Here is a 115,343-nt window from a genome sequence, read left to right as displayed (position 1 = left end):
CGCAGGCTGAAGCCTGGACACTGCGCGAGGTGGTGGACCGCTGGCATCAACTCTTTAAAGACTCTCCGCTCTCCCAACGTTTTGCTCGCAACCGATATCTATCTCCTCCGATCACTTCCTAAAATTTTGCCTTTCCTTGAAAAATAACATCGCGGGCTTCTGCGAAGGACTGCTGCACCTTAACAAAACTGTTTGGCGCAATTCCACACGGAGCGTCAACTCTACTTACTCGAATAGCAAGCTATGGCAATAGTGGACTGAATATGCAGCAGATTTCCCACCAATTTTTCAATTGATGGGTGTCCAATTTTGTTTCCAATTTTGTTCTCACCTTCTACAAAAATTAGTCTATTAACACTTCTACCCCTACAATTGAGACTTCTGAGCCTCCATCAATGTCAACAGCAGCTACGCATTTATAATTAGAATTTTTGCTATTAACATCAGAGAAATACATCAAATACGTAAAATCATTTTTATCTGATAGAGAACCTATAGCAATCTTTTTCAGATCTAGCTGATCTTTGTCTTTGCAGAGACCACCAACGTTAGTAATGTTCTTTTTTATCTCATCCCTATTTTCAAATAATGTCTCAACAACCCTGTCGCTCATCAGGTCTGCAACATAAACGATGTTATGCGCCTTTCAACAACGATTCATGGACACCCACAAAATAAAAAGCTTTCAACGCCAGCCATATTGCAACATTCTCTACCTTATAGAAAATACTGTTCATCCATACAGATAAATGGATAGACAAAATGGGACACCCGCGCAAATCCCTAATCTCTCTCGAAGCTACGCCCTACTATCATTGCGTCTCCCGCTGCGTGCGCCGTGCATTCCTGTGCGGCAAGGATGAGCGCACCGGGCGCTGCTTCGAACACCGGAGGCAGTGGATCGAAAATCGGTTATTGGAGCTGGCCGGGGTATTTGCATTGGATATCTGTGCTTATGCAGTCATGAGCAACCACTACCATGTGGTACTGCATATCAATGCTGCGCAGGCTGAAGCCTGGACGCTGCGTGAGGTGGTGGACCGCTGGCATCAACTCTGTAAAGGCTCTCCGCTCTCTCAGCGCTTCGCTCGCAACGATGCTTTGAACACTGCGGAACTCGACCGGCTGGAGGAGATAGCCACAGAATGGAGAGCAAGGCTAATGGATATCAGCTGGTTTATGCGGATGCTCAATGAATCTATTGCCCGGCAAGCCAATCGGGAGGATGGCTGCACCGGTCGCTTTTGGGAAGGTAGATTCAAATCCCAGGCTTTGCTCGACGAGCGAGCTCTGGCGGCCTGTATGGCCTATGTGGATCTGAACCCGATCCGGGCCAAAATGGCTGATACGCCTGAAACCTCAGACCACACTTCCGTCCAACGGCGGGTTTCGGCAGCTCAGGATGGCAAACAGCCACAGCAGCTCTTTCCCTTCGTTGGTAATCCGCGAGAGCCCATGCCTGTGGGACTGCCGTTTCAGTTACAGGACTATCTGGAGCTGGTGGACTGGAGCGGCCGTTGCCTTCGTGAAGACAAGCGAGGCGCGATCGACGAGCAACTGACACCGATTCTCGACCGGCTGCAGATCAACCCACGACACTGGCTCTACCTGAACCGCAATTTCGAAAGCCGCTTCAAGTCTCTGGTTGGTGCCGCACATTCAGTGCGCTCTGTCTGCGAGCAACTCGGCAAACGGTGGGCCCACGGAATCCGCGACTGCGAGCGCTACCTATCCCCGCCGATCACTTCCTAAAGTTTTTCCTTTCCTTGAAAAATAACATCGCGGGCTTATGCGAAGGATTGCTACGCCACAACAAAGCTGTTTGGTGCAATTCCACATAGGACGTCGGGTCTACTTGTCCGTATAGCAAGCTCTGGCAATAGTGGACTGAATATGCAGCAGATTTCCCACCAATTTTTCAATTGATGGGTGTCCAATTTTGTTATGTCAATTAGTGGGTGTCCAATTTTGTTTTTTTCACACATCAAATACGTAAAAAATAGCACCAAGAAAAACAACCACTACAGCAATCCAGATATTTTTTTTGGACTTCATAATCACTTTGCTTTTTTCTTCATCTGTATATTCAGACAAGGAAAAAACAAACAGTTCGGCCACATAAACCGCAAATAACAAAAGCAAATAACCAATACTAGACGCAATCGCAACCTGTAGCCCTTTTGCCATATAAACAAAAAGCAAAGCAAATAAGCCAATAGAAGCACCTAAGTAAGCAAGTGTTTTTGAAGCGTCATGTCTTCTAAATTGCGCCTTACCGCAGTTGCAACACTGCACTGGAAAACTCTTACTTGCAAAAAAGGCTTTGGGAAAAGCTGCGGGAGAACCGCAACTTGAGCATGTTCTCTTAATCATTCTAGGTCTACTCCTAAAGCTCCCTGAACCAGTTTAGAAGCATCAACAAAAGTACCTCCCGCTTCTGACGCACGTAATGCACCGCCAGTTATAGCCATCACATTTAAGCCCATCCCGACGACTCCTCCCGTCCCTACTATCGTAGCAACCGTGGCTCTACCAGCAATCTGTGATTGAATAACAGGATCGTTCATAACTTGCTGGGTGGCGAGTTTGTTTGCCAAATCGACTTGTTTAGCAACTTCAGGGTCATTGTTGTAATCGTAAAGAGCCCTACCTATTCGCCTAGAATTCTCTACACTCTGGGCGCAAGCAGTTGAGGAACCTTCGCAAGCCACACTACCACCAGTAACCGCAGTTCTAAAAACGTCTTTGGGATAACTAATTACACCTTTCACAAACGCTTTAGTCTCAGCCCACCAGCCGGTATCTCTCTTTTGTGCAAATGAATGCGCTTCATCGTTAAGCGCCCGAGAGAATGCCCCCGTAACCGCCCCATTTGCAAACTTACCACCTGAAATTTTCGATGCTGTACCACCAAAAATTGCAGCAGCAAAAATTCTTAAAGCTCTATTACCAGCACTAAAGTAACCTGAAGATTGAGGACTGCCGCCAATCTTGCTAATCCCGCCAGATAACGCCTGAGTCAAACCAGCACTTACAAAACCGTGGCCAAACTTACCCCCTTGCAGAACAGACATCACACCACCAACTAAAGCATGAGCTGCCCATTTAGCCATAACTTACTCGGTAGTAAGCCCTACCGTCTCCATTCCTGTTGCTTTGAGGAACCCTGCCCACTGTTGGTTATTCGCAGCCTCCAATCCCTGAAAAGAAAATTCATGGACACCCACAAAACAAAAAGCTTTCAACGCCAGCCATATTGCAACATTCTCTACCTCATAGAAAATACTGTTTATCCATACAGTTACGCAAATGGAGAAAATGGGACGCCCGCGCAAATCCCTGATCTCTCTTGACGCTACGCCCTACTATCATTGCGTCTCCCGCTGCGTGCGTCGCGCATTCCTGTGTGGCCGGGATGAGCGCACCGGGCGCTGCTTCAAACACCGAAGGCAGTAGATCGAAGATCGACTGTTGGAACTGGCCGGGGGTATTTGCGCTGGATATCTGAGCTTATGCAATGCAGTCATGAGTGACCACTACCATGTGGTACTGCATATCAATGCAGCACAGGCTGATGCCTGGACACTGCGGAACTGGGTCCGGCTGGAGGAAGTAGCCGCAGAATGGCGTACACGGCTGATAGATATCTGTTGGTTTATGCTGATGCTCAATGAGTCCATTGCCCGCCAAGCCAATCAAGAGGATGGATGCACCGGTCGTTTCTGGGAAGGTAGATTTAAATCCCAGGCTTTGCTCGACGAACGGGCCTTGACTGCCTGTATGGCGTATGTAGATATGAACCCAATCCGAGACAAAATGGCCGATACACCCGAAACCTCAGACCACACTTCCATACAACGGCGTATATCAGCAGCTCGGGATGGCAAACAGCCACAGCAACTCTTTTCCTTTGTTGACAATCCGCGAGAACCCATGCCTGTAGGACTGCCGTTTCAGTTACAGGACTATCTGGAGCTGGTGGACTGGAGCGGCCGTTGCCTTCGTGAAGACAAGCGAGGCGCGATCGACGAACAACTACCACCAATTCTAGAACGGTTGCAGATCAACCCTCGGTACTGGCTCTACCTGAACCGAAACTTCGAAAGCCGCTTCAAGTCCTTGGTTGGCGCCGCGCACTCGGTGCGCAGTGCCTGTGAGCGGCTCGGAAAACGCTGGGTGCAGGGTATTCGCGACTGTAAGCGCTATCTATCTCCGCCGATCACTTCCTAAAGATTTGCCTTTCTATTGAAAAACTCCATCGTGGGCTTCTGCGAAGGACTTCTGCGCTACAACAAACCGGTTTGACGCAATTCCACTCAGGACGCCGACTCTACTTACCCGAATAGCAAGCTCTGGCAATAGTGGACTGAATATGCAGCAGCTTTCCCACCAATTTTTCAATTGATGGGTGTCCAATTTTGTTTCCCAAAAGCCAGGCTGGAGCGAAAGCCTCAGCGACACTCTACAGCTTGATTGAAACCGCCAAACTCCACGGACACGAACCGTACCGCTATCTCAGGCAGGTGTTTACAGAACTACCCAAAGCGCAGAGTGTGGAGGAGATAGATTTACCGCTTACTTTTGTTCTTCCAGAAGCGGGGCTCAGTACTGCACAACGTTCAGCTCTAAAAGTCTCTTCTTAGGAAGAACGTCTTTTTCAAATACAAGCTTCCATGCTCCCATATCAGATGAAACCTGAATCTCCACCTCTTTTTCGCCAGGCGCCACCAGATCAACCCCAACAACTTTCAACTCACTGGCAGCCAGTATTTTCTTGATATCCCCGCGCCATCCATTAATGACTTTTTTAAAAAATCCAGCCTCATTGAAAATCTCTTTCAAACATTCAGAGTTCGATACACAATCAATAAAATCCAAAAGCTCGAAGAGTTCCTCTCTCTGAGCTTCGTATATAGCATAAGCTGACCTGATAAGAATATAAGTCTGGCCCCTATACCCACCCTCACAGCCATTACGGCACTCAAATAATCTGTAATACGCCTCTCCAGGCTCCCGACCTGGTTCCTCACTTAGGAGACTTGGCGAGAAGACTTCTAACAAATAAAAATCATCGTCAACTTTCTTGGGACTAGAAAGACCTGCCACAACCCGCTCTTTTCCAAACTCGATACAAAACTCCAACTGGGAAATTTCAGATGCCCATGCAGGGTTAAGTGAATTTATCTCCAACAGCTCCTCATCAACTATATCCAATCGGCAGTCCGAAACGAGCACAGAGCCAAAGCAATTCAAGCAAGCGGCATAAAGAGTAATAACGAATATAAACCTGACCATAAACTATCTATATGCCTTAATAATTTGATCCACCTCGAAGGATGAAAAATTAGATCGCGCAGTCCTTGAATAGCTCACGATTCATGGACACCCACAAAACAAAAAGCTTTCAACGCCAGCCATATTGCAACATTCTCTACCTTATCGAAAATACTGTTCATCCATACATATGAATGGATAGTCAAAATGGGACTCCCGCGCAAATCCCTGATCTCTCTTGAAGCTACTCCCTACTATCACTGCGCCTCCCGCTGCGTGCGCCGCGCATTCCGTTGGAATTGTCCGAGATATTTGCATTGGATATCTGTGCTTATGCAGTCATAAGCAACCACTATCATGTGGTACTGCATATCAATGCAGCACAGGCTGAAGCCTGGACACTGCGCGAGGTGGTGGACCGATGGCATCAACTCTGTAAAGGCTCTCCGCTCTCACAACGCTTTGCTCGCAACGAAGCCTTGCACGCTGCGGAACTGGCTCAGCTGGAGGAAGTAGCTACATAATGGCGAGCAGCAAGCCAATCAGGAGGATGGCTGCACTGGTCGTTTCTGGGAAGGTAGATTCAAGTCTCAGGCTTTGCTCGACGAGCGGGCCCCGGCTGCCTGTATGGCCTATGTGGATCTGAACCCGATCCGGGCCAAAATGGCTGATACGCCCGAAACCCCAGACCACACTTCCATACAACGGCGTATATCAGAAGCTCAGGATGGCAAACAGCCACAAAAACTCTTCCCCTTCGTTGGTAACCCACGAAAACCTATGCCAATGGGACTGCCGTTTCAGTTGCAGGACTATCTGGAGTTGGTGGACTGGAGCGGCCATTGCCTTCGTGAAGACAAACGAGGCGCTATCGACGAACAACTACCACCAATTCGAGAACGATTACAGATCGACCCTCGGCACTGGCTCTACCTGAACCGAAACTTCGAAAGCCACTTCAAGTCTCTGGTTGGTGCCGCCCATTCAGTGCGCTCTGCCTGTGAGCAGCTCGGCAAACGCTGGGCACAGGGTATTCACGACTGCGAGCGATATCTATCTCCTCCGATCACCTCCTAAAGTTTTGCCTTTCCTTGAAAAATAACATCGCGGGCTTCTGCGAAGGACTGCTGCGCCCCAACAAAACTGTTTGGCGCAATTGCACACAGGACCTTGTGGTCTACTTGTCCGTATAACAAGCTCTGGCAATAGCAGACTGAATAGGCACTAGACTTCCCATCAACTTTTCAATTAGTGGGTGTCCAATTTTGTTTTTGCCGGACGAGGACCAGCAGGTGCTGATCGTGATGATGGACAGTTTGATGAAGAAGGCCAGCCTAACTAAAGTCATGGGCAAGACGGCCAACCGATAGGGCGAGCCGCCAGATACGACAAAGCCCCGGCAGGGCAATCTGCCGGGGCTTTGGTGTTTTTACGGATAAAAATTTGGATCTATTCAGATGCAGAGGCTCTTCTAGATTTATTTTCTAGAAGACAAATCAAGCAGCTCTTTCTCAAAAATTTTCCAAGAGATACGCCAATAAGACAACGCCTCTAGGTACTCTTTAGGAACTTGGCCGCTACTGAACTCAACTTTCTCAGCTTTCAGAGACGATAAGAATGGGGCTTCTACAACAGCCTTAACAGCAGCTTCCCCTGTTACTGTTTCCCATAATGAATCAAATTCAAATATCTTACCATGGAAGCCACTGGCATACAAAGAGCCCCCTTCAGTACACGCTTCGTAACCAACCAAATCCCTCTTTCCCATCGATAAATAGTCAACGCGGGCATCCAAATATTCTGAACTCAAAAAGAGTAAATATTTATTTCCGACCAATAACGGATAAGCGGATCTAAACACCACCTCTGCACCCTCACCTTTAAAGTTTGAGAGCACCTCCGCCCTGTACTCTAATCCGCAATCATAATCTTTACCGTCAATACTGATAATGATCTGATCCGCACCAACAATTCTTACCTTAGAAATTTTCGCCGATTCATAAAACAGCTCTTGCAAGCTTTTCTGTCTCACCTCGTATGCAAATAAGTCTACAGAAAAAAGCAAAACAAAAAATCCAACAAGGCTTGCCGTCGTTATCTCTGTCAATTTCATTTTGAATTTCTCTTCCAAATATCTACAACACCGCGCGCCATTCGAGTATCCTACTTCTGAGCAATAATCTTACCGAAGCCACCATCCTTCCAACGAGCCTGATTTCCCGGCTCCAAATGATAGATTTCGTGCGCTTGAATTCATGCTCCCATAAAACAAAATGCTTTCACTGCCAATTATATTGCAATATTTCCTACCGATTATAAAATACTGTTTATATATACAGTAAAAATGGGAAATCCGCGCAAATCCCTGATCTCTCTCGAAGCTACGCTCTACTATCATCGCGTCTCCCGCTGCGTGCGCCGCGCATTCCTGTGCGGCAAGGATGAGCGCACCGGGCGCTGCTTCGAGCATCGGAGACAGTGGATCGAAGATCGCCTATTGGAATTGACCGAGATATTTGCGCTGGATATCTGTGCTTATGCAGTAATGAGCAACCATTATCATGTGGTACTGCATATCAATATTGGAGAGGCTGAATCCTGGACGCTAAGCGAGGTGGTGGATCGCTGGCATCAACTCTGTAAAGGCTCTCTGCTCTCCCAACGTTTTAACCTTGAACGCTGCGGAACTGGCTCGGCTGGAGGAAGTAGCCACAGAATGGCGTACACGGCTGATAGATATCTGTTGGTTTATGCTGATGCTCAATGAGTCCATTGCCCGCCAAGCCAATCAAGAGGATGGATGCACCGGTCGTTTCTGGGAAGGTAGATTTAAGTCTCAGGCTTTGCTCGACGAGCGGGCCTTGGCTGCCTGTATGGCGTATGTGGATCTGAACCCTATCCGGGCCAAAATGGCTGATACGCCCAAAACCTCAGACCACACTTCCATACAGCGCCGTATTTCGGCGGCTCAGCAAACGCTGGGGCAGGGTATTCGTGAGTGCGAGTGGTATCTCTCACCGCCAGCTTCTCCCTGAACTTTTATTTTTTCTGCAGAGTCCATCGCCGGCTTGTGGCGAAAGATCTCTCTTTACGCCAAATACCACGTTTGGCGCGAGATACCACCAAAATCAGACAGCTTCCCCACCTCGTAAGCTTCCGTATAGCTGTGCTGCTGTCTTCGAGCCAGTTTTCTCTGCCTTCCTCAATTTGTGGGTGTCCAGTTTTGCTTGGCATTACAACAGGCTGTCACAACCATAGGAGCCGCCCTCACTATAGCCCAACCCCCCCTTCTCCCTGATCGCCCAGCCAGCGGCTCCAGTTCAGCTCCAGCATGTTTACGCCGCCCAGGTAGTTTCTTCCACCAGGTAATAGACGAGGTGCGGCCCCCGGTCTCAGAGTTATGCATCAGACTAACCAGACACATTGACCTGCACCACACATTTCCCTAGGCGCGACCGTGTGCCTGGGCCTTCAGTTGTTCAGTATCCACCCGAACGAAGATCGAATCCGCAGTTACCGTCAGCACATCACCCGCCCAGACTTCGCAGATCACCCGACTCTTGCGCCCTACTTCACCCTCGACCCTGGCTTTAAGGGTCAGCTCCACACCCATTGGGGTCGGTTTGATGAAGGTGAGGTTAAGCTTCCCGGTAACGCAATCAATGCGCGGCAAGCTGCCTGGCTCACGGCCTTCTGCACGATAGTGGTAAGCCATGGCAGTCCAGTTGGAATGGCAGTCCACCAGCATGGCCACCAGACCACCATAAACCAGCCCCGGCCAACCGTGGAATTTCGGATCCGGCGTGTGCCTGCAGACCACGTGAACCCCGTCTTCATCCCAATAGCTCTTCAATTGCAGTCCCTCAGGGTGGGAACTTCCGCAACCGAAACAGACTCCATCCGGAGCGGCCATATCCTGCAAGGCGGCGGGAACACTGCTCATAGCCAAAGACTCCTTCGCAAAACCACATATTCAAGCGGTTAAAAAACCGCAACCGGGTTTGCATCATACCTAAAAATCAAGAGCAAATGGCATAAGCTTATAATCATCACTGACACTGTAGTGAAACAGGACCACTTGGTTCTTTTCGATTGACGTAGGGTTCTCTGGGGTAGTTCAAAGTAAGCCTTTATAACTAGGGGTAGTATTGGCTGTAGAGGTTCCTGCGTTTACGGTCAGGGTTTACGAGTAAAACAGCAAAGACAAAGCTCTCCTATGGAAAAAATCGATCGGTTTTCATCCAATTTGCTCAAAAGCTCCGACAATAGCCAAGCCCCATACCTCCAACTGATAAAAGGCAATGAACCATTTAGTGGCCAACTCAAAGGCGCTCTGATTGTAGCCCAGTATCACTTATACGACGGCCACTACCTGCTGTTTATCACAGACGATATTCCATATGAAGAAACCTTGCGTATCTACCTGATTGCAAGTAATGCCGAGGTTCTGGACTCGCTGGAATTCGGCGGCTACCTCGCCAACGGGACACTGGAGGATCTGAACATTGTTGGCGAGCAGGCCATTGAGTTCAACTTCATCCACAAAAAGCGCTGCAGGTTGACTGTGAAATCTGACAGCGGATGGACAAAGCCACTCACCTTCACGCCTGGAGTACGGCGACCCGGCGGGTTGAAGAAGCGGTATCTGGATCTTGAATTCTTCTAGTGGGGAAGAAAAGGACCGAAAAGAGAGAAGGCTCCCAGGCAGATTCTCTATGCAAAGTTTATAACCCTGAAAACTGAAAAGACTTCCAGAGCAATGGAAACACAGACAATTACTAAGACAAAATGCTGAGAAGAATCTTTCATGCAATTGAATCAGAATATATATTTGCAATTTATCAATAACTTGCAGATAGATACCATGATATTCCCCGACTTTTAATTCGGGATGAAGGTCGAAAATCGGCAGGTAGTGACTGAGCGCCCACATCTGAAGGAACCGTAAACATGCAGCCTATGCCAGGGAATATCGACCAGCACGGAGAGACTGAGTAATGGCAAAACTCGCAGCAACAATCCCGCCCGTGCGATATAGGCGGACACCCTCTTCGTTTCTCAAGCGACTGACCCGCCCCTTTACCGCGCCGTTCAGGGAAATACTCGGTGGCCCGGACCTTGAGCACTGTGACCACCGGCGTGTGGACTGCGGCGTCGTTGATGTGGAATTTTTTCTACCTGCCGCATCCTTTGGTGGCGAGGCAGAATACCCTACAAATGTGGATCTTAAAAACATTCCCGCTCCAGAAATGGCATACGAGTACCGTACTGAGCATGACATTCTGAGACTGGGTGTCAGTAACTGGAAATATGGGCGCCCCAAGCTGGAACCTACACGGTTTCTGCCTGTTCCCCAGGGCCCTTACGTCATCGTCACCACATCCTGGCAACTAGAAAGAATCAAAAACGGCTTACGCCTTGAAGTAGGCAATACAGCGATGCTTGAGCAATACCTGACGGACGATTACTACGCTCACCTTGAATCCGAAGGAGGGCGAAACTGGAAAATCAGAGCAAGAACACAGAATGAACTTGAGCCGCGCGGATGGGATCAGGAATCAATTGATGAACAAATAGCTACACAGCTTTTCAATCCACCAAAGAACTATGAATCAATGATGTTCAATGGTGTTAACTGGCTTAGATACATCTGGGCACCCCGCCAGAACTACCCGAAAGCACTCAGTTACACTTGTGTGCTCACACCATCCTTTCTCCTGACGGTAAGCTTTGGCCTAACAGAAATGACAGCAGCTTCCCTTAAGCACTGGTGGAGCCCACTGGTCGAAGACTCAGAGATTCTGATACAAGGGGTGAAGCTTCACTATAAAAACCTGTCCGATACCATTTAAGCCAACCGGAAACACTTTGCCATCTGGCTGCGCTCATGTGCCATCGGATATATTGGGATCGGATTCTATGCATTACTGTTCCTTTAATCAGGGCTTTGTGCTCAGAGATTTTGTAGAGAAGCCACTCTTGCAAGCCCTGTGAGAGCCATTCCGGTGGCGGCGGTTCATGGACACCCATAAAACAAGAAGTTACCTTTTTACGTATAACGCTCTCGGCATGGACCGGAGCAAGCACAGCTTGCGGATGTCCAGCCCGAAAGGCGAGTATGCCCAATCTGGTTAAGTGGCATGCCTGACTTGCCCTGTAATTTTAAAATTAGAACCTGGTAACCCCGATATAATACTCAAGGTTATCCCTTTATCCTTCAAAACACGACGAAACTTACTACAAGTTCTTTTGCTCCATACGCCAAGATATGCGGCTTCGTCTGACTCTGCCTGTAAGTAGCCCTCAAACACCTCTTTTAGCTCCTACAAAGAGAAATGTGCTTTTACATCACTCCATTTAGCGACTGCTATATGTGTCTCTCCCTTAACTAGGAAAGGGAGCTCAACTTTATCTTGGTATAGTGTTATTTCTTCCATGCCATTTAACACCGCCATAATTTGCTGACGGAAGCGCAGCGTAAGACGGTCAAATTGATGGCCTTGTTAAGGGTTTTTGCCAAATACTGCATCCATAGCTTGCTTATCGTAATCCAGTAGATATTGCTCAAACTGATCATACAGTTCCTTAAGAAACTGTTTGTTTGGGCCAACTATATCCATGCCTCGATCATCGTAGGGAAAAACCATAACCTCTTTACTTAGATTGAACAAATATATATCCGCCATTGGATTTGGATTAATACATCCAAAGTCCGAGGATAGAGCACACCATAAGGCATTAATAATATATTCGGAAGGTGCGTTGAAAGCTATTTAATGCCATAGAGAATCATAATAATCTTCATCTCCAAGCCATTCTTCGTCGAACTCTTTCCAATGTTCTTTACCAGATATTGGATATAGCCCCGCCTCTCGCAAAGGTCTTAGAGTTGACAGGATGGACAACAATCTTTTTCCGCCATAGACCCTTGCGCAAATTGTTATATCTTCACACCCACTAAAAATCTGACTACAAACCTCCATTGCTTTACGGTGTGCTGTAAGAAATTTATTTAAGTAGTTACCACCTTCAGAAAGCTCAAATCTAAGACCACCTTCATAATTATAAAAGAGAGGCCTTTTGAAAGCCTTTCCGTCAAACGTATTTTCAATCTGTTCTCGAATATTCATGATGCCTTAACGCATAGCTAAACGGCGCACAAAGTGGATCTGATTTGTGCAATAATTTGCGAAGCAAATGCACAAACGAGCGGGGCTTTGGGAGCCCAGTGGAGGCCGAAGGTCGGAACGGTGTTTGAGCGAATTGTTATGTGTTTTCATACTTTTCAAACACTACACGCTCTAAGCAAGAGTGCAAACTTTTCTCTAAGATCATAAAGCCTTTATTTGTATAAAGTAAGTAATTTGGATTCGGCTTGTATTCGGCTAATTGACCATCAACAACAGAGAATAGACCAATAATATCCTCTGGAGGAACGCCATCATCTTTATTTTTTACTCTACCATCTATTACTACTACCACACCGTCATGCTGCCTTAACGCCTCATCAATTAGTGGCTTGGCATTTATTCCATTCTCTTCAATTTTTCGATGCAATAAATTTAGGAACACTGGATTAGGTCTGAATTCTGTAATTCTCCCATCATCTGCGCTTCCAACCACTTCGCCTAAAATTGCTTCTGATATTAAACCCTTATCAAAGACAAAATCATGAGAAAGTATTGAAATATACCGCCTTATATTTCCTTCTTTATCTCTTACTTCAAATAAATTACTCATGTTGCTACCTGTTTACACATAACGCCGCGAGCAGCGGCAGCTTGCTTTGGGCGCTTTATGCGCGAAAATGGGAGCGAAGCGTCCTGCGTATAAAGTGCACAAAGTGAGCTGTCCGGTGGAGGCCCACAGAGCCGGAACGAAATGCCTAGCCTTGTTAATGGTCGGTTACCCGGCAGTTGATCCCTGACACCAATTCCCGAATACCCACTGCAATATAGCTTGCACTTAACCTAATCCATGGCGAAAGGAACCAGAACACGACACTTGCGGATTTTACAGTGTTTTGCGGGGAGACGACTTGAACGGTGGTAAACACTTGAAAGCAACTCCCTTCTTTAGTGCCTGAGGCCTTCCGGGCTCTTAGCTATTAACGCCAAGTTAAGCAGCAAAACGGAGGCCGCAGTGGTTTAAATTGTCCGATTGAACACCTCGTTAGCACGGGAACGGATTGATCTGAACAACAGTGACATAAGCAATGCGCCCCCCGCGCCACCAGGTACCTCTGGTGCCGACTTTAAGTCGTTTGTGATGGTACTCACGGCGCTCTTCACTGAGAACCCACATATTGGCGTAGCCTCTTTTCGGAATATTTCCCGGAGTTGCGTCTCTGATAACGTGGCCATTTGCATCAAGGATTTCAGGCCAGATCATGTGTGTACCCTCAACCTGTGGGTCGTCACCGTCATAGAGAAAATCAACTCTCATACCTTGGCCAGGCTTCGCGTTTTTTATTTCCTCAGCCAGATCAATTTCGTATTCGACAATGAAGTCTGGTTGCTCTCCAGATTTCTCTTCGTAAGGTATGTGTTCTTTCATAATTGAGTACTAACGCCGCCAACACGGGCGCAATGTAGCGGCGGCGCCGCGAAATGGAGGCCCAGCCAGCTTTGCTGGCGATCGTGCTTGGCTTTGTTAAGCATGGCTGAATTTCTTGCGAAATATTAAGACTGACAATCTTACGCCTATTAGTATACCAAGCCCAAACGAGGCTGGCATTGCAGCCAAAAATAGACATTCTTGATTGCCCTCAATGATTTCAGGCAAATATGAAATAGACCCTACGAGCATAAACCAACCGCCAAAGTGAAAGAACTGGAGCGGCTGTTTGAAATTAAAAGGGTTAAGTCTCCAGTTTGGACGTGACCATGTTTTAGCGGACATTGGGTTAAATGCTTGTAAGCCAATGACAACTTGTAATCCGATGACACCAAAGAGGAATGCGGCAGGCGTCGCGTTCCTGGCCTTGTTAACTTTTGATGGCACCATGCTTAGCCACCCCTATGTAACTAAACTCAACCATTTTGCTAAATGCATTATTGCAGAGTGTAATATCTTGGTTGGACAACTTGGCCTTTACTTCAGCTCCAGCTTTACTCTTTGGTATAGCAAAAGAATTATGCCGATCAATTACAAGATAAAGTTCATCTTCTGTGAAGTATGACTCTATGAACCCTTGTACCTCTAGCTCTTTGAAGTCGCTACCTTCGCCCACAAACGACCACTCGTTACCAGATGACTTATCCCAATCGATTTTTGATTTCATGTGGATTGTAGCTATGTAGATACTTTTTGCTTCCATGATTCTCAATAAAAGTTAACGCTTTTGTTTAGCGACGCCTCGACAGGGGCGTCCGGTGGAGGCGCCGGCCGAAACGAACTACAACAAGATTAGGTTCGTTTTGGGTACACGTGATAGCGGTCGGCGCCCGTTTTCTCGATTACCACCCGGTCGCCAGACGCCAAATTATGAACCTTGAAAAATTCACCAACCCAAGCCCGACGGCGAAAAATTTTCTTATCGCCAGCGATATCAGTACGAACTGGAGACGTTATGCCGCTATGGACTTCGAGGAGCCTCGGAGCGAGGCTGCTGTCGTTGCTGCCTCCGATAGAATCTGGTGGAAAAAACTCGATCACCGAAGACAGGTAAAGGTGATTGTTGTTGATATTGCCTTGGGTTAGCTCAATTTCGACAAATTCCACTTGATGTTTTCCTGTACTTTTAACGCCGTTGTAAATTGCAGTTTTGGAGGAGCCTATTTGTTCCATCTAGCACAAAAAGGGGCGACGGAAAAACTGTCAATTTGACAACTTTATTAGCGCCTAGTCCTGATCAAAAACCACAACTGCCTTTGATCTTTCTTCATTTAACAAGACTGTTACAGCGCCCAGCGCTGACTGCCAATTTCCCGCGCCATAACAGTATTTAAGTTTCATTTCTTCGTGAGCTTTAAGCCCTGCTGCGGCCTTTTTACTACTTTCTGGAGGGTCGCATATCATAAATTCTCTGCCAACTAATAAGTCTTCGTAGTTCCCTGAAAATGAAATAAGGAACTCTTCTCGATAGTCTGTCCAAGAAAAAGTTGCGTGGTCCAAGATTCGAGTCTCACTAGGTAGACTATTGACAGCTAATACCGTCCTCAATGTACGTTTATCCGAATCAACTACAAGCCAAATTACTACAGCAACTGATAGTGGCATTAACATATAAAGATACTTCTTCATGTGTAGAGATAACGCCAAAAACAGGCGCGCCGCTTTTTGGCGTCGCCCTGCCTTTTCTTGTATGGTCCAATATCTATATCAAACTACTCTCATCGATGTTAGGTTGAAGCCCGTAGCTAGCGGCAACTAGTTACCGGGGTGGCAGTCCGGTGCATGCCAGGTACTCGATACCGTTAACAAGCTGGGACGCTACCCCGACCCGATTTTATCTCGAACAGTCGAATGGGCTTCGAGCTCGAATTTAGCAAGTAACAGTGCTTGTGACAACTCACAAAGAAAAAGTGGGCGTTAACGTAGGAGTCGATGTTGAAAAGTACCAATTGGACTTCTTTATTTGGAAAAGAAAACATTCATGGACATCCATCAATATTCTGTCCATCAATATTCCTAACTGGGCGGTTGATGTAAACATTATTTAAAGGGAAATCTGGTTATCCGTGCCCACAGCAATATGCCCTAGGCTTTCAGTATATCCTTCATGGGCAAGGTTAGCGCTTTGATTTCCAGCGCCTGTCAATCGCCCAATATTGCCAGCTCTACCTCTGAAAACAGCCGAGATGCCTTGCGGCGCGCAGCGTTCTGACGCTGCTCGACAAGCTTCTCTATGGCTTGCTCGCTGACCGACTCAGTTCCTGGCGAGTACAGCTCAAACCAGCTCGCTGTCACAACAGCAATAGACAGCGACTCGGCAGTGATAAAGTCGCACAACTCCACGTATACTTGACAGGCTCTTTCGAACACTCCGCGCATCGCTGTTAGCAGCTCTTCTATTTCACAGATGCCCACCTCTCACATAGAAAGCCCCAAAATACAGCGGAAAATTTATCAAAAAATACAATTTTGAAAAAACAGAGAGATAGCTACTCCGCCCTAAAGATATTCAAAATATGGAGGTCATTCCCATGATTGGTTGAAAGTTTTACACGCAGGCACTGACAACTCGTGAAACAACACTTTTTTATAGAGGGGGGCACGGTTTCCAACCTAAAGCTGGTCCGTGTGCGGCACTAAGGAAAGCGCTATTACCAAATTAAATTTGAGTTGCACGCCCGCGGCGCTGAAAAGCCCTCACAGCTGACCACCCGTAACGAGCCAAACCGCAGGGCGGATCAAAAGCGGAGCTACAGGGAAGTACTTGTGCGTTTTCGAAATATCCGTCCTATTGCCTGAGCGCCCCGAAACATACCGTTGTTTTCACGCGAATTAATCAGAGGTTCCCTAGACAAAATCCTGCCGCGCCATCCAGGGAATTATCCGCTCGAAGGCCTTTTCAATATTGTCGATGGAAGTGGCGTAGCTGATGCGCAAAGCGCTGCGGCAGGATTCGCCGAAAGTGTCTCCGGCGATGGTGCAGACGCCTGTTTCGCGCAAAAGGCGCAACGCGACATTGCTGCCGTTGACGCCGTCCGGCAGCGAGGGAAATAGATAAAAAGCGCCCTCGGGTATATACCCCTCCAGGTAAGGGGTTTTCTCCACCAGTTGCACCAAACGATCACGCCGCTGTTTGTAAGTTTCGACGATGCGATCAATAAACCCGCGCTCTCCCTGGAGCGCGGCGACACCGGCCCACTGACAGGGTGTGTTGGCAACGGTAGTGGTGAACATATGGTAGCGCCGCAGCTTCCTGATGGCCCCTTGGCTTGCAATCATCCATCCAATGCGCATACCCGCCATGCTGAAGGTCTTGGAAAAACTGCTGATCACCATCACGTGGTCCAAGTCGGAGCAGCAAGACAAAACACTGGCGTATTCACGGTTGTCATACACCAGGTGATCGTAGACCTCATCGCTGATCACATAGACGCCCCGGTAGGCGGCCTCCTGCACGATCATCTCAATGGTTTCGCGGGGGTAGACAGTGCCGGTGGGATTGCTGGGGGAATTAAGCACGATCGCGTGGGTTTTATTGCCAATGGCATCGATCACTTCCACTGGGTCCAACTGGTAGTTATTCTCCGCGCGTGTGGGAATGTATTTCACCTCGCCGCCGTTCATACGGATCAGCGGCGCATAAAGCATAAATGACGGGTCCGGGACAATAAATTCGCGCCCCGGCGCGGATACAGCGGTGAGCGCCAAATAGATGGCCTCGGTAGCGCCGGTGGTGACAAGAATATTTTCTGGCGAGATCCCGCGCCCATAGCGCGCATTGTTGTAAACCGCCAAGGCCTCCAGCAATTCCGGCAGGCCGGCGTCCATGGTGTAGCCGGTCTGGCCCGCCTCCAGCGCATCCACCGCGGCCTGTATCACATGGGGCGGCGCCGGTGCGTCCGGCTGGCCAATGGACAAATGAATAACGTCGTCCATGGTAGCTGCCAGATTAACCATCTTACGGATTCCCGGCACAGGAATCGTCAGCAGTGCCGGGTTCCACAGCGGGTCCTCGGATTCATAGAAGTCGAAATCCAAACTGTTCACATCGCCTCCCCCCCTGCTTCTCCTGCAGAAAACAGCCGCGGACGCATATCGGTCAGTGGCGCCGCCTGCTGGTAGGCCTGACCGGCACGCAACACTGTGGCGTCTTCGAAGCGCCGCCCGACCAGCTGTAATCCGACGGGCAGTCCCGCACTGGAAAAACCGCAGGGCACAGACAGCGCCGGCTGCCCGGTGAGGTTGAACGGGTAGGTAAAGGGGGTCCAGGATGGCCAGCGAGTGCTGGTCCAGTCTTCCGGCACCTCGCGACCAGCTTTGAACGCTGTGATTGGCAGCGTTGGTGTCAGCAGCAAATCGTAGGTGCGGTGGAAAGCGGCCATACGCTCACACAGTGCCGTGCGCTCATTCACCGCAGCCAAGTAATCAAGCACCGTCAGCTGTGCGGCCTTTTCTGCCACTGCCACCAGCTGTGGGTCCATCAGCGCCCGTTGGCGTTTGTCGAGCTCGCGCAGCGCGTTGGCAGCGCCACTGTAAAAGAGATGCCCGAATGCCGCCAGAGGGTCGTCGAAGCCCGGGTCCACTTCGGTGACATCGGCCCCCAGCGATTCCATCAAGCGTGCGGCGGCGCGCACCTTCTCTTCTATTTCTCGCTCTACCTGCACATAGCCGAGGTCGGCGCTAAAAGCGATACGCAACCCTTTGAGTAACTGCCCGGGCTCTCCCTGGATAGCCTCGACGTAGTCAATGTTGCGCCTCGGCACCGCGTGGACATCCCGGTAGTCCGCCTCCGTCAGCACATTCATCGCCAAAGCGCAGTCCGCCACCGTCCAAGCCATAGGACCGGCATGCGCCAGGGTGCCGAAGGGGCTCGGCGGCCAATGGGGTACCTCACCGAAACTGGGTTTTAGGCCGACAATGCCGCAGAACCCGGCGGGAATACGAATAGAACCACCGGCATCGGTCCCCAGCGCCAGCGGCCCCAAGCCCAGGGCCACCGCCGCGGCGCTGCCGCCGCTGGACCCGCCGGCGGTTTTCTCCGGCGCCCAGGGATTGCGGGTTACGCCATCTATGGGGTTGTCGGTCACACCCTTCCAACCGAATTCTGGTGTTGTGGTCTTACCCAGGGGCACACAACCGCTGCGCGCCAGCGCCGACACCGCAGGTGCCGACTTGCCCAGCGTGGCTGCCGGATCAATGGTTTTTGATCCTTTGCGCGTCGGCCACATAGGAGTCAGAAACACATCCTTGATCGCCACTGGTATGCCATCGAGCAAACCTTGCGGCGCCCCCGCCCGGTAGCGCGCCTCCGAGGCCCGCGCCGCTGCGCGAGTGGTGTCCCTGTCCACCAGGCAGTAGGCATTGACTATCCTGTTGCAGCGTTCTATCCGGTCCAGCAACGATTCTGTGACTTCCAGCGGGGAAAAAGCCCTTTTTTTGTACCCTTCCAGCAATTCCACCACACCCATACTGGCGAACTCACGCATCGGCCCTTCCTCTTTTCCCTGCTAGTCTCCCCATCCTAGTACGCGCAGACCGGCCTTTATCGAGTAGACCCCCAGATTCACGTGGACACCGCCGCCCCGTGCACCCACCAAAGATGACGCCAAAGGTACCTCTGATTAATTCACCCGAATGCTGTAGCTGGTTCCGGGACGCTCAGACAATGAGATGGACATTTCGAAAATGCGCGAATACGCCCCTGTAGCTCCGCCGGATACGCCCTTGTATAGAGCGGTTCGAAATGTCCATTTCAGAACCAGAGCTTCTCATCTGGGTGAAAAGTACCTTTGTCGCCAGAGGGCAAATTATTCAGAGGTTCCCAAAGTCTCATTTTTTGTGAAGAATTCAGGTTGTAGTCAGCTCGGCAAGATAAATTGCCGGTTGCAGAATTCCGTTTAAGGGGCAAGAACAAATGAAAATGACAGCCTGGATAATTCCCTTCACAGCCCTGATCCTGGTCGGCGGCTGCGCCACAATGAGTGAAGAAGAGTGTCTGACGGCGGACTGGCGCGCAATCGGCTATGAAGATGGGGCGGCGGGTTTGCAGATTGCACAGTTGAGCAAGCGTCGCGAAGCCTGCGCCAAGCACGGTGTGCGACCGGATACCGCCTCCTACCGGACTGGCCGCGACGAGGGATTGCAACTCTACTGTACCGAACACCAGGGTTTCCGCCTGGGCCGTGCCGGGGGCACCTACAGTGGTGTCTGCCCCGCTGATCTGGAAGGGCTTTTTCTCCGTGGCCACAGCGCCGGCCGCGATATTTATCTGGCCCAGAGCGCCGTTAATCAGGTGGCCTCAGCCATCAGCGATTTGGAAAGAGAACGGGAACATATTCTCGATGACATTACTGAAATGAGCGCACACCTGGTCAGTGACGAGGCCACCAAAGAAGAGCGGGTGACCCTGCTCGCCGATATCGCCCGTCTCAAGGAGCGCCACACGGAGCTGGAGCTGGATATCGAAGACCTGGAACAGGAGCTGGCGCTGCGCGAGGCGGAATATCAGGAAGTGCTTGCCCGATCGCCCTACTAAACGCTCTCTGATAAGTTTTTCTGCTGACGGAAATGATTCATCAGACCCATGATATGAAGCTCTGATTTTGAAGCCACTTTACTGCCAGGAAGCAAATCAAAGCTTCTCTGATTAATTCACACCGGGAATATAGTGGGCTTCTGAACGCCCACCCCTTCACCTAAACCTCTTATCTGGCCTCGAGCTATCTTTGCTTCCAGAGAGAGCTGATCGGAGGTTCCTTGGATGCATCTCTTTACCCAGTCACGCATAAATTTACACATATTTACTTTTCCTATCACTGTAGTGCGAATGACTTCACTTAGAATAAAAGAAACATCCTTACCATCCGAATCTGCAACATCAAATGAAAAAATTTCTTTTCAAAAATATATGTATTGGAATTGCGTGCACCGCAATGTTCGCCAACAGTGCCATGGCCCACCATGGTGTAAATGGTCAATTTGACACCTCTAAACAAATAAAGATAACAGGAAAAATAACAAAAATAAGGTTAGTCAACCCGCATGCGTACATCTATTTCGATGTTAAAAATAGCGCAGGCAACGTCGAAAACTGGCGCTGTGATCTAGGCACAGGAAGCGCATTAAAGAGAGCAGGATGGTCTTCCAGCCTCTTTAAAAAAGGAGAGGAAATCACCATTATTGGTGCGCCAGCACGCAGTGAAGATCTCGCCTGCCATGCAAACAGCATACATTTTACCAACGGGCTGACAATTAACCGAAATTCTGTTTTTGACAACTCTGGAAATTTAGTTAAACAACCCAGAAAAATCACTCTACCGGATGGAACACCAAACATCGGCGGCAACTGGGTAAGCGACCAGCGCAAAGAGAGACCTCGCCCCCAAAAACCTTCCTCAAAATCAGCTCCGCGACAAGATCTGGCAGCCGCGCCAGAAGATGGGCGTCCTCCTAGGGGGGAGCGCCCGCCCATGGGTGAGCGTCCGCCACGAGACCCGAATCGGCCACAGTTCAAACTAACAGAGGCAGGCGAGCAGGCCGTTGCAGGTTACCGATTTGAAGACAGCCCTCGCCTGCACTGTAAAGCAACCAACATCATAGATGACTGGACATTCGACCAATTAGTGAATCGCATTGATCAGACCGAAGATGAAATCACCATTCATTATGGTTTCATGGACATCGTTCGCACGATTCACCTCGACTTGGACCAGCATCCAGCAGATATTGAGCCCAGTGTGGCAGGTCACTCAATAGGCAAGTGGGAAGACGGCGTATTGATTGTAGACACCATAGGCTTTGCTCCTGGTTACATACATGCACCACCGCATCCGAATGGCGCAGCCAAAAACAGCGATCAACTCCATATCGTTGAGCGTTTTCATCTCAGTGATGACGGGCTATCACTCCACCGTTCGTATGAAATAGAGGATCCTTTGTACTTGCAAGAGAAAGTACACGGCGAAGACGTTGTGAAGCTGACAGAATCGCAATACTTCCCCTATGAATGCGACGACCTAACCTATGAGAAACGCTAATTAATCTCTGATTAAATCGCATGTGCTCTGTCGTTGGTTTCAGAGCGCTCACGCAGCGCTTTTTTGAAAACGCAGGAGTAGTTCCTGTAGCATCTATAGATATATTTATAGACGCTACAGGAAACTATTCGCACATTTTATAAGGAACCTCTGATTAAATCACTTTCTGGTGGCAGAAGCTCTTCGCGGGCGGATGTGAAGCTCAGGTGATAGGACGGGCATTTCGAAACCATCGGATACAGGGATGTATCCGCCGGAGCTACAGGGAAGTACTCGTGCGCTTTCGAAATGTCCGTCCTATTGCCTGAGCGCCCCGGAAGCTACCATAGTGTCCACGCGAATTAATCAGAGGTTCCATAAAAAGATTCCATCTCTTAGTAGCCTCATAACAAGAGATAACCCTTATCCGAATTATTCATAGCCACCCCTAAGCGTATAAACGAGGTAATTTTGTTGACATTTTTAGATTGGGCTGAGAGCTCATCATTGGGTTTATGGGTATCAGATTCTTTATGGGGTTATCCAATTGTATTAACCCTGCATACCATTGGTATGAGTATACTGGTAGGCATCGCCCTAATGATTAGCTTTAGACTTCTCGGATTCTGTTCCAGGCTGCCACTCAGAGATATGTATAACTATTGGAAAGTAGCGATTGCAGGGTTTTGCATTAATCTTCTGTCTGGAACCGCTTTATTTTTCGGCGGCGCGACTCTTCTATGGGAAAACCGGCCATTTCTACTAAAAATAACACTCATCGCAACCGGTTTGCTGTTAAGCCACTATTTAGCCACAAGAACGATCTCTGGCAAGATCACTTCAAAGCATAAATTTATAGCAGGCGCATCAATTTTTGTATGGATAGCGGCACTCGTTTCAGGCCGACTTATCGCATATATCGATTAGAGGGAGATTATCATGCAAGATGTCATTAACTGGATGATCTCTTCAAGTACATATGATTATATCAATGCTCACAGCTGGGTCTGGCCAACCCTGGAAAGCTTGCATTTTATAGGATTATGCTTGCTATTTGGTTCTTTAATCGTAGTCGACTTAAAGATTATTGGATTCGCCCCAGAAAATCCTTTTAAAGCTGTTGACAATTTTATCTTTGTAACGCTAATTGGACTTACGATAAACATCGCCACAGGAATCTTTTTTTTGTTTGGTGATCCCAGCCGTTATTTCATCAACCCGTCTTTTAAAATCAAAATATCATTGATTTTTTTTGCGATAATAAATGCCCTATATCTTTCCTTACGATTACGGAGCATCAAAAGGGGAAACAATCAAAGCAACGTGATTTATTTCCCTATAGATGTAAAGATCGTTGCCGGACTTTCTCTACTGCTATGGACAGGGGTAATGATTTTTGGTCGACTGATCCCGTATATGGAATAGTGTAAACGTGGAAATCTCTGATTAATTAATTTCCTGGGTTAGGGGCTTCGGTACCGGGACACCGTACCTGTCCGCCCAGGGCTGCAGGTCTTCCATAATCGACGGGTACAGCATCACCCCCTCTCTCAACTGCTTATCACGCATGGCCCAGGCCCTCTGACCGGGCACGCGTACCGGAGAGCAGCCCTCGCTGCGGCTGTTCTGCCACAAATTGCACAATGCCGCGGTCTGGCGCAGAAAGTCCGCGCGGGGGCAAAATGCGCGGGGGTCTATCAGCTGAAGGAATACCGAGTTGGCCTCGCCGTCGCCTTTCGCAGATGCGTCGTCTCGACCGTAGCCACCGAGCGCCATGGATAGAACTTCCAGCATCGCCGACAGCGCCGCACCTTTGTATCCGTGATCGACCCCACCAACGGGCAGAATACTGCCGCCACTATCGAATACATTCGGATCGTCGGACACATTGCCGTCCCGGTCTTTCAGGCATTTTACCGGCAGCTTAGTGCCTTCCCGTTTTGCCCTTGCTACATAACCACCAGCAGTCACTGACATGCTGATATCAAACAGCAACGGGTATTCACCGGCAGGGGCGGCGAAGGCCAGCGGATTGGCGGAAAAGAGCGGGTCCACACTGCCCTGGGGAGATACGGTATTTTCCGCCGGTGTTGAGCAAGTGAGAATTGCCACATAACCGGCCTCCACAACTGGCGGCAGATAGGCTGCAAGGCAGGCGATATGCTGACTGCGACGTATGGTGGCGGTAACCACCCCGTGATCCGGCACCCGCTGCATCGCTTCTATCAGCGCCTGCCTCAGCACCCAGGGCCCCGGCAGAAAATCTGCATCCCAATTAAAACAATTACCGCGGTCCGCGAGCACTGTTGGCGCACCTTCGCGGCGAGTCTCATTACTCTCCAGCCAGCGCAGGTTGCTCACCACACGGTTCATGCCGTGGGTGGTAAAGCCGAGCAGGTCCGCCTCTAGAAAAACGCCTGCCATCACCTCTGCGCGCTCTTCGGCCAAGCCGGCACACTGGAACAGACGGGCGGCAAAATTTTTCAACGCCTCTGCACGATAACGCTTTGTCATACAAATTCCTCTCAAATAACCGCTGATCATTTCAGTGCGAAATTTACAAGAAGCGCCGAAAGGGGTGAGAAACTCAATGAATGGAACTGATAGTTTGAAGCCGTTGGATACAGGGGCCTATTTCAAGGTTTTCATAATATCCATGCCATTGCCCGAGAGCCCCAAGAGCAATTACAGCGCTCACGCAGATGAGTGTAAAATTTTCTAATAATCGCTGACTTTTCCCCGCAATGCCTTAACCTGACCACGGCGCACCTTTGTGTTCAAACGCCGTTCTTTCGCCGCTCTGCCCGGTTTGGTTGGAATGCGTTTTTTGCGTCTTTTACTCACCTTGTCAATGAGCAGCCGCAGGCGCTGCAGCGCATCTTCACGGTTTTTTTCCCGGGTGCGAAAGCGCTGGGCTTTGATCACCACTATACCATCCGAATTGACTCTCTGGTCATTCAGCTGCAGCAGGCGCTCTTTAACTTCTTCCGGCAGAGAAGATGCGCGAATATCAAAGCGCAGATGAATTGCGCTGGATACTTTATTGACATTCTGTCCGCCGGCACCCTGGGCGCGCACTGCGCTAATCTCGATTTCCGCTGCCGATATTTCCAAGTTTTTAGAAGTATTAGCCATAGAACGTCCATTTCATCTTTGTCAAATGCCTATACAATGGTATCTGCGCAACATAACAACCTACAAAACCGCCCTCATCCCTGCAGTACTCGTGGATAGCGTATTATGAAAACCCGACAGAGTGGTCACACAGGTCATTTCAATCCCCCCGTATTCTACACGGCTACTGGAGCCCTGGCGCTACTGGTGGCCTACGCAACTATTTTCTCCAATGACGCCAGCGCACGTTTCAAAGCGCTACAGAGCGCCATAGTCACCAATATGAGCTGGTACTACGTGCTGGTGGTGGCAATCATTCTGATCAGTGTGGTTGTTATTGCGATTTCCCGCTTCGGAGAAATCAAGCTGGGACCGGAACACGCCGAGCCGGAGTATAGCTACGGCTCCTGGTTCGCAATGCTGTTTTCCGCCGGAATGGGCATAGGACTACTTTTCTTCGGTGTCGCCGAACCGGTCATGCACTACCTGAATCCTCCGGTAGGCGAAACTGGCACAGTGGAAGCCGCGCGCCAAGCGATGATACTGACCTTTTTCCACTGGGGGCTACACGCTTGGGCAATTTACGCCATAGTCGCATTGATTTTGGCTTATTTCAGTTACCGCCACAAACTGCCACTCACCTTGCGCTCGGCGCTCTACCCTATTATTGGAGAGCGCATTTACGGCCCTATTGGCGATGCAGTGGATGTCTTCGCCATTGTTAGCACCGTTTGCGGCGTAGCGACGACACTCGGCTACGGCGTGCTGCAAATCAACTCCGGACTGAACCATTTGTTTCATGTGCCCATAGGAGAAGGGGTTCAGGTAATTCTAATTATCGCCACCACAATCCTCGCCACTATCTCCGTGGCAACAGGCTTAGATAGCGGAATCAAGCGGCTTTCCCAGCTGAATATCGGACTTGCGGGGCTCCTCATGTTAATGGTGCTGCTACTCGGCAGCACTGTCTACCTGTTGCAGGCATTTGTGCAGAATATCGGCAGCTATTTGTCGGTGATGGTCAGCAAGACCTTTAATCTCTATGCCTATAACCCCACCGACTGGCTCGGCGGCTGGACCATCCTCTATTGGGGCTGGTGGATGTCCTGGTCGCCCTTCGTCGGCCTGTTCGTCGCGCGCATATCCCGCGGGCGCACTATCCGGGAATTTACCATCGGCGCCATGCTGATGCCCGCGGGAATGACCCTGCTGTGGATGACATTCTTCGGCAACTCCGCGATCGATATGATTCTGAACGAAGGAATGACGGCCCTCGGTGAAGCGGTCAGCAAAGATCAGTCCCTCGCGCTATTCCACTTCCTGGAACAATTTCAGCTACCGAGCCTTTTCTCTTATGTCGCTGTCATCATGGTAGTCATCTTTTTTGTAACGTCTGCGGACTCCGGCGCCCTGGTGGTCAATATGCTGGCTTCCCACGGCCGTGATGATACCCCCCTTTGGCAAAAAGTTTTCTGGTGCGCACTGATTGGCATAGTGGCCATTACCCTACTGCTAGTCGGTGGTTTAGCCTCTCTGCAAACAGCGGTGATCGCCAGTGCCTTGCCCTTCTCCGCCATATTGCTAATCGCCATCTACGGATTGGTTTCCGCCCTGCGTACCGATACTGCGAAACGGGATGCGCTGACCGCACCGGTAGCCCCGATCACCGCGCGCAATCCCGTCCCCTGGCAACGGAGATTGAGAAACCTTGTACACCTGCCGTCCCTAGATGAAGTAAAGGAATATATACGCGATGTGGGAGAGCCGGCACTGCGAGAGTTTGCCCAGGAGCTGGAGCAAAACGGTCTGGCCACCGAAGTGTCACGCGGTAAAAACAGCGATGTTTACCTGAAAGTTTTTCAGGGTGACGAGGTGGATTTCCTCTATGGCATACACCCCAAAGCACACCTGAAACCCAGTGCCTTGACGCCGGAACACATGGACTTGGAAGCGCAAAAGCTGGACGACACAACCGACGACGGCTCGGATGACAAATACTTTCGCACCGAGGTGCACCTGCATGAGGGCGGGCAGGATTACGATGTGATGGGTTGGACCAAGGACCAGTTGCTCACGGATATCCTGGCGCATTACGAACGGCACCTGCAGTTTTTGCACACGCTACGCTGACAAAGAACAGATCGTGAAAACGAACGCTGTTATGATCCCGCTGCAAACACAACGGCTGACCTTGCGCCAACTCACGCAAGAGGACGCCCCATTGATGCTGGCGGTGCTGAACGACCCCGATTTTCTGCGCAATGTGGGAGATCGCGGCGTGCGCACCGAAGCAGACGCGCGCCGCTATATCGCCGATGGAATCATGGCCATGTACCGGCGTCGCGGTTTTGGACTGTATAAGGTGGAACTCAAGGACGGCACGCCCCTCGGCGTCTGCGGCCTATTGAAGCGGGAGGGCCTGGGCGCCCCGGATATCGGCTTTGCCCTATTGCCCGAATACCGCCGACAGGGTTACACCCTGGAAGCGGCGCGCGCGGTGATGCGCTACGCCCGCGATGTTATCGGTCTGACACGTATTGTGGCCATTGCCCTGCCAAACAATACGCCCTCATTGCGCCTGCTGGAAAAACTGGGGCTCCGCCCGGAAGGCATCATCAGACTACCGGGGGAAGATGAAGATCTGCTACTGATGGTCTGGGAGAACCAAGAATAACCTGAGGGCCGCGCAACCTAAGGCACCGCCGATTAAGTCGCTTCGTGACGGTGAAGATTATTTAACGCCAGATAAGAAGCCCACCCCATTGCCCGAGTACTCCGAAGCCTCTGCAACTTCCGTGTGAAAGAACAAGGGCTCCCCAATAAAAAAGGGCGGGCACTCCCAAGCAAAGTGCCTCGCCCAAAAGGATGGAAATTTATCAATCAGCCATCAGTGCGCACTGGCTTCTCCAGCGCCTTTGGGGAAACGGATATCGGCAACCATTTCCTGCACGGCTTTGGGCGCTTCTGAGGTAAACCGGGCCACAACAATCGCCACTGCAAAGTTCAACAGCATTCCCAGGGTACCGATGCCTTCCGGCGATATACCGAACCACCAGTTTTCCGGCGTATTGGCAGCGGGGTTGATGAACTTAAAGTAAATAATATACGCGGCGGTAAAGGTAATACCGGAAATCATACCCGCAATGGCGCCCTCCTTGTTCATCTTTTTGCTGAAGATCCCGAGAATAATCGCCGGGAAGAACGAGGATGCCGCCAAGCCGAAGGCAAAAGCCACCACTTGAGCAACAAAGCCCGGCGGATTGATTCCCAGATAGCCCGCGATACAGATTGCCACCGCCGAGGCAATACGCGCATAGCGCAACTCCTGCTTGTCACTGATATTGGGCATCAGATTGCGCTTGAGCAAATCGTGTGAGATCGACGTCGAAATCACCAGCAGCAGTCCCGCGGAGGTAGACAGTGCCGCGGCGATGCCCCCTGCAGCCACCAGCGCGATTACCCATGCGGGCAGATCGGCGATTTCCGGGTTAGCGAGTACCATAATATCGCGGTCGATTTTCATCTCGTTGCGCGCATCCCCGGAATAGAACATCTTGCCGTCACCATTCTTGTCTTCCCAAGCAATCAGGCCAGTGCTCTCCCAGTTAGTAATCCAGCTCGGCGCCTCCTCGTAGGCAGTGCCCTGGGCATCCGGACCGTTGATGGTATCGATCATATTCACCCGAGCAAAGGTGGCGATGGCCGGCGCGGTGGTGTAAAGGAGGGCGATAAACAACAGTGCCCAGCCGGCGGACTTGCGCGCATCCCGAACCTTGGGCACGGTGAAGAAACGCACAATCACGTGTGGCAAGCCAGCGGTACCCACCATCAACGCGGCGGTAATAAAGAAGACGTCTATAGTACTCTTGGTCCCCGACGTATATTCTGCAAAACCCAATTCCGTAGACAGGCCATCCAACTTATCCAGCAAATAGGTGCCGGAACCATCGGACAATTCCGCTCCGAAGCCAATCTGCGGAATCACATGCCCGGTCATCATGATGGAAATAAAAATGGCCGGCACTAGATAGGCACAGATCAATACGCAGTACTGGGCCACCTGGGTATAGGTGATCCCCTTCATACCACCGAGCACCGCGTAAAAGAACACAATCGCCATACCGATAATCACACCGGTGGTGATATCCACTTCCAGGAAGCGTGAGAAGACCACGCCAACACCGCGCATTTGTCCCGCCACATAAGTGAAGCTCACAAACACCGCACAGATCACCGCCACTGTACGCGCAGTATTCGAGTAATAGCGGTCACCGATAAATGCCGGCACCGTAAACTTGCCGAATTTGCGCAGGTAGGGTGCCAGGCACAGCGCTAGCAGCACGTAGCCGCCGGTCCATCCCATAAGGTAGACGGCACCGTCATAGCCCATAAAGGAAATCAAGCCAGCCATGGAAATAAAGGATGCCGCGGACATCCAATCCGCCGCCGTGGCCATACCGTTGGCCACTGGGTTGACGCCGCCGCTGGCGACGTAAAAATCGTGCGTAGAACCGGCACGCGACCATATGGCAATACCGATATAGATCGCAAAGGTTGCACCGACGATCAGGAATGTGAGGGTTTGGATATCCATGGTCTGCTCCTACTGGCCGAACTCTTCTTCGAGTGCTTCTTCAAACTCATCCGGTTCTTCGTGGTCCTCGTGCACATTGTATTTTTTATCCAGCTTATTCATTTTGTGCACATAGACGGCTATTAACACCAGAAACACATAGATGGAGCCTTGCTGGGCGAACCAGAACCCTAGCTTGAAACCACCGAGGCGAATGCCGTTTAGTGCATCGGCGAATAGAATTCCACAGCCAAAAGAAACCGCGAACCAAATGGCCAACAGCGACAGCATTAGGCGCAGGTTTTCCTTCCAGTAGTCATCCGCGTGTTGTTCGCTTTCAAAACTCATCGCTTTTCTCCCGCATTTATTTCACTATTTACTTTTGTTTTATGCCCCATTTGGGAGCCGCCCGCGATTGCAATCAACACCCCGGCCGAGGCAATGGGTGGTCCATACCCTGCTACTCCAGAACAGAAAACGTCAGAAAACATATTTCACTGAAAACTGAAGTCTCTGCAGATCACCTTCATCGTCAACAAGCGAACCGCCGCTATTCTCAACTTCCTTGCTGGCAAAAATATATTCGCCACCCAGTGTCAATTTAGGCACTGGTGAATAGAGCAGATTCGCATGCAAACTACGATAGGCCGAGGGCGTGGTATCGGAAACTGAGCCGGGGTTGTCGGCTTTGGAGGCGGAAAGCACCAGATTACTGCGCCACTGGTCGTTCCAAAAATGGCGCAGGGCGATAAAACCGCCGGTCTGATCGATCAATTCGATATCGCCGTCCGCTTCAATTATACCGGCGCGGTAACTATTAAGACCCATATAACGTCCCAGCGCGTTGCCGGAACTCAACATAAAGCGGATATCATCGCGGCCAAACTGATATTTGCCCGAAACACTGATGGCATGACCTCGCACCGATTCAGTATCAGTTCCATTATCGTAAGCCAGCTCCCGGCTCATGGAGGCCACCGAGTAGCTGAAATCTCCAGCGCTGTTGTTATAGCGCAGAACGATGTCCGGCGTACCGCCATCGTCATAGGGGTTTTCAGAGCCGTTGTAAAGTGTGGTGGAGGGGTTTTCCGCCGCCAGTTGAATCGACCCGGAGCCGATTTTTTGGGTGTAGCGCAGCTGCGGCTGGCGTTCGAAAATCGTGCCCACAGGACCTACAAAATCCAGCCCCTCCGGCAGCGCCCCCACATTAAAAAAGGTGGACCAGGTTTGTCCCGCAAGCAAAGACCGGGATGCATCTATCTGCCAATCCACATAGGCGTGGCGCAGGCGCTGTGCATAGGAATTACTGATGCGCTCATCGCCCTGGCTACTGGCCATGGCATCGATTTCCAAATGGGTATTGATCTGGCCACCGGCCACCGGAGTGTGGGTTTTAATAAAGAGCCGCGAGGATTTAGCGTGGGCGTCGAACTTGCCATCGCCGCCCTCGCCACCTACCGGTATAGTGGAGGGAACCAGAAAATCTTCGCCAATACCGGCCGTGGCAGAACTGCCGTCAGAATAATCGCTGAACATGGTGTCCAACTTCATAAACCCGCCGATCTCTATCTGCGTGCCGCTCTGTTGCTGAGGCGGTTCCGGGTTTTCCACCACTTGGTTCCGCCGTTGTTCCGCCTCTGCGGCGAGCTTGTCGATCTGTGCCTGCAGCTCCTCGATTCGTGTCTGCAGCTCCTCGACATTCGTCTGAGCGCTGGCTACCGCCGGTAACAGACTGATCATCATCGTTGAAAACAGGCCCGCGGTGCGGACGGATTTTATTTTTATCGTCGACATAAGCGCCTCCAGAGCACGGATTGTCGAATTACTGTTTTGTCGCTAGTGATAAAACTCCTTCTCGGTCAAATTGGGTATTAACCATTGGTCTAAATCCGGTGGAATCTCGACCAATGTCTAAGGAACTTCCACTTAAACCGCATGACGTTGTAGCCAATTCCGGTACGCACAGACGGCAAACAGCCCGCCCCTCCAGGAGTTCGACTTATGTCTAATACGCCTGCCGCCAGCGGCCATGCAAAATGCCCGGCACCAGAACAAGATCATGAGGTGAGCCGTGTCCGAGGAATCTGTCTATCCCGTCCCCGCGTCTTACGCGGAAAAGTCTCTGCTGAACGAAGAGGCTTACTTCGAGCTGTACAACCGCTCCATTGAGGATAACGAGGCTTTCTGGCGCGAACAGGGCCAGCGCCTCGACTGGATGAAGCCCTATACCCAGGTCAAGGACGTCTCCTTCGCCAAAGAGGACTTACATATCCGCTGGTATGCGGATGGCACACTGAACGTATCCGCCAACTGCCTGGACCGCCACTTGGCCGAACGGGGAGACGAAACCGCCATTCTTTGGGTAGGTGACGAACCGGGTGTTTCCAAAGAAATCAGCTACCGGCAGCTGCACCGCGACGTCTGTCGTTTCGCCAACGGTCTCAAATCCCTGGGTGTCCAGAAAGGCGACGTGGTGACCATTTACCTGCCGATGATCCCTGAAGCGGCAGTAGCCATGCTGGCCTGCGCGCGCATCGGCGCCATCCATTCGGTGGTTTTCGCGGGCTTTTCCCCCGAATCCCTGGCCGGACGCATGGACGACGGCAAGTCCCGCGTCGTTATCACCGCCAACGCCGGCAAGCGCGGCGGCAGAACCGTGCCACTGAAGGAAAACGTCGACAAGGCCGTGGAACTCTGCAGCGAAACTGCGGTGGAAAAGGTGGTGGTAATCAATTACACCGGCGACCAAACTATCTGGCACGACGGCCGGGACTGCGATTACGCGGAACTCGTCGACAAACAGAGCGAAGATTGTCCGGCGGAAGAAATGCAGGCAGAGGACCCGCTGTTTATCCTCTACACTTCCGGCTCCACCGGCAAACCCAAAGGGGTGTTGCACTCCAGCGGCGGTTACCTGACCTATACCTCACTGACTCACGAATATGTGTTCGACTACCGCAAGGGAGAGCGCTACTGGTGCGCGGCGGATATCGGCTGGGTAACTGGCCACTCCTATATCATCTACGGCCCGCTGGCCAATGGCGCCACTACAGTGATGTACGAGGGCGTCCCCAACTACCCCGATGTAACCCGGGTGGCGCAGATTATCGACGAACACCAAATCAATATTCTCTATATAGCGCCTACGGCAATCCGCGCGTTGATGGCCGCAGGTGACAAGCCTACAAGCGGCGCCAGCCTGGAAAGCCTGCGCCTGCTCGGCACTGTAGGAGAGCCGATCAATCCCGAGGCCTGGCGCTGGTATTACAACAGCTTCGGCCGCGGCCGCTGTCCTATTGTCGACACCTGGTGGCAGACAGAAACCGGTGGCGCCATGCTGACACCGCTGCCCGGCGCAACGCCGCTCAAACCCGGCTCCGCCACGCGGCCCTTCTTCGGCATACGCCCGGCACTGGTGGACAACGAAGGCAAAATTCTCGACGGCGCCACCGAAGGCAATTTGGTGATACTCGACAGCTGGCCGGGCCAAATGCGCACGGTATTCGGCGACCACCAACGGTTTATCGATACCTACTTCAGCACTTTCGAGGGAATGTACTTCAGTGGCGATGGGGCGCGCCGCGATGAAGACGGCTACTATTGGATCACCGGTCGCGTGGACGATGTACTCAACGTTTCCGGTCACCGCATGGGCACCGCTGAGCTGGAAAGTGCGCTGGTTGCGCACGAAGCGGTGGCCGAGGCGGCGGTGGTGGGCTATCCCCACGATATCAAGGGTCAGGGAATCTACGTTTACGTGACCCTAAATTGCGACCGCGAACCCAGCGAAGAAATGCGCCAGCAACTGCGCAATTGGTTGCGCAGCGAGATTGGCCCCATCGCCACACCGGATGTCATTCAGTGGGCCCCGGGCCTGCCGAAAACCCGCTCCGGCAAAATAATGCGGCGTATATTGCGCAAGATTGCCGCGGATGAGTGCGACCAGCTTGGCGATATCTCCACCCTGGCCGACCCGTCGGTAGTACAGCAGTTGATAGACGGGCGCGAGTCACTGGCACAGACCGCCTAGCCCGCACTACCCCTCCGCGAAATCGGCCGCTGGCCGCGATCCAGGAACTTTAGGTTCCGCTACTGGTCGCAGCCAGCGGCCGTGCCTACATGCGAAAAGCGCCGCCGGGATCATACTCGATAGTTATAAATTATAAGAAAGCGGCGGTTCCTGAGCGTACACTTTGCAGTCTTATACACAGCCTCCATTCTGCCAGGAGGATTTAATGATGATGAGGGAGCGATGAGTATGCACACCAATAACGACCATACTGTGCACAAATTCATTATCGCTGACGACCATCCGCTGTTCCGCAGTGCCCTGCGCCAGTCGATCCAGCGAACATTTCCCAACGCCTTGCTGTACGAGGCGCAGGACATGGAAAGCCTGCAGCGCTGTGTCAGTGAACACCGGGACTGTGACCTGTTATTGCTGGACCTGCATATGCCCGGCGCGCGGGGCTTCAGCGGGCTGATATTTCTCAACGGTCAGTATCCCGGCCTGCCGGTGATGGTTGTGTCCGCCAACGAGAAGCCGGAAGTAATGTGCCGCGCCGTCGATTACGGCGCCTGCGGCTTTCTGCCCAAATCAGCGCCGGTGGAAATGATCGACGAAGCCCTCTGCCAAGCCCTGGCGGGTGAAATCTGGCTGCCTGAAGGCATCGCCGACCAGTGCGCCGCGGCCTCCTCTGAACTGGCAGTGGCGGACGTGGTGGCTTCTCTGACGCCACAACAATTCCGCGTGGCCACCATGCTTTCCGAAGGGCTGCTGAACAAGCAGATCGCCTATGAAATGAATGTGACCGAGGCAACGGTCAAAGCCCACCTGACGGCCCTGTTCCGCAAGCTGGACGTCAGCTGCCGCACCCAGGCGGTACTGGCCCTCAACAGCCTGGATCTGGAGCCTCCGGGGCAATTCACGCCGCCCCCGAAGCAAACGCCAGTGCACGCCTGACGCAGTTGCAGCTAAAGATTGAGAGCCCCCTGCGGCAGAAGTAATGACTGGTCCGCTCCCTGGCGCTGCAGATATTTCAGCGCCAGATGAGAAGCTCAGCTATCGACCGCTTGTGGCTGGCGCCTGGCCAGGCGCCGCACCAGATTGCGCAGAGCCGCCGGTTTTACCGGCTTGGACAGATAGAAATAACCGCGGCTGACGGCGGCATCTCGCACTTGTTCGGAAATGTCCGCGCTGATCAATATCCCCGGCAGTGGCTGTCCCCAGTGTTCACTCAACCCCTCCAGCGCGCCTATACCCGTGGCATCGCAGTCCAGGTGGTAATCGACGATCACCAGCTGCGGCGGCTGGGTGCCGGGCCAGACGGACAGAGCCTCTTGCAGAGAGCGCGCCGCGCTCACTCGGCAACCCCAGCCGCTGAGCAGGCTCTGCATCCCGCGCAGAATGGAATCCTCATTGTCAATGCAGAGTACACGAATCCCGGATAGGTCGGCCCCCGCGATCCGCGGCTGCGGCGCCTTGGGCTTGTCCGCCAACGCAACGCCCAGAGGTACGCGAATCGAAAACACCGCACCCCGCCCCGGTGTCGACCGCACGCGGATGGGGTGCCGCAGTAAATCCGCGCTGCGCTTGGCGATGGCCAGTCCCAGGCCCAGCCCCTTGTCCGCGGGCCTGTCGGCGGAAGACAGGCGCACGAACTCTTCAAATATCTTCTCCTGGACTTCACACGCGATCCCGGGCCCTGTGTCCCACACTTGGATTTCCAGTTCGCGTCCGCGCCGGCGCGCTCCCAAGAGCACTTTTCCGCGTACGGTGTAACGCAGCGCATTGCTGAGGAAATTCTGCAGAATACGTCGCAACAGGTGTCTGTCGCTGTATACCCAGGCTGCAGAGCGCACGTAGCGCAACTGCAGCCCCCGGCTGGCGGCGATGGCCTGGCACTCAACCGTGAGAGCGTCGAGCAGCTCTCCCACCGCAAAGTGCTCATATTTAGGCGTCAGGTTGCCGGAATCCAGGCGGCTGATTTCGCGCAGGGCGCCTATCAACTGCTCGGCGGCACCGAGGGCGCTGTCGATATGACCGATATCCTCCAACATTTCACGCGAGACGCCAGTGCCAGCCTTCTGTTGTGCCGAGGCGATAAACAGGCGCGCGGCATTGATCGGTTGCAGCAAATCGTGGCTGGTATGGGCGAGAAAACGGGTCTTGGCCGCGTGCAGCTCGCGCATCTGCGCTTCCACCTCGGCGCGGCGTCGGTTCTCCGCCTGCAGCGCCTCATTACTGGCGCGCAGCTCCGCCGTGCGCTGCTCCACCCGCTCCTCGAGTGTGCGCCGGTTTTCTTCCAGCGCGTCTACTGCGGCGCGGTAATCGCTGATATCGGAGAAGGTGGTCACGAAGCCACCGCCGGGCATCGGCGTTCCGCGCACTTCAACGATGGTGCCGTTGGGCAGTCGGCGCTCAAAGCGGTGGGCACTGCCGTGGCGCAGCAACTGCAGGCGCCGCTCTATCTCCACTTCAATATCCACACCCTTGCCATAGAGCCCCCGCTCAGCATTGTGGCGGTACAGCTTTTCTACCGGGCAGCCGATATACAACAAGCGCGGCGGGTAGTCGAACAGCTCGATGTAGTGCTGATTCCAGGCCACCAAGCGCAAATCCGCATCCACAACACTAATGCCCTGACTAAGCGTTTCCACCGTTGTCTGCAGCAGCTCTTGGGAGAAGCGCAGTTTCTGCGACGTGCCATCCACCAAGCGGGCGATGTCTTCCAGCTGAAAAGGCCGGTTGGCGCGCAGCAGATCCATTACCTGGTGCGCAGTGGCCGAGCCCACAATGCCCGCGAGGATGCTCTCCGCCTCGGCCACCGCAAAACGCGGCACTGCGTCATCCGCCAACAGGCGCTGACCGCTGCGCTGCTCAAAACCGCTCCAAATCTGTTCCAAGCGCTCGAGGCCGACAAAAGGCTGCATCAGGCTTTTTAACTGCCCCACACCAATCGCTGTCAACTCCAGATCGGCGCCGCGATCCAGCTCACTCAGCTCGACAAAGGCCTGCGCCTGGCGGATATCTCGCTCCCGTGGACGGCACAACAGGGACACAGCCGCGAACAACAAGATGTTGATCAGCAGGCTCCAAAGAACGCCGTGACTGAGCGGGTCGAGCAGAGTAAGGCCGAAAAGCTGCTGCGGCCGCAGCCACTGTAACCCAAAGAGACCATCTGTCAGCAGCACGTGCTGCGGAAACACCGCCGGCAGCACCAGGCAGTAGAACCAGAGGCCGTAACCCGCCACCAGCCCGGCCAACACCCCTAAACGGTGGGCCCGACGCCAGTAAAGGGCGCCGATCAGCGCCGGGGCCAGCTGTGCGGCGGCGGCAAAACTCAGTAAACCGATGGAAGCCAGCGGCGCCACACCGGTAATCGCCCGGTGCATGCCCCAACTCATCAACAGCAGTACCAGAATGCTGAGGCGGCGAATCAGGCGCAGATGGTTGCCCAGCGCCGCCGCGGACAGGGAGGTAAAGCGGCTGAGGAACAGCCACAGTGGCGCCACCAGTTCATTGGAAATCATCACCGCCAGGGTAACCGCAGCAACGATGACCATACCGGTGGCCGCGGAAAAGCCGCCGATGTAGGCCAAGAGAGTCAGGGCATTACTGCCGCTGGTGAACGGCAGTGTCAGCACCAGACTGTCCGGCTCCAGCAGTCCCTCCGCCAGCAGCGGTCGCCCGGCGAGGGCGATCGGCAAAATTAACAGGGAAAAAAGTCCCAGATAGAGCGGCAACAGCCAACGTGCGGTGCGCAAATCGCGGCTGTCCTGAAACTCCACCACCGCCATGTGGAATTGGCGTGGCAGACAAATAATGGCTGTGGTGGCAAGAAACGTCTGTATCAGGAAATTGGCATCCGGCACCAGCGGGTCCAGGCGCAGGTCCACCGCAGTGTAGCGCTCATGGCCCAACAGTAACCACAGGGCCAGCCCGGCCACAGCGGAAAAGGAAAACAGCTTGACCACCGACTCCAGTGCTATGGCAGCCACCACACCGCGGTTGCGCTCGCGCCCCTCCAGATGGCGGGTGCCGAAAAGCATCGCGAACACACCCATCATCAGCGCCGTGGCAAATGCGGAATCCAGACCACCGGGGGCACCGGCTGCCGGTCCCTCGCCAATGGCATCCCAGGCCATGGTCAAGGCGCGCAGCTGCAGGGCGATATAGGGCAGGCTGCCGACGATGGCCAGCAGGGTCACCAGGGCCGACAAGCCCTGGCTTTTACCATAGCGGGAGCCGATAAAGTCGGCGATGGAGGTGACTTTCTGCCGCTCACTGACCAGCATCAGCTTGCGCAGGAAGGCGCCGCCAAACAGGAACAGCAGCATCGGCCCCAGGTAGATGGGCAGATAGCTCCAGGTGCTGTTGACCGCCTGCCCCACAGCGCCGAAAAAGGTCCAGGAGCTGCAGTAGACAGCCAGTGTCAGCGCATAGATTACCGGGCGGTAGCGGGGCAACCACTGCTTGCGCCGCTCGGCCCGCCAGGCCACCAAAAACAGCAGCGCCACGTACAAGAGGGCAAAAACGAGCAAAAAGGGCTTGCCGATCATTTTTTACTCCGCGCTGGCGTCGGTTCCCTTTATACCCGACAGACGCCCTCCCGCGCTATTCGCTATTCGTCGGCTCCACATTGACAAGGCCCAAAGCTGAGCTAGGCTCCAACGTAAAAACATCCCCACCTGCCGAGAGAACGCCACCATGATCATCGCCACAGATATGCCCGAAGTTACCCAGTGCGTCGTCTCCCAATGCGCCTTCAACGCCAATTCCTCCTGCCACGCCAAGGCGATTACTATTGGCACCGGCACGGAACCAGACTGCGACACCTACTTCGGCAACCACAAGCACACGCAAAGCCAGCGCACTGCCGGTGTCGGCGCCTGCAAAATGACCGACTGCAAACACAACGACGACTTCGAGTGTGCCGCGGACAGCATCCAGGTGGGTGACAACGGCGACGGGATCAATTGCCTAACCTACACCCACTAGCAAAGCGTTGAAATATTTTTCAACAGCCTACCTGCCAGCGCGCCCCCACACCCCGACAAGTTGTCGGGGTGGCGACACACTCTTCTCCTTCTTTCGGCTCCGCAATCGCAATTTTGTTGCGTGTAACCCAGCCAATCCGCCCCGGCGTTCCCTTCACTGAAGAACTAGCCTTATTGAAAAACGGGTTGCCAATAATCCCCCTCTTACGCCGGCTTAAACGACGATTCCGAGGAGAATCCAACAGATGAGCGCCAAAACCAGGATTGAAACCCCCTTTGACCGATACAACCACGATATCCCCGCAGATCATATTCCCGAAAACGGTGTAGAGCCCCGAACAGCACTGGAAATGGTCAATGCAGAGTCCTGGACAGATGCACAGCCGGCGATGAACCTCTCTTCCTTTGTCACCACCTTCACCGAACCGGAATCCCAGGAAGTCGTTCATCATAACTATTTGAAGAATTACGTTGACCACGACATGTACCCGCGGATCTTCGCCATCGAGCAGCGCATGGTGCGCTGGCTGCACAAGCTGTGGAATGGCCCCGCGGATGCAACCCCTTACGGCACCGCCACCATCGGATCATCCGAAGCCTGTATGCTCGCCGGCTTAGCGCATAAGTGGAACTGGCGCAAAGCGCGGGAAAAAGTCGGCAAGGATACGAGCAAACCGAACCTGGTCACTGGCGGTAACGTGCAAATCGTGTGGAAGAAATTTATGCGCTACTTCGATGTGGAACCGCGCATAGTGCCGCTCAAGGTGGGCGACTACCGGCTGACCGCTGAGCGATTAGAAGAGTTTGTGGACGAAAACACCATCGCCGTAGTCGCCATCGCTGGGCAGACCTTCACTGGAGAAGACGATGACTTCGAAGGCATCCACCAGTGGCTGGACGACTACGAGAAAAAGACGGGGCACTCCATCCCCCTGCATATCGACGCAGCTTCTGGCGGTTTTATCAACCCGTTCCTGTACCCGGATTACAAATGGGACTTTCGTCTACCGCGAGTGCAGTCCATCAACGCCTCCGGACACAAGTACGGATTGGTACCTCCGGGACTGGGCTGGGTAATATTCCGCAATGACAAGGTATTCCACGAAGATCTGATCTTCTACGTCAATTACCTGGGCGGAGAGATGCCCACATCCACACTGAACTTCAGCCGCAACGCCGCGCCTGTGGCCTACCAATACTACGCTTTTCTGCGCCTGGGTTTTTCCGGCTACAGAGACATCATGCAACGCACTTTGGAAAACGCCAACTGGCTGCGGGAAAAACTGTTGGCAAGTGGCTATTTCGAGATTATGAATAAAACCCAGCGCATTCCAGTGGTGGCATTAACCCTGAAACAGGGACTCAACTTCAACGAATACGATGTCTCCGCCAAAGTGCGCGAACGCGGCTGGGTGCTCTCCGCCTACGCCATGCCGCCGGATGCAGAGTCCGTCAACAGCTTACGGATAGTGGTGCGGCCGCACCTAAACAGAGACACCATGCACCTCCTCGCCGAAGACATCATCAGCGCCTGCCAGTGGCTGCAGAAACACGGCGGCAATGAGACGCCACCAAAACTGCACGATCACACTAAAGTTTCGCCGAGCAAGTGCTGAACCACTGATTTATTCACGCGGGCGCTGCAGTGGATTTCTGAGCGCCCCGCTCTGCAACCCGGCAAAGGGGAAGACCCCCGCACGGAGCTTTCAGTTGGGCAGCTCTGATATTCCCATATTGAACAGAGTAAAGCTGAAGATATCCGCATACTGTTCAATGGTCTTTGATACCGGCGTACCAGCACCGTGCCCGGCTTTGGTCTCGATGCGGATCAGGGTCGGCGCCGCCCCCGCCTGCTTGGATTGCAATTCCGCGGCAAATTTGAAGGAATGCGCCGGCACCACCCGGTCGTCGTGATCCGCTGTGGTCACCAGAGTGGCCGGATATTCCACACCGGCGCGCACATTGTGCACCGGTGAATAGCCCATCAGGTATTTGAACATTTCCTCGCTCTCTTCCGCGGTGCCGTAGTCATAGGCCCAACCGGCACCGGCAGTGAAGGTGTGATAGCGCAGCATGTCCATCACACCCACCGCGGGCAGCGCCACCTTTACAAGATCCGGGCGCTGGGTCATCACCGCTCCCACCAGCAGGCCGCCGTTGGAGCCGCCGCGTATGGCCAGGTAATCACGCGAGGTGTATTTGTTTTCAATTAGGTATTCTGCCGCAGCGATAAAATCGTCAAACACATTCTGTTTCTGCAGCTTGGTACCGGCATCGTGCCAACGCTTGCCGTATTCACCGCCACCGCGCAGGTTTGGTACCGCGTAGACGCCACCCAACTCCAGCCACACGGCGTTGGCAATACTAAAACTCGGCGTCAGGCTGATATTAAAACCGCCGTAGCCATACAGGATGGTGGGGTTTTTACCATTCAGCTCCAGGCCTTTTTTATAGGTGATTGTCATCGGGACACGTGTGCCGTCCTTGGAGGTATAAAACACCTGCTTGGACTCATAGGCGCTGCTGTCGAAATCCGCCCCGGACTCGCGGTAAATCTCCGATTTTCCTTCGACAACATCGAAAGAGAAGATGGTTCCCGGCGTCTTGTAGTTGGTGAAGGTGTAGTAGAGCACCTCATCCTCTTTTTTGCCGCTGAGAGAGCTGGCAGTGCCCGGCCCAGGCAGTTCAATTTCGCGGATACGCTCGCCGTTAAAATCGTACTGATACATCCTGGACAGCGCGTCGACCATATAGCGGGCAAAAATATAACCGCCACCGGTGGAGGCACTGAGCACATGCTCTGTTTCCGGAATCAGATCTTCCCAGTTAGCCGGTACTGGGTCGGCGGCATCCACGGTGACAATCTTCTTGTTGGGCGCGTCCAGGTTGGTGACCAGGTACAGTTTGCTGCCGACATTGTCCAGTACATAGGTGTCGGAGTCGAAGTGATCCAGCACCGTAACCAGCGGCGCGTCCGGCTGGCTCAGGTCGCGGATATACAAATCATTGCCGGAGGTAGAGTTGGAACCGGAGATCACCAGGAAGCGGTCATCCTCAGTCACATAGCCGGAGACATAGCGGCGTTTTTGACCTGGCTCGCCGCCGAATACCAGTTGATCCTCGGATTGCGGCTGGCCCAGCTTGTGGAAGTAGAGTTTGTGCTGATCCGTTTTCGCAGAGAGCTCGCTGCCCTCGGGCTTGTCGTAGCTGGAATAGAAGAAGCCCTCGTTACCCTTCCAGGAAATACCCGAGAATTTGACATCGACCAGGGGCGCTTCAAGTATTTCCTTGGTTTCAGCATCCATCACGATAATCTTGCGCCAGTCACTACCACCTTCGGAAATAGAGTAGGCGGCAATGCTGCCATCCTTGGAGAAGCTCAGTCCCGCCAGTGAGGTTGTACCATCTTCACTGAACTGGTTTGGATCGAGGAATATCTCCGGCTCGCCATCGCCCTTCCGGCGCCACACCACATACTGGTTCTGCAAACCGTCGTTGCGATAGAAATAGGTGTAGTCCCCCTCCTTGAACGGAGAACCGACCTTCTCGTAATTCCAGACCTGTTCAAGGCGCGCCTTGAGTTTGTCTCGGTAGGGAATCCGCTCGAGATATCCAAAAGTAACTGCATTCTGCGCCTCGACCCAGGCCTGGGTTTCCTCACTGCGGTCATCCTCCAACCAGCGATACGGATCCGGGACCGGCGTACCGAAATAGGTATCCACGACTTCCACTTTGCGGGTTTGCGGATACACGATATCGGCTTCAATTACCGAAGACTTCATATTTGAGTGCTCAGCATCAGAAACATCAGGGGATTCTCCAGAGCAGGCCACCAGGACACCTGCCAACGCCAGAAGTTGTGCTTTTTTCATCTGTTATTTTTTTCCTTTTTGCGTTTGATAAAACGTGTGTATCACCGGATCAAAGATCAAGCGGGCTGGAAAACCCGAGTATAAAAGCTGCGACCCTTCCGATAAATTACCAAAATCCCGGGAAGGCTCTGATAAATTCGCTTCCTGACGGTAAAGATACTTCGCACTTAGAAGAGAAGCTCAGATGGAGGGGGGAACATTTTTTGCAACCGCCAGATTCAGAGACGGAAGCTACAGGGAAGTACTTGCGCGTTTGCGAAACGAGCGTTTCATTGTCTAAGCGCCCGACAAGTACTGCATATTCAGGATGGGGACTACATCCTGGAAGCCGCTGATACTTTCGGGCGCTTTAGCTGGAGCTGGCTCAAGGGGAGAGACTTGCGTTCCGCTTGCGCGCGCAGAGCCTTTCCCCCCTGAGAGCGACCCCAACAGCTGCCGCTTTAACCAACCTTTTCCCCATGCGCCTGCTTGTCGGCGTGGTAGGAAGAGCGCACCAGCGGGCCGCAGGCGGCGTGCTTGAAACCGATCTGTTCGGCGTAGCGGCGGTATTCTTCGAACTCGTCGGGATGCACGTAGCGCTTGACTGGCAAGTGCTCCTTGCTCGGCTGCAGGTACTGACCGATAGTGAGCATGTCGATATCGTGTGCACGCATGTCTTCCATTACCTGGAAGATTTCTTCCTTTTCCTCACCCAGCCCCACCATCAGGCCGGACTTGGTCAGCACATCCGGGCGGCGTTTCTTGTACTCCTGCAGCAGCTTCAAGGACCACTTGTAGTTGGCACCGGGACGGGACTCGCGGTACAAGCGCGGCACGGTTTCCAGGTTGTGGTTGAAGACATCCGGCGCTTCTTTTTCCAGGATATCCAGCGCGACTTCCATGCGGCCGCGGAAATCCGGTGTGAGAATTTCCACCTGCAGGTTGGGCGAGTGTTCGCGAGCAATGCGAATACAATCGGCGAAGTGCTGGGCGCCGCCATCGCGCAGATCATCGCGGTCCACGGAGGTGATCACCACATAGCGCAGTCCCATGGCGGCGATGGCTTCCGCCAGGTGCTTGGGCTCTTCCGGATCCAGCGGCAACGGCTTGCCGTGGCCCACGTCGCAGAAGGGGCAGCGGCGGGTACAGATTTCCCCCATGATCATAAAAGTGGCGGTGCCACCACTGAAACATTCACCCAGGTTGGGGCAGCTGGCTTCTTCACAGACAGTGGCCAATTTCTGCGAGCGCAGAATACTCTTTATGCGGTCCACCTCCTTGGAGGCGGGAACTCTGACGCGAATCCAGTCCGGCTTGCGCAGCATCTGATCACTGGCGATGACTTTGACGGGGATGCGCTCCACCTTGTCGCCATCGCGCAGTTTCTCGCCGGCCTGCAGGCGGCGGGTGCGTTTTACCGGTATCAGATCGGGCTGGGCCGGTTTGGAATTATCAGCCATTGGTCGTTTCCTGATTTTCTGTTGCCTGCACTGAGGCGCTCAAGTGTGCAAAGGTATCCTCGTCCAACGGCTGCCAGTCCGCCGGCGGCAGCGACAGGATGGACAACAGCTCGCCGATAAAAATCTCCGCTACCTGTTGCCATTCCGGCACCGGCTGCACCAGCTCCGCCATCTGCACCATCTGCATGCCGGCGTAGCCACAGGGGTTAATGCGCAGGAAAGGCGCCAGGTCCATATCGATATTGATGGCGATACCGTGGAAGCTGCAGCCACGTCGCACACGCAAACCGATAGAGGCGATTTTGTTGCCGGTGCGCGGCCCTTCGCTCAGGTAAACACCAGGGGCGTCGGCGCGGGGCGCGGCGGCGATACCGAAACCTTTCAGCATCGCGACGGTGGCGGTTTCCAGTGCGGTAACCAGCTCGCGCACGCCGATTTTCGCGCGGCGCAGGTCCAGCAGTGGATAGACCACCAGCTGTCCGGGACCGTGGTAGGTTACCTGTCCGCCCCGGTCCACCTGCACCACCGGAATATCACCGGTATTCAGGAGGTGCTCTGCCTTGCCAGCCTGCCCCTGGGTAAACACCGGTTCGTGCTCCACGCACCAGATCTCGTCCGCGCTCTCTTGGTTGCGGATATCGGTATAGTGGGACATGGCCCGCCAGACGGACTCGTAGGGGCGGCAGCCCAGATTGCGAACAATTGTCATCAAAGCACCATATGTATGGACGGATGCGCTTTGAGTTCCTCAAACAGTGCTTGCAACTGCGGTTTACCGGTGGCGAGGATATAGAAAGTCATGGAAGTGAAATTACCGCTTTTGCTCTCGCGCAGGGTAACCCGTTCCTCGTCAAAACCGGGCGCGTGCCGGCGCATCACTTCGAGAACGAACTCGTGCACTTGGTCGTCCGCGTCGCGGACCACCTTGATCATGTAGTCTTCGCAGGGAAATTCGATTTTCGGGGGCTGTGGTTCTCGATTCATACCGCTCTCCGGGGCCGCGCGGCAGACTGAGTGAAACCGGGAACGCGGCCGGGCAGCGATTATACAGTGGTGTGCCCGCAGTGGACAGGGAGCCGGAGGGATAACGGCCACACGCGTTGGCGGTATGGCGCGAGCCCCTCTCCCGCAAGCGGGAGAGGGGGAGTGCAGAAAATCAACCAAAGAGGCCCATCACAAAGCGCTTGATGGCGTCCCAGAGACGTTTGAAGAAACCGGCCTGCTCCACTTCCTCGGCAGCCACAGCTTTGACATCGGCGACAGTCTCGCCATCCAGGGTCACGACCACCTTACCCAGCGGCTGTCCCTTGGTCAGCGGCGCTTCCAGCTCACCATCGATAATCAGGTCGGCTTTGATGTCTTCCTCGCCACCGCGGGGAATGGTGACAAACACATCCTCCTCGACCGAAATGCCTACCTGCGATTCCTTACCGCCCCAGACGCGTTCGGTCTGCAGCACCTCATCCTTGCTGTAGACCTTGTGGGTCTGGAAGTAGCGGAAACCGTACGCGAGCAGTTTTTGTGTCTCCGAGGCGCGCTTCTCGTCACTATCTGTCCCCAAAACCACCGCGATCAGGCGCATCCCCCGTTTCACCGCCGAGGCAACAAGGCAGTAGCCGGCTTCTTCGGTGTGCCCTGTCTTAATGCCGTCCACTGCCGGATCGCGCCACAGCAGGCGGTTGCGGTTGGGCTGGTTGATACCGGCGTAGCTGAAGTATTTCTCCGAGTATATTTTGTAGTGCGCCGGGTGATCCGCAACCAGTGCCCGGGCCAGTATGCCCAGGTCGCGGGCGGTGGTCAGGTGACCTTCCGCCGGCCAGCCGGTGGCGTTGACGAAATGCGTATCTTTCATGCCCAGCAACTCTGCCTGCTGATTCATGACTTCCGCAAAGACTTCCTCGCTGCCAGAGACATGCTCCGCCAGGGCGATACTGGCATCGTTGCCGGACTGGACGATAACACCCCGCAGCAGGTCTATGACCGGCACACGGTCACCCACCTTGACGAACATTTTCGAACCGCCCTTGCGCCAAGCCTTCTCGGAAATGCGCACCATATCCTCTTCCTTGATGGTGCCCTTCTCAATCTCGTCGGAGACGATATAGGCGGTCATCATCTTGGTAAGGCTCGCCGGCGGCACCTGTTTGTCGGCATTGTGTTCCACCAGGACCTGGCCCGTATGAGCGTCGAGCAACAGGTAAGCCTCTGCGGCCAGCTGCGGCGGTGCCGGGATCAACGACTGGGCATGGGCCAGACCGACACAGAACAGCAGGAAAGTGCAGGCAAAAAGGCGGTTCATCATGGATAAGCGTTTCATTATTCCTCTGTAATTCCCAAGGTTCTTTTAGTCATAAACAACTTGCGGCTGCCCCAGCCGGTTTTGTTCCACTGTCTCGCGTGCGGCCACCAGAGCGCGCTGCTGCGCGATGGGCCCTATGCGCACCCGATAAAGCTTCCTCCCGCCCCGATCCACGGGAGTGACCGATACAGGATAGTCAATCAAGGCGGCCAACTGAGCGCGCACATCGTCGGCCTTTTGCGCACTTCCGTAAGCCCCCACCTGCAAATAGGTATTGGGCGGCAATTTAAAGCTGGCGTCCTGGGCGAGGGCCGCGCGCGCCGCCACATCGCGTTCCACTGCCAGGGTGTCACCCGCCGGCGGCAGCGAATCCGGGTCCAGCGCCTCCACTTCCACCCGCGCCACGCCCTTTTCGATAAAACCGAGTTTTTGCGCGGCGGTGTAGCTCAGGTCGATGATGCGCCCGGGCACAAAGGGGCCCCGGTCGTTGACCCGCACAATCACACTGCGGCCGTTTTCCAGATTGGTAACCTTGGCGTAGCTGGGCAACGGCAACGTCTTGTGCGCGGCAGACATTGCGTACATATTGTAGACCTCACCATTGGCGGTGCGGCGGCCGTGAAATTTGGTACCGTACCAAGAGGCGTGTCCGCGTTCCCTGTAGCCTTTGACCTCGCTGCGTACCCTGTAGGTGACTCCGTTGACCGTGTATGGGGACTTGTTGCCAGCTTCGCCGATAGGTTCACGCACCGGCGTCGGTTCGGGCGCCGCCAGCATATCCACCGGCACCGGCGGGCCGCTATCCGCCACAGGATCTGTGTCAGGTTGGCGGGGCTGGTTGCTGCAGGCCGCCAGCACGAGGATTGCCAATGCCGCCCCCAGGCGCACTTGATATCGATACATAATTCCCCCCGGTCGCGGCACGAAGCTGCCGCCCCCAAGCCATTATTCTGCGCTAGTGCTGATAAATTAAATTGCTTCGATTGCCAGTCTGGTATTTGGTTCCTGATGCCATTTTTCTTGGCACCGCCCTGTACAGCATCAAAACAGAGCGTTGTGCATTTGCTTTTCCGGCACTGCCATCCGGGATATTAGGACCTGCCTCCCCGCGCCTTGACGATTTCCTGGGACAGATCGTAGGCCGCCATGGCATAGAGGCGGCTGCGGTTGTAACGGGTGATTACGGAAAAGTTGTTGAGACCGATCCAATACTGCTTGCCCCGCTCGGTATCCAATGCAAACACACTGGCCGGCATATCTGGAGAGACCTGAGCCGTAGTGGGAAAGCCTTTTTCCGCCAACTGGCCAACGGTCCATTTGGGGTCCAGGCTTTCATTGACGATGGTCATATCGGCATTGGGGCGCGGATTGGCCAGTACCGCCACCGGCTCGCCGGATTTCCAACCGTGTTCGCGGAAATAGTTGGCGACACTGCCGATGGCATCCTCGGTATCGGTCCAGATATCGATACGGCCGTCGCTATTGAAATCCACCGCGTAGGCGCGGTAGCTCGATGGCATAAACTGCCCGAAGCCCATAGCGCCGGCATAGGAACCTTTCAGCTCTGTGGGCGCCATTCCCTGCTCGCGGGTCAGCAACAGGAAGTTTTCCAACTCCTTGGTAAAAAACGGCGAACGGCGCGGATAGTTGAACGCCAGGGTAGCAAGGGCATCCAGCACCCGGTAACCGCCCATATTGCCACCGTAGCGGGTCTCGATACCAATGATGGCAACGATAATTTCCGCAGGTACCCCGTATTTTTTTTCTGCTTCCGCCAACACCCTGGCGTTCTTGCCCCAGAAATCGACACCGCCGGCAATACTCTGCGGCGTCAGAAAAATTTTGCGGTATTCATGCCAGGGCTTGGCCTTCTCCGCAGGACGCTTAATGGCCTTGAGAATCGATTTTTTCAGTTTGGCCTCGCGCATGAGCGCAGTAAGCTCCGCGCGGTCGAATTCGTGTGTTTCCACCATATAATCGACGAACGCCATGGCCTGCACATTGTCACCGTGGCCGGACTCCTGAGCGCAGGCGGCGAGTACCAGCCCCATACCCGCCAATAATCCTGTGGTCCACTTCAAAACAACCGCTCCTATTTTCATGGTACTTCTCTTACATCCACCTTTTTCGCCGGCTAGAAAGTGACCCTGCGCCTTTCTGTGCCTATGGCCATCAAAATCCCGAATCCCGCCATCAGGGTGATCAGCGAGGTCCCCCCGTAGCTCACCATCGGTAGTGGCACTCCCACCACCGGCAGCAGCCCGGTAACCATGCCGATGTTTACAAATACATAGACAAAGAATGTAAGCGTAATACTCCCCGCCAACAGCCGACCGAATACCTGCTGCGCCATAAAACTAATATAGATACCGCGCGCAATGATCAATACATAGAGCAGGAGCAGCAAAAGCGCCCCGCGCATACCCCACTCTTCCGAGAGCACGGCGATAATAAAATCCGTGTGGCTTTCGGGCAAAAAATCCAACTGCGATTGAGTGCCCTGCATATAGCCCTTGCCCAAAAGGCCACCGGAGCCAATAGCCGCTTTAGACTGGAATATGTTCCAGCCTGCGCCGAGGCGATCCGCGTCCGGATTGAACAGCGTGAGGATCCGCTGGCGCTGATAGTCCCGCAGTCCCCACTGCCAGATGGGCCAGGCGGCAACCAGCATCGCCACCGCGGCGCCGCCGATCATCCGCCAGCTGAGCCCCGCGAGATAGAGCGCAAACAGGCCCGAGGCCGCGATAAGGATAGAGGTCCCCAGATCCGGCTGGCGCACGATCAACGCCGCCGGCACCGCGACGATGGCCAAGGCGCCAACTACGGTTGCGAATGTCGGCGGCAAACTGCGCTTGTGCAGGAAGGCCGCCACTGACATGGGCACCGCCAGTTTCATAATCTCCGAAGGCTGGAAGCGAAACCCGCCCAGCTCCAGCCAGCGTTGCGCACCCTTGGCGCCAGCGCCGAAAAAAAGCACCGCCACCAGAAGACCGCACCCTCCCAGATAGGCCCAGGGAGACCAGCGCCGATAGACATCCAGCGGTATCTGCGCAATCACAAACATGCCGACAAAAGCCAGAGCCATGAACACTGCCTGGCGTTTCACATAATGCACTTCACCGGCCGCCGCACTGTAGAGCACGCCCAGCCCCACCGAGGCCAACACCATCAACAAGACCAGCAACGGGACGTCGATATGCCAGCGGCGCGACAGACTCACCGGGCGGCTGAGTCCACCCTGGGAATCCGGCAGGCGGTGCATGTAATCACGCCTAGCCACGCAGGCGCCCTCCTTCGCTGTCAACGGTTACCGGCGGCAGCCCCGCGGATTTTTCTCCGGGCCGCGACAACCAGTCGAAAAAGACTTCCCGCGCCACAGGCGCGGCGACCTTGCCCCCACCCTCGCCGTTTTCCACCAGTACCGACACAGCGATCTGGGGGTCCTCCACAGGCGCAAAGGCAATAAAGAGGGCGTGGTCCCGGTGGCGCTCCTTCAGGGCCTCGGAATCGTAGCGCTCACCCTGGGCGATACCGACCACCTGGGCAGTGCCCGACTTGCCGGCGACGCGGAAATCCAGCCCGGCACCGGCTTTCTTACCGGTACCTCTGACGCTGTATACCACCGCCTCCATACCTTTGAAGACCAGATCCCAATGCTCCGGGCGCGCCTCCACGTGGTGCAAGACTTCCGGCGGCAGTACAACACCATCCACCGCCTTCACCATCTGCGGCCGATAGTGGGTGCCGCGACTGGCGATGGTAGCGGTCATCACCGCCAGTTGCAGTGGAGTAGCCAACACAAACCCCTGCCCCAGTACCGCGTTGAGACTGTCGCCGGGGAACCAGGGCAGACCGCGGGCGCCGCGTTTCCATTCACGCGATGGAAAGAGACCGGCGCGCTCCACCGGCAAGTCGATCCCCGTCTTCTCACCCAGGCCGAAACGGGCGGCAATGTCATGCATGCCATCGATATTCCAGCGGTAGGCCATATCCCAAAAGTAGACGTCACAGCTTTCCGCCAGCGCCTGAACCAGATCCACCTTGTCACCGTGGCCCCAGCGTTTCCAGTCCCGGTAGATGCGCGGATCGTTAGGCAAACGGTAAAAGCCCGGGTCCTTGATGCGGGTCTCGGCATTGATTATGCCCGCCGCCAAGCCCCCCAATCCCATCATGGGTTTCAAGGTGGAACCCGGCGGATACTGGCCCTGTAAGGCGCGGTTGAACAAGGGTACGTCCAGGGAATCGGAAAGCGCCCGGTAGTCGTTGAAACTAATGCCGGTTACAAACAGGTTGGGGTCGAAGGAGGGCTTGCTGACAAAGGCCAGCACACCGCCGGTCTTGACATCTATGGCCACCACGGCGCCACGTCTGTCCCCCAGGGCGTCGGAGGCCACCTTTTGCAGGCGCGAGTCCAAGTGCAGCGTCAGGGCGGCGCCGGGCTTGGGATCCTGGCGCTCCAACACCCGCAATACACGACCGCGGGCATTGGTCTCCACATTTTCGTAACCCACTTCGCCCAGCAGCAGATCCTCGTAGGAACGTTCGAGGCCCACCTTACCGATACTTTGCGTGCCCCGATAGCGGCGCACATCCTCCTCTGAGAAGTTGGCCAGCTCCCGGTCGCTGATACGGCCCACGTAGCCAACGCTGTGGGCGAAAAGGTCGGTGCGCGGATAATAGCGCACCAATTCCGCCTCCACCGACACTCCGGGAAGGCGGAATTCATTGACACTGATACGCGCTATCTCATCCTCGCTGAGACGGAAGCGCAGTGGCACTGGCTCGAAGGGCCGACGCCGCTGCATGCGCTGGCGGAATTTTTCCACGTCACTGTCATCAAGGCGTACCAAGCGGCCGATCAGTTCCAGGGTGGCGTCCAGATCCCGCACCCGTTCGCGCACGATCGCCAGCGTGTAGCTGGGACGGTTGTCCGCCAGCAGCTCACCGTTGCGGTCATAGATAAGTCCGCGGGTCGGCGCAACTGGGCGCACCTGGATGCGGTTTTTGTCCGACTGGGTGCGGTAGCTGTCGTAGTTGACCACCTGCAGATGATAAAAACGCGCCACCAGTACCCCCAACATCAGCACCACTACAGCGATCGCCACCAACATGCGGTTGCGAAACAGCCGCTGCTCGGTCATTGGATCTTTTAGGTGGAGGTCGTGGGCCATGGGATATATGTGAGACTGGCGCGTAAACTGGCCATCGAGTGTACAGGTTTAGCACTGAATGATGAATGCGCGATTTGGCATTTCACCATAGGTCAAAGCGCGGGTATTCCTTTTACTTGTGATATGGGTGTCCCACCAACAGTGTCCAGGCGCGGTAAATCTGTTCCGCCAGCAACACCCGAACCAAAGGGTGCGGCAGTGTCAGGGGGGACAGGGACCAGCGCTGCCGGGCCCGAGCCAGGCACTCGGGAGAGAGGCCGTCCGGTCCACCAATCAGCAAGCTGACACGCTCGCCCTGCATCTGCCAATCCGCCAGTTGCCGCGACAACTGCTCCGTGCTCCAGGGTTTGCCCCGGACATCCAAGGCGACAACATGGTCCCTGGGAGCGAGTGCCGCCAGCATGGCCTCCCCCTCCTGCCGGCGCGCTTTTTCAATCAGCGCCGGCGAGGCTTTCTGGCCGCGATTGCCCAACGGGATCTCCACTATTTCCAGCGCCAGCTCGCGCGGCAGCCGCTTCGCATACTCGCCGTAGCCGTCCTGCACCCAGGCGGGCATCTTCCCACCGGCGGCAATGATTCGGATCTTCACCGTGGCTCAGTCCCGCTGGGGATCGTTGCCATCGGCACTATCGCGGGTGTTCGGCGTCATGCTCCACAGCTTCTCCAAGTCGTAAAAGCTGCGCACTTCCGCCCGCATCACATGCACAACCAGATCGCCGTAGTCCACCAGCACCCAATCCCCCTGCTCCATTCCTTCGACACCGATCGGGCGCACACCGGCTTTCTTGCCCTCTTCCACCACATTGTCGGCGAGGGATTTCACTTGGCGGTTGGACGTGCCGGTACAGATTACCAGGCTATCCATGACATCGGAGAGCGCGGAGACATCCAGGGAAACAATGTCCTGCCCCTTGAGATCTTCCAATGCCGCCAGGGCGATTTCTTTGATATTCGTCATAACACCTTTTTGTCAGTCATCGTTCGAGTCACCGCGCAGCGCGGCTTGTCGATAGAGTTGATGGTCGTCTATGTATTGCAGCACCGCAGCCGGCAGCAGGTAGCGCGGGGACTGACCGCTCGCAATCAACTGGCGGATATTGGTGGCGGAAATCGGCAACAGTGTCTGTTCGCGCACCACCAGACGGCCGCGTGACTCTGTGTGCAGATCCCGGATCTCGCCACTGTGGCGGCGCAGAATATCGGCCACCTCACCATCCGAGGGCAACTGCCAGCCGGGGCGGATCACCACCACCAGGTGCGCCAGTTGCAGCAGGCGGTCCCACCGGTGCCAGCTCGGCAGCGTCAGCAGTGAGTCGAGCCCCATGCAAAAGCTAATGGAGGCCTCCTCTCCCAATTCACCGCGCAATTCCTCCAGCGTATCCACCGTGTAAGTGGGACCGGAGCGTTTCAGCTCCCGCTCATCCAGCTGCAGCTCAGCGCAGCCCTCCAGTGCCAGCCCCAGCATATTGCGGCGGTGAACGGCGGAGACCCCCGGCCTGTTCCTGTGCCCGGGCTGATGGCTTGGTAGCAGGCGCATTTCATCAAACCCCAGCGCCTGGCGCAGTTCCAATGCCATGCGCAGATGGCCGAAGTGCACTGGATCGAAAGTGCCGCCGAATAGGGCGATGGCGCGCCTGTTACTATTCATCATACCGACCCTTAAACAGCGCGGTCTTCCTCTTTAAGCCGAGCGAGGCAGCGCCTAGCGGCGGATATGCCCGTCGCCGAGCACTATCCACTTCTGCGAGGTGAGGCCTTCCAGCCCCACTGGGCCGCGGGCATGAATCTTGTCAGTACTAATACCAATCTCCGCGCCCAGACCGTATTCGAAACCATCCGCAAACCGGGTGGAAGCGTTTACCATCACTGAACTCGAATCCACTTCCGCCAGGAAGCGACGCGCACGGCCGTAGTCCTCGGTGACAATGGATTCGGTGTGGCCGGAGCCGTAGCGGGCGATATGATCCATGGCGTCATCCAGGTGATCGACCACCCGAATCGCCAGTACCGGCGCCAGGTATTCCTCGCTCCAATCGCTCTCGCTGGCCGGAGTGCAATCAGTCAGAACCTTGCGCGTGCGCTCGCAACCGCGCAGCTCTACCCCCTTCTCCCGGTAGGCCTCCGCCAGGCGCGGCAGAAGGCGGGACGCCATGCCATCCGCCACCAGTAGTGTCTCCATGGCATTGCAGACACCGTAGCGGTGTGTCTTGGCATTGAGGGCGATATCGAAGGCTTTTTCCACATCGGCGCGGTCGTCGATATAGACGTGACATACGCCGTGCAGATGCTTGATCACTGGCACCCTGGCTTCGCGGCTGATCCGCTGTATCAGTCCGGTGCCTCCGCGGGGCACAATGACGTCCACATACTCCGGCATGGAAACCATGGCGCCAACGGCGGCGCGGTCCCGGGTATCCACCACTTGCACAGCCGTCTCCGGCAGCCCGGCTTCCCGCAGCCCGGCGGCAATACAGGCGGCGATGGCGCCGTTGCTGTGCAGCGCCTCGCTGCCGCCGCGCAGAATCGTTGCGTTGCCGGACTTCAGGCACAGGCTGGCAGCGTCAATCGTCACATTGGGACGGGATTCGTAGATAATCCCCACCACTCCCAGAGGCACGCGCATCCGCCCCACCTGAATCCCGCTGGGGCGGTATTTCAAATCCTCTATCTCTCCCACCGGATCCGGCAGCTTGGCAATCTGATGCAGCCCCTCGATCATCGCATCCACGCGCGCATCATTCAGCGCCAGGCGGTCCAACAGGGCCGCATCCAGGCCATTGTCGCGCCCGGCCTGCATGTCCACCTCATTGGCCCGCAGTATTTCGTCACGCTGCGCATCCAGGCGCGCCGCAATTGCGGCCAGTGCGCGGTTCTTGGCCGCCGTATCGGCGCGGGCCATCTGCCGCGCCGCCGCGCGCGCCGCGCGCCCCATCTCTTCCAGTTTGCTGTGGGTACTTTGCTGGTCGGCTGAAGAATTCGTCATTTTGGCTCTCCGTGCGGCGCTCGATGGGCCGCGCAGTATAACTCAGGGCGGTGCGGGATAAAGGCGCGATTTACCTTGGAGAACCTCTGATTAATTCGCGCAAGAGCTGTAGTCGGCTTCGGGGTACTCAGGCAATGGCGTTTTATTCCTTCGCCCACCGATCCAGGTTCGCGGCGATGTCCGCCAGGCGTGCCAGCGGATCATCTGTCGCCAGCAGCTCCACCCGCACCCGATCCTCCAGAGGCAACAGCTGCGCCAGCTGCCAGGAAAGCGCGTCGGCGGAGTCCACCGGGCCAAATCGCAACGGGAGCATGGCGGCATGCTGCTTCAGTTCATCTAACACGCTCAACAGGCCGTCGCACTCTTCCGGCACTGGTTTGGATTCCGCTTGCGGCAGCCATTCCACATTCCCCAACAGCAGCCCGTCCTCGGCCCAGTCAGTACTGCGGATACGGAAGCGCTGTTGACCGGCTACCTGGATATGCAGCAGCCCCTCTTCTCCCTGACTCCAATCAACGATCCTCACATAGAGACCGTAAGGCCACACGTCGGCGCGTCCCACCTCGCCTCCGGAACGGATCGGTACCACGCCAAAACCCCGATCCGATTTCAGGGTTTCACTGACCAGGCGCAAATAGCGTTGCTCAAAGATACGCAGCGGTAAGGTCACACCGGGAAACAGGGTCAAATGCAGTGGAAACAGCGGGATTTGAGGCACGGCTAACTCTCAGGTCTGGATTTCGAAAACCTCTGACTCTCGCGCCCCTGACGAAATAGGATTTCGCACCCGGAAACTATCACGGTGCAACTTTAAAGATACCATCCACACCGGCTGCCGCCAGGAACGATTTTCGTGCGGGCGCAGGCAAGGCTCCCTGATTCATCCCCTTCCGGCGGTTAAGGCTCTTCGCTCCCCAGTGAATAGTGCATTGCGTGAGCACCGCGACTTTAACGGCAGCACTCGCGCGAATTCATCAGAGGTCACTAAGGGAATCCCTGATTATTTCGCTACCTGACGGTAAAGGTTCTTCTGTGTTGGATGAGAAGCTCAGGTGATGGAATGGATATTTCGAAACCGTCGGATACAGGGATGTATCCGACGGAGCTACAGGGACCTACTCGTGCGCTTTCGAAATGTCCACCCCATTGCCTGAGCGCCTCGAAACCAGCTACCGCGCTCAAGCGAATGAATCAGGGGTTTCCTTAGGCGAATTTATCAGAGGTTCCCTAAACTGCTTGAAAACAGAATCTTTTGCAAATGGTGCCGGGTTGCCGCTCGAAGCGGACCTCCCGCCAGCCAACACGATGCCGAAATTGTTACGGGAGATGGTTCTATGCGGTGGCGCCACGGCCGCAGAAGCAGCAATATCGAGGACCGCCGCCAGTCGCGCGCCACCGGCACAGGGAACCTCAGCAGCTTGCTGGCACTGGTACCCCTACTGGTGCGCAGTAAGACCGGCTGGCTGATTCTGGCTGCACTGGCAGCGCTCTACTTCTTTGGCGGCAACCGACTGTTCGAGGCACCGGGGACGCCACCGGACACGTCTCAGGCGCGGGAGCAATCGGCACCGGAGGATAGGGTGGCCGACTTCGTGTCCGTCGTTCTGGCGGATACCGAGGATACCTGGACACAGTTGTTCAGGGCTGCCGGTACCCGCTATGTACCGCCCAAACTGGTGCTATACAGGGACGTGGTGCGCTCCGCCTGCGGCCTGAGCTCCGCCGCAGTGGGACCCTTCTACTGCCCGATGGATAACAAGGTATACCTGGACCTCAGTTTCCTCGGCGAACTCCAGCGCCTCGGCGCGCCGGGGGACTTTGCCTTCGCCTATGTGATCGCCCATGAAGTGGGCCACCATGTGCAGAATCTTTTGGGAATCTCGCGAAAGGTGCAGGAGACACGCGCACAATCCAGCAGAGCCACCGCCAACCGACTGTCGGTTATGCTGGAGCTGCAGGCGGACTGTTTCGCCGGCGTCTGGGCCTTCTACGCCCACCGCGATCGACAGATGTTGGAACCCGGTGATCTGGAGGAAGGCTTGTCCGCCGCCGCCGCGGTGGGCGACGACCGCCTGCAAAGACGCGCCGGGCGCGCCGTTTCTCCAGACTCCTTCACCCACGGCAGCGCCAAACAGCGGGCCTACTGGTTCAATCGCGGATTTACCAGTGGCGATGTGAACCAGTGCAACACCTTTGCCGCCCCTTAACGGGCCGCCGGGTCAACCGCAAGGCTCTCCTCGGTCTCCGAAGACTCTTCCGGTTTCTCTGCAGACCGCAGCGGCTTGAACAACAACAGCAACAGCGGCAGCAAGGTCAGCGATCCCAGCAGCGCTGCGGACATGGCCAGCGCAGTGAGCAGGCCAAAGTAGATAGACGGCACAAACTTGGACAGCGCCAATATCGAGAAGCCGGCGATGATCGTGATGGCCGTATAGAACATGGCGCGGCCGATGGTGGCATGGCTGCGGTGCATGGTGGCCAGGTAGTCGCCGTCTTTCGCAAACTCATCGCGGAAGCGGTAGAGATAGTGAATAGCGTGGTCCACACCAATCCCCACGGTGATGGCAGCAATGGTGATGGTCATCATATCCAGCGGGATACCGACCAGACCCATTCCGCCCAGCACGATACTGGCGGCGAGCAGATTGGGAACCAGAGCGATAAGGGCCAGCCACAGGGAGCGGAAGAGCACCAGGAACATCAGCAGTATGCCCACAAACACCGCACCCAATGTCAGTATCTGCGACTTAAACAGGCTCTGCAGCATATTGTTGTAGAGCACCAGCAGCCCGGTCAGATGGATGTCTTCCTCCGCCATTCCCATTTCTGTGTAGGCGTAGTTGTAGACCCGCTGGATCAATTCGTCGCGGCGCAGATCCGGGTCCGTCTCCATTACCCTCAGAGTGATACGCGCCTGGTCGTGTTCGACCGAGAGATAGGGGGCAACCAACACATCATTGATTTCTTGCGGCAGGCTGTTTTGCGCCACCGCCAGCTCAAAATCATTGAGGGGGCCGCCGTTGAGATCCCTGGCCACTTTGTACAAGGTGGCGAGGGATTGCACCTTGCCAATTTCCGGCTGCCGCTCCAGGAAATCGTGCAGCTGCTCTATCTTCGCCAGGCCGGCCACGGTAAACCAGTAGCTCTGCTCTGCTTCCCCCTCGCCGCCGAAGGGGTCATCGGAAGCAAAGGGGTCATCCTCCGCGTAGGCATCGCCGCCCGCATCCGCCGCAAAGGGATCCTCCTCCCCCTCGAACGCCGGGGTCTCCTCCGCTGGTTTGTCGAGAATAATATCCAGGGTGATTGTGCCGCCGAGGCGGCGGTCGATCACCAGCATACCCTGGTAGATTTCGGTGGAATCGTCGAAATAGTCGATAAAGCGGTTTTCCACCTTCAACTGCGATATACCCACCGCGCCGGCAATTGCCGCCACCAGGGCCACACCCAGTACCAGACCGCGGTAGCGCTCGGTAAAGCGGGCAAAGCGCAGCGTAAAGGCGTGGGAGTTGTCCTCGCTCACGCCACCGGTGCGCTTCGGCAGGATCATCAGCAGCGCGGGAATCATCAGGAAGGACAACACCAGAGCCAAGGTCACACCGATGGTCATCATCCACCCGAAGTCGATCACCGGTCGTATGCCGCTCACAACCAGGGACACAAAGGCAACGATGGTCGTCAGCGCCGTGTACAGACAGGGCTTGGCCATAAAGCGCACTGTCGCCAGCGCCAGATGCTCACGATCCCACTCTGGGTGCTGGGCGATATACTCCCGATAACGTACCGCCAGGTGAATGGTTATGGCCAGGGTAATGATCAGCAGCAGAGCGACAAAATTGGCCGAGATCACCGTCAGGCGCCAATCCAGCCAGCTCAACAGCCCCAGCATGATCACCGCGGTAGTTACGCAGGTGGCCAGCGGTATCAAAACCCAGCGGGCCTGGCGGAAAATAATCAACAGGGTGGCGATGATAAACAGCAATATGCCCACACCGAACACCACCAGATCGCTCTTGATAAAGGCGATCATATCAGCGCTGATCATGGACACGCCGCCGAGAAACAGCTCCGCCTCACCCTTGTAACGGTCGATGATGCCGCGCACTTCTTCCACGCGGGCGCGGGAACGCTGCTCCTGTTCCGTGCGGTGCTTGAGGTAGATTTCGGACACCTCATCCAATCGCGCAGCCTCCGCTTCTGTCAGCCCCTCTGCATTGCGCTTGCGGCGCAGCGCATCCCGCTCCCGCACCAGCTCAATACCGCGCTCGTCCAGCGCGAGACTGGCCAGTAGCGCCGTGGTCTGGCCGTCCGGGCTCAGGATCAGATCGCGGTAGATGGGGCTGGACAGAAATTCCTGACGCGCGAGATCCTTGTCGGTACCGGGTGTGGAGAGCGTGCGCAGCCCGTCACTGATTTCAGATATGGACATCTTGGGGCTGTAGAGCAGCGGCACATCGAGAATAGTCTGCACACCGGTGACGCCATCCACCTGTGCCAGCTCGTCGCGCAGACGCCTCAGGGTGGTCAGGGAATCGGCATCAAACAAATCGCCGTTGCGGTAGCGGTAGGTGACGACCAGAAAATCCCCACTGGCGTAGCGTTTGGAAATCTCGCGAAAGTAATCCAGAGCCTGGTCGGTCTCCAGGGTCAGCGCGTCCGCCGAGGCGTCCAGTTTGAACCGCGGCAGGCCCAGGGCGGCAGCCACCACAAGAATGAGTACTGCCAGCAACACCGTTTTCGGCCGGCGGATTACCAGATTTTCATAGCAGTTTTTTAATGCTGACAGCATATAGTTTCACTTAATAAAAACAGTTAATCGTAAAGTGCGTGCCTGTACACACCGAAGTCAAAGCCAGGCAAGAACAGACACAAGACCCGTCCGCAGACACAAATCCAGGATGATTTTCAGGGCTTGTCGATATGCCCCAGGTCCCGCTCCGGGAACAACAGATCCCGGACTCTTTGCTTCAGTTCCCTGGGACCGGGAAAACCGCCATCGCGTTTGCGCTCCCAGACCAGCACATCCCCTGCGCGTATTTCAAACACGCCGCCGCTGCCCGGTTTAAGCGCCACCTGCTCTATGTCATCGGCAAAGGTGTAGAGCAGCTCCTGAGCCATCCAGGTGGCGCGCAGCATCCAATTGCACTGCACGCAATAGTGGATGGTGATAATTGGTTTCGCCATAATCCCCGTTACCCGCCCCACTCGGGCAGCAAATTCTGCTCCACACCCAGGTGATCCAGCAGACGCGCGACAATGAAATCCACCAGATCCTCCACTGAGCGGGGTTGCTGATAAAAGCCGGGACTCGCGGGCAGTATCACCGCCCCCATCCGGGTCAGCTTGAGCATGTTTTCCAGATGGATCTCCGAGTAAGGGGTCTCCCGCGGTACCAAAAGCAGCTGGCGGCGCTCCTTCAGAGCCACGTCCGCAGCGCGCTCGATCAGGTTGTTGGATGCACCGCAAGCAATGGCCGACAAGGTGCCTCCACTGGCGGGACAGATCACCATGCTCGCCGGCGCGCCACTTCCCGAGGCCACCGGTGAAAACCAGTCGCGTTTGCCGAACAGCTTCAATTGCCCCTCCCGGGCTCCGAAACGCGCGGCGAAAAAAGCCTCCTGTTCCGACTCGTCCTCGGGCAGGTGCAATTCGGTCTCGGTATTGATCACCACCCGCGCGGCGTCGGACAGCAACAGCCAGACGCGCACCCGCGCTGCCAGCAGACACTGCAGTAAGCGCAGGCCGTACTGGGCACCGGAAGCGCCAGTCATCGCCAGGGTGACAGTTTTGCTGAAAGCAGGTTGGCCCAATGCAGATTCCGTGTGATTGATTAGGACGCGTGCCCGCGCTTATTTTCCAGTTCGGCGATCAGGCGCTGATGGATTCCGCCGAAGCCACCGTTGCTCATGACCACGATATGGGTCCCGGGCCCCGCAAGGTTGACCGCGGATTCTACCCCAGCCTCGATATTGTCGAAAATCTTCGCCGGCACCGGAGAGTGCTGCACCACCTCGGCCAGAGACCAGTCCATGCCCTCGGGCTGATACCAGAGCACCAGATCGGCGCCGGCACAGGACTGGGCCAACTTGTTCCGGTGCACCCCCATACGCATGGTGTTGGAGCGGGGTTCAATCAAAGCGATGATTCTGTCCTCCCCCACCCGGGCACGCAGCCCCTTCAATGTGGATTCAATCGCCGTGGGGTGGTGGGCGAAGTCGTCGTAGACGTGGACCCCCCCCACCTCGGCGAGGCATTCCATGCGCCGCTTGACGCCTTTAAAACTGTTCAGGGCACGGGCGCTCAGCTCGGGAGTCACCCCCACGTGGCGCGCCGCGGCCATAGCGGCGAGACCGTTGCGCACATTGTGCAGTCCGGTCAGCGTCCACTCGACCCGCGCCACCTGGGCACCGCGGAAACTGATACCGAAGCTGCTGCCGTCAGCGGCGACATCCACCGCGCACCAATCTCCCAGGCGCACACCATTTTCGGACTCGGTGGCGAAACGCTGCACCTCGCTCCAACACCCCTGCCGCAACACTTCCTCCACCGTATCTTCGGTGGACGACACAATCAGGCCGTTGCCCGGCACAGTGCGCACCAAATGATGAAACTGGCGCTGTATGGCAGCGAGGTTGTCAAAAATATCCGCGTGATCGAACTCCAGGTTATTGATGATCAATGTGCGGGGACGATAGTGGACAAACTTGGAGCGCTTGTCGAAGAAGGCGGTATCGTATTCGTCCGCCTCCACGACAAAAAACGGGCTCTCTCCCAGGCGCGCGGACACACCAAAATTCGCCGGCACACCGCCGATCAAAAAGCCCGGCTGCATGCCCGCCTGTTCCAAAATCCAGGCCAGCATGCTCGATGTGGTGGTCTTGCCATGAGTGCCTGACACCGCCAGCACCCAGCGCCCGCCGAGAAAGTGGTCGCAAAGCCACTGGGCGCCGGATGTGTAGGGCAGCCCCTTCTCCAGCACGGCCTCCACCGCCGCATTGCCGCGGGACAGCGCATTGCCGATGATCACCAAATCCGGCGCCGGCTCCAACTGGGCCGGGTCATAGCCCTCGATAAGCTGGATGCCCGCCCGCTGCAACTGCGTGCTCATTGGTGGGTAGACATTGGCGTCACAGCCAGTTACCCGGTGCCCCTCGGCCACCGCCAGTTGGGCCAGGCTGCCCATAAAAGTGCCACAGATGCCTAAAATATGGATATGCATGGCGAAAATTTGTACTCAGAAAAACTGCGGCGCAAGCTTAACACGGCGTTTGGCTACCGCAATTGCCAAATCCCCCACATTCTGTGCAATTCCCCCGCGATTCCATTAGACTCCGCCCCCAAATTTGCCCATCTCAACCCCCCTGTAGGATGACCATGTCAAAAAAGAACGCTTTTTATGCGCAATCGGGTGGCGTTACCGCCGTGATTAATGCCTCGGCTTGTGGAGTGATTGAAGCTGCGCGTGAATACCAAGACCACATAGGTACTGTATACGCGGGGTTGAACGGCATCCTCGGCGCCCTGCGCGAAGAGCTGATCGATGTGAGTCTGGAGAGCGAAGAGGCCATCGCCGCCCTGCGCCACACGCCGTCCGGCGCATTCGGTTCCTGCCGCTACAAACTCAAAAGCCTCGAGGAGAACCGCGCGGAGTACGAGCGCCTGATCGAGGTGTTCAAGGCGCACGATATCGGTTATTTCTTCTACAATGGTGGCGGCGACTCCGCGGACACCTGCCTGAAAGTGTCCCAGCTGTCCGAAAAAATGGGGTATCCCATCCAAGCCATCCATATTCCCAAAACCGTCGACAACGACCTGCCTATCACCGACAACTGCCCCGGATTCGGCTCTGTGGCCAAGTATGTGGCCGTATCCACCAAAGAGGCATCCCTGGACGTAGCCTCCATGTGCGCCACCTCCACCAAGGTGTTTATCCTCGAAGTGATGGGGCGCCACGCAGGCTGGATTGCCGCCGCCGGAGCCCTGGCGCAGAAAAATGAAGGCGACGCCCCCCACATCATCCTCTTTCCCGAGGTGGCCTTCGACAAAGAAAAATTCCTGGCCAAGGTTCAAAAGACTGTGGAAGAGAAGGGCTACTGCGTTATCGTGGCCTCCGAAGGCGCTCAATATGAAGACGGCACCTTCCTCGCCGACGCCGGCACCACCGACGCTTTCGGCCACAAGCAACTGGGCGGCGTGGCGCCGACCCTGGCCCGCATGATCAAGGATGAACTGGGCCTCAAGTACCACTGGGCCCTGGCGGATTACCTGCAGCGCGCCGCGCGCCATATCGCCTCCGCCACAGACGTGGCCCAGGCCTACGCGGTGGGCCGCGCCGCGGTGGAAATGGCCGTGGCCGGCAAGAATGCGATTATGCCCACCATTGTTCGCGACGCCGGCCCCGAGTACGGGTGGTCCGTGGGCGAAGCCCCCCTGTCTGAGGTGGCCAATGTCGAAAAAATGATGCCGCGTGAGTACATCAGCGAAGACGGCTTCGGCATCACCCGGGCGGGCCGCGACTATCTGTTACCCCTGATCCAAGGCGAAGACTACCCGCCCTATGAAAACGGCATCCCCCAGTACGCGCAACTGAAAAAACAGCTGGTGGAGAAGAAACTGAAGGATAGTTTCAACGTTTAAACGACTGTCTGAGCCCGTGAAAACCCGCCCGTTAGCGCTCACTAACCGGCGGGTTTTCACTATCCCCATCCCATCGTGTAAGCACCCCGCACCAGGAATTAGAGCCACTCCCGAAGCGCCTTATCCGGGATGCCCGAGCTGTCAGAACGGCCACCACCATGGCCTGCGGATAAAAATTTTCCGGGTCGCACTACCTTTGCGACCCGCGCTGTCGCGGACCGTCAGCGTAATTTCGTAACTTCCACTCCGCTCGTAACGGTGCCAGACGTGCGTACCCCTCGCTGTCGAGCCATCGCCGAAGTCCCAGTGATAGTTGAAGTTACCTTCTCCGCCGCTGTGGTCCCGCACGCGGACCCAGTTGAGAAAGTGCCTCATGGTGAACTGTGCCTGGAGTTCGGCCGCGCTGCCCCATACCCGTACCCCCCGCTGGGCGCTCGCCCGCGCACCGCTGTTGTCCTCCACATTCAGAGTCACCGTATAGCTGCCCGGCTCGCGATAGCGGTGGCTGGGATTCTGCTCTGAGCTGGTTTCACCATCGCCGAAGTCCCAATGCCAGCCGACAATGTGACCGTCACTGTCGCTGCTGCGGTCGGTAAATTGAGCCTGTCGGCCTTCTACCTCGGCGCTAAAATCCGCACTGGGCGCCGCGTTGTCGGCGCGCAGATCCAGCTCTATTACCAGGGGATCGTGATCAGAGGCCCGGTAGGGATCGGCGCTGTAGAGGGAATCCCGTTGCGCCTCACTTTTTTGCTCGGTGTTGTAGTCCAGTGCGGACGGCTCGTCGGCATTGATATGCCAAACCTCCGCGCCAGTTACCAACGGCGTCAATTCGGTATCGGCCAGCGCGTAGTCCAGATAACCGGCCTGAGACTTGTATACATAGGAGTGAGCGGCGCCGCCGTGGAACGCCGCCAGCAGATCGGTGTAACCGGCATCCCGCAGCGCGGTAATAGGATGCTCCTGCGCATAGCTGTTGAGATCGCCGAGAATCAGCACTCCAGCAACATCTGCGCCGATGGGATCGCTCGCCAGCCAGTCGGCCAGCGCAGTGGCTGCCTCGGTACGAATCTGATTCCAGCATCCCTGCCCGTCGTTCTGGTCGTCGTTCAAACTGCCGTCGTCCGGGCAACTCTCCTTGGATTTGAAGTGATTGACGACCACCGCAACGGATTGATCGCTGGCCAGCTCGGTGAAGGCCTGCAGCAGCGGCTGGCGATTCAGGTTGTCGAAGGGATAGCTATCCAGGGTGAGGGCGGCACCGAGCGGCTGTACCCTGTCCGCCCGATAGACAATACCGACCGCAATTTCATCCGCTCCCAAACGCTCCAGTCCCGGGTCCACAAAGGCGTAGCGTTGCCCGCCGGAAGCGGTGTTGAGCCCGTCGACAAGGTCTTGTATCGCGCTCCGGGCACCATATCCGTCATTCTCGATTTCCATCAGACCAATGATGTCGGCACCAGTGCCGAGAATGGCGGAGATAATTTTGTCCCGCTGACGCTGGAATTCTTCTGGGGTATCGGCACCACGCGAAGTCGGGAAGCCACCGCCCATGCCGTCGCCATTGAAGTAATTGAGTACATTCATGCTGGCCACCCTCAGGCTGCCAGTCCCGGACAGCGCCGGGGCGGATGTGCGCGGATTGGCAGTGACAAATTGCGGGGCTTCCAGCGGTTGCAGCCGGTAGGCATCGAAACCGTAGCTGAGCACGCCTTTCAGGCCAGTGACAGTACTGCCCGCGCGCAAGCTGTTGTCGGCACTGAGCCCCGGGTCCGGATAGGGAACCGGTTCCGGGTTCTGTGTGGTGGAACCGTCGTCGAGTACGATGCGGTTGCGCGCGTTCGCCGCCTGCTGCGCCAGCGCCGCGGCGCCCGGCTCTGTGCTGTGGGTGGGGATGTACAGGCGGCCGGCGGACAGCTCCAGTTCGCCGTAACGGGCCAGATTCTCGTTGCCGCTGACTGTCAGTGTCTGCTGGAACTCGACCAGCATGCCCTCATAGCGCTCCGGGTAGTCGACACTGGCAAACGGCAGACTGATCTGGGCGGCAGTGACGCTGTGGCCGCTGCCACAAACTCTGACGCCGTCGATCGTGTCCAGCTCGGTCAGACCGTAATACTCGCTTACCCGGCCGCCGACACGCACCAGATCGCCCACTTGCACATCGACGCCGAAGCCGCTGTCGTAGACAAACAAGCCCTCGGAGGTGGCATCCAGACCGTCCTGGTCTCCATCCTCTTCCTGCAGGAAAAAGCCGCGCAGGCCAATCGCGGTATCCTGGAAATCACCGACAACGACGGCCTCTACCTCGTGCCGTTCGCCAGCGAGCGGGCTGGCAGCAGCCGAGCCCTGAATCTGACTGATATACGTCGCGGGGTCGCCGCATTGCCCCAAAATCACTGCACCGGAGCCACCTGTGTGCTGCCCCAGGTTGACGAAGTTATCCAGGCCGGCACTGTCCCACTCCAGAGCCGGATCGAATGGCCCACTGCCATCACTGCGGCCAACCAGGCGGTCGGGCTTGCGCAATAGCGTTTGATTCTGGGTGCCGACGCCGCTGTCTCCCCACTGGCTGCCGGGGTCCTGCCCTATCTGGCCGATCACGTCGACAAAGCCGTCGGGACCGACGAGCGCCACAGCGTCATCGCCATTGAACAGGCCGCCACTGTAGGTCTGGTCCGCCTCGGCCAGCACCGCCACATCCGCTTCCGAATGCGCGAGCACAAACACCTCTCCATCGGCGAGGCTGCCGCCCAGAGCAATACTCGCACCGGCTGATGTGGCGCCATTGAAGTAGACCCGAACGGAATAGTCCTCAAGCGCCACAGGGGCGCCAGTGCCGTTGTAGATTTCCAGCGCCTTGTTGTTGCCGCTGCCCTCGATATATTCGGAAATAATCAGCCCGTTACCCTGGGCTCCGCCCGCCAGCAGCGACATCCACAGCGCCACCAGCAGCGAGATTTTGCATTTTTTCATTGTTCTTTCCCTGTCGGTGTCCAATACCGTAATTGGCGGGACGGATTCTGGACGGGGATTCCTAAGAAGATATGTCAGCGGGGTGAAAGATAGTGGTCTGTTTTGTTGCCGCGGCAACGGAGCGGCGATAGCGGCCACAGGTGCAAGCAGGTCACCCGCCACCGCTGTCCTCCTGCGGCCTGACACCGCCATTGCGGCCCTCTAGCGTCCCTCTCAATCAATCGGTCGCGGCCTTGTCCCAGAGCGCGCGCAGGCGCTGATCGCGCCCACAGCGAAAACGATAGTACTTATAGCGGACGGGATTGCGCTGATAGTAATTCTGGTGATAGCGCTCGGCGGGGTAGAAAGCAGCGGCACGAGTGATTTCGGTGACGACCGGCGCGCCCAACTGCGCTTCCACCTGTCGCTTGCTGGCCTCTGCCAGTTTTTTCTCCTCCTCGTTTGCGTAGAAGATGGCACTACGGTACTGGTCGCCGCGGTCGCAGAATTGACCGCCAGCATCCAGCGGGTCCACGTTGCGCCAGAAGACCCGCAGCAAGTCAGCATAACCGATCTTGTTTGCGTCGTATGTCACCTGCACCACCTCCGCGTGCCCTGTACCACCGGCGGAGACCTGGTCGTAGCTGGGATTTTTTACATTGCCGCCGCTGTATCCAGAGGTCGTCTCCAGCACGCCATCCAGCTGGTCATAAGGCGGCTCCATGCACCAAAAACAGCCGCCGGCAAATACAGCGGTGCGGATATCCGGCGATTCCTGGGCGCCACAGGATATCGCTACCAAAAGCAAAAATACGGTTATCAGTATGCGCACGTCCCTTCCTCATATCAGTTGATACTGCCTATCTGTCGGCCGGCGGGTCAATCTGTTACAAGGCGCCGCTTTCAGCCCGCAGGTTCAGGGGCTATAATCCGCGCTCCCCAAATTTCCGATCACATTTTAGTCAGGACCAGCAATGAGTTTCGACAAGATCCCCGCAGGCAAAGACCTGCCCAACGACATCAATGTAATCATCGAGATCCCCGCCAACCACGATCCGATCAAGTACGAGGTGGACAAGGACGCGGACGCGGTGTTTGTAGACCGTTTCGTGGCCACTCCGATGTTCTACCCGGCCAACTACGGCTATGTACCGCAAACTCTGTCCGAAGACGGTGATCCCCTGGACGTGCTGGTTGTGGCGCCCTACCCCGTTATGGTCGGTTCCGTTATCCGTTCCCGCGTGATCGGCGTACTGAAAATGACCGATGAATCCGGCGTGGACGCAAAGCTGCTGGCGGTGCCCCACACCAAGCTGACCAAGTTGTACGACCATGTTCAGGAGATCTCTGATCTTCCGGAACTACTGATCAAACAGATCGAACACTACTTCGAGAATTACAAGAAGCTGGAAGCCGGCAAATGGGTGAAAGTGGAAGGCTGGGCCGATGCCGAAGCCGCACGCGCCGAGGTGCTGGCCTCCCGCGAACGCTACCTGAAAGAGCAAGGCTGAACCTCCAGCCTTTCTGGAAAAGCCGGCCTTGGCCGGCTTTTTTTGTACCCGCTTCGCGACAACCCCAGCCCGGGGATCACCGCCAGTCCATCAAGTGTCGATCTGCCAGTCCGGAACATTCACGGCCACCGGCTGTTGGCGGCGGCGCTCGCTGTCCTCAATCAGATTGCCCTGCGCCGGTTTCAAACTCAGGTGATCCACGGAAACCTGCACCGCGGCTTTTTTCTCCCGCTCGTGCTCCTTGATCAAATTGCCTTCCATCGGCGCAATACTCCACTCCGGACCGGGCGCGGGTTGCGGCTGCGTCTCCTCCCGTGGTGCCGGCGCTGCCGGTGTCTCGCCGCCACCTTCCGCTTTGAGCGCGGTCTGAGCGCCCACCTTGGCCAGGGTGGCCTGCAATTGCTCTGCCTGCGCCTTGGACAACCCTTTCTTGATAGCGACCGGGCGGCCGCTGAAAAGTTTTTCCACTGCGCCCGGGCCCGCCTTGAACAGGCGCGCGAAGTTGGCTTTGACATCGGCAACGGTGAACCCCGGCACCAGATCACCGCGGAAAATCAAGCTGAAATTGGACTGTTCTGATTGTTGCGGCATGGGCTACCTCTTTTTCTGTTACTCGTCGGCGTCCAGCGTCTGGTCCATGGTATAGGCCGGTGCGGCCACTGTCCTGCCACCGACCCGGCGCGCGGGCACTCCCGCTACCGTGGTGTGCTCCGGCACATCGGCCAACACCAGACTGCCGGCGGCGATCTTCACGCCCTCGCCGATTCGGACTGGGCCGAGAATCTTGGCCCCCGCACCAATCATCACACCGCGGCCAATTTTCGGATGGCGGTCGCCGCCGCCACTGCCACTGCCGCCCAGCGTCACGGAGTGCAATATGGAGACATCGTCTTCAACCACACTGGTTTCCCCAACCACCAGGCCGGTGGCGTGGTCGATCATAATGCCGCAGCCGAATCTGGCCGCCGGGTGTATATCCACCGCGAATTGCTCCGACACCCGGCTCTGGAAGTAGAGCGCCAGCGTGTGGCGCCCCTGCCCCCACAACCAATGTGCCACCCGGTGGGATTGTAAGGCGTGAAAGCCCTTGAAGTAGAGGAACGGGGTCAAGTATTGGTCGCAAGCCGGGTCGCGCTCGTACCAAGCACTGATATCCGCGCGCATACAGCGGGAAATCCCGGGGTCCGCTTGCAGCGCCGCGGCGATCACTTCCTGTAGCGCAGTGGCGGTCAGCGCATTGTGGTCCAACACGGAAGCCAGCTGATAAGCGAGCGCGTCATCGAGAGATTTATGGCGCAGCACTGTGTTGTGGAAATAACTCGCCAGCACCGGCTCATCGGCTGCGGCCTCAGAAGCCTCGGTGCGCATCTGCGCCCAGATATCCCGGTTTTCCGATAAATTTTTGATTTCGCTGTCCTCTGTCTGTTTCCGCCGCGGCCAGTGGCCGCAAAAGATCAAAAGCCCGGATAGCAGCTGTCCGGAACCAGCACGAAGCGCGCAAAAATGTCTTCCAGCAAAGCGCACACACTGTCGCACAACTCCAGCTCATCGCTTCGCACCAGTTCACTCAACCGCTCCACCGTCAGTAGCTGCTGCAACTCGCGCGCGCGGGGCGCGTAGCTGAGGTGCCAAGGCTCCGGCGCCACGCCACCGCGATCCTCCGCGTAGGGCCGGAACAGACCGTGGCTGCGCCCCTCGGCAATACGTTCACTGAGCCAGTGGTGAAAGGGCCCAAAAAGCCCGTCGTGAGCGAATTCCTGCGGTGTCAATTGAGGTCGGTAGCCCGCCGGCATGGCAGCGGCGTCCACCACGTCAAAATCAGTCCCCCAGTGATGGCGCGAGGCCCCCGGTAACGCCGACCAGCGCAATATAGCGAATACCGTCTGCGGCGGCGATAACTGTGTTACGTCGAGAGGGCGACCGCGACTGTCGAGCACCGGGCGCTCTCCTCTGGCCTTGGCATTCCAGATAGTGCGCTGGCGTTCGAAGCTGCGAAAGCCCGAAACAACCAACGGATCGAAACCGGCAGCGCGGGCATCGGCACAAAGCCGTTCGAAAGCGAGCAGCGCCTCGGGATGCATCAGCTGCCCGGATCGCGGCTCGCATATAACGTGCTCGTCGCCTAGGCCGAAAAGCACGCTCCTCAGAGCATCGCTCAACATTCAAAAATCACCGACATGCAAAATATTTAAAACAAGCTGTACGCGACTAACCGTACGCATCACTTTATCAAATACGGTGGGAGCACAGGACTGAAAACAAATTCACAGTAGAATTTTATTGGTTCGCGTTTACGTCTCGGTAAAACACGGATTTGTTGGTCCTAAATTTAAAAACAACCGCCGGGCGGCTATGTTCACGGAAATTTATCTAAAACCTCTCAACACCTTTACTCCTGACGGTTTGGCCCACTTTCGATTTATGCTATGTTCACTTGCGCGGCTGCAAGATATGTCGCCGGAACAAGGATGTACAACTAGTCAGGGAAAACTTGCATGCACCCGAGTCAATCAGAGCTATTGAAACTGAAAAACCTGGGCCTCGCCTCTGTTAATATACTCCACTCCATCGGTATACGCTCCTACGATGATCTGCGCCGGGTAGGCCCGGTGGAAGCCTTTATCAGCATTCGCAATCGAGGTAAATGCTCTATGCGCTTCAGGGCGCGCTGCTGGACGTGCACTGGAACGACCTGGACCCGGACCTGAAGCAGCGCCTGGCGAATGAAGCCGACCGCCTGCTCTCCGCGCAAAATTCCGACTGACCCCAGAATCACACCACGCGGCGCCAACCCAACTTGAAAACGGCGCCGCCACCCCTATCTAGACTTCTCCATAGAAATCACAAGTTGGAGAATGCCGATGTTACGCATTGGTCTCTTTTTGTTGACCAACCTAGCTGTTTTGGTTCTGGTTGGCATCGTATTTAATTTGCTGGGCATTGGGGGCATCCTCGAAGCCAACGGTGTCGACCTGAATATGGGGGCGCTCCTGACCATGTGCGCCATCTTCGGCTTCGGCGGCGCCTTTATCTCACTGCTGATGTCAAAGACCATGGCCCGCATCAGCACTCGCACCCAGGTCATCGACCAACCCCGCACCGCCGACGAACAATGGCTGGTGGAAACCGTGCGCGAGCTGTCGCAGAAAGCCGGTATCGGTATGCCTGACGTGGGAATATTCCCTATGCCCCAGGCCAACGCATTCGCCACTGGCTGGAACCGCAACGACGCCTTGGTGGCAGTCAGTTCCGGCCTGTTAGAGCGATTCAACCGGGACGAGGCGCGGGCAGTGATCGGCCACGAGATAGGCCACGTCGCCAACGGCGATATGGTTACCCTGGCGCTGATCCAGGGCGTGGTAAACACCTTTGTGATGTTCTTCGCCCGGCTGGTGGGTTTCTTCGTCGACCGGGTACTGATGAAGAATGAAGAGGGTCTTGGCATCGGCTACTATGTCACTTCGATTATCATGGACATCATCTTCGGTGCCCTGGCAATGATCGTTGTGGCCTGGTTCAGCCGCCGTCGCGAATACCGCGCAGATGCCGCCGGGGCCACCCTCGCCAGCCCACATTCCATGATTGCGGCTTTGCAAAGGCTCAAGGCGGAATCCGATACGGGGCGCGAAGAACCCCTGCCCAGCAACATGAAAGCCTTCGGGATCTACGGCAATATGGGCCGCCTGTTGGCCAGTCACCCGCCGCTGGAAGACCGTATACTGGCTCTGCAGAACCGTCTGCGCTAAGCGCTGCCAAACCGACCTCATTAACCCGGCGCCCGCGCCGGGTTAATCTTTGAACTCCCAACAGCACCCGCAATCATGAACAAGCTCAAAACTTGGCTGCTGACCCTACCGCTACTGCTACTTCCCCCCCTCGCCAGCGCGCTTTCCGTGCCGGACTTCGCCACCGATGACGAGCGCAATACCATGCAGGTATTCAATTTCGCCAGCCCGTCGGTGGTCTATGTGACCAACGAAACACTGGTGCGGGATCGCTGGACCCTGCGCCTGCACACAGTGCCCAAAGGCGCCGGCAGCGGTTTTATCTGGGACGAGCAGGGGCACGTGGTGACCAACTTCCACGTGATCGAGGGCGCGCGCAAAGTGACCATCACACTGCAGGACCGCAGTGAATGGGCGGCGGAACTGGTGGGCTCCGCACCGGAAAAGGATTTGGCGGTACTCAAAATCGACGCCCCGCCAGAACAGCTCAAACCCCTGATACCCGGCTCATCAAAAGACCTGGCTGTAGGGCGCAAGGTACTCGCGATCGGCAATCCTTTCGGCCTCGACACCACCCTCACCACCGGCGTGGTGAGCGCCCTGGGACGCGAGATACAGGCCGCCAACAACCGCACCATCCGCAATGTGATCCAGACAGACGCCGCCATCAACCCGGGCAATTCCGGCGGCCCACTGCTGGATTCCAGCGGACGCCTGATCGGCGTCAACACGGCGATATACAGCCCCAGCGGCGCCAGTGTGGGCATTGGCTTCGCGATTCCCGTAGACACGGTGAAAAAGATAGTGCCGGAGCTGATCGCCCACGGCCGCCTGGTGCGCCCCGTTCTGGGCATCGAGTCGCTTCCGGACCAGTGGGCCAGCCGCTACGGTATCGAGGGCGTAGCGGTATTGCGCACCCTTCCGGGAATGCCCGCGGAGCGGGCCGGCCTGCGCGGTATCTACCGCACCCCGCGGGGCGGTTGGCAACTGGGGGATGTCATCGTGGAAGTGGACCGTCAGCCGGTCCGCAACTACGACGATCTGCTGAACCTGCTTGAAAATCACCGCGCGGGCGACAAGATCACCCTCGGCCTGATACGCGAGGGGAAAAAACGCCGCACATCCGTTACACTGGCCGCTCCCGGTTAACCTCTCCCTCCGCTGTCAACGGCAGAGGGGAAGCACGCAGTAACAACCTATGCAGAAATACCTCCTTTGCCGCCACGGCGAGCTGACCGAGGGCCAATCCAAGGGGTTCTCCCTCGGCGACAGTGCCGCCGGCACTGCCAACGTGTTCGCGGTAATGAAAAATGGCGAAGTTTTTGCCTATAAGAACAACTGCCCACACCGCGGGATTAATCTGGAGTGGCAGGAAGATCAATTCCTCGACCCGGACGGCGCCCTGATCCAGTGCGCCTCGCACGGCGCCCTCTTCCAGATTGAAACCGGCGAGTGTGTTGCCGGCCCCTGTGCCGGCGATGCTTTGACACCAGTGCCAATAGAGTACGGTCGCGACGGCATCTATGTACTGATGGCGGACTGACCGTCCCTGGGGCCAAAGGCTCCCCAGGGGCACGAAACGAAAAAATACGTTTCACTCAGACCTACCCTTCCGTTGTCTGACTGCCACTCAACCGGCTACGCCTCTCAAACGAGAGTATCAACGCCCTAACACAAAAAAGGGATGGCGTCGGTCAGGACAATTTCCTCCGCGCTGATCGCTGCCCGGTAAGCGAGCACTTCCACCCCCGCGGCCACCGCTCCCTTCAGGGCCTCGGCATAGACAGGGTCTATCTCCGCCGCGGCCTCCACGGATTCGATACCTGTGTGCTGTACGCAGTAGAAGAGCACAGACCGCACCCCTTTTCCGGCCAAGAGTTGCAACTCCCGCAGATGCTTGGCACCGCGACTGCTGACCGCGTCGGGGAAAAGACCGCGGCCGCCCTCGGCCAGGGTCACATTCTTCACCTCCACATAGCACTCCCCTTCCGGCCCGGACAACAGCAGGTCGATACGGCTGTTTTCATCGCCATAGCGCACCTCCCGGCGCAACTTGTCGTACCCCGCCAGCTCAACGACAGTGCCGCCGACAATGGCCTCCTCCACCAGCGCATTGGCGCGCCCCGTGTTCACTCCGGCCAGGGCGCCCTCCGGCGTGGTAGTCACTTCCAGAGTGTGGCGATACTTGCGCTTGGGGTTGCCGGAATCCGAATACCAGCAGGGGCTGTTTTCCACCCAGCAGTTCTTCATCGAGCCGGTATTGGGACAGTGAATGGTGAAAATCTCGCCGGACGGGGTCTCGATATCGGCGAGAAAACGTTTATAGCGGCGCAGCAAAGTCGCCTGCTGTAGCGGGGGATCAAGCTTCACGGTACGACCTAAAATGACTATTTGAACGCCACAAAATACCCGGGAAGCCGGATACAAGTCCACGGCCAACATTTTGTGGCGCCGGCTGAAGAGATTTGGTAGCTTCTTCGCCCTCGGTCGCCAGGGCCACTGGCACCAGAAAAGGAATAGCCTGCCATCGTGCTCCGGTTGAAGGGGTTAAAAAGTACACACCCCGGACGATTGCGGACTAGGCTAGATTGAATATGCTGGTAGAGCCCCCATAAACGAGGGCCCGAATAGTAAAGAGAGGCAACGACTATGCCCAGAACTGCTGCGAACCCCGATTCTCTGCACGGCTTGGAGCCTTATAAAGAGACTAAAGGCGAAGAGTATATGAACGAGAAGCAGCAGGAGCATTTCCGCAATTTGCTCTTGGCCTGGAAAGCAGAATTGATGGCGGAAGTGGACCGCACCGTTTCCCACATGAAAGACGAGGCTGCCAACTTCCCGGACCCGGCCGACCGTGCCAGCCAGGAAGAAGAGTTCAGCCTGGAACTCCGCACCCGCGACCGCGAGCGCAAGCTGATCAAAAAGATCGACGCCACGCTCGAACTGATCGATCAGGACGAGTACGGTTTCTGCGAGGCCTGCGGCGTGGAGATCGGCATCCGCCGCCTGGAAGCGCGTCCCACAGCTACCCTGTGCGTGGACTGCAAGACCCTGGCGGAAATAAAGGAGAAGCAGATTTCCGGGTAATCCCGGAGGATAGGCCCGGCCCCGGGGCTGGACATAGCCCCGGGAGGCCTGCAATCCAATCCCTTCACCGAGGACCACACTCCCACCCTTAGTCAACTCATCACTGCGCCACACTTGAACGCCCCCACCTACATCGGCCGTTTCGCACCCTCTCCAACCGGACCGCTGCACTTCGGCTCTCTGGTCTGCGCCCTGGGCAGCTACCTGGATGCCATTGCCCACGGCGGTCGGTGGCTGGTGCGAATGGAAGACCTGGACCCACCGCGGGAAGAACCCGGCGCGGCGGAGCGTATTCTGCACTCCCTGGAAGCCCATGGACTGCACTGGCACGGCCCACTCCAATGGCAGAGCCGCCGCCACGCACTCTACGAAGAGATACTGACGGAGCTCAGGACGCGGAAGCTCCTCTACCCCTGCCACTGCTCTCGCAGTCAGATACGCCGCAATGGCGGTCACGACAACAGTGGCTGCCGCGCGCGCTGCGGCGGTTCCAGTCCAGCCGCCCTGCGCCTTGTGTGCGCCGGCGGCGAGGAACAGTTTCACGATATCTGGCGCGGTCAATTGCGCCAACAGATACGCGAAGACACCATTCTCAAGCGCCGCGACGGCCTCTACGCCTACCAGCTGGCAGTGGTAGCGGACGATATCGATCAGGGGGTGACTCACGTGGTGCGCGGTGCAGACCTGCTCGACACCACTGGCGCCCAGCAGCGCTTGTTCCGCCTACTCGGCGCCACACCACCCCAATTCGGCCACCTGCCCCTGGTGATGGGCCCCGGAGGTCTCCAGAAGCTCAGCAAACAAAACCATGCCCCGCCAATAGACGACCACAAGGCAGCGGACAACCTGAGCGCGGCGCTGGCATTTCTCGGCTTCCACCTACCCCGAGGCATAGAAGGCGAAAGCCCGGAGCACATCCTCCACTGGGCCGCGGCCCGCTGGCAGCGCCATCAGGTGGATTTGCGGAACCGCCAAATCACCCCCCCCTGATTCCATCGCTTTCCGGCGATAAAGGCCCTGGCGCAGTGAAGAGAAGCCCAACACAGGTTTACTCCGACACCTGGCGCCCATTAACATCTTCTGCCCTCAACAGACAGAAGGAAGCAGCGCCCTATGGCAACGATTGGCATTGCCATCCCATTCGCCAAATCGCGTCCGCTTTGGACCAGCGCCGAGGCCCCGTGTCTGTGTATCCAGTTCCGGTGCATCCCATGACCAACCGCACTCTGTTAATCCTATTGGTGCTGGTGGGCTATGTGTTTTCGCCAACCGTTTTCACCTGGATGATCAACCCCTCCGGCGCCTGGTACCGCCCCTTTATTTTGTGGTTCATTTTGATTCTTCTGGCGGTGGTCGTGCAGATGAGGCGCAAGTCCGATGAGCTTTGAGATCGCGCACATCGCCCTGATCGGTGTGGTCTATATAGCCACCTTGTTTTTCGTTGCCTTTGCTTCCTCCAAGGGCTGGCTGCCCTCGCACTGGATGCGCCACCCGCTGGTGTATGTACTCTCCCTCGGCGTATCCCTGTCCGCCTGGACCTACTACGGTATCGTCGACCTGGCCCGACAGTATGGCTACGGTGTTCTGGCCTACTACCTGGGCACCGGAGGGATGTTCCTCTTTGCACCGGTGGCCCTGGAACCCCTTGCGCGACTTTGCCAGCGCTATCAACTGACCTCTCCTGCGGACCTACTCGTATTCCGTTACCACAGCCGCTTGGCGGGCACCCTCTCCACCCTGTTTATGCTGCTGGCACTCCTGCCCCTGATCGCACTGCAAATACAGGCGGTGTCAGAGACACTGGCACTGCTGTCGCAAGACAGTGTCGCCGCCCTGGCGTTGCCGGAAAGCGGCGTTACCAGCAAAAACCTAATCGCCTTTCTCTACTGTGTGTTGCTGACCGTTTTCACCAGCATGTACGGCACCACCCGTGACCGCCACGCGGGACTGGTGAGCGCCATGGCGCTGGAATCGGTGGTCAAGGTGGTGGCACTGCTGGCGGTAGGGGCCTACGCGATTTACGGAGTATTCGGCGGCTTCGGCGAGCTGGACAAGTGGCTGGCGCACAACAGCGACATGCAGCAACTGCTGTACACTCCAATTCAACAGGGGTCCTCCCACACGCTTTTGCTGGTATTTATCGCCACTGCCGTGGCCATGCCGCACATCTTTTATCTGAGCGTGGCGGAGCGGCCAACAGCACAGACTCTCCGCCACGCCAGCTGGGGTTTCCCGCTCTTCCTGCTGTTGATGGCACTGCCGATCTTTCCCATTATGTGGGCCGGATTCGCACTCGGTGTCTCCGAGCCGGTGCAGTACTTCGCGCTCGCGGTGCCGCGCACCAGCGACTCTGCGCTGCTGACGATTCTGGCGTTTATCGGCGGCCTTTCCGCCGCCACCGGTGCCCTGGTAATGATGACCCTGGCGCTGTCCACCATGGTGATGAACCAGTGGCTCCTGCCGGGCACCCGCTGGCACTCGGAAGACAATATGTACCGCCAACTGGTGTGGTTGCGGCGTTCACTGGTGGGAGCGCTTTTCCTGGCAGGGTTCGGCTTCTATCTGCTGCTGGGCAATCGCCTGTCGCTTTCCGATCTGGCACTGCTGGCATTTATCGCCTCCCTGCAGTTCCTGCCCGGGATATTCGCCGTGATTCACTGGCCACGCGGCAACCGGCGCGGCTTTATCGGCGGCCTGGTGGCCGGCATGCTGATCTGGGCCGGCGGTCTGCTACTGCCCTCCATCTTCGGTATCAACAGTATTACCCTACCCGGCACCGAACTGCGCCTGCCCCTGGGGATGTCTATCTGGACCCAGGTCACCACCTTGTCTCTGGCGCTGAATGTGCTGCTGTTTGTCGGCCTGTCCCTGCTCACCCGCAGCAGCAGTCTTGAGCAATACGCGGCGGACCTGTGCAGCGACGACACCCTGGCCCAGGCACTGCGACTGGAACTGGACGTGGAGTCCGCGGCGGACTTCCGCTTGCGCCTGGCGGAGAGCCTCGGTGCCGCCACCGCCACACAGGAGGTCAACCGCGCCCTGCGCCAGCTCAACCTGCCCGATGACGAGCGCCGCCCCTACGCTCTGCGCCAATTGCGCAACAAACTGGAAGCCAATCTTTCCGGTCTGCTGGGGCGAGTGCTGGCGGGACAAATCATCGACCGCCACTTCCCCTTCAAGGACAGCGGCCAGCCCGCCAATAAAGACATCCACCTGATAGAGACCCGCCTATCCCGCTACAAAAATCAGCTCACCGGCCTGGCCGCGGAACTGAACAATCTGCGCCTCTACCACCGACAGATGCTGGAAGAACTGCCGCTCGCTGCCTGTTCCCTGGGCCGCGACGGCGAAATACTGCTGTGGAATTACGCCATGGCCGACCTGACCGGCATCGCCGCCGGCGAGGTGCTCGGCTCCAAGCTGGAATACCTCGCCGAGCCCTGGCGCACGCTTTTGACCGAATTCGCCAAATCCACCGATGCGAGCCGCTTCAAACAACAGGTGAGCATCGACGGCAACAGCCATTGGCTGAACCTGCACAAAACACGCCGTAAGAAGCGCGGCCGGGGCGGGCGGGCGCGCAGCGAACGCGGAGACGCACAAATGCTGCTGCTCGAAGACATCACCGAGACACAAATTCTCGAACAGGAGCTGATCCACAGCGAAAGGCTGGCCTCGGTGGGCCGTCTCGCCGCCGGTGTGGCGCACGAAGTGGGCAACCCGGTGACCGGCATTGCCTGCCTGGCACAAAACCTCCAGTTCGAATCCGACAGCCCCGCGGTGCGCGACACCGCGGATCAGATACTGAGCCAAACTCAGCGTATCAGCCGCATTGTCCACTCACTGGTGAACTTCTCCCACAGCGGCAGCCACGACAGTGTCGGCGAGCGCGCACCTGTGGATCTCCACGCCTGCGTGCAAGAGGCGGTGCAACTGCTGTCCCTGCAGCGGGACAAGGCCCAGGTGACTTTCGACAACGCAGTGCCCGAGGACCTGATGGCGCCCGGTGACAATCAGCGCCTGATCCAGGTGTTCATCAACCTGCTCAGCAATGCCCGCGACGTCAGCGCCGATGGAGGCCACATTCGTATCGACGGGTGCGTTGAGGGCGGCGCTGTCAAGATCTCGGTGACCGACGACGGCCCCGGCATTCCCCCTGAGCACAGGGACCGCATCCTGGAGCCCTTCTTCACCACCAAGGAACCCGGCGAGGGCACCGGCCTGGGCCTGGCGATGGTCTACAGCATCGTAGAGGAACACGGCGGCCAGCTGGAGCTGGTGAGTCCCGCAAACCCGGAGACGGGGCGCGGGGCGAAATTCGTGGTGCATTTGCCTATGCAAGAGCGGGCACAAGAGGAGACACCAGAGCCCGGCTAAACCGGGCTCAGCCAGCCTCTTCCCGGAATCGATTTTCCCGTGACCACTCCTAATGGGTTGCATAGAAACGCCCCACGGGTAAAACTAGAACCCCCCTGAGCGTTTTGTAACCAGGCGTAACACATGAGCCACATCCTGATCGTCGAAGATGAAGCCATTATTCGAACGGCGCTGCGCAAACTGCTGGAGCGGCACCGCTACAAGGTCAGCGAAGCCGGTTCTGTACGCGAGGCGACCACCAAATACCGCCTCAGTGAAATCGACCTGATTATCTCCGACCTCCGCCTGCCCGGCGCCCCGGGCACCGACCTGCTGAAGGTGGCAGGCGACGTGCCGGTGCTGATTATGACCAGTTACGCCAGCCTGAGATCCGCCGTGGACTCCATGCGTATGGGCGCGACGGACTACATCGCCAAGCCCTTTGACCACGACGAGATGATCGCCACCGTGCGCCGTGTAATCGGCAAGGCCGAGCAGAACCGTGCCCAGGCTTCGGAAAACAAAACGTCTGGCCGCACTGTCTCCGGCATGATCGGCGACAGCGCGGTAATGCGCGGTCTCTACGACCGCATCCACAAAGTCGCGCCGACCGATGCCACCGTTTTGGTGCACGGCGAAACCGGCACCGGCAAGGAGCTGGTGGCCCGCGCTATCCACGCGGAGAGCCGGCGTGCCGACAAGCCACTCATCTCCGTCAACTGTGCGGCGATTCCGGAGACACTGATCGAGGCGGAGCTGTTCGGCCACGAAAAAGGGGCCTTCACCGGCGCCCAGACCGCCCGCGAGGGGCTGGTGGCCGCCGCCGACGGCGGCACCCTGTTCCTTGACGAAATCGGCGAGCTGCCCCTGGAAGCCCAGGCCCGCCTGCTGCGGGTACTGCAGGAAGGCGAGGTGCGCCCCATCGGCGCGGTGGAATCCCGCAAGGTGGATGTGCGGTTGGTTGCGGCCACCCACCGCAACCTGCGCCAGCTGGCCGCCGAGCGCAAATTCCGCGAAGACCTCTACTACCGCATCAATGTGGTGCAAGTAACACTGGCCCCACTGCGAGAAAGGGACAAAGATGTACTGGCGATCGCAGAGCACCTGCTAGAGAAGTATTGTGCCCGCCTGGACCGCCCTGCCCTGAAATTGTCACCGGAAGCGGTACAGGCAGTAACCACTTACACCTGGCCGGGCAATGTGCGCGAACTGGAGAATGCGATACAGCGCGCGGTGATCCTGACCGACGCCAAGAGTACAGAAATTGACCACCGCACCCTGGATATCGACCTCGACCTCGTGCCGATAGAAGAAGCAGACCCGGAGCGGCGCCCGCGCAGCCTGCACACAGACCCCCGTGAAGACCTGTCCCTGGAAGACTATTTCGCCCGCTTTGTGATAGAGCACCAGGACACCATGAGCGAGACGGAGCTGGCAAAGAAATTGGGTATCAGCCGCAAGTGCCTCTGGGAACGCCGCCAGAAGCTGGGCATACCGCGCAAGAAAACCCGCCGGGCCGCTACCGCTGAAGCCTCCTAACAACCTACCACCACTTTTTTACTCTGCGCCCCTGTGGGCGCATCGCACACACCAAGGTCCCTTCCCCGGCGCATCGGCACCAAAGTCCTGACTGATAAGTCTGTCCCGCACTGAGAGTGTTACCCCACCCCTACCCAAGTAACACCTTCGGCGACATCCGTAACGCAAAATCTATCCGCTGCGGCGTGAAAAAATATGTAAATTTTGTAACTTATTGATTTATAAAGACTTTTTAAAGTTGGCACACTAAATGCTTTCTACTTAGTAAAAATAAGAAAAGCAGCCAAGAATAAAAATAAATAACCTGTTAAGCCTTAATAATTACTTACAATAAGCGGGCGAATCACAATAAAAATAACGGGGCGGTCGACAATAAAAGCAAACAGGGACCAAAACCGAAAGGAAAACAACAATAAATAATAAAAATAAGCAGAAGACAACAAAAATAACGACAAGCGCGTTACAAACTGACTGATTGTACCTGGGAGAGGGTGTTCGCTAGACAGCGAATTGAGAGCGCAAGGAAGCCGCTGCCTTCATAACCAATAAGAATAATTCCCACCCTTCCTTTCTCTTTTCCTTATGTATGGCACGAGCTATTGCCACTCCCTGCCTTTGCGGGCGTCCTGTCGTGCCTGAGCTTCCATCAGTCCCTGTGATAGAATGCGACCCGCCTGGGCCTGCCGCACCCACACCACAAAGTCATCGGATTGCGCCAGGGCCTTTCCAGCCAAACGCCTTTGGCAGAAGTCAAGACAGACAGCCGTATGCTCAATACCCTGATCAGAAGTATCAAGCGCTGGCGCAAGCCGGCCAATCCGGGCCCGAGGGTTATCGCCCGCAATGACCATAATATCTCCCGCCGCGATATCAGTCGCGCCGCCCTCACGGTGATGAAGCGCCTACAGGAGGCCGGCTTCCAGGCCTATATTGTGGGCGGCGGCGTGCGCGACCTGCTGCTGGGCAAGCATCCCAAAGATTTCGACGTCGCCACCGATGCCACCCCGGAAGAGGCCAAGGCGCTGTTCCGCGGCTCGCGCATTGTCGGCCGCCGTTTCCGTATACTGCACGCCCGCATCGGCCGCGAAGTCATCGAAGTCACCACCTTCCGCGGTCACCACAAAGATGGCGAGGAACACGAGGCACTGCAGTCTGAGCAGGGCATGTTGCTGCGCGACAATGTCTACGGCGACCTGGAAAGCGACGCCATGCGCCGCGATTTCACCATCAACGCCCTCTACTACACCACCGACGGTTTCGCGATCCACGACTACACCGGCGGTGTACAAGACATCAAAGAACGGCTAATTCGCACCATCGGCGATCCCGCCACCCGTTACAAAGAAGACCCTGTGCGAATGCTGCGCGCGGTGCGTTTCGCCGCCAAGCTGGAATTTAAGATCGAAGATAAAACAGCCGCACCACTGGCAAATCTGGCACCACTACTGCGCAATATCGCGCCCGCACGGCTGTTCGACGAAGTCCTCAAACTACTGATGAGTGGCCATGGGGAGCGCACCTTCGAACTGCTCCACCACTACCAGTTGTGGCACCACCTGTTTCCGAACAACGCAGCTCTGCTGGAAGACCCGGTGGCGCTGGCGCTGACCCGTCTGGCACTGCGCAACACTGACCAGCGTATCCGCGATGACCTGCGCGTTACCCCCGCCTTTTTGTACGCGGCACTACTGTGGCCCGCAGTTATAGCGGAACAGCAGCACCTGGAAAGCCAGGGCACGCCGCCAGTGCCGGCCCTGGCCCAGGCCGCACAAAAAGTTACCAGCTCGCAACTGGCACACACCGCCATCCCCAAGCGCTTCTCTATACCGATGCGAGAAATCTGGGATTTGCAGCTGCGCCTGCCGCAGCGCAACGGCAACCGCGCCCAGCGCCTGAGTGAACATCCGCGTTTCCGCGCCGCCTATGACTTCCTGCTGTTGCGGGAGGAATCCGGAGAACTGGCCCCCGGCCTCGGCCAATGGTGGGCTGCGTTTCAGCAGGCCGACGAAGAAGGGCGCCAGGAAATGACACGCAAATTGCAACGCGGCAACGGTAGCCGACGCAGGCGCGGCTCCCGGGGCGGACGCCGCCGGCGCCCCAGGACGGCAGAGTAAATGGAACGCGTATTTATCGGGCTCGGCAGCAATCTCGCCGAGCCCGTGCAGCAGTTGCGCCATGCACTGGCATCCATCGCCAAAATCCCACAAACAGAACTGTTGCGCTGTTCCAGTTTTTACCGCAGTGCGCCAGTGGGGCCCGGCGACCAGCCTGACTATATCAACGCCGTGGCAGAGCTCGAAACCGAACTGGCGGCATTGCAACTGCTCGAGCAATTGCAGCGTATCGAAAATGCCCAGGGCCGCGAGCGCACTGTGCGCTGGGGTGCCCGGACTCTCGATTTGGATATACTACTCTTCGGCCCGCAGCGGATAGACGAGCCGCGTCTGCAGGTCCCGCACCCGCGCATGGCCGAGCGCAATTTCGTGCTGCTGCCTTTAGCGGAACTGGAGCCGGATCTGCAACTGCCGTCGGGAGAATCCATACAGACATTGTTACAACGGTGTCCGCCTAACCGCCTGGAGAAAATCTGACACCCGGGATTTGTGAAGATTGCAGAGGCGGCCGCCGCCGGCGAGCCATTGCTCTGGCAGTTCAAGCGCCCATCGCGGCCACCGGCCCCGCGAAACAGCGGCGGCGAAAAAAATAAAGGAGTTTACCCAGTGGTCATCGACAGCGGCGAAAGCCACCCTCACGAGCCGGTCATTACCGGCAAAACCCTACCCAGGTTTATTGCCGTGGAAGGCAATATCGGCGTGGGTAAAACCACCCTGGCAAAAAAGCTGGCCGCGACCTTTAACTACGACACACTGCTCGAACAGCCCCAAGACAATCCCTTTCTCGAACGCTTCTACCAGGACCCGAAAAGCTTCGCCCTGCCCACCCAGCTTCACTTTCTGTTGCAGCGCTCGCAACAAATACAGGCACTGCGCCAGGACGACCTTTTCAAACCGGTACGCGTTTCTGATTTCCTGATCGACAAAGACCAGCTGTTTGCCGAAGTCACCCTGGATGCCGATGAGCTGGCGCTCTACGAACAGGTCTACCAGCATCTGACACTGCAGGCGCCCAAACCGGATCTCGTGGTTTATCTGCAGGCGCCGCTCGATGTTCTGCAAGAGCGCATCCGCAATCGGGGCATCGCCGCAGAGCGCGCGATCAGCAACGAATACCTGGCCTCTCTCAATGAAGCTTACACAAACTTTTTCCACTACTATGACCAGGCGCCGCTACTGATCGTCAACAGCGCGGATATCGATATCGTCGATCGCCCTGAAGACTACCGCCAGCTAGTGGAATATATGCTCACCATCACCAGCGGCCGCCACTATTACAACCCGGGATACTGAAATGTACGCAGCAACAGAACTGGAAAAACCGATTACCGTACAAACGCTCCGCAAGATGAAAGCGGACGGAGAAAAATTTATTACGGTCTCTCTCTACGATGCGCCCATGGCCGCCATGGCGCAGCGCACGGGTGTGGAAGCTCTGTTGGTGGGCGACTCACTCGGCATGACAGTGCTCGGCTATGACAGCACTATTCCGGTCACCATGGAGCAGATGATCTATCACGTGGAAGCGGTGGCGCGCGGCAACAAAAAATCCCTAATCATGGGGGATATGCCGTTTATGACTTACGCCACGCCAGAGCAGGCGCTGGTCAACGCTACCCGCATTATGCAGGCGGGCGCACACATGGTGAAAATCGAGGGTGGAGCCTGGCTGGCGGAAACCGTGAAAATGCTCACCGACCGCGGTATCCCGGTGTGCGGACACCTGGGTCTAACACCCCAGTCGGTACACAAACTGGGCGGCTACCGCGTACAGGGGCGCGACGAAGACACGGCCGGACAGCTCCTCGATGACGCCGCGCAGCTAGACGAGGCGGGTGCGGATCTGCTGGTACTGGAGTGTGTGCCGGCGGCGCTGGCCAAGCGTATTACCGAATCGGTTTCCATGCCCACTATCGGCATAGGTGCTGGCAGGGACACCGACGCCCAGGTTCTGGTGATTAATGACATTCTCGGCCTTACCGAGCAACCGCCCAAGTTTTCCAAGAATTTCCTCAAGGAAGCGGGCGATATTCCCAGCGCATTGCGCAAATACGCCGAAGACGTCAAGAGCGGCGTCTTTCCCGATGACAGCCACACTTTTTTCTGATTTTCCAAACGCCGCGGATACAGGGATGTATCCATGCATTTGCGGAATCCACCACAGCGTCCGCGCGCATTTATCGCTGCCCTAACGCTGCAGGTGCAGCGACGCCCGCGCCATGGCCCCGGGTTCCAACTGCCAGCTGTGGGAAAAGGCATTGCCGTGTTCCACACAGACATATTCCCGGTAATGCTCGCCCACATCCTCCAGGGTCTCGGCCATCTCCGCCCCCGGATTCCAACAGATCACACTGTGGCAATTTTCACTGCGCGCCTCGATCGGGGCACGGGTGAGAATCTGCTGCCGTTCCGGCGCTTGTTCGTAAATACGGTCCACTTCGCCGGAGAAAGTGAGTGCTCCCTCCTGAGTAAACCGCTGTAGATCGCGGGTGTTATCCAGATATTCGCAACCCTCCAGCCCGCGGACTTCTACTTTGCACAACTCTTCAACCGGAAAATAAGTGTGCCAGGCCCAGCTGAATTCCGTGCGCTCGGCACCTCGGTTCTGCAACGCCAGCTGCAATCGCAGCCCACGCCCCAGGGCCATGGTAACCTCACAGAAAAAGGGCGTACTGAACAGTACGTTACCAGCGTGATCGTAAGTGAACACCAACTCAACTTCGCCATCCGGCAGCGCCCGCGCTCCCGACAGCTGCCAGGGGGCGTTGCGCACCAGCCCGTGCTTGGGTTTGGCTGGATCCCGCCGGTTGACACCAAACCACGGCATACACAGGGGGATACCGCCGCGCACCGGCTTGCCCTCCCGAAACTGCGCCCGGGGGCTGAGCCACAGCAGCGGCTCGCGGCCCTGAGCCTGGAATTCCAGCAGCTGCGCACCCTGTACTGCGATTACCGCCCGGCACAGGCGCGTCTGCACCTTTAGCAATTCCAGGCCCGGCTCGCCATAGAGCGCACCGCTGTCGGTGCGGCTGAGCCAGTCCGCTTGCAATCGTTCACTCACTTTCACTTCTCCCACAGATAAAGATTGGGCGGGCACAGAGTAACGCCAACGCACCCGCAGCCAGACAGAGATGGAACCAGTTCATGCGGGCAACCCCCAGGACGCGTGTCGCATCGGTTCCAACTACTGCCCCGGCCAGAATGACCAGTAACGCACCCGAGATAAGAATCAAAGCCAGTGGCCGCCGCAAGCTGCGCGGGAAAATCAGCTCCCATACCGCCACCAGCAGCCAGAGGGTCAGGCCAAGCGCGGAAAACAGGCTGCCCACCAGCCGCGGCGGCAGTGACCCGGCTTCCGCCACAATCAGCGCGGATCCCACCACAAGTACCAAAACCCCATAGGCCGGCGCGCGCTTACCGCGGGCCTTCGGCAGCCCCAGGCGCCCCCACAGAAGTCCGAGGCCAATCAGCGGAAAGGTGACATAAGCGGACAATTGCGATAGGACGCGGTGCAATTGTGTGATTCCGGGATCTATGCCGTAGCGGTAAGCGCCGACGCCAGCGGCCAGAGACAGACAAACCAAAGCGGCAACAATCAGCAGTGCCGGGGGCCGGCTGTGCTCGCGGTCGATGACCCAGTATTGATTGGCGACCAGCGCGGCGGCCAGGGCGAGCAGGATTTCTGCGAGCCAGAAGTTGTGCAAGTCGGGCCCCCTTTTCTTTTCATTCAGGCGCAACGGGCAAGTTTCAAAGGCTACTTATGGTATAGGAAAGCCCTGAGAAATTCGCATGACCCTGCACGAGGGTCGCCACTGGTTTGGGGCGCACCAGCCGGGGGGCGATCGCGGTTTCGCGCAGGGTTTACCCGTGCCTCCACAGCTCAGGGAAGCAGCAAGTGCACGGGCACCGCCGGGGAAAGAGAATAGCGGCGTATCAGCGCCTCAGTACCTCCACGGCTTCTCGGCTGCGCTCGAACAGATCTTTCGCCCGCTCATCCCGCTGCGATACGAGGATAAACAGCAGATCCGTCACCATATGCTGGGCGGTTCGCGCCAATATCGAGGAACTGCGCGCTCCCGCCTCATCGGCCACGCAATACAGATTGACCCGGGCGATATCCACCAGAGGATTGCGTGAAAAGCGGGTGAGAGAAACCACCTCCGCCCCCCGCTTTAATCCGGTTTCCGCCACCCGGATCACCTCCCGGGTCAAGCCGGATTCGGAAATCGCGAAGACGAGGTCGCCCTTCCCCAAAGTCGCGGCATTCGCAACCTGTACATGTGTATCGCTTTCGGCCAGGACTGACTTGCCCAGTTTCATCAGTTTGAAGGCGAAATCCTTGGCCACCAGGGACGAGGCACCGACGCCCGCCAGAACGATTCTGTCCGCCTCGGCGAGCAGATTGACGCTCTCCAGCAACAGCGCCTCCCGATTGACAGCCAGGGTCTCATTCAGGGATACCGTTTTGCGGGCAATCAGCTTCTGCGCCACCGTTCCGAGCTGATCGTCCACAGCGATGTCGCCGTGGATGGCTTTGGGCAGCAGCGATGTCCGCGCCAGTGCTTCGGTGAGCGACAATTTGAGATCCGTATAACCGCGAAAGCCGAGTTTCTGGCTGAACTTAACCACACTGGACTGCGAGACCCCGACTTGGTCAGCCAGATTTTTCGAAGATAAGCTGCGCACCCCTTCGATATTGGCCAGAATGTAGTCCGCTATGCGCCGCTCGTGATTTGACATAGAGCCGCGCATCGCCCGAATCTGAGCAATCGCTCCCATAATCCCCTCCCCAAAAACAGTTCCCGTGGTCAGCAAAGCTGTTGCGGGCCAGAGGTGACCGAGCGCAAACTCTTTGACCTGCCGAGGAATAAATGATAACAATAGCAAGAATTTTTAGGAATAAATCAGTAAAATAATCCGTGGCCGATTCCGAATCACCACAGGAAAGCGCACTCAGGACCTCCCTTTAATGGAATTGCAACTCACCACTCTCGACTGGGTGATTTTCGCCCTCTACGCCGGATTACTGGCCGCCAGTGGCTACTATTTCAGCCGCAAGAAAACGTCCGACAGCCGCGACTATTTTCTTGCACATAATTCCATGCCGGTATGGATGGTAGCCATTTCCACCCTTGCCACCACCCAGTCAGCGGCCACCTTTCTCGGCGGCCCCGACCTCGGCTACAGCGGAGATCTGAGTTATCTGTTTACCAACCTGGGCGCGGTACTCGCGGCCTTTGCCGCGGCCCGCTTACTAATCCCCCGCTTTTACGCCCTGCGGGTAACAACGGTGTACGAATTGCTGCAATTCCGTTTTGGCGAAAGTGCCAAGCAGCAAGCCGGAGCTATGTACTTAATCGGGCGTGTTTTCGCCAGTGGCGCCCGACTCTATATGGCTGCCATCGCCGTGTCGATGATCCTGTTCAACGATATTGATGCCGGTCACGTAGTGCTCGCGGTGCTGATCCTGAGCCTGGCGGGGCTGTTGCAGACTTTTCTCGGCGGTGTGCGGTCAGTGATCCAGAGCGATGCGCTGCAGTGCGCGATTTACGTGGGTGCGGCCATTGTGGTGATGTCCGTGCTACTCTGGCAAATCCCCGCGGATTTGCCGCAAATACTCTCGGCATTGCAGAACCCCGCGCAGGGCCAGGCCTCCAAGCTGGAACTGGTCGACTGGCACTGGGATTTCAGCGATCCCTTCAACGTCTGGTCCATTCTGACCGGCTTTGTCTTACTGCACTTCGCCACACTGGGACTGGATCAAGATGCCAGCCAGCGCCTACTTACCTGCAAGACCCCCGGAGAAGGCGCCAGAGCCATGCTTCTTTCGGTGGTAATGGTTATTCCGGTGATGGCTGTTTTTATGGCTATCGGTATGCTGCTCTTTATCTTCTACCAGCGCCCGGACCTGATGGGCGGTGTATCAGCGACGCCACCCAGCGGCAGCGACGTCACTGTTTTTATGCACTATGTGCTCAACGAAATGCCCCAAGGGTTGCGCGGATTAGTCACCATCGGCGTTGTGGCCGCGGCCCTCTCCACACTAAATTCCAGCCTCAATTCCATGGCCAGCGTACTGACCGAGGATCTCTACCGCGGCTGGTTGAAAAAACGCGGCATCAAAAAAAGTGAGCGCCACTTTGTTTTTGCCGGGCGTATGTCCATGGCCTTACTGGCGCTCGCCCTCGGCGGTATGGCTGTGCTGTGCTATTACTGGCAACAATACAGTGACCTGCCTTTGATCACTTTTGCCCTGTCGGTGATGGTGTTTGCCTACTCCGGCCTGCTGGGCGTGTTCTTCACTGTGCTCTTTACCAAACGCGGCAACAGCACCAGCGTCACCTTCGCGCTGGCAGCGGGATTCCTTGTCACCCTGGTACAACAGCCCTGGATAATCAGCGCGCTCACCGGTGCGGAACCCCCTGCCGCTATGGCGTTCACATGGCAACTGTGCCTAGGTGCGGCCATTTCCTTCGCCGTCTGCTGCCTGGGCTCTCCTGAGCCCGAGATGGCCGGCGAGCCGCAGGAGGAGGCCGGCGCATGACCGGATACTTTATCGGGATAGATGGCGGCGCCACCAAAACCCTGGCCCGCTTCGGCGGCGGCGATGCCATGCCCCTGGAAATCCGCTCCGGTGCCAGCTCTCTGAGTCAAGATCTGCCCGGTGCCATTGCCAATATTCTCGACCTGTGCCGGGAGCTGTTGACCCGGCGCGGCGCCGCGCCCGAGCAGGTATCCATTGCCTGCGGGGTGGCCGGTGCAGGCAATCCGGCCGCCGCCGCGCAACTCAAAGGCCGGCTAGAATCCCTGGGATTCGCCAGTGTCATCGTTACTTCCGATGCGCAGACTTCCCTGCTCGGTGCGGGCGCAGGTGAGCCCATTGTCATGGTCGCCATCGGCACCGGTTCTGTGGCCATGCGCCTGAACAAAGACGGCGGCATCCGCCAGTTCGGCGGCTGGGGCCTGGCTGTCGGGGACGAGGGCAGCGGCGCGGCCATTGGGAAAAGCGCAGTGCGCAGCCTATTGTGGGAATTGGATTTGCACGGCGATGCGAAAAGTGACCTGTGCCGCCATATCATGCAACAGGTCGGCAGCCAGCGCGCCTCGATCCTGCCCTGGCTGCAGCGCGCCGGCTCACGGGAGTACGCCGCCCTGGCTCCGGTGGTGTTCGAACACCTGCCCCACTGCCAACTGGCGCAGAAAATCGTCCGCAAGACCGCCGTTGACCTAGAGCGCCTCATTCGCGCCGCCAGCGACGACGACGAACTCCCGATCACGCTGCTCGGAGGCCTGGCTGACAAGATGCGCCCGTTTCTGTCCGATGACCTGAGAGCGCGACTGGTACCGCCAAAGGGAACTTCCCTCGATGGGGCCTGTGCCCTTGCGCAGCGGCATATGGAATACGCCTGACAAAGCGTCCGGCGAAAAGTAGCCAACCGAAACCACTGTTCGGTTTTCTTATTTTGGATCAATCAAATATGTACCGAGATCTTATTCAGGAATTGAGCCGTCTTACCAGCGAGGCGAGCAACCCGGATACCCGGGATATCGACCTGCTGCCCACCGAGGCAATTCTGGAAAAAATCAATACCGCCGACCGGGAGGTGCCGCTGGCAGTGCACCGGGTTCTGCCACAGATTGCACAGGCGGTAGACGCCATTGTCGACGCCTTTAAGAAGGGCGGCCGCCTCGTCTATATGGGCGCGGGCACCAGTGGCCGCCTCGGCATACTGGACGCCGCCGAGTGCCCGCCGACGTACGGTGTAGAGGAAGGGATGGTTGTCGCGCTTATCGCTGGCGGCGAACAGGCTGTTTACCGCGCCCAGGAAGGAGCGGAGGACAACCCCGCCCTCGGCGAGCGCGATCTCAAGGGCATCGACCTCAGCAGTAAAGATGTGGTGGTGGGCATTGCGGCAAGCGGGCGGACTCCCTATGTGATTGGCGGCCTGCGCTACGCGCGCGAAACCGGTTGCACCACCGTAGCCCTCTCCTGCAATGCCACCGCTGCCATTGCCGAGGAAGCGGACATCAAAATACTGCCGCAAGTGGGCCCCGAAATTCTCACTGGCTCCACACGGATGAAAGCGGGCACCGCACAAAAATTGGTGCTCAATATGCTGACCACCGCCAGCATGATCCGGCTCGGCAAGAGCTTCTACAACCTGATGGTGGATGTAAAAGCCACCAACGCCAAGTTGCGCGGTCGCACCCGGCGTATTGTCATGGAAGCGACCGGGGTCTCTCTGGAAGAGGCCGACCGGGTTCTCAACCAGTGCGATCACAACGCCAAACTGGCCATTATGGTGATTCTCAGTGGTCTGGACAGCAGCGCAGCTGAAGCAGCGCTGGCGCAGGCCAACGGATTTCTGCGCCTCGCTTTACAGCAAGTGGAGGGTTCCAAACGGAGCGTGGCAAAACGCTGAGGAACCTCTGATTTACTTGCATGAGCGCAATCGTTGGCTTCGGGGCGCTCATGCAATGGGATTGGCTATTCCGGATAAAGCAGATAGGGGCTGCGCCGCTTTAAGTACTGCTGCAATTCCGCTTGCCAGCTGCGGCGAATCGCCTCTTCCGATTTCCCCTCAAGCAGCGCGATCCTGAGCGCATCGGTGCCCGCCAGCTTGTCGAAGAAAGCGGCACGGGAGAAAAACGCCTCGCCGGATTCCCCGCTGCGCCGCTGCCAGTCGATCAGATAGGCGAGCGTAAAGCGATCCCCGCCACCGCTGTTACGCAGATCATCCCCGCGCAACAAGCGCCCCCGGTGCTTGGGATTCTCGCTGGCCCCGGGTACCGGTACCGGAGTAAAGGAAAATTCTCCGCTGCGGTCAGCCGGGTGTCCGATCACCTGGAATGGATATGGGGTTCCGCGACCGATACTGACCGCCGTACCCTCGAACAATGCCAGCGATGGGTAGAGACGGATGGCGCGGTCATTGGGCAGATTCGGGGAGGGCCTGACCGGCAGTGAATAGCGCATTTGTTTGTGGTAACCGGCCACGGGAATCACCGTCAGATCACAGCGGGCACCGCCGTCGAGCCAGCCTTCACCATTGATCATACGCGCCAGCTCTCCCACCGTGAGGCCGTGTACCAGAGGTATTGGGTGCATACCGACAAAGCTGCGAAACTCCTTCCGCAGCACGGGGCCATCCACATAATCCCCGTTAGGATTGGGGCGGTCGAGCACCATCAGCGGCACACCATAGTCGGCGCAGGCCTGCATCAAGTAGTGCAGAGAGCTGATATAGGTGTAGAAGCGCACCCCCACATCCTGGATATCAAACAGCAGCCAGTCGAGGTCCCGCACCGCTTCGGGCGCAGGTTTGTGATTGCCACCGTACAGCGACACGATCGGCACCCCAGTGGCAGTGTCCACGCCGTCATCCACCTGCCCGCCGTTCTCGACATCGCCGCGGATACCGTGTTCCAGGGCGAATATGCGCGCAATATCGACCTCCCGTTGACGCAGGTAGTCAATCAGATGCTGCCCCCCCACACGGGACGTCTGATTGACAATCAGCCCCACGCGGCTGTCTTGAAGCAACGGGAGATACTTCTGCGGCTGTTCCGCACCGACCCGCAAGGCGCTGTCCGCCAGGAGCGCCGCGGCGGGCAGAAGCCACAGTGAGACCAGAGAAAAAAGTTTCCGAATAAAAACCATCAGCGCACCTTTATCGGTATCGGGATTTCAATGTGCGGACACAAGCTCACGCCGCAAAAGAATAAATTATTTTACCAGATATAGACCAAATAGAATTATTTATGTTTAACTAGGAAACCGCTGACGATTTCGCCACGACACTTCAGCGTCAAAAAACGAAATTATCAGAGGTTCCCCAGCGGCGAATACAAGATGGGGCGCGGAGGAATTCACAATCGCCAGTCCCCCTGGCCGCGCCGGGCACCAAGGTGCACCCCATTCCCGATCAAACAACCAAAGGAGTCTCCAAAATGCCAACCGCCAGCACACCCGGGAAAAGATGGAAAACACTGCTCGCAGCGCTCTGTCCTCTGGCCCTCACCGCTTGTGCCGGCAGTGGCTTTCAGAACACTACTCAGGGGGATTTTCCCGTGGAGACAGTGCGGTCACAAAATGCCAGCGAGCGCGTGCGTTTTCTGGTCATGCATTACACCAGCTCGGATTTCGGCAGGTCGCTGGAACTGCTCACTGAACCCAGCCCCTACCCGGTCAGCGCCCACTATCTCATCCCGGAGCACGGCGACCCCAGCTACGCCAACTCGGATCTGCGCGTCTATCAGCTCGTCGACGAGAGCCGGCGCGCCTGGCATGCGGGCGCGGGAACATGGGAGGACCGCATCCAGGTAAACGACCAGTCTATCGGCATTGAAATTGTCAACCGGGCCCACTGCCATCCGCCGGTGGAAACCGTTCCGCAAAAAGCCGGAGAGGAGGTGTGCTTTTTCCCGGAGTTCGACGATGAACAGATCGCACTGGTGATCGCGCTTGCCAAGGACATTCTCGCGCGCTACCCGGAAATCACCCCGACCCGGGTTATAGGCCACTCCGACATCCGCCCCTACAACAAGGTCGACCCGGGCCCCCGCTTCCCCTGGGCGCAACTGGCCGCGGCGGGGATCGGCGCCTGGTATGACGACGATACCGTTGTCCGCTATCTGGAAAAGCTGCGCGGAGACAGCGATGCCTCCCCCGAAAACATCCGCCGCCACTTTGCCCAGGGGCTCGCCGACTACGGCTACGGCATTGATCCGGAAACGGCCACCGATGAAGATATCTCGATCTATACCCGCGCCTTCCAGTACCATTTCCGCCCCTGGAAGGTCGACGGCAAAATTGACGACCAGACACGCGCCATTCTGCTCGCACTGCTGGAAAAATATTTCCCGGAAAAGCTGAACCAGAATAGAGGCCCCTCGGAGTAATTCGTTCCCGGCCGATTCTGGGGCCGTGGCGGGCACTGCAGAGCACCGCGGCCCCAATACAGAGGAACCACCATGCACTACCTCGCCACCCGTGCACTTGGCCTGCTGGCGGCAGTGACACTGCTCATATCCACCGCCAGTTGCAGCACCCTACCCTCATCACCAAAAACCCCCTTCCTGTTACTTCAGGAAGCACACAGGCCGGAGGACGCCGGTTTTTCACGGCAAGGGCTGGCGCGGGTCGATGCACTGATCGAACGGGATATCGCGGCGGGCTTTCCCGGCGCAGTACTGCTCGTGATTAAGGATGGAAAAATTGTCAAAAATACCAGTTATGGCTACCGGCAAAAATTCTCCGGGCAGGTACCGCTGAAACACTTCCAGCCCATGACGACAGACACCCTGTTCGATCTGGCTTCAAATACAAAAATGTACGCGACCAATTTCGCTTTGCAGAAACTGGTAAGTGAGGGCAAACTCGACCTGCAGGCCCAAGTACAGCACTACCTGCCGGAGTTCCGCGACACCGACAGCGACCCTATCAAGGGCAAGGACACGCTGCGGGTTATCGACCTTTTGCACCACAGCGCCGGTTTTATGGCCGACCCCAAATTTCACGATCCTCAAGCCGGCGGAGCGCTTTACTCCCAAGACAGAAACAAAACCCTGGCTCTTTTGAGCAAAACGCCACTCGCCTATGAACCCGGCAGCCAAAATGTTTACAGCGATATGGACTATATGCTGCTGGGTCTAATCGTAGAGCGAATCACCGGGCAGAGGCTCGACGATTATGTAGAAAACACGCTGTACAAACCCCTGAGGCTAAAAAACACTCTTTTTACCCCGCTGCAGAAAGGGTTCCAAGCGAGTGATTTCGCCGCAACCGAACTTATGGGCAACACCCGTGGCGGCACGATAGCATTCCCCAACATCCGCACTTATACCCTGCGCGGCGAGGTACACGACGAAAAAGCGTTTTACGCCATGGGCGGCGTCTCCGGGCATGCGGGCCTCTTCTCCACCACCGGCGACCTGGCCGTTTTGTTACAAGTGATGCTCAATGGCGGTGGCTACGGTGCACAGCAGCTGTTCGACCGGGACACCATCGCACGGTTCACCAAGCCATCCGAGAAAAACCCCACCTTTGCCCTCGGCTGGCGGACAAACGGCGATGCGAGTATGCAGTGGATGTTCGGCGCTTACGCCAGCCGACACGCATACGGCCACACTGGCTGGACGGGGACACTGACGGTTATAGACCCCACCTACAATCTCGGTATCGTTCTACTGACCAACAAGAAGCACTCGCCAGTGATCCTGAGCGGCCAAAACGCCGGCCGCTTTATCGGCGACTTTTTTGCCGTCGGCCGCTATGGCGAAGTGGTGTCCGCGGTTTACCAGGCATTGCTGGAACCGGCTGCGACACCCCACTGAATTGCGGCCCCGACCGGGGCCTCGTTGAGATCATTCCGCTGACACACTCCGGTCCGATACCAGCGCATCGGGCGGGGCACCACGTATCTTTCAAGTATCTTTCAAGTCGGGGCGCGCATTCAGGGGTCACGGCAAACTCGCCTGTCGCGTATTGTCCGGCACAGTGACTGGCAACACCCCCGGCGGCAGTTGACGGCTGGTCAGCGCGCGGGCGAGCGCGGTGTAAACAGGACCGTGCAGCTCGCCGTTTTTATCGATATAGCCTTTGTAGTCATAACTGGCGATCTGCAGATCAGCCACATCCTGGAACCGCGCTGCCTCGTAAGGGGAACGCATACTGATAAACACGGTTTTGCTGCCCCTTTGTCGGGCCAGGCGCAGGCTGTCATGATAAATTCGATAGCGCTCGCCAATAGCCAGTGGCGGCTGGCGCAGCCGCCCCAGATCATCCACACCGCCGCGCTCTACGGCATTTTCCTGGGGTGCGATACTGGCCACCAGTAATACGTCCGCGGGATCATTCTGCAGTACGGATAGCGCATTGCGCGGCGTGAGCACTTCCACATCGGACTCACTCACTTTCGCCAATGCCAGCTTGAACGCCTCGCCCACCTCTTGCGAAGGCGCGATCACCTGGATGCGCGCGGTGGAGGTATCCACGATTGGCAACGCCTCCGGGGCCGCGGGATAAATTGGGCTCAGTGCCGCTGCCGCCAGGGTCTCTGCGAGCTCCACGTCGGTTGGATCCGACACGCCCTGCACAGCCAAGTGGATGTTCTCCCGCGGGCTGCGGGCGATCCACTCGGGGTCCACATAGCGCTCCTTCAGTGCGTAGATCCGCTCAACAGAGAGATCCATTTCTTCTGACGAGAGGGCTCCCCGCTCCACCGCCGCGGCTACCCGGTCGATCAGTGCGGACAGATCCTTCAGTTGCTGTGGATTGCGGATCTTGATCGGCATCAATGCGATATCGGCACCCGCGGCAAAGGTGTGTACTACCGCATCTTCCGGGGAAAAGTAGTTGCTGATCCCTCCCATATCCAGAGCGTCGGTTACCACCACGCCCCGGTAACCGAACTCACCGCGCAAAAGATCGGTGAGAATCGCGCGGGAAAGGGTCGCGGGTACGGGAATTGTTTCACCGCTGAGGGTCTGCAGCTGCGAATTGTCCAGAGCCGGATACTGGATATGCGCGGTCATCACCAGCGCTGGCGCCGCGCGTTTGATGACTTGCGCAAAAGGTAACAGATCCAATGCTCGGGCCTGCGCTTCGGTGCGTTCCACGGTCGGCAAACCGGTGTGACTGTCCACCGCCGTGTCACCGTGGCCGGGAAAATGCTTGACTGCCGCGGCGATTTTTTCCCCCTGGAAAGCACTGACACTCGCCGCGCCCAAGTCCGCCACCACCTGGGGGTTTTCGGAATAAGAGCGCACATTGATAACCGGATTATCCGGATTGCTGTTGACGTCCAGCGCGGGCGCAAAATTGACATTAAAGCCCAACAATTTCAGCTGCCGCCCCATGGCCGCCGCGGTAGTGCGCGCGTAAGTATCTCCGTGCTGCGCGTAAGTGGCACCGATCGCCATATTGCCGGCGAAAGCCGGAAACTCCGCGCGAGGCAGGCGATTGACCCGTCCACCTTCCTGATCGACGGCAATCAGCAGTGGTATACCGGGGCGGGACTTGGCCGCCGCTTCCTGCAGACTGTGGTTGAGCCGGACAATCTGCGCGCTGCGCTCCAGGTTGTCCGCAAACAAAATAACGCCGCCAAGTCCAGTGTCCGCAATCAGGCGGCGCAGTTCTTTCGGCAACTCGGTCACCGGCTCGCGACATTCACCATCTTCTTCCGTCCTTTTGTCAGCACAGAAGTAGCGGATATCCAACATGATTTTCTGTGCAATTTTTTCCCGCAGGGTTAATTCCTGGGGAGGCAAAGGCGCTTTTTCTGAGCAGGCGGAAAGCAGGCTCAGAACGGCCAGCAATACCATTGAGCAGAAGATGTGGCGCGAACGGTGATCATTCATAACAAACATAATCCATTATTTAAATAAATATTTTTAGGAATATTTTATTCTATTTCATACTCTGGCCACTCACAAGCAAGCGGCGAGCGCTTTTTTTTCACTGCTCGGTTGTCCTGCGTATAAAAAAAAGCCCCGGCATTGCCGGGGCATCCTGTGGACAGTTTAAAAGGCCGACTCAGCCGCCGATCAGAAGTCTACAGCCAGAGACAGCTGCACGCGACGCGGCGCATAGTAGCTACGTGGATCACCGTAAGTTTCTGAATTGTAGATTGGGTCGATGTTATAGCCGGTCTGCTTGTCGAACACGTTGAAAATGTCCGCGCGGAACTTAACCAGGTAATCACCATAGAAATTGAAGTTCTGCGTATAGCTCAGATCCATCTGCCAGTGGCTCGGCGAGCGGTGGCTACCGGCTTTTTCCGCGTAGCGGTTGGTGCTGCTGGTAAAGCCGTAGATGGAACCGTTCCAGGTCTCCCAGGGCTGACCGGACTGGTACACCAGATAGGCGCCGATATTGGCATTCCAATCCAAGGTGTACTGGCCGAACAGTTTCAACAGATGTGGCCGGTCACCGCTCAGGGTGCCGTCCTTGTAATCCCACACCTGGCGACCAATACCATCGCCAATATTGGAAGAACCAATAAAGGTGTTCAGGTCGTTGGAAGCAGCCGTGTTGTCCTGGTCAAAGTTACCGGTGTAGCGGCTGTGAGTGTAAGACGCATTCAGGTAAGTGCGCTCACCCATCCAAGACGCTTCCAAGCTGAACTCCAGGTACTTGGTATAGGCGTCGTCCAGTTCGGCGATCACATAGGTGGAACCGCTGCCGATCTGTGCCAGCATCTCGTCCAGGTTGTCGATATAGAGGCCCTTGGCCGCGATATCCGACGGCACGCACATGTCATTGTTTTCACCGTAACAGCCGTACAGGCGGGCGGTGTTCGGCGTATCCTCCCAGAAATGTGAGCCCTCGCGGTAGCGGATGTGCGAGCGCAGACTGATACCGTTGTCGAACTCCTTGGTGGTACCGATGGTCAGCTCATCCACGCGACGCGGATCCAGGTCGTCGGCAAACAGCTTGCCCGAGGAGCTAGCGCGGGGTGAGGAGCTGATGTAGTTACCTTCATCATCGAAGTAGACTTCGATAAGCGCTGCACTATTGCGATCCCAGGAGGCGGCACGAGCCAGGGAGGTGGCCGCCGGGTTGTACTGGGCGAAGCTGGCAAAAATGGTGTCGACGCCATTGTAGGCCCAGGAAACGCCGAGGCGGGGCTGGATCATATCCTCCCAGTCGACCTGGTACATCTCGTACTTGTGGCCCGGTGCGGCCACATAGCCGGATACCGTGCTGCCGTCTTCCTTCAGCCCCTGACCGTAGAGGGTGTCCTGGCTGATCAGGAAGCCCACATCAAAGATAAAGTCCCCCCAGGCGATGGAGTCATTGATCTCAAAGTTGTGGGTTTCGGTATAGGACTTGATCGACGGCACAGTGGAACCATCCGCGCCCACAAAGCTCATCTGCTGAGTTTTGGCCAGGAACAAGGCGTTGTCCGGAGCGTCCGCGTCGTTGGCACCGTCTACCAGGCTGATCAGACCCCAGCCATTGGACAGGCGCGCCAGCTCCTCCTCGCCCTCGGACCACTGGTAACCCACGTGCAGCTCGTGGGAAGTGGAGCCAATCTCAAAGTTGTAGTCCACTGCCAGTTCAAAACTTTCACGGTAGAAATTTTGCACATTGAACTGATAGTAGGCACCGACACCGCCGCCACCGGTCAGCGTTCCAGAATCGTCCAGATAACCGTACTGGTCGATCAGCTGCTGCGCCAGGGTGTTGTAGGCGGAGGAGTATGCGGAATTGACCGTGGGTACAGTCAGATAGCCCATCTGATCCAGGTTGTCGAGATCCAGGGAATCACCGATCACCGGCTGCACGCCAAGGGTGGTATCCGGTACCCCGGCGGTTTCCAGGCTGTAATCGCTGTACTGGAAGCTCACGGTAAGGTCGTCGTTAACGAGCCAGGAACCGTCCAGTGTCAGGATATCCTGATTGGCCTCTTCACCCACAGAAACAGAGTCCGCCTCATACTCACCGATGGAAGCGCCCTCGTTGACGCGCTCCGAAGTCCGGTAAGCGGCATTCAGCAACACGCTGTCGATGGGTGCATAGGTCAGCTTGCCGTAGTACTCATCGCGCTCACTGGAATAGTCCTTGGTGGAACCGTAAGCGGTCTCTTTATTGTCGCCGTCTTCGCGCGGGCCATAGTAAGAACCGTAGAAAAACAGTTGGTCTTCGATCAGCGGGCCACCGACATTGGCAGTCATCCAGGTTTGGGTGACATCGGAATCGACACCATCCTTGGGTTCTTCACGCAGGCCAGAGGGCTGCACCCGATACTCTACGCTGCCCTTAAATTCATTGGTACCGGACTTGCTGATAGTGTTGACGGTCATACCGCCGGAACGGTTGAAGCCGATGGCGCGCGCGCCGCCACGCTCCACGGAAAACTGTTCCACATCCTGGGTGGACGGCTCAGCCGAGAGGGTGCCGAACATGGGCAGGGTGACGTTGACGCCGTCGAACTTGTATACGTTATCCTGACCACTGCCGCCGGCATTGGGGCCACGAATACTGTTCTGGCTGTACTGAACCCCGGGAGCCAGTTTCATCAGATCGCGGTAATCCTGCCCAACCGGCAGAGACTCGAGAATTTCAGCACCGATGGCATCGGACAGCGAGGAGTTACCTCCCACAGTCACCATTTCCCCCGTCACCACCAGCTCTTCCAGCGTTTCGGCAACCGGGGCCAACAAATTGACGTCCAGCACAGTCACTTGATCCAGCAACACCTCCGCCTTCACAGTCCGGGTGGCGCCATCCTCAGAGGTGAAGGTCACGGTGTAGATGCCCGGAATCAGCATCGGCAGTTTGAACTCGCCGTCGTCATCCGTCACCACTGTGCGGGGACGAGGCATTACATTACTGGTCGCAGTAACAGTGACTCCGGTCGCATCGATGTCGTCACCGAGGGAAACCTGGCCCTCGATAGTCCCCACCTGCTGCGCCATCACCGTAGCGGAAAACAAAGTGCCTACGGCCAGGAAGGCTGCGCGCCCCCAAGCAGCAGAGCCTTTGCTCTCCGCCATTGAATTACTGAGCTTGTTTTTTTGGAACATGAGAAAGTCTCCCGATCGTTCGTTGTATTTATTTCTTGGGCAGGTCCCTCTCGCCCCTGAAGCCTCAACCGGCACCCGGTCTCGTTGCACTCTTTTGGAGCTTTTTATTCGGCCCGACTCTGAAAATCTTGAACTCGCTCTCAATGCCAGGACTGCAGACCAAATAATTTATTAAATTTAATATTTTTTCAAGGAATATCTTATTATTTGGTCGCAATGAAGGGATACAGCGGGTATGGGAAAGATTTGGCGCAAATAGACCACGTATAAATAATCACTTAACGCATGAAAGTCAGGTTAAGCGTTCAAAAAATAAGCAGCCTAATAACCTTATCGTGGAATTCTCTATTCGCCTTTGAGCACCAGGTATACAAGCAAGAGTCATACCGACTCATCTTGGCATTGGAGGACAATTAAAAAAGACAACCGTAACCACTGGTCGACAAGATAGTGAACCGAACAAAGGTCCGCTCGCCGGGCAAGTCAACATCACTCACCATAATCCCCCTTCCGTGCTCAAAACAATCCCGTACGCACTGCTCCCCCAATAAAAAAGCTTTCGCTCTTATCGCCGCGGTCTGTGGAAGAGGAAACCGGGGCGCAAACACCATTTGACGCAGTGCAGTGGGGATAATGGATTAACGCCAAGCGGCAGTATTGCGTGAACGGACCGCCCCAGCCCCAAGCGGAATATAAAAATCCTGGATCGCAGCCGCGCCAAATATCGCTAGTGTCCCCCTTTCTCCATATTGCACAAGCGTGCCAGTCGCGCCCTCTTGGCGTCAATGCTTTTTACCTAACTGTGCCGTCAATAAACCGCAGAATCACTCGTTTCCAGGCGGGAAAGATACTGCGCGCTCATAGGCAGCGCGAAAAAAAACCCGGCAATTGCCGGGTTTTTTCAGGTTCAACGGGATCAGTCTTCACCGGAGGCCTGATCCGGTGCTTCAGCCTGTTCGGCCCGATCCTGTTTGGCCTCTTTAATGGACAACTTAATGCGACCGCGCTGGTCAACATCCAATACCTTAACCAACACCTTCTGGCCTTCGCTCAGGTAATCGGTCACCGCGTTGACGCGCTCTTCTGCGATCTGGGAAATATGCACCAGACCATCCTTGCCCGGGAGGAAGTTCACAAAAGCGCCGAAGTCCACAATGCGTACTACGGTGCCCTCATAAATAGCGCCGATCTCGGCTTCCGCAGTAATCTCCTCAATACGGGTAACCGCCGCCTCCAGGCTCTCACCGTCCTCACCGAACACCTTCACAGTGCCGTCGTCCTCGATATCAATGGACGCCCCGGTTTCCTCGGTAATTGAGCGGATGGTGGCACCGCCCTTGCCGATCACATCGCGGATCTTATCCGGATGTATCTTCAGCGTGGCGTAGCGGGGCGCATTCTCATTCACTGTCGAGCGGGATTCGCCAATCACCTTGTTCATTTCCGCGAGTATATGCAGACGCGCCTGCAATGCCTGCTCGAGCGCGGTCTCCATAATCTCTTCGGTGATACCCTCGATCTTGATATCCATCTGCAGAGCGGTCACACCACTCGCCGTACCGGCCACCTTAAAGTCCATATCCCCGAGGTGGTCCTCATCGCCGAGGATATCGGTTAGTACGGCATAGCCGTCCTCTTCCTTCACCAGCCCCATTGCGATACCGGCCACTGGTGCCTTCAAAGGCACACCGGCGTCCATCAGCGCCAGGCTGGAACCGCACACGGAAGCCATGGAGCTGGAACCGTTGGACTCGGTGATCTCGGATACCACGCGCAGGGTATAAGGGAAGTCCGCCGGGTTCGGCAATACCGCCGCGATACCGCGGCGGGCCAGGCGGCCGTGACCGATTTCGCGACGACCAGTGGCGCCCACACGACCCGCTTCTCCCACGGAATACGGAGGGAAGTTGTAGTGCAGCATGAAGTAGTCTTTGCGCTCGCCTTCCAGGGCGTCGATGATCTGTGCATCACCGGTGGAACCGAGAGTCGCCACCACCAGCGCCTGGGTTTCACCGCGGGTGAACAGAGCGGAACCGTGCGCCTTGGGCAGCACGCCGACTTCGACGCTGATGGGGCGTACGGTTTTGTTGTCGCGGCCGTCGATTCGGGGTTCACCACGCACCACGGCACCGCGCACAATTTTTTTCTCCAGTTTGCCGAAGTAGGTTTTCACCAGTTCCTCGGTAACTTCTTCACTGGAGAGAGCTTCAACAGCGGCAGTGCGCAGCTCACCCAGGCGGGTGACGCGCTGCTGCTTGTTGGTGATTTTGTAGGCTTCAGCCACCTGCTCGGAAAACTGGCTTTCCAGCGCGGCTTTGAGCGCTTCGTTAACCGGCTCAGGCTGCCAGTCCCAGGCGGGCTTGCCGGCCTCTGCCTTCAGTTCTTCACAAACCCGGATAACCGCCTGCATTTCCTGGTGGGCAAAAAGCACCGCACCCAACATGATATCTTCCGGTAGTTCCTGGGCCTCGGACTCCACCATCAGCACGGCATCTTTGGTGCCGGCCACCACCATATCCAACTCGGAGGTCTTTAGCGCCTGATAACCGGGATTCAGCAGATAGCCGTCTTCCGGGGTGTAACCTACGCGCGCGGCGCCAATCGGACCGGCGAAAGGAATGCCGGAGACTGCCAACGCCGCGGAAGTGCCGATCATGGAGGCGATATCCGGGTCCATGTCCTTCTCTGCGGACAGAACAGTGGCCATCACCTGTACTTCGTTCATAAAGCCGTCGGGGAAGAGCGGGCGGATGGGGCGGTCGATCAGGCGTGAGGTCAGAGTTTCTTTTTCGGACGGGCGGCCTTCACGTTTGAAGAAACCACCGGGAATCTTACCGGCCGCGTAGGCCTTTTCCTGATAGTGCACGGACAGGGGGAAGAAGTCCTGGCCGGCTTTCACTTCTTTTGCGCCGACAACGGTACACAGGACTACGGTTTCGCCCATGGTAACCAGGGCCGCACCAGTTGCCTGACGCGCGATGCGGCCGGTCTCGATGGTGACCTGGTGCTGTCCGTACTGGAAGGTTTTGCTTACTGGATTCACTCGTTTTTTCCTATTTCCTTACGGTTGCTGGCCCATTCCAGCAACCCCTACAGTTTTCGCACTCACGGCGAAATATTAACGGGCCTGCAGCCCGTGTGCCTAGCCGAAACCAGGCGCTCCCGGCGGCCAAAACTCCAGACGCGGGGACAGATAAAAGAATGCCCGCCAGTGGCGGGCATTCCAGGGTCTTAGCGACGCAGGCCGAGTTTGGCAATCAGCTGTGCGTAGCGGTTAAGATCCTTGCGCTTCAGGTAATCCAGCAACTTGCGGCGCTGGTTTACCATGCGGATCAGACCACGGCGAGAGTGATGATCCTGTTTGTGCTCGGAGAAGTGATTCTGCAGCTTGTTGATGTTGGCGGTCAGAAGAGCCACCTGAACTTCCGGAGAGCCGGTATCGCCTTCGGATTGACCGTGTTCTTTCAAGATAGCTGCTTTCTCAGCGGCAGTCAGTGCCATAACGAATTACCTCGTCGTAATATGCTTTGATGATTCGGCTGGCCCGTGCATATTTACAGACCAGCTAGTCGCTTTGCGGCGCTAAGGCCGCCTCTGCAGAAGAGGTCCACAACCGAGACCGGTCCCAGCCCTCTCTACAAATTGCTAACTAGGCGCCGCGGGGCCACGCGACCGTCGTCGGTGATTTCCCCCACGCCCAGAAATTCGCCACTTTCGAGGAAGAGGCGCACCATATCACCTTCTTCGCCGATACGATAGACCTGCAAGTCCATTACCGGCTGCCCCTGGCGCAGATAATAACCAGAGTCATCCGGCAGGATCAGTTTGGGCAGCGCGGCGGCGGGCGCATCCACCGGTAGCAGGTGATGATCCAACTGCTCCGCTCTGCCCTCGCCGCGCTCTTCCGTGAGCGCTTCCAGAGTCACGGCGTCGGCATCGCTGAAGGGGCCCGCGGCACTTCTGTGTAGCTGGTCCACATAGGCCCCCACTCCCAGGGCCCGGCCCAGGTCTTCCGCCAGGCTGCGCACATAGGTGCCCTTGGAGCAGTGAATTTCCACCTCGGCCCGTGGCTGGGCGCCCGGGGTAAAGCTCAACAGCTCGTATTCGTAGATTTCCACATCGCGCGCCTCGCGCTTCACCTCCACGCCCTGGCGCGCCAGTTTGTACAGCGGCTGCCCCTTGTGTTTGAGCGCCGAGTACATGGACGGAACCTGCTTGATACACCCGCGGAAGGATGCCATGGCCTTGCGCACAGCCTTTTCGGTTAACCCGGAAGCGTCCCGGGTTTCGATCACATCCCCGTCGGCGTCGCCACTGGCGGTGGACATGCCGAAACAGAAAGTACTTCGGTAACGCTTGTCCGCATCCAGCAGGTACTGGGAAAACTTGGTCGCTTCGCCGAAACAAACCGGCAGTACGCCGGTGGCAAGCGGGTCCAGCGCCCCGGTGTGTCCGGCGCGATTGGCAAAGAACAGTCGTTTGGCTTTTTGCAGGGCTTCGTTGGCGGTGATACCGGCGGGCTTGTTCAGCAACAGCACACCGTGGACCTGCCGGCCCCACTTAGGTCTGCGGCCCATCGGTCAGTGACTCCCGCTATCCCCGGTATCGGAATCCGCTCCCGTGGATTTGTCTTCTTCGTCATCCTGGCGGTGTTTTTGGTCGGCTTTAACAGCCTTATCGATCAGCGCCGACAGCTGCTGACCCCGCACAGATGTTTCATCATAGATAAATTGCAGGCGTGGGATGGTGCGCATCTGAATGGTGCGCGCCAGTTGGCTGCGCAGAAAACCGGCAGCCTTGTTCAGGACATCCGTGGCCGTATTAATCTTGGCACGGTCATCCTCACCGACGAAGGTGACATATACCTTGGCCACGGAAAGATCACGACTTACTTCTACATCGTTGACATTGACCATGCCCAGACGCGGGTCGCGCACTTCCATCTGGATCAGTTGCGCCAGTTCGCGGCGCATGGCGTCTGCGACACGATCGGTACGGTGGAATTCTCTTGCCATCTGCTACCTATTTCAATGGCGGTTGGCCGGCGGGCCCGCACTGAGGCGATCGGCCACGCCGCACTTGCCTGAGGATGGATCCAAAGCGGCGGGAAAGTCAGCTTCGGGGCCTGCACGCGGCCCCTAAGTTGTCCTCCCCGCCCGGGGATTACAATTCGCGGGCGACCTTGACGATATCGTAGACTTCTATCTGGTCGCCGGGCTTGACGTCGTTGTAGTCCTTCACGCCAATACCACACTCCATGCCGTTGCGCACCTCTTGCACATCGTCCTTGAAACGGCGCAGGGATTCCAGTTCGCCCTGGAAGATCACAACATTATCGCGCAGTACGCGAATCGGCTTGTTGCGGTAGACGGTACCCTCGGTCACCATACAACCGGCGATGGCGCCGAACTTGGGTGAACGGAAAACATCGCGCACTTCGGCAATACCGACAATCTCCTCGCGCACTTCCGGCTCCAGCATACCCGACAGGGCCTGCTTCACTTCATCCAGCAGGTTGTAAATCACACTGTAATAGCGGATTTCCACGCTTTCCTGTTCAGCCAGTTTGCGCGCCGCGGAGTCCGCCCGGGTATTAAATCCGATAACGATTGCGCCGGCGGTCAACGCCAGGTTGATGTCGTTCTCGGCGATGCCGCCGACACCGCTGGATACCACATTGACAGAGACTTCCTCGTTGCCGATATCCGCCAACGCGCCCAGGATTGCCTCCAGGGATCCGCGCACGTCGGCCTTGATCACTACCGGCAGCACTTTTTTCTCGCCGGCTTCCATATCGGCAAACATATTCTCCAGCTTGGCAGCCTGCTGGCGTTGCATGCGCTCGCGGCGCTCGCGCTCGGCGCGCTGCTCAGCCACTTCACGGGCCTTGCGTTCATCCGCCACCACGAGGAAGTCGTCACCAGCATTGGGCGTGGTATCCAGGCCCAGCAGCTCCACAGGCGTGGACGGGCCAGCCTCCTTGACCTTCTGGCCAAGCTCATTGGTCATAGCGCGCACGCGGCCGTAGCTCTGGCCTGCCAGCACGATATCGCCGCGTCTCAGCTCACCGTTTTGCACCAGCAGAGTCGCGACCACGCCGCGGCCCTTCTCCAGGCGGGATTCGATCACCACGCCGGTGGCGGGAACGCCCACCTTGGCCTTCAACTCCAGTATCTCCGCCTGCAGGGACACCGCTTCCAGCAGCTCGTCGATACCCTGACCGGTGTGCGCGGATACATTGACGAACTGAATATCGCCGCCCCAATCCTCGGGGATCACGTCTTTTGCCGCCAGCTCGTTCTTAACTCGATCTGGGTCCGCGGCTTCCTTGTCGCATTTGTTGATGGCGACCACCAGTGGCACGCCGGCTGCGCGGGCGTGATTGATCGCCTCTTCGGTCTGCGGCATAACGCCGTCATCGGCGGCCACCACCAGGATCACCACGTCGGTGGCCTGAGCGCCACGGGCGCGCATAGCGGTAAAGGCGGCGTGCCCAGGCGTATCCAGGAAGGTGATCTCGCCGTGGCTGGTTTTCACCCGGTAGGCACCGATGTGCTGGGTAATGCCACCGGCTTCACCAGAGGCCACTTTGGTCTTGCGGATATAGTCCAGCAGCGAAGTCTTGCCGTGGTCCACATGGCCCATCACGGTTACTACCGGCGCGCGGGAAACCTCTTTGCCCTCGACCGCCTGGGCCTCCTCGATCAGGCTCTCTTCCAACTGGGTCTCGGACACCAGAACCACCTTGTGGCCCATTTCCTCGACGATCAGCTGTGCCGTATCGCGATCCAAACTTTGATTGATGGTGACCATCTCGCCCATTTTCATCAGGCGCTTGATCAGCTCTCCGGCCTTGATATTCATCTGCTTGGCCAGCTCACCGACGGTGATGGTTTCACCCAACTGTACTTCGTACACCTGCTTTCCTGTCGGCTTCTTGAAGCCGTGTGTGGGTTTAATCTTGATTGCCGGGCGCGACAGCGAGCGAGTGCTGCGCTTTTCCGCCTCGTCTTCTTCAAAGGCTTCCAGCGCCTGCTCATAGAGTGCCGTGCGGCTGGTTTTCTTCGGGCCGGATTTTGCGCGGCGACCGCGGCGTTTGCGCGGCTCTCCACCATCGCGCTCGTCCTCCGTCACTTCCTGCTTGCGGCGCAGGGAGGGCTTGGCGGTTTCCTCGGCCCTAGCTTTTTCCTTTTCTTTTTCCTTTTCCTTCTTCTCTTGCTCGGCGCGCGCACGCTCCGCTTCCAGGCGGGCTTTTTTCTCTTCCAGCTCGCGCTGTTCCTGCTCCGCCTGCTGCCGGCGCCTTTCCATGGCCGCAATACGCATTGCCTCTATGTCGTCCACATAACTAGTGCGGACCGGAGCCGCGGGCTTTTTGGGGGGCTTGTCGGCCTTTTCCTCTTTCTCTTCACCCTTTTCTTCCGCCGGCGCTTCGGGCTCAGCTTTTTTCTCTTCGGGCTCCTCCGCTGGCTTCTCTTCAGGCTCTTCTACGACCTTTTCCGCAGCTTTCTTTTCTTCCTCTGCCGCAGCGGCTTCCTCCGCCTCGCGGGCCGCCTTGGCCTCGGCTTCAGCGCGAGCGCGCTCCGCCGCTGCCTGCTCGGCGCGCGCCTTCTCTAAAGCGGCCTGCTCGGCCAGGGCCTTCTCCAGCTCCGCCTTGGCCGCGGCCTGTTTGGCAGCCTCGGCCTCCAACTCTGCCTGCGGGCGCTTCACATAGGTGCGTTTCTTGCGTACTTCCACATTCACCGTCTTGCGACCGGCGCCAGAGCCGGTTTTCAGAGTGGTGGTGGTCTTGCGCTTCAAGGTGATCTTGCGCGGGCTGGCGCCCTGCTCCCCGTGACTACTTTTCAGGAAATTGAGCAGGACCTGTTTTTCCTCGTCCGACACCACCGCATCCGCGCTAGTGTGGGGCAAACCCGCTTCCTTCATCTGCTTGAGCAGACGATCCTCGGTGGCTCCAACCGATTTGGCGAGTTCGCTAACTGTTACTTCGGCCATTCTCTCTCCTAAAAGTCTCGATCGGCGGGGTCTATTCTATCGGTTTCCAAGCAGCTCTCGTGGAGCCTGCCCCGCCGGCAATACATTTTGCGCCCATCATACCGCCAGCGGGGGGTGTCCCTCAGGACTCTTGCAATTATTCTGTAGTTTCGCCGCTGTCATCGGCAAACCAAGGTTCACGCGCTTTCATAATTAACGCTGCCGCGCGCTCCTGGTCCATACCTTCGATGTCCAGCAGATCGTCCACGGCCTGCTCAGCCAAATCGTCCATGGTGGCAATACCGCGGCTAGCCAGCAAGTAGGCCAAGTGGCGATCCATACCCTCCATATTCAACAGGTCTGCCTGGGGTTCGGCGGCATCCAGCTGCTCCTCCGAGGCCAGGGCCTGGGTTAACAGGGCATCTTTGGCACGGGCACGCAGTTCCTCGGCAATTTCCTCGTCGAAACCATCGATGGCGAGCATTTCCTCGATGGGGACGTAGGCCACTTCCTCCAGTGTGGTGAAGCCTTCCTCCACCAATACACCGGCAACATCTTCGTCAATATCCAGGCGATCCATAAAGGTCTGCATAATGTCGCTGGATTCTGCTTCCTGCTTGGCCTGCCACTCTTCAATGCTCATCACATTGATTTGCCAGCGGGTAAGCTCCGACGCCAAACGCACATTCTGGCCGCTGCGGCCGATCGCCATAGCCAGATTTTCCTCGGCTACCGCCACGTCCATGGAGCCCGCATCCTCATCCACAACGATGGACTCGATCTCCGCCGGCGCCATGGCATTGATAACAAACTGGGCCGGGTTTTCGTCCCACAACACAATGTCCACACGCTCGCCGGACAGTTCGTTGGACACCGCCTGCACGCGGGCGCCGCGCATACCGACACAGGCGCCCACAGGATCGATACGGCCATCGTTGGTGGTCACGGCTATCTTGGCGCGCAGCCCCGGATCGCGGGCAGCACCTTTTATTTCGATCACCTGTTCGGCGATCTCCGGCACTTCGATGCGGAACAGCTCGATCAGCATCTCCGGGCAGGAGCGGCTCAGCATCAGCTGCGGGCCCCTCGCTTCCGGCTGGATTTCCTTCAGAATGGCGCGCACCCGGTCACCGAGACGGAAAATTTCACGGCCAACCAGCTGATCGCGCGGCAAGCGCGCTTCGGCATTATTCCCCAAATCGACGGCGATAAAGTCGCGCGTCACCTTTTTTACAGTGCCATTGACCAATTCGCCGACGCGGTCGCGATACTCCTCAACCACTTTGGCGCGTTCGGCCTCGCGCACCTTCTGCACGATCACCTGCTTGGCGGTCTGCGCCGCAATGCGACCGAATTCGACGTTCTCCACTTTTTCGCGGTAGATGTCGCCGGCCTTCAGTTCGGGATCCTTTTCGTGCGCCTCTTCCAATGTAAACTGAGTACCCAGTTCGGCCAGGGTATCGTCATCCACCACTTCCCAGCTGCGGAAGGTCTCATAGTCACCTGTCCTGCGATCGATGATGACCTCGATAGTGGAATCCTCGTCGTAGCGTTTTTTGGTGGCCGTTGCCAGTGCCGCCTCGATGGCCTGGAAAATGACTTCCCGGTCCACGCCCTTCTCGTTGGATACCGCCTCGGCTACCAGCAAGATCTCTTTGTTCATGCAGCTGTGCCTCTAAATCGCCTGCTTCAGGCTCCTAACAGGTTATTTGACAAATCACTTGGTAAATTGGGGGATGACATTTGCCTTCTCGATACTGTCGATCGGCAAAAGGTATTCGTTCTCACTGTCCACGCGCAGCACTACTTCGTCGCCCTCGACACCGACCAGCAAGCCGCGCCACTTGCGCTGGCCATCCAGCGGCATGCGCAGGCGCACTTCTATCTGGGCGCCAGCAAAGCGCTGGTAGTGCGCCAGTTTATACAGCGGTCTGTCCAGACCCGGGGAAGAGACCTCCAGGATGTACTTGCCGCTGATAGGGTCTTCCACGTCCAGCACCGCGCTCACCTGGCGACTGACTTTCTCACAGTCTTCCACGGTGACACCATCTTCAGAATCGATATAGATGCGCAGCAGAGCATTGCGGCTGTGCGTCTGGTATTCGATACCCCACAATTCACAGCCCAGGGACGCCACCACTGGCGCAAGAAGCTCTTCCAACTGTTCGCGCTTACCCGCCATTCAGTCTCCACACAAATCGGCAGGGACTGCCGATTCGCTCAGCCATCGGCCGCCCCGAAAGGGGTGAAGTGCAAAATGCACTCCACAAAAACAAAAAATGGGCCAGCGGCCCACTTCGAGTCGGTATCTGCCTGTTTCCCGCAGATACGAAAAAGCCCCTGACCGGGGCTTTGACCGCCTGCGGGAGCGAGCCCTGCTCGCGAATGCCTGCCCGGCAGGCTCCCACAGCAAATTTGGTAGCGGGGGCAGGATTTGAACCTACGACCTTCGGGTTATGAGCCCGACGAGCTACCAGGCTGCTCCACCCCGCAACAACTCTGGAAAACGAAGCCTGGTTTTCTTCGTTTTCCTGCGGTGGGTCACCCCAACCGCTTGAGAGGCTGCGCATTCTAGAGGTGACACTCCGGTGAGTCAACCCTCAGTTGGCATTTATTTTTACGCGGTTCCGATTCGGGAACTTCTGACTAATTCTCCCTCAAGATTTAATGTCCCCAGCAAGCGGGTAATTAGGGAACCTCTGATTAATTCGCGTGGACACTATGGTAGCTTCCGGGGCGCTCAGGCAATAGGACGGACATTTCGAAATCGCCGAATACGGGGCCGAGAGCCACAGCGGTTAACTTGTGCATTTTCAAAATGCCGCCCCATTACCGCCCCCCCCTTACTAACTGCTGGCCTGACACCTATCAGGCAGGGTTTCTTTATTAGGCGAAAAGAGAACTGACAGAAGACCCAATGAGCAGTATAGAAGGATGCGGGAAAGCAGCCACCCAACCCCACACCACAACATTGATAAGCATTATCATTTACCTTAGTATCCGCCCAATTCGCAACTTCCCCCAGGAAGGAGCCTCTTTAAATAACCGGGAAACCATTACTCAACCACAGCGTTCACGCGGGTTAATCGGATTTCCCAAACGAGCTCCTCTCCTGCTCAAATGCCAATCCGAGAGTACCGAACATGCGCAGCACAAAACTCACTTTGACGTTGGCCATCACCTTCGCCGCCACAGCGGCCCTGGCAGAAGATAGGCGGATTGAAGAAGAAATCGTCGTCACCGCCAGTCGCACGGAGAAACCGCTATCCAGCATTCCCAACACCGTGACCCTAATTGACGGACAGGAGCTAAAGCAGCAGATGGGGGTCACTAACGACTTATCCACCATTCTCGGCAATTTGATTCCCAGCTTCTCCCCTAGCCGCCAGAAAATGACCAGCTCCGGCGAGAGTCTGCGCGGACGCAAGCCACTGTATTTGATCGACGGCGTACCTCAATCCAACCCACTGCGCAATGGCGGCCGGGACGGCCACACTATAGATCCGCTGATGCTGGAACGGGTGGAAGTCATTCACGGCGCCAATGCCATCCACGGTATGGGTGCATCCGGCGGGATCATCAACCTTGTGACCCGTACTCCCAGCGAAGAATTCCAACAGAGCCTGCGAATCGATTCCTCTCTACAAACTGAGTCAGTAAGCGACACCCTGGGCTATGGCGGCAGCTACAGTATCTCCGGCAAAGTGGACGCCGTGGATGTTTTGGCCAGCGTGAGCTACCGCGATAGCGGTATCAACTACGACGCCAACGGCGAAATTGTCGGCTTCGACAATACCCAAGGCGATACCATGGACAGCGACTCCATCAATGCCTTCATCAAGACCGGCTACAGCTGGGGCGACCAGCGGGTACAACTGACTTTCAACCACTATCTGATAGAGGGAAATAACAACTGGCTGAGCGTTGACGGCGATATCGACGCGGGCATCCCGACTACAGCCATAGAGGCGGACGTACCGGGTAAATCACCATCCAACGAAGTCACCACCATTAACTTGCAATACACCGACGAAAACATTTTGGGGCACAAACTGCGTACCCAAATCTTTGTGCAGGATTTCGCCGGCACCTACGGAGGCACGCCGAGCAGCACCTTCCAAGATCCCGCCTATGGGGATTTAGTGTTCGACCAATCCCAGAACAACTCGGAAAAACACGGCCTGAAGCTGACCTTGATCAAAGATGGTATTGCTGGCGCACCGGTGAGTATCGCTTACGGTGTCGACCTTCTGGAAGATGAGACTTGGCAGCAGTTGATCCTGACCGGACGCGCCTGGGTGCCACCCACCCAGTACGAGAGCATTGCCCCCTACGTTCAAGCGGAATTCTCAGGGGGCGACCGCCTTACCATCACTGCCGGTGTGCGCCACGAAATTTCCGAACTCAAAGTAGACGATTTCACCACACTCTACTCATACAACGGTGGTCAATTTGTCAAAGGCGGCAATCCAGAGTTTAGTGAGACGCTCGGAAATATCGGCGCCACCTATACCATCAATCACGCCTGGCGCATCTATGCCAACTACTCTGAAGGCTTCTCCATGCCCGACGTCGGACGGGTACTGCGCGGCATCGACCAACCCGACCAGGACGTGGAAAGCTTTTTGGACCTCCAACCCATCCTGACTCAAAACGAAGAATTCGGCATTGAGTTCAATTCGGAAAAATTTGCCGCCCAGCTGGCCTATTACACGTCTGACTCCGACTTCGGACAACGGCTGGCGCTGGGCAGTGACGGTATTTACAGCGTCAAGCGCGAGCAGACCGAAATCGACGGCGTGGAGTTACGTGGGCAATGGTTCGCCACCGACAGCGACATACTTGAAACCCGATACGCATACACCGAAGGTCGTTACGACTCCGATGCCGACGGCAAAGTGGATACCGACCTGGATGGCCGCAATATCGCCCCCAACCGCATCAACCTAAGCTGGGTACGCAATTGGAATGAAGTATTTAGCACTCGCCTGCAGGCCAACTGGTTACTGGACCGCGACTTTGAAAACAAAGCCGGCGAAGTAACTGCGAAGTTCGACGGGTACACCATCATTGACGCAAGCGCGCAACTAGAAGCACTGGGTGGCGAGTTTTCAATGGGTATCCAGAACCTGACAAACGAAGACTACTTCACCTATTACTCCCAGACCGCGGGCAATGATATCCGCAACTTCAAGGGCTTAGGCCGCAACGTGAATCTGTCTTACTCCAAGGTTTTCTGACCCGTGAGACGCGTTTTTTTCATTTTGCACAAATACGCAGGCCTGACCTTGGGCCTGCTGCTTTCAGTTATTGGAATTACCGGCAGTCTACTGGTATTCGATCACGCGCTGGATGAAAAACTCGCACCGGAAACCGTCACCTTCAAACCCTCACAACATCCGGCCAGCTACACGGAGATACTCGCCGCAGCGCAGGCGGCAGTCCCCGGCAACCCGGAGCCCACCCGCCTGATGACACCGCGTCAACCCGGCAGTCCATTTGTAGTCCGCTTCCCAAACCCCGAGGGTGCCCCCGGCCCTATTGAAGTCAGCGTTTCTCCCACCGATGCGGAAGTGTTGGCAGTGCGCGGCTGGGGCGAGTACCCCATGACCTGGATATACCGCCTGCACTACACGCTGCTAGCCGGCGACACTGGCAAAAAAATTGTCGGTTTTATGGGAATTGCACTAATACTTTTCTGCATCAGCGGCCTGGCGATCTGGTGGCCGCGCCCAAGCAGAAACGGAAAGCGCTGGAAACGCGCCTTTACCATCAAACGCGATGGCAACCGCTTCCGCTTTTATTTCGATATCCACAAAGTATTTGGAATCTACCTACTACCAGTGTTACTCGTGATCGCCTTTTCGGGAGTTACCATTGTATTTCCCCTGCAGGTGGAAAAACTGGTGGGCTGGGTAATGCCACTGGAGCCGCGTGGCGTCTGGGGCCAATCGGAAAGTACCGGAGCTCCGCCACTAGACCCGGACAGTGCCGTCGCCATAGGTCGAAAGATTTTTCCACAAGGTGAGTTAAAACGCATCTACCTCCCCCTCGATGCCAGTGATAGCTATGGGCTAACCTTCAGGCAAGATGGCGAACCCTGGACCAATCACGGCACCAGCTTTATACGTATCGACCAGTACAGTGGCAATATTCTCATGGTATATGATTTCAACGAACTACCCGCCGGAAACCAGTTTCTCGCCTGGCAGTTTCCGCTGCACAATGGCGATGCCCTGGGGTTGTTCGGGCGCTGGCTAGTGCTGATCGCTGGTCTGTCGCCAGCACTACTATTCACTACCGGCATCTATCTATGGTGGAAAAAGCGGCGGCCAACCAAACTGACTAAGCGCTCCGTTATTGCTTTATTCACATCGAGCTGACCCCGACACAAACAGCGATATAACTTGCACCTGCACACATTACACCCGCTTTTTCCTCCACCCACCTCTTTCCCGGAGAGCGCTACTCTCACGTTTCAAACCTGATCGTTACTTAACAGGGGGCCAAAGATTCAATACACCTTCTCTTTGCCCAGGAAGGGTAAGGGGGTACGACCGCACCCACCTCAAAGACACTGAACGGGTTCTCCCGCGCAACCGATTTACTGCGTTGATAACCGCCTGAAAGAAAGTAATTGCAGAGCCTTGAGGGAGATCAATGTTTAAACTATAGGCGGCATGGTCAAGTAAAAGCGGACATCCCGTTAAGCTAGGTCCCGTTTACACAAATTGTTATATAGTTTGCGTAATGGAATTCACAAAGCAACAATTCAAAATAATTGAATACTTACTGCCAATCCCTCTTGGCAGCGTGAAAAATATCTAAGCTGCGGCTCTTAAATGCCATTCTCTACGTGGCTGAGCATGGCTGTAATTGGCTCGCCCAGCCTAAATGGTTCAGTCGCCGACATAGTATCTAAATGCAAGCGAATCGATGAACCAAGCAGGGTGTATTGGATCGGGTATTTCTTGCGCTTCAAGAAAATGACGTGATTAATATTCAGGTTGATCATGTTTCCCCAATTCCACGGCTATAAAAGTACATCCAGGCGGCACAGACACATTAAAAAAGCGGTCATCAATATATCGGCAAATCACGAGGAGGATGGCCATCAAAATTCATATGGTTGCAGCAATCCACAATAGCGCCGTAGCGTTTTCTCTTTCTCCAGGGCAAGCGCGCGATGCTCCAGAAGGGAGAATACTATGGCTGGGAAGGAACCAAAGTGACCATGGATATGGCCTATGAAGGAGATAAAACTCGACAGTTGGTATTTGCCCCTGGAATGGAATCCCTTGTTCCATGGCAGCTCCTGGAAGCGAAGATCGAGCCCTTCTCCCCCCCCCAAGGACGGGCGCGGCCGCCAGCCGTACCCACTACGGGTCATGTTGCGAATCCATTGCATGCAACTGTTCTACAACCTCAGTGATCCCGCAATGGAAGACTCACTCTACGAGATTGAGTCTATGCGCCATTTTGCGGGATTGACGCTGACAGACCGAATTCCGGATGAAACCACCATTCTCAACTTCCGCCACTTGCTTGAACAGCACCAGCTTGGTCGCC

Annotated in this window: 100 protein-coding genes, 1 tRNA gene and 4 pseudogenes (1 of these 105 running past the window's edge); 44 read left to right on the top strand and 61 right to left on the bottom strand. The window is 56.6% G+C overall.

Annotation, left to right across the window (positions count from 1 at the left end; translation table 11 throughout):
* Positions 1–122: the end of a hypothetical protein gene (locus tag BM155_RS16910; protein WP_217641393.1), read on the top strand. Its footprint begins 199 nt before the window's first position; only the last 122 of its 321 coding nucleotides appear in the window; the start codon falls outside the window, past its left edge; its stop codon occupies positions 120–122.
* Positions 123–343: 221 nt separating this feature from the next.
* Here the strand turns inward: BM155_RS16910 and BM155_RS00485 are convergent, their stop codons facing one another.
* A complete protein-coding gene (locus BM155_RS00485; RefSeq protein ID WP_074900465.1) occupies positions 344–613 on the bottom strand; it encodes a hypothetical protein in 270 nt (89 codons plus the stop codon).
* A gap of 149 nt (positions 614–762) precedes the next feature.
* On the opposite strand from BM155_RS00485, the gene BM155_RS00480 reads away from it, so the two are divergent.
* Positions 763–1,752, top strand: coding sequence for a transposase (locus BM155_RS00480; protein WP_074900462.1), 990 nt, complete (start codon positions 763–765; stop codon positions 1,750–1,752).
* A 225-nt stretch (positions 1,753–1,977) separates the two neighbouring features.
* Here the strand turns inward: BM155_RS00480 and BM155_RS16905 are convergent, their stop codons facing one another.
* Together BM155_RS16905 and BM155_RS00470 are read right to left on the bottom strand one after the other, a co-directional pair.
* Positions 1,978–2,373, bottom strand: a complete 396-nt coding sequence (locus BM155_RS16905; RefSeq protein WP_139223105.1) for a hypothetical protein — start codon at positions 2,371–2,373, stop codon at positions 1,978–1,980.
* Positions 2,370–3,113, bottom strand: coding sequence for a hypothetical protein (locus BM155_RS00470; protein WP_074900458.1), 744 nt, complete (start codon positions 3,111–3,113; stop codon positions 2,370–2,372). Before BM155_RS00470 ends, BM155_RS16905 begins: the two co-directional genes overlap by 4 nt.
* A 412-nt stretch (positions 3,114–3,525) precedes the next feature.
* Here BM155_RS00470 and BM155_RS00465 point away from each other — a divergent pair, with 412 nt between their 5' ends.
* Positions 3,526–4,230 carry a hypothetical protein gene (locus BM155_RS00465; RefSeq protein WP_367888676.1) on the top strand — a complete coding sequence of 235 codons (705 nt, stop codon included), beginning with the start codon at positions 3,526–3,528 and terminating at the stop codon, positions 4,228–4,230.
* 209 nt (positions 4,231–4,439) lie between these two features.
* Positions 4,440–4,643: pseudogene (locus BM155_RS16730) on the top strand (transposase domain-containing protein); the annotation flags it as partial.
* Here BM155_RS16730 and BM155_RS00455 read toward each other — a convergent pair.
* A complete protein-coding gene (locus BM155_RS00455) occupies positions 4,603–5,214 on the bottom strand; it encodes a hypothetical protein (protein ID WP_139223104.1) in 612 nt (203 codons plus the stop codon). The pseudogene BM155_RS16730 and the gene BM155_RS00455 sit on opposite strands and share 41 nt — an antisense overlap.
* Positions 5,215–5,573: 359 nt before the next feature.
* Between BM155_RS00455 and BM155_RS17485 the strand changes: the two genes are divergently transcribed.
* Together BM155_RS17485 and BM155_RS17480 are read left to right on the top strand one after the other, a co-directional pair.
* Entirely contained in the window at positions 5,574–5,798 is a 225-nt protein-coding gene (locus BM155_RS17485; RefSeq protein ID WP_254773068.1) for a hypothetical protein, read from the top strand.
* A 103-nt stretch (positions 5,799–5,901) separates the two neighbouring features.
* Complete coding sequence (locus BM155_RS17480) at positions 5,902–6,351, top strand: hypothetical protein (RefSeq protein WP_254773067.1); 450 nt, start codon at positions 5,902–5,904, stop codon at positions 6,349–6,351.
* 400 nt (positions 6,352–6,751) lie between these two features.
* Here the strand turns inward: BM155_RS17480 and BM155_RS00445 are convergent, their stop codons facing one another.
* A complete protein-coding gene (locus tag BM155_RS00445) occupies positions 6,752–7,387 on the bottom strand; it encodes a hypothetical protein (protein WP_067152017.1) in 636 nt (211 codons plus the stop codon).
* Positions 7,388–7,618: 231 nt separating this feature from the next.
* Between BM155_RS00445 and BM155_RS16900 the strand changes: the two genes are divergently transcribed.
* Together BM155_RS16900 and BM155_RS17750 are read left to right on the top strand one after the other, a co-directional pair.
* Complete coding sequence (locus tag BM155_RS16900) at positions 7,619–8,041, top strand: transposase (protein WP_139223103.1); 423 nt, start codon at positions 7,619–7,621, stop codon at positions 8,039–8,041.
* Complete coding sequence (locus BM155_RS17750; RefSeq protein ID WP_175487726.1) at positions 8,025–8,309, top strand: hypothetical protein; 285 nt, start codon at positions 8,025–8,027, stop codon at positions 8,307–8,309. The genes BM155_RS16900 and BM155_RS17750 overlap by 17 nt, the downstream gene beginning before the upstream one ends.
* 410 nt (positions 8,310–8,719) lie before the next feature.
* Here BM155_RS17750 and BM155_RS00435 read toward each other — a convergent pair whose 3' ends face one another.
* A complete protein-coding gene (locus BM155_RS00435; RefSeq protein ID WP_074900452.1) occupies positions 8,720–9,217 on the bottom strand; it encodes a PaaI family thioesterase in 498 nt (165 codons plus the stop codon).
* A 273-nt stretch (positions 9,218–9,490) separates the two neighbouring features.
* On the opposite strand from BM155_RS00435, the gene BM155_RS00430 reads away from it, so the two are divergent.
* Positions 9,491–9,940 (top strand): hypothetical protein, encoded by a 450-nt coding sequence (locus BM155_RS00430; RefSeq protein WP_067152012.1) that lies wholly within the window; start codon positions 9,491–9,493, stop codon positions 9,938–9,940.
* A 331-nt stretch (positions 9,941–10,271) separates the two neighbouring features.
* Positions 10,272–11,126 (top strand): hypothetical protein, encoded by an 855-nt coding sequence (locus BM155_RS00425; RefSeq protein WP_083421034.1) that lies wholly within the window; start codon positions 10,272–10,274, stop codon positions 11,124–11,126.
* A 651-nt stretch (positions 11,127–11,777) separates the two neighbouring features.
* On the opposite strand, the pseudogene BM155_RS17885 reads toward BM155_RS00425, so the two are convergent.
* From BM155_RS17885 to BM155_RS00390, 10 genes and pseudogenes are all read right to left on the bottom strand, one after another.
* Positions 11,778–12,404: pseudogene (locus BM155_RS17885) on the bottom strand (DUF3885 domain-containing protein).
* A 136-nt stretch (positions 12,405–12,540) separates the two neighbouring features.
* Entirely contained in the window at positions 12,541–13,014 is a 474-nt protein-coding gene (locus BM155_RS16885) for a hypothetical protein (protein ID WP_139223101.1), read from the bottom strand.
* A 432-nt stretch (positions 13,015–13,446) separates the two neighbouring features.
* Entirely contained in the window at positions 13,447–13,830 is a 384-nt protein-coding gene (locus BM155_RS00415; RefSeq protein WP_074900450.1) for a hypothetical protein, read from the bottom strand.
* Positions 13,831–13,926: 96 nt separating this feature from the next.
* Positions 13,927–14,280 (bottom strand): hypothetical protein, encoded by a 354-nt coding sequence (locus BM155_RS16880; RefSeq protein ID WP_139223100.1) that lies wholly within the window; start codon positions 14,278–14,280, stop codon positions 13,927–13,929.
* Complete coding sequence (locus BM155_RS00410; protein ID WP_074900447.1) at positions 14,261–14,593, bottom strand: hypothetical protein; 333 nt, start codon at positions 14,591–14,593, stop codon at positions 14,261–14,263. Before BM155_RS00410 ends, BM155_RS16880 begins: the two co-directional genes overlap by 20 nt.
* Positions 14,594–14,682: 89 nt before the next feature.
* On the bottom strand, positions 14,683–14,997 hold the full coding sequence (locus BM155_RS00405) for a hypothetical protein (protein WP_074900445.1): 315 nt from the start codon (positions 14,995–14,997) through the stop codon (positions 14,683–14,685).
* 120 nt (positions 14,998–15,117) lie between these two features.
* Positions 15,118–15,519 (bottom strand): hypothetical protein, encoded by a 402-nt coding sequence (locus tag BM155_RS16875; protein WP_139223099.1) that lies wholly within the window; start codon positions 15,517–15,519, stop codon positions 15,118–15,120.
* A 513-nt stretch (positions 15,520–16,032) separates the two neighbouring features.
* A complete protein-coding gene (locus tag BM155_RS00400; protein ID WP_067152001.1) occupies positions 16,033–16,269 on the bottom strand; it encodes a hypothetical protein in 237 nt (78 codons plus the stop codon).
* A 468-nt stretch (positions 16,270–16,737) separates the two neighbouring features.
* A complete protein-coding gene (locus tag BM155_RS00395) occupies positions 16,738–17,937 on the bottom strand; it encodes a pyridoxal phosphate-dependent aminotransferase (protein WP_074900440.1) in 1,200 nt (399 codons plus the stop codon).
* The gene (locus tag BM155_RS00390) at positions 17,934–19,376 is read right to left on the bottom strand and encodes an amidase (RefSeq protein WP_074900438.1); all 1,443 of its coding nucleotides are present in this window, start codon (positions 19,374–19,376) and stop codon (positions 17,934–17,936) included. The genes BM155_RS00395 and BM155_RS00390 overlap by 4 nt, the downstream gene beginning before the upstream one ends.
* A 434-nt stretch (positions 19,377–19,810) precedes the next feature.
* On the opposite strand from BM155_RS00390, the gene BM155_RS00385 reads away from it, so the two are divergent.
* From BM155_RS00385 to BM155_RS00375, 4 genes are all read left to right on the top strand, one after another.
* Complete coding sequence (locus tag BM155_RS00385; RefSeq protein WP_175487724.1) at positions 19,811–20,425, top strand: DUF2799 domain-containing protein; 615 nt, start codon at positions 19,811–19,813, stop codon at positions 20,423–20,425.
* 346 nt (positions 20,426–20,771) lie between these two features.
* Positions 20,772–21,926: a DUF6152 family protein gene (locus tag BM155_RS16870; protein WP_139223098.1), complete on the top strand. Its 1,155-nt coding sequence runs from the start codon at positions 20,772–20,774 to the stop codon at positions 21,924–21,926.
* A 453-nt stretch (positions 21,927–22,379) separates the two neighbouring features.
* Entirely contained in the window at positions 22,380–22,832 is a 453-nt protein-coding gene (locus tag BM155_RS16865) for a hypothetical protein (protein WP_139223097.1), read from the top strand.
* Positions 22,833–22,844: 12 nt separating this feature from the next.
* Positions 22,845–23,330 carry a DUF6644 family protein gene (locus tag BM155_RS00375; protein WP_074900436.1) on the top strand — a complete coding sequence of 162 codons (486 nt, stop codon included), beginning with the start codon at positions 22,845–22,847 and terminating at the stop codon, positions 23,328–23,330.
* Positions 23,331–23,351: 21 nt separating this feature from the next.
* Here BM155_RS00375 and BM155_RS00370 read toward each other — a convergent pair whose 3' ends face one another.
* Complete coding sequence (locus BM155_RS00370) at positions 23,352–24,419, bottom strand: Ldh family oxidoreductase (RefSeq protein WP_067151990.1); 1,068 nt, start codon at positions 24,417–24,419, stop codon at positions 23,352–23,354.
* A 204-nt stretch (positions 24,420–24,623) separates the two neighbouring features.
* The gene (arfB, locus tag BM155_RS00365; protein WP_067151988.1) at positions 24,624–25,040 is read right to left on the bottom strand and encodes an alternative ribosome rescue aminoacyl-tRNA hydrolase ArfB; all 417 of its coding nucleotides are present in this window, start codon (positions 25,038–25,040) and stop codon (positions 24,624–24,626) included.
* Positions 25,041–25,145: 105 nt separating this feature from the next.
* Here arfB and BM155_RS00360 point away from each other — a divergent pair, with 105 nt between their 5' ends.
* Positions 25,146–27,149, top strand: coding sequence for a BCCT family transporter (locus BM155_RS00360; protein ID WP_074900432.1), 2,004 nt, complete (start codon positions 25,146–25,148; stop codon positions 27,147–27,149).
* Positions 27,150–27,162: 13 nt separating this feature from the next.
* The gene (locus tag BM155_RS00355) at positions 27,163–27,693 is read left to right on the top strand and encodes a GNAT family N-acetyltransferase (RefSeq protein ID WP_231902456.1); all 531 of its coding nucleotides are present in this window, start codon (positions 27,163–27,165) and stop codon (positions 27,691–27,693) included.
* A gap of 213 nt (positions 27,694–27,906) precedes the next feature.
* On the opposite strand, the gene BM155_RS00350 is transcribed toward BM155_RS00355, so the two are convergent.
* The 3 genes from BM155_RS00350 to BM155_RS00340 all read right to left on the bottom strand — a co-directional run bounded on the left by BM155_RS00350 (position 27,907) and on the right by BM155_RS00340 (position 31,386).
* On the bottom strand, positions 27,907–29,613 hold the full coding sequence (locus BM155_RS00350; protein ID WP_067151982.1) for a sodium:solute symporter family protein: 1,707 nt from the start codon (positions 29,611–29,613) through the stop codon (positions 27,907–27,909).
* A 9-nt stretch (positions 29,614–29,622) separates the two neighbouring features.
* On the bottom strand, positions 29,623–29,940 hold the full coding sequence (locus BM155_RS00345) for a DUF4212 domain-containing protein (RefSeq protein WP_067151980.1): 318 nt from the start codon (positions 29,938–29,940) through the stop codon (positions 29,623–29,625).
* 132 nt (positions 29,941–30,072) lie between these two features.
* Positions 30,073–31,386, bottom strand: coding sequence for a DcaP family trimeric outer membrane transporter (locus BM155_RS00340; RefSeq protein WP_197463047.1), 1,314 nt, complete (start codon positions 31,384–31,386; stop codon positions 30,073–30,075).
* A 277-nt stretch (positions 31,387–31,663) separates the two neighbouring features.
* Here BM155_RS00340 and acs point away from each other — a divergent pair, with 277 nt between their 5' ends.
* A complete protein-coding gene (acs, locus tag BM155_RS00335; protein ID WP_067151979.1) occupies positions 31,664–33,622 on the top strand; it encodes an acetate--CoA ligase in 1,959 nt (652 codons plus the stop codon).
* Positions 33,623–33,850: 228 nt separating this feature from the next.
* Positions 33,851–34,555, top strand: a complete 705-nt coding sequence (locus BM155_RS00330; RefSeq protein ID WP_067157432.1) for a response regulator — start codon at positions 33,851–33,853, stop codon at positions 34,553–34,555.
* Between the two features lie 95 nt (positions 34,556–34,650).
* On the opposite strand, the gene BM155_RS00325 is transcribed toward BM155_RS00330, so the two are convergent.
* Positions 34,651–38,154, bottom strand: a complete 3,504-nt coding sequence (locus tag BM155_RS00325; protein ID WP_067151976.1) for a PAS domain-containing hybrid sensor histidine kinase/response regulator — start codon at positions 38,152–38,154, stop codon at positions 34,651–34,653.
* 148 nt (positions 38,155–38,302) lie between these two features.
* Here BM155_RS00325 and BM155_RS00320 point away from each other — a divergent pair, with 148 nt between their 5' ends.
* Positions 38,303–38,593 (top strand): DUF1540 domain-containing protein, encoded by a 291-nt coding sequence (locus BM155_RS00320; protein ID WP_175487723.1) that lies wholly within the window; start codon positions 38,303–38,305, stop codon positions 38,591–38,593.
* A gap of 244 nt (positions 38,594–38,837) precedes the next feature.
* Positions 38,838–40,208: a glutamate decarboxylase gene (gene gad / locus BM155_RS00315; protein WP_067151973.1), complete on the top strand. Its 1,371-nt coding sequence runs from the start codon at positions 38,838–38,840 to the stop codon at positions 40,206–40,208.
* 90 nt (positions 40,209–40,298) lie between these two features.
* Here the strand turns inward: gad and BM155_RS00310 are convergent, their stop codons facing one another.
* The 14 genes from BM155_RS00310 to BM155_RS00245 form a co-directional block, all read right to left on the bottom strand.
* Positions 40,299–42,464: a prolyl oligopeptidase family serine peptidase gene (locus tag BM155_RS00310; RefSeq protein WP_067151970.1), complete on the bottom strand. Its 2,166-nt coding sequence runs from the start codon at positions 42,462–42,464 to the stop codon at positions 40,299–40,301.
* A 440-nt stretch (positions 42,465–42,904) separates the two neighbouring features.
* Entirely contained in the window at positions 42,905–43,903 is a 999-nt protein-coding gene (gene lipA, locus BM155_RS00305; RefSeq protein WP_067151967.1) for a lipoyl synthase, read from the bottom strand.
* On the bottom strand, positions 43,896–44,612 hold the full coding sequence (gene lipB, locus BM155_RS00300; RefSeq protein ID WP_074900902.1) for a lipoyl(octanoyl) transferase LipB: 717 nt from the start codon (positions 44,610–44,612) through the stop codon (positions 43,896–43,898). The genes lipA and lipB overlap by 8 nt, the downstream gene beginning before the upstream one ends.
* A complete protein-coding gene (locus BM155_RS00295) occupies positions 44,612–44,887 on the bottom strand; it encodes an HP0495 family protein (protein WP_074900428.1) in 276 nt (91 codons plus the stop codon). Before BM155_RS00295 ends, lipB begins: the two co-directional genes overlap by 1 nt.
* A 172-nt stretch (positions 44,888–45,059) precedes the next feature.
* On the bottom strand, positions 45,060–46,205 hold the full coding sequence (locus tag BM155_RS00290) for a D-alanyl-D-alanine carboxypeptidase family protein (protein ID WP_067151960.1): 1,146 nt from the start codon (positions 46,203–46,205) through the stop codon (positions 45,060–45,062).
* A 42-nt stretch (positions 46,206–46,247) separates the two neighbouring features.
* Positions 46,248–47,105, bottom strand: a complete 858-nt coding sequence (locus tag BM155_RS00285; protein ID WP_067151957.1) for a septal ring lytic transglycosylase RlpA family protein — start codon at positions 47,103–47,105, stop codon at positions 46,248–46,250.
* 188 nt (positions 47,106–47,293) lie between these two features.
* Positions 47,294–48,283 (bottom strand): lytic murein transglycosylase B, encoded by a 990-nt coding sequence (mltB, locus tag BM155_RS00280; RefSeq protein ID WP_254773064.1) that lies wholly within the window; start codon positions 48,281–48,283, stop codon positions 47,294–47,296.
* A gap of 53 nt (positions 48,284–48,336) precedes the next feature.
* On the bottom strand, positions 48,337–49,482 hold the full coding sequence (gene rodA, locus BM155_RS00275; RefSeq protein WP_231902454.1) for a rod shape-determining protein RodA: 1,146 nt from the start codon (positions 49,480–49,482) through the stop codon (positions 48,337–48,339).
* Entirely contained in the window at positions 49,475–51,373 is a 1,899-nt protein-coding gene (gene mrdA, locus BM155_RS00270) for a penicillin-binding protein 2 (protein WP_067151948.1), read from the bottom strand. The genes rodA and mrdA overlap by 8 nt, the downstream gene beginning before the upstream one ends.
* Positions 51,374–51,485: 112 nt before the next feature.
* Positions 51,486–51,962 carry a 23S rRNA (pseudouridine(1915)-N(3))-methyltransferase RlmH gene (rlmH, locus tag BM155_RS00265; protein ID WP_067151945.1) on the bottom strand — a complete coding sequence of 159 codons (477 nt, stop codon included), beginning with the start codon at positions 51,960–51,962 and terminating at the stop codon, positions 51,486–51,488.
* Between the two features lie 6 nt (positions 51,963–51,968).
* A complete protein-coding gene (gene rsfS / locus BM155_RS00260; RefSeq protein ID WP_067151942.1) occupies positions 51,969–52,331 on the bottom strand; it encodes a ribosome silencing factor in 363 nt (120 codons plus the stop codon).
* A 12-nt stretch (positions 52,332–52,343) separates the two neighbouring features.
* A complete protein-coding gene (gene nadD / locus BM155_RS00255; protein ID WP_067151939.1) occupies positions 52,344–53,024 on the bottom strand; it encodes a nicotinate-nucleotide adenylyltransferase in 681 nt (226 codons plus the stop codon).
* Between the two features lie 51 nt (positions 53,025–53,075).
* Positions 53,076–54,356: a glutamate-5-semialdehyde dehydrogenase gene (locus tag BM155_RS00250; protein ID WP_074900421.1), complete on the bottom strand. Its 1,281-nt coding sequence runs from the start codon at positions 54,354–54,356 to the stop codon at positions 53,076–53,078.
* 142 nt (positions 54,357–54,498) lie between these two features.
* Positions 54,499–55,074 carry an LON peptidase substrate-binding domain-containing protein gene (locus BM155_RS00245; RefSeq protein ID WP_074900418.1) on the bottom strand — a complete coding sequence of 192 codons (576 nt, stop codon included), beginning with the start codon at positions 55,072–55,074 and terminating at the stop codon, positions 54,499–54,501.
* 616 nt (positions 55,075–55,690) lie between these two features.
* Between BM155_RS00245 and ypfJ the strand changes: the two genes are divergently transcribed.
* The gene (gene ypfJ / locus BM155_RS00240; RefSeq protein WP_074900413.1) at positions 55,691–56,563 is read left to right on the top strand and encodes a KPN_02809 family neutral zinc metallopeptidase; all 873 of its coding nucleotides are present in this window, start codon (positions 55,691–55,693) and stop codon (positions 56,561–56,563) included.
* On the opposite strand, the gene BM155_RS00235 is transcribed toward ypfJ, so the two are convergent.
* The 4 genes from BM155_RS00235 to mpl form a co-directional block, all read right to left on the bottom strand.
* Entirely contained in the window at positions 56,560–59,142 is a 2,583-nt protein-coding gene (locus BM155_RS00235) for an efflux RND transporter permease subunit (RefSeq protein WP_082817377.1), read from the bottom strand. The two genes, ypfJ and BM155_RS00235, sit on opposite strands and share 4 nt — an antisense overlap.
* A gap of 116 nt (positions 59,143–59,258) precedes the next feature.
* Entirely contained in the window at positions 59,259–59,537 is a 279-nt protein-coding gene (locus BM155_RS00230) for an Rdx family protein (RefSeq protein WP_067151923.1), read from the bottom strand.
* An 8-nt stretch (positions 59,538–59,545) separates the two neighbouring features.
* Positions 59,546–60,163: a flavin prenyltransferase UbiX gene (locus tag BM155_RS00225; protein ID WP_074900410.1), complete on the bottom strand. Its 618-nt coding sequence runs from the start codon at positions 60,161–60,163 to the stop codon at positions 59,546–59,548.
* Positions 60,164–60,183: 20 nt separating this feature from the next.
* Positions 60,184–61,572, bottom strand: coding sequence for a UDP-N-acetylmuramate:L-alanyl-gamma-D-glutamyl-meso-diaminopimelate ligase (gene mpl / locus BM155_RS00220; RefSeq protein WP_067151921.1), 1,389 nt, complete (start codon positions 61,570–61,572; stop codon positions 60,184–60,186).
* Positions 61,573–61,727: 155 nt separating this feature from the next.
* Between mpl and BM155_RS00215 the strand changes: the two genes are divergently transcribed.
* Positions 61,728–62,990, top strand: a complete 1,263-nt coding sequence (locus BM155_RS00215; RefSeq protein WP_082817376.1) for a 6-phosphofructokinase — start codon at positions 61,728–61,730, stop codon at positions 62,988–62,990.
* Positions 62,991–63,131: 141 nt separating this feature from the next.
* On the opposite strand, the gene BM155_RS00210 is transcribed toward BM155_RS00215, so the two are convergent.
* Together BM155_RS00210 and msrA are read right to left on the bottom strand one after the other, a co-directional pair.
* A complete protein-coding gene (locus BM155_RS00210) occupies positions 63,132–65,960 on the bottom strand; it encodes an ExeM/NucH family extracellular endonuclease (protein ID WP_074900408.1) in 2,829 nt (942 codons plus the stop codon).
* 217 nt (positions 65,961–66,177) lie between these two features.
* Entirely contained in the window at positions 66,178–66,771 is a 594-nt protein-coding gene (gene msrA, locus BM155_RS00205; RefSeq protein ID WP_067151913.1) for a peptide-methionine (S)-S-oxide reductase MsrA, read from the bottom strand.
* 142 nt (positions 66,772–66,913) lie between these two features.
* Between msrA and ppa the strand changes: the two genes are divergently transcribed.
* Complete coding sequence (gene ppa, locus BM155_RS00200; protein WP_067151909.1) at positions 66,914–67,450, top strand: inorganic diphosphatase; 537 nt, start codon at positions 66,914–66,916, stop codon at positions 67,448–67,450.
* A gap of 90 nt (positions 67,451–67,540) precedes the next feature.
* Here the strand turns inward: ppa and BM155_RS00195 are convergent, their stop codons facing one another.
* The 3 genes from BM155_RS00195 to BM155_RS00185 form a co-directional block, all read right to left on the bottom strand.
* Positions 67,541–68,041, bottom strand: a complete 501-nt coding sequence (locus tag BM155_RS00195) for a hypothetical protein (protein WP_074900405.1) — start codon at positions 68,039–68,041, stop codon at positions 67,541–67,543.
* Between the two features lie 18 nt (positions 68,042–68,059).
* Positions 68,060–68,818: a serine O-acetyltransferase gene (cysE, locus tag BM155_RS00190; RefSeq protein ID WP_067157420.1), complete on the bottom strand. Its 759-nt coding sequence runs from the start codon at positions 68,816–68,818 to the stop codon at positions 68,060–68,062.
* Positions 68,819–68,904: 86 nt separating this feature from the next.
* Entirely contained in the window at positions 68,905–69,612 is a 708-nt protein-coding gene (locus tag BM155_RS00185; RefSeq protein ID WP_074900402.1) for a M15 family metallopeptidase, read from the bottom strand.
* Positions 69,613–69,945: 333 nt separating this feature from the next.
* On the opposite strand from BM155_RS00185, the pseudogene BM155_RS00180 reads away from it, so the two are divergent.
* From BM155_RS00180 to BM155_RS00165, 4 genes and pseudogenes are all read left to right on the top strand, one after another.
* Positions 69,946–70,214, top strand: a pseudogene (locus tag BM155_RS00180) (TfoX/Sxy family protein).
* A gap of 97 nt (positions 70,215–70,311) precedes the next feature.
* A complete protein-coding gene (htpX, locus tag BM155_RS00175; protein WP_067157417.1) occupies positions 70,312–71,196 on the top strand; it encodes a protease HtpX in 885 nt (294 codons plus the stop codon).
* A 75-nt stretch (positions 71,197–71,271) separates the two neighbouring features.
* Positions 71,272–72,324, top strand: a complete 1,053-nt coding sequence (locus BM155_RS00170) for a S1C family serine protease (protein ID WP_074900399.1) — start codon at positions 71,272–71,274, stop codon at positions 72,322–72,324.
* A gap of 49 nt (positions 72,325–72,373) precedes the next feature.
* Positions 72,374–72,718: a Rieske (2Fe-2S) protein gene (locus BM155_RS00165; protein ID WP_067151893.1), complete on the top strand. Its 345-nt coding sequence runs from the start codon at positions 72,374–72,376 to the stop codon at positions 72,716–72,718.
* 125 nt (positions 72,719–72,843) lie between these two features.
* On the opposite strand, the gene sfsA is transcribed toward BM155_RS00165, so the two are convergent.
* Positions 72,844–73,545 carry a DNA/RNA nuclease SfsA gene (gene sfsA, locus BM155_RS00160; RefSeq protein WP_067157414.1) on the bottom strand — a complete coding sequence of 234 codons (702 nt, stop codon included), beginning with the start codon at positions 73,543–73,545 and terminating at the stop codon, positions 72,844–72,846.
* A 279-nt stretch (positions 73,546–73,824) separates the two neighbouring features.
* Here sfsA and dksA point away from each other — a divergent pair, with 279 nt between their 5' ends.
* The 9 genes from dksA (at position 73,825) to panB (ending at position 84,378) form a co-directional block, all read left to right on the top strand.
* A complete protein-coding gene (gene dksA / locus BM155_RS00155; RefSeq protein ID WP_067151890.1) occupies positions 73,825–74,262 on the top strand; it encodes an RNA polymerase-binding protein DksA in 438 nt (145 codons plus the stop codon).
* A gap of 114 nt (positions 74,263–74,376) precedes the next feature.
* Positions 74,377–75,252, top strand: a complete 876-nt coding sequence (gene gluQRS / locus BM155_RS00150) for a tRNA glutamyl-Q(34) synthetase GluQRS (protein ID WP_074900396.1) — start codon at positions 74,377–74,379, stop codon at positions 75,250–75,252.
* A 221-nt stretch (positions 75,253–75,473) separates the two neighbouring features.
* A complete protein-coding gene (locus BM155_RS17245; protein ID WP_175487722.1) occupies positions 75,474–75,650 on the top strand; it encodes a hypothetical protein in 177 nt (58 codons plus the stop codon).
* Positions 75,640–78,639, top strand: coding sequence for an ATP-binding protein (locus BM155_RS00145; protein WP_067151885.1), 3,000 nt, complete (start codon positions 75,640–75,642; stop codon positions 78,637–78,639). Before BM155_RS17245 ends, BM155_RS00145 begins: the two co-directional genes overlap by 11 nt.
* Positions 78,640–78,762: 123 nt before the next feature.
* On the top strand, positions 78,763–80,157 hold the full coding sequence (locus BM155_RS00140) for a sigma-54-dependent transcriptional regulator (protein WP_074900394.1): 1,395 nt from the start codon (positions 78,763–78,765) through the stop codon (positions 80,155–80,157).
* A 767-nt stretch (positions 80,158–80,924) separates the two neighbouring features.
* Positions 80,925–82,271: a polynucleotide adenylyltransferase PcnB gene (gene pcnB / locus BM155_RS00135; protein WP_067157411.1), complete on the top strand. Its 1,347-nt coding sequence runs from the start codon at positions 80,925–80,927 to the stop codon at positions 82,269–82,271.
* Entirely contained in the window at positions 82,272–82,748 is a 477-nt protein-coding gene (gene folK / locus BM155_RS00130) for a 2-amino-4-hydroxy-6-hydroxymethyldihydropteridine diphosphokinase (protein ID WP_074900391.1), read from the top strand.
* Positions 82,749–82,877: 129 nt separating this feature from the next.
* Entirely contained in the window at positions 82,878–83,564 is a 687-nt protein-coding gene (locus BM155_RS00125) for a deoxynucleoside kinase (RefSeq protein WP_067157408.1), read from the top strand.
* 1 nt (position 83,565) lies between these two features.
* The gene (gene panB / locus BM155_RS00120; RefSeq protein WP_067151876.1) at positions 83,566–84,378 is read left to right on the top strand and encodes a 3-methyl-2-oxobutanoate hydroxymethyltransferase; all 813 of its coding nucleotides are present in this window, start codon (positions 83,566–83,568) and stop codon (positions 84,376–84,378) included.
* Positions 84,379–84,459: 81 nt separating this feature from the next.
* Here the strand turns inward: panB and BM155_RS00115 are convergent, their stop codons facing one another.
* From BM155_RS00115 to BM155_RS00105, 3 genes are all read right to left on the bottom strand, one after another.
* Positions 84,460–85,332, bottom strand: coding sequence for a D-hexose-6-phosphate mutarotase (locus BM155_RS00115; protein ID WP_067151874.1), 873 nt, complete (start codon positions 85,330–85,332; stop codon positions 84,460–84,462).
* On the bottom strand, positions 85,325–85,975 hold the full coding sequence (locus tag BM155_RS16860; protein ID WP_074900383.1) for a hypothetical protein: 651 nt from the start codon (positions 85,973–85,975) through the stop codon (positions 85,325–85,327). The genes BM155_RS00115 and BM155_RS16860 overlap by 8 nt, the downstream gene beginning before the upstream one ends.
* Positions 85,976–86,204: 229 nt before the next feature.
* Complete coding sequence (locus tag BM155_RS00105) at positions 86,205–87,050, bottom strand: SIS domain-containing protein (RefSeq protein ID WP_067157405.1); 846 nt, start codon at positions 87,048–87,050, stop codon at positions 86,205–86,207.
* 190 nt (positions 87,051–87,240) lie between these two features.
* On the opposite strand from BM155_RS00105, the gene BM155_RS00100 reads away from it, so the two are divergent.
* The 3 genes from BM155_RS00100 (at position 87,241) to murQ (ending at position 90,694) form a co-directional block, all read left to right on the top strand.
* The gene (locus BM155_RS00100; RefSeq protein ID WP_074900380.1) at positions 87,241–88,815 is read left to right on the top strand and encodes a sodium:solute symporter; all 1,575 of its coding nucleotides are present in this window, start codon (positions 87,241–87,243) and stop codon (positions 88,813–88,815) included.
* On the top strand, positions 88,812–89,681 hold the full coding sequence (locus tag BM155_RS00095) for a glucosamine kinase nucleotide-binding domain-containing protein (protein WP_067151864.1): 870 nt from the start codon (positions 88,812–88,814) through the stop codon (positions 89,679–89,681). The genes BM155_RS00100 and BM155_RS00095 overlap by 4 nt, the downstream gene beginning before the upstream one ends.
* A gap of 68 nt (positions 89,682–89,749) precedes the next feature.
* A complete protein-coding gene (gene murQ / locus BM155_RS00090; protein WP_067157402.1) occupies positions 89,750–90,694 on the top strand; it encodes an N-acetylmuramic acid 6-phosphate etherase in 945 nt (314 codons plus the stop codon).
* Positions 90,695–90,759: 65 nt separating this feature from the next.
* On the opposite strand, the gene BM155_RS00085 is transcribed toward murQ, so the two are convergent.
* A complete protein-coding gene (locus BM155_RS00085; protein WP_067151860.1) occupies positions 90,760–91,932 on the bottom strand; it encodes an exo-beta-N-acetylmuramidase NamZ family protein in 1,173 nt (390 codons plus the stop codon).
* A gap of 290 nt (positions 91,933–92,222) precedes the next feature.
* Between BM155_RS00085 and BM155_RS00080 the strand changes: the two genes are divergently transcribed.
* Together BM155_RS00080 and pbp4b are read left to right on the top strand one after the other, a co-directional pair.
* Positions 92,223–93,173, top strand: coding sequence for an N-acetylmuramoyl-L-alanine amidase (locus tag BM155_RS00080; RefSeq protein WP_067151857.1), 951 nt, complete (start codon positions 92,223–92,225; stop codon positions 93,171–93,173).
* A 72-nt stretch (positions 93,174–93,245) separates the two neighbouring features.
* The gene (gene pbp4b / locus BM155_RS00075; RefSeq protein ID WP_074900378.1) at positions 93,246–94,607 is read left to right on the top strand and encodes a penicillin binding protein PBP4B; all 1,362 of its coding nucleotides are present in this window, start codon (positions 93,246–93,248) and stop codon (positions 94,605–94,607) included.
* A 126-nt stretch (positions 94,608–94,733) separates the two neighbouring features.
* Here the strand turns inward: pbp4b and BM155_RS00070 are convergent, their stop codons facing one another.
* The 10 genes from BM155_RS00070 to BM155_RS00025 all read right to left on the bottom strand — a co-directional run bounded on the left by BM155_RS00070 (position 94,734) and on the right by BM155_RS00025 (position 110,267).
* Positions 94,734–96,632, bottom strand: a complete 1,899-nt coding sequence (locus BM155_RS00070) for a glycoside hydrolase family 3 protein (protein ID WP_175487721.1) — start codon at positions 96,630–96,632, stop codon at positions 94,734–94,736.
* Positions 96,633–96,818: 186 nt separating this feature from the next.
* On the bottom strand, positions 96,819–99,803 hold the full coding sequence (locus BM155_RS00065) for a carboxypeptidase regulatory-like domain-containing protein (protein WP_074900376.1): 2,985 nt from the start codon (positions 99,801–99,803) through the stop codon (positions 96,819–96,821).
* A gap of 916 nt (positions 99,804–100,719) precedes the next feature.
* A complete protein-coding gene (pnp, locus tag BM155_RS00060; RefSeq protein WP_067151847.1) occupies positions 100,720–102,846 on the bottom strand; it encodes a polyribonucleotide nucleotidyltransferase in 2,127 nt (708 codons plus the stop codon).
* A gap of 188 nt (positions 102,847–103,034) precedes the next feature.
* Positions 103,035–103,304 (bottom strand): 30S ribosomal protein S15, encoded by a 270-nt coding sequence (rpsO, locus tag BM155_RS00055; RefSeq protein WP_067151846.1) that lies wholly within the window; start codon positions 103,302–103,304, stop codon positions 103,035–103,037.
* A gap of 134 nt (positions 103,305–103,438) precedes the next feature.
* Complete coding sequence (gene truB, locus BM155_RS00050; RefSeq protein ID WP_067151844.1) at positions 103,439–104,380, bottom strand: tRNA pseudouridine(55) synthase TruB; 942 nt, start codon at positions 104,378–104,380, stop codon at positions 103,439–103,441.
* Between the two features lie 3 nt (positions 104,381–104,383).
* A complete protein-coding gene (rbfA, locus tag BM155_RS00045) occupies positions 104,384–104,818 on the bottom strand; it encodes a 30S ribosome-binding factor RbfA (protein WP_067151842.1) in 435 nt (144 codons plus the stop codon).
* A gap of 148 nt (positions 104,819–104,966) precedes the next feature.
* The gene (gene infB / locus BM155_RS00040; RefSeq protein WP_067151840.1) at positions 104,967–107,795 is read right to left on the bottom strand and encodes a translation initiation factor IF-2; all 2,829 of its coding nucleotides are present in this window, start codon (positions 107,793–107,795) and stop codon (positions 104,967–104,969) included.
* A gap of 136 nt (positions 107,796–107,931) precedes the next feature.
* Entirely contained in the window at positions 107,932–109,437 is a 1,506-nt protein-coding gene (gene nusA, locus BM155_RS00035; RefSeq protein ID WP_067151838.1) for a transcription termination factor NusA, read from the bottom strand.
* A gap of 54 nt (positions 109,438–109,491) precedes the next feature.
* Positions 109,492–109,956, bottom strand: a complete 465-nt coding sequence (gene rimP / locus BM155_RS00030) for a ribosome maturation factor RimP (RefSeq protein ID WP_074900373.1) — start codon at positions 109,954–109,956, stop codon at positions 109,492–109,494.
* A gap of 234 nt (positions 109,957–110,190) precedes the next feature.
* Positions 110,191–110,267 (bottom strand) — tRNA-Met (locus BM155_RS00025).
* Between the two features lie 650 nt (positions 110,268–110,917).
* Here BM155_RS00025 and BM155_RS00020 point away from each other — a divergent pair.
* On the top strand, positions 110,918–113,014 hold the full coding sequence (locus BM155_RS00020) for a TonB-dependent receptor (protein ID WP_074900371.1): 2,097 nt from the start codon (positions 110,918–110,920) through the stop codon (positions 113,012–113,014).
* A gap of 3 nt (positions 113,015–113,017) precedes the next feature.
* Complete coding sequence (locus BM155_RS00015; protein WP_074900369.1) at positions 113,018–114,157, top strand: PepSY-associated TM helix domain-containing protein; 1,140 nt, start codon at positions 113,018–113,020, stop codon at positions 114,155–114,157.
* Positions 114,158–114,612: 455 nt separating this feature from the next.
* Here BM155_RS00015 and BM155_RS17240 read toward each other — a convergent pair whose 3' ends face one another.
* Positions 114,613–114,789, bottom strand: coding sequence for a hypothetical protein (locus BM155_RS17240; protein ID WP_175487720.1), 177 nt, complete (start codon positions 114,787–114,789; stop codon positions 114,613–114,615).
* Between the two features lie 219 nt (positions 114,790–115,008).
* Here BM155_RS17240 and BM155_RS16855 point away from each other — a divergent pair.
* Positions 115,009–115,343: pseudogene (locus tag BM155_RS16855) on the top strand (transposase); the annotation flags it as partial.

Source organism: Microbulbifer thermotolerans (assembly GCF_900112305.1).
Classification (GTDB): Bacteria; Pseudomonadota; Gammaproteobacteria; order Pseudomonadales; family Cellvibrionaceae; genus Microbulbifer; species Microbulbifer thermotolerans.
The sequence above is the reverse complement of the archived record's forward strand: the minus strand, read 5'-3'. Positions and strand labels throughout refer to the sequence as shown.

Bases quoted from the DNA above. Each gene is read 5' to 3' on its own strand.
- lipB (WP_074900902.1), bottom strand. From the start codon at position 44,612: ATGACAATTGTTCGCAATCTGGGCTGCCGCCCCTACGAGTCCGTCTGG.
- BM155_RS00145 (WP_067151885.1), top strand. From the start codon at position 75,640: ATGAGCTTTGAGATCGCGCACATCGCCCTGATCGGTGTGGTCTATATA.
- BM155_RS16905 (WP_139223105.1), bottom strand. From the start codon at position 2,373: ATGATTAAGAGAACATGCTCAAGTTGCGGTTCTCCCGCAGCTTTTCCC.
- mpl (WP_067151921.1), bottom strand. From the start codon at position 61,572: ATGCATATCCATATTTTAGGCATCTGTGGCACTTTTATGGGCAGCCTG.
- BM155_RS16875 (WP_139223099.1), bottom strand. From the start codon at position 15,519: ATGAAGAAGTATCTTTATATGTTAATGCCACTATCAGTTGCTGTAGTA.
- BM155_RS00210 (WP_074900408.1), bottom strand. From the start codon at position 65,960: ATGAAAAAATGCAAAATCTCGCTGCTGGTGGCGCTGTGGATGTCGCTG.
- BM155_RS00140 (WP_074900394.1), top strand. From the start codon at position 78,763: ATGAGCCACATCCTGATCGTCGAAGATGAAGCCATTATTCGAACGGCG.
- cysE (WP_067157420.1), bottom strand. From the start codon at position 68,818: ATGCGCACCGAGGCTTCTGAGGCCGCAGCCGATGAGCCGGTGCTGGCG.
- BM155_RS00480 (WP_074900462.1), top strand. From the start codon at position 763: ATGGGACACCCGCGCAAATCCCTAATCTCTCTCGAAGCTACGCCCTAC.
- ypfJ (WP_074900413.1), top strand. From the start codon at position 55,691: ATGCGGTGGCGCCACGGCCGCAGAAGCAGCAATATCGAGGACCGCCGC.
- BM155_RS00065 (WP_074900376.1), bottom strand. From the start codon at position 99,803: ATGTTCCAAAAAAACAAGCTCAGTAATTCAATGGCGGAGAGCAAAGGC.
- BM155_RS00020 (WP_074900371.1), top strand. From the start codon at position 110,918: ATGCGCAGCACAAAACTCACTTTGACGTTGGCCATCACCTTCGCCGCC.
- BM155_RS00350 (WP_067151982.1), bottom strand. From the start codon at position 29,613: ATGGATATCCAAACCCTCACATTCCTGATCGTCGGTGCAACCTTTGCG.
- truB (WP_067151844.1), bottom strand. From the start codon at position 104,380: ATGGGCCGCAGACCTAAGTGGGGCCGGCAGGTCCACGGTGTGCTGTTG.
- BM155_RS00390 (WP_074900438.1), bottom strand. From the start codon at position 19,376: ATGCGTGAGTTCGCCAGTATGGGTGTGGTGGAATTGCTGGAAGGGTAC.
- BM155_RS00310 (WP_067151970.1), bottom strand. From the start codon at position 42,464: ATGAAAAAAGCACAACTTCTGGCGTTGGCAGGTGTCCTGGTGGCCTGC.
- rpsO (WP_067151846.1), bottom strand. From the start codon at position 103,304: ATGGCACTGACTGCCGCTGAGAAAGCAGCTATCTTGAAAGAACACGGT.
- BM155_RS00445 (WP_067152017.1), bottom strand. From the start codon at position 7,387: ATGAAATTGACAGAGATAACGACGGCAAGCCTTGTTGGATTTTTTGTT.
- BM155_RS00465 (WP_367888676.1), top strand. From the start codon at position 3,526: ATGAGTGACCACTACCATGTGGTACTGCATATCAATGCAGCACAGGCT.
- BM155_RS16885 (WP_139223101.1), bottom strand. From the start codon at position 13,014: ATGAGTAATTTATTTGAAGTAAGAGATAAAGAAGGAAATATAAGGCGG.
- BM155_RS00170 (WP_074900399.1), top strand. From the start codon at position 71,272: ATGAACAAGCTCAAAACTTGGCTGCTGACCCTACCGCTACTGCTACTT.
- BM155_RS00320 (WP_175487723.1), top strand. From the start codon at position 38,303: ATGATCATCGCCACAGATATGCCCGAAGTTACCCAGTGCGTCGTCTCC.
- BM155_RS17245 (WP_175487722.1), top strand. From the start codon at position 75,474: ATGACCAACCGCACTCTGTTAATCCTATTGGTGCTGGTGGGCTATGTG.
- arfB (WP_067151988.1), bottom strand. From the start codon at position 25,040: ATGGCTAATACTTCTAAAAACTTGGAAATATCGGCAGCGGAAATCGAG.
- BM155_RS00375 (WP_074900436.1), top strand. From the start codon at position 22,845: ATGCAAGATGTCATTAACTGGATGATCTCTTCAAGTACATATGATTAT.
- BM155_RS17480 (WP_254773067.1), top strand. From the start codon at position 5,902: ATGGCCTATGTGGATCTGAACCCGATCCGGGCCAAAATGGCTGATACG.
- pbp4b (WP_074900378.1), top strand. From the start codon at position 93,246: ATGCACTACCTCGCCACCCGTGCACTTGGCCTGCTGGCGGCAGTGACA.
- BM155_RS00230 (WP_067151923.1), bottom strand. From the start codon at position 59,537: ATGGCGAAACCAATTATCACCATCCACTATTGCGTGCAGTGCAATTGG.
- BM155_RS00325 (WP_067151976.1), bottom strand. From the start codon at position 38,154: ATGATCGGCAAGCCCTTTTTGCTCGTTTTTGCCCTCTTGTACGTGGCG.
- BM155_RS00185 (WP_074900402.1), bottom strand. From the start codon at position 69,612: ATGTTGAGCGATGCTCTGAGGAGCGTGCTTTTCGGCCTAGGCGACGAG.
- rsfS (WP_067151942.1), bottom strand. From the start codon at position 52,331: ATGACGAATATCAAAGAAATCGCCCTGGCGGCATTGGAAGATCTCAAG.
- BM155_RS00095 (WP_067151864.1), top strand. From the start codon at position 88,812: ATGACCGGATACTTTATCGGGATAGATGGCGGCGCCACCAAAACCCTG.
- mrdA (WP_067151948.1), bottom strand. From the start codon at position 51,373: ATGGCCCACGACCTCCACCTAAAAGATCCAATGACCGAGCAGCGGCTG.
- BM155_RS00470 (WP_074900458.1), bottom strand. From the start codon at position 3,113: ATGGCTAAATGGGCAGCTCATGCTTTAGTTGGTGGTGTGATGTCTGTT.
- BM155_RS00250 (WP_074900421.1), bottom strand. From the start codon at position 54,356: ATGACGAATTCTTCAGCCGACCAGCAAAGTACCCACAGCAAACTGGAA.
- BM155_RS00330 (WP_067157432.1), top strand. From the start codon at position 33,851: ATGCACACCAATAACGACCATACTGTGCACAAATTCATTATCGCTGAC.
- BM155_RS17750 (WP_175487726.1), top strand. From the start codon at position 8,025: ATGCTGATGCTCAATGAGTCCATTGCCCGCCAAGCCAATCAAGAGGAT.
- BM155_RS00425 (WP_083421034.1), top strand. From the start codon at position 10,272: ATGGCAAAACTCGCAGCAACAATCCCGCCCGTGCGATATAGGCGGACA.
- panB (WP_067151876.1), top strand. From the start codon at position 83,566: ATGTACGCAGCAACAGAACTGGAAAAACCGATTACCGTACAAACGCTC.
- BM155_RS00400 (WP_067152001.1), bottom strand. From the start codon at position 16,269: ATGCGCGGAGTGTTCGAAAGAGCCTGTCAAGTATACGTGGAGTTGTGC.
- BM155_RS00345 (WP_067151980.1), bottom strand. From the start codon at position 29,940: ATGAGTTTTGAAAGCGAACAACACGCGGATGACTACTGGAAGGAAAAC.
- folK (WP_074900391.1), top strand. From the start codon at position 82,272: ATGGAACGCGTATTTATCGGGCTCGGCAGCAATCTCGCCGAGCCCGTG.
- lipA (WP_067151967.1), bottom strand. From the start codon at position 43,903: ATGGCTGATAATTCCAAACCGGCCCAGCCCGATCTGATACCGGTAAAA.
- BM155_RS00070 (WP_175487721.1), bottom strand. From the start codon at position 96,632: ATGAATGATCACCGTTCGCGCCACATCTTCTGCTCAATGGTATTGCTG.
- BM155_RS00195 (WP_074900405.1), bottom strand. From the start codon at position 68,041: ATGCCGCAACAATCAGAACAGTCCAATTTCAGCTTGATTTTCCGCGGT.
- BM155_RS00285 (WP_067151957.1), bottom strand. From the start codon at position 47,105: ATGTATCGATATCAAGTGCGCCTGGGGGCGGCATTGGCAATCCTCGTG.
- rbfA (WP_067151842.1), bottom strand. From the start codon at position 104,818: ATGGCAAGAGAATTCCACCGTACCGATCGTGTCGCAGACGCCATGCGC.
- BM155_RS00385 (WP_175487724.1), top strand. From the start codon at position 19,811: ATGACAGCCTGGATAATTCCCTTCACAGCCCTGATCCTGGTCGGCGGC.
- htpX (WP_067157417.1), top strand. From the start codon at position 70,312: ATGTTACGCATTGGTCTCTTTTTGTTGACCAACCTAGCTGTTTTGGTT.
- BM155_RS00215 (WP_082817376.1), top strand. From the start codon at position 61,728: ATGTCAAAAAAGAACGCTTTTTATGCGCAATCGGGTGGCGTTACCGCC.
- BM155_RS00080 (WP_067151857.1), top strand. From the start codon at position 92,223: ATGCCAACCGCCAGCACACCCGGGAAAAGATGGAAAACACTGCTCGCA.
- BM155_RS00410 (WP_074900447.1), bottom strand. From the start codon at position 14,593: ATGGAAGCAAAAAGTATCTACATAGCTACAATCCACATGAAATCAAAA.
- BM155_RS00360 (WP_074900432.1), top strand. From the start codon at position 25,146: ATGAAAACCCGACAGAGTGGTCACACAGGTCATTTCAATCCCCCCGTA.
- BM155_RS00435 (WP_074900452.1), bottom strand. From the start codon at position 9,217: ATGAGCAGTGTTCCCGCCGCCTTGCAGGATATGGCCGCTCCGGATGGA.
- BM155_RS00085 (WP_067151860.1), bottom strand. From the start codon at position 91,932: ATGGTTTTTATTCGGAAACTTTTTTCTCTGGTCTCACTGTGGCTTCTG.
- BM155_RS00235 (WP_082817377.1), bottom strand. From the start codon at position 59,142: ATGCTGTCAGCATTAAAAAACTGCTATGAAAATCTGGTAATCCGCCGG.
- BM155_RS00165 (WP_067151893.1), top strand. From the start codon at position 72,374: ATGCAGAAATACCTCCTTTGCCGCCACGGCGAGCTGACCGAGGGCCAA.
- dksA (WP_067151890.1), top strand. From the start codon at position 73,825: ATGCCCAGAACTGCTGCGAACCCCGATTCTCTGCACGGCTTGGAGCCT.
- BM155_RS00370 (WP_067151990.1), bottom strand. From the start codon at position 24,419: ATGACAAAGCGTTATCGTGCAGAGGCGTTGAAAAATTTTGCCGCCCGT.
- nusA (WP_067151838.1), bottom strand. From the start codon at position 109,437: ATGAACAAAGAGATCTTGCTGGTAGCCGAGGCGGTATCCAACGAGAAG.
- BM155_RS17240 (WP_175487720.1), bottom strand. From the start codon at position 114,789: ATGATCAACCTGAATATTAATCACGTCATTTTCTTGAAGCGCAAGAAA.
- BM155_RS16900 (WP_139223103.1), top strand. From the start codon at position 7,619: ATGGGAAATCCGCGCAAATCCCTGATCTCTCTCGAAGCTACGCTCTAC.
- BM155_RS00100 (WP_074900380.1), top strand. From the start codon at position 87,241: ATGGAATTGCAACTCACCACTCTCGACTGGGTGATTTTCGCCCTCTAC.
- BM155_RS16870 (WP_139223098.1), top strand. From the start codon at position 20,772: ATGAAAAAATTTCTTTTCAAAAATATATGTATTGGAATTGCGTGCACC.
- rimP (WP_074900373.1), bottom strand. From the start codon at position 109,956: ATGGCGGGTAAGCGCGAACAGTTGGAAGAGCTTCTTGCGCCAGTGGTG.
- gad (WP_067151973.1), top strand. From the start codon at position 38,838: ATGAGCGCCAAAACCAGGATTGAAACCCCCTTTGACCGATACAACCAC.
- BM155_RS16880 (WP_139223100.1), bottom strand. From the start codon at position 14,280: ATGGTGCCATCAAAAGTTAACAAGGCCAGGAACGCGACGCCTGCCGCA.
- pcnB (WP_067157411.1), top strand. From the start codon at position 80,925: ATGCTCAATACCCTGATCAGAAGTATCAAGCGCTGGCGCAAGCCGGCC.
- BM155_RS00340 (WP_197463047.1), bottom strand. From the start codon at position 31,386: ATGTCGACGATAAAAATAAAATCCGTCCGCACCGCGGGCCTGTTTTCA.
- nadD (WP_067151939.1), bottom strand. From the start codon at position 53,024: ATGATGAATAGTAACAGGCGCGCCATCGCCCTATTCGGCGGCACTTTC.
- infB (WP_067151840.1), bottom strand. From the start codon at position 107,795: ATGGCCGAAGTAACAGTTAGCGAACTCGCCAAATCGGTTGGAGCCACC.
- BM155_RS00105 (WP_067157405.1), bottom strand. From the start codon at position 87,050: ATGGGAGCGATTGCTCAGATTCGGGCGATGCGCGGCTCTATGTCAAAT.
- BM155_RS00485 (WP_074900465.1), bottom strand. From the start codon at position 613: ATGAGCGACAGGGTTGTTGAGACATTATTTGAAAATAGGGATGAGATA.
- BM155_RS00430 (WP_067152012.1), top strand. From the start codon at position 9,491: ATGGAAAAAATCGATCGGTTTTCATCCAATTTGCTCAAAAGCTCCGAC.
- BM155_RS00415 (WP_074900450.1), bottom strand. From the start codon at position 13,830: ATGAAAGAACACATACCTTACGAAGAGAAATCTGGAGAGCAACCAGAC.
- murQ (WP_067157402.1), top strand. From the start codon at position 89,750: ATGTACCGAGATCTTATTCAGGAATTGAGCCGTCTTACCAGCGAGGCG.
- BM155_RS00295 (WP_074900428.1), bottom strand. From the start codon at position 44,887: ATGAATCGAGAACCACAGCCCCCGAAAATCGAATTTCCCTGCGAAGAC.
- ppa (WP_067151909.1), top strand. From the start codon at position 66,914: ATGAGTTTCGACAAGATCCCCGCAGGCAAAGACCTGCCCAACGACATC.
- BM155_RS00290 (WP_067151960.1), bottom strand. From the start codon at position 46,205: ATGATGAACCGCCTTTTTGCCTGCACTTTCCTGCTGTTCTGTGTCGGT.